Below are 107078 nucleotides of genomic sequence, written 5' to 3'. Positions count from 1 at the left end.
TCAGCCATTACTGCAACACCCAGTCCGCGAGCTCGAGCTCGCCCGGCGCCGGATAGTCGACGATGGTCAGGGTCCGGAGCGAACCGGCGACGTTCTTGATATGGCCGCTGGAGGTTTCCCAACCGGCGCCAGCGCAGATATCGGCGCGGCTGGCGCGGCCGCCAGCGGCGACGAGATGATCGAAGACAATGGTCTGCGGCCCGTTCAATGTTGCGCGCACCGCTTCGGCGGCGCTCTGATCCGGCGGCGACGGCGCAGCCGCCTGTCCCGCCTCGGTGAGCGCGAGTCGTCCCTTTTCTGGATAGTCGACCAGCCCGGCCGTGCGCAGCGATCCCGCGATGTTTTTCAGATGGCCGGAGGTGATGCGCCAGCCGGCCAGCGCCGCCACCTGTGCTCTTGACGGCGCTTCGTGTCCGCGGGCCCGCCACCAGGCGAGCGCGCCAAGCAGCTGCGCCTGGGGGGCCGTGACATCGCCGTTGAGCGGCGCGGTTATATTTTGAGTTATATTTTTCGCGGGTTTTGCCGGCGAGACCGCTGCCCCGGAAGCACGGACGGGAACATCCGGCGCGACCGCCGGCAGGTCCTGCAGTTTATCGATTTCTCCGCCAATGGCGGCGACATGTCCCTCGATTGCTTCGACGATTTCGTCGATGCGGCATCGCGCCAGCCCGTTAGCGGAGGCGGCGGTGCGGCGAAGCGCGTCCAGCGCCTTGAGATTTTCTGCGCAAGCGCCGCGACCGTAGCCGCGCCGTTCCGCGTCCGCCAGCGCCTGCGGGTCCGGCGCCGTTCCCTGCTTCGCGGCGATAGCGGCGGCCTTCGCCATCTCGCGCTTCAGCTTCGCGAGCTCGTCCTTCAGCGCCTTCGGGTCGTTGGCTTTCGCTTCTTCCTCAACCGAAGCGAGGCGCGTCTTCAGTCCGGCGACATCGAGGGGTTTCAAGTCGGCGCGGCGTTTCTTCTCGCCGCGTTTGGGCGTCCGGGAGGAATCGAAAGTTTTCTTCGCCGGGAACTTCGCCCGCTCCATGACGCCGCGGCCGGGGATCCAGATCATGGCCTCGCCGACCCCGAAGGTCGGCAGGTCGCGCTTCAGCGATTTGAGCTCTTCCATGTCTGCGGCGCCTTCGACCCAGGCGCCGAGCGCGTCGCGGTCATGCTTGCCGGTGAGTTTCATGGCGACGACGCCGTCAGCCTGCGACAGGACGTTCTTGTTCAGCACGGAGGGGCGCTGCGTGATCAGCCAGGGTATGAACCCCTTGACGCGGCCGCGGCGCACGATGCGTTCGGTGATCCCGAGAAGCTGCGTCGCGCCGCCCTCCTTGTCGAGGATGTTCTGCGGCGCCCAGAGATCGGCCTCGTCGAGCACGAGATGCAGCGGCTCGCCCGGTGTTTTCGCGTGCAGCGCTGTCAGGAAAGACAGCGCGAAGCGCCGTTCCGCCTTTGCGGAGCCGATTTCGGAAAGGTCGACAATGGCGCTTTCCGCCATGGTCGCACAAGCCTCGCCGATCACCGCACCAGCGTCTTCATTGACCGCGACGTCGCCGTGAGGCCCGCCAAAGATGACGACGGGAAACCCTTCCCCCTTGCCGTCGGCGGCGACGCGCAGGCCGTACCAGACGCCGAGCGGATCGAGGATGACGACGCGGGCGCTGTTGTCCAGGACACGCTCGATCGCCGCGCCGGCGGCGTAGGTCTTGCCGGAGCCGGACGTGCCGACAATTGCGAGACGGTCGTCCAGGGCGTCTGCGGGGATAGGAAAGGTCATGCGGATTGGTTCCTGTGTAAATCGGCAAGCGCGCGCAGATTTTCGCCTTCCGCGTAGCCCTGCGCCGCGAGCCTGAACCCAAGGGAATAAACAACTGACGCCGCGGTGAGACGATCAGCCGGATAGCCCCCGAAATCTTCGAGCACCTGCATGGCCGCGGCATGGAGCGCTTTCGCAAAGGCTTCCGTGCGCTCCACCTCAGCGATAAGCGCCCGCGCCGCCGGCGTCCTGCCGCGCGGGGCCGCGCCTTTGCCGACGACGCAAGAACTGCATAGATCCGGCTCGACCCAGTGACAGCCGGCGCCGGTCTGCGCGGTTTCGTCCGTGATGCAGGCGTTCATGGGCGTGCAGCCGCAAACGCGGCAGGACGGCTCCCGAAACGCGTTCGGCAGATGGCGCGCGGTGCGAAACCCGACGCAAAAATCAATAGCAATGGGACCGCACCGGATCCCCAGCGAGCCGCCGTCATAGTCGGCGTCTTCCTCTGCAGAGGTCCAGGACGAGCGCCTGATCGTCGGCATCACCATCAGCAACAAAGTCGCTACGAAGACGAACACGACGAGAAAAATCTGCCCGGGCTCCATCACGCCGCCTTCCGGGCGATCTTCACCGCGGGGCGGCGCTTCGCCTTTTTCACCTTCGCCGGTTTCTTCGCCTTGGCTTTCTTCTCCGTCGCGGCCGGTTTCGCCGCCGCGCCGCGTCTGGTTTCAGGGCCGGGATAGCGGGCATGGCGGAGCTCGGGCGGCAGCCAGCCGAGATCGCGCGCCTTGTCGGCGGCGATCGCGGCGAGCTCGCCGGCTTTCTTTTTGAGGAGCGCCGTGGGTTCGGCCTTGGCGTCGCAATCGACAATGGCCTGGATCGAATGCGCCTTGCCGGCTTTCGCGAAATAGAGATTGGCGTCGAACGCCTTGTCTAGAGCTGCGTTGACGGCGCCTTCCTCGAGTGCGTCGAAGAGCGCATGCGCTTCGTCGCCAAGCCCGCCCGATCCCGGATATTTCTTCACGGCGTCGATTGACGAGGAGAGAATGACGGCGAAGCGTTTCAGCTGTTCGTCCTTGGGCAGCGCGCGGGCGGCCGCGAACGCGTCTGCGAAATCAAGGTCCATATCCTCCAGCGCTGCGTCCATGCGGTCATCGTCCGCGCCTGCGGCATAGTACCCGTTCAGGCTGATCTTAGCCGGCGACGCCATCGCGGCGACGGAGGCGATGGCCAGCGGCAGGGCGATTTCGGGAGCTGCAGCGACGACGGCCTGCAGGGCGAGGGTGCGTTGTTCGGTGAGCGCTTTCTCAAGATTGAACGGGATCGGTTTCGGCAGCAACGGATCGGACGCCTTGCGCGCGACTTTCTTGTTTTTCGCCGCGCCTTTCTGGCCGGGTTTGAGCAACCCGCGCCGCACCGACAGCCGGCCGTTGTGGTCGAGGCTGACAAGACAGCCGGCCCTGGCCTTCTGCTCTTTCGTTTTCGTCGCGGCGGCCTTCTTGTAACTCCAGACATTCGCATGGTTCGATTCCAGATCGACCCAGCCCCAGCCCTGTTTGCGCAACTTCTCCATGGCGGTTTCGAGCGTTTCATCGGCGAGCTTTTTCAGCAGCGGGAAGTCGGAAATGGCGGTGGCGGCGTCGCGATCGGATTGCGCGAACAGATCCTCGATCACCTTGCCGCCGGCGGCTTCATAGGCTTCGCGGCCGACATAGGTAAGCAGGCGGCGGATCTCGTGGGCCTCGCCGACGATCTCGCGGCGGACACTATGCACAAAGCGCAGTCCGCCCCCGCGCTTCAATTTCTTGAAGACGGCGTCCTGCTGCTTGTGATCCGGCGCCAATGTAAACACCTGGGCGACGTCGGCGTTGATGTCGCCTTTCAGCCAGGCCTCCCGGATCAGCGGCGACAATTTTGCAAGAGCAAGGCGCTGCCTTACTTCTTTCGGCTTCAGGATATATCGCGCGGCGATTTCGGCTTCCGACATGCCGGCGTCGATACAGGCGGCGAACGCCTCAAACTCCTCGACGGGGTGGAGATCGTCCCGGTTGACGGCGACGGCGAGAACCGCCTCTCGGATCTCCGCGACTTCGACCTCGCTGAGCTGGAGGACGGGGACGGCATGGTTCGGCCCGATATGCCCCTCATCAAGACGCAGCATCAGCGCCTGGCGGCGGGTTTCGCCGTCGGAGACCAGCCAGCGCCCGTTGTCGCCTTGACGCACCAGCAAAGGCATGCGCATGCGCTCGCCTCGTTCGCCGATCGACGCCGCCATCTCGGCGACGGCTTCCTTGCGTCGATGACGGCGCGGGTTCAGCGGATCGGCGCAGAGATCCTGCAGCGGTATGGTGAACTCTTCCTTGCGGGTCATTGGTGACATCCTTTCAATATTGCGGGGGTGGGCGCCGTTGGCGTGATCTTTGCGCGCACCGCATCGACAGCGCGCGACAAGGCGGCAGAGAAGGCGCGGTTATTAATTTCATGGGCGTACACATTACGATCCCATCGACAGCGGCTCGTGCTGTGGACGCCGCAATCAGCAAGCGCAGGTCCGGAAAAGACGCGCGCCGCCCTTGTTGAAATCACGACTTCCAGCCAGCGCCGCCGGTTCTGGGTCTTCGACCCCTCCGCGATCCAGTCCGCAATGACGCCGCCCTCGAACAGCGATGGGTCGGCGTCAACGGCGGCGAGCGCCGCCTTCATACGCCGGGCCGCATGCTCGCGGATGGTGGAATGGGAGAGGTCATAGGTCATTTTGGGTCAAGGCCTCCGGGGCTGTTCGGCGGCGCAGCCGCCGGCCCCTCCGGGCGCGCGGTAGCGCTTGCCTCGCGCGCTGGCGCCGCGCGCTCGGGCGACGCTTCCGCCGGGAGCAGGTCAAGATGCGATTGGGAGTCGTCGCCGTCATCGACATCAGCCGTGCCGTCTGGATTCCAGTTGTACGGCCGCGGGTAGTCGTCCTCGTCGAACCAGACGCCGATCAGTTGCTGCCCATAGATGCTGTCGACGAGTCCCAGCACCTTCGCCCGTCTTCCATGACGGGTGACATACGCGCCGGGCTGCAGCGCCTTTTTATCGATCTTTCCGCTCACCGCATCCACTCCTTGCGGCGGTCGCCGGCGGCGTCCTGGCTTTGATAGTCCTCGAGCCGCTTTCTGAGATCGGCGCACATCGGCGTCTCCTCGCCGTCGCGCCAGATCAGGATCTCTTCCGGCGCGAGATGCAGCCGGTCGGCGTCTTCCGATTGCGTGCGCCAATTGCTCGGAACCGGGATCGCTTTCACCGATCCCCCATAAAATGGTTCGGCGTCGACCTGCGGCCAGACGTAAGCTCTCAGCGTCAATGTGGTGATCACGCTGAGCGTTCCGGCGTCCTTGTATTTCGGATACAGTTCGGCCGCCTTGCGCAGCAGTGCGCGCTGGCTCTCGGCGCGCTCATAAAACCATGTCCTCATCACCTCGCCGGCGACTTCGAGCTCGATGCGGGTCTCGTTTTCGACAATGTTGAAGACGTCGATTTCAAACTCGTAGCGGAAGCTTTTCCGCAGCCGCAGCGGGTCCGCCCAGGTCCATAGCTTTTCGCGGCGGATATTGATCACCGGGCCGCGATATTCATATGCGTTTAGCCAGTCGGTCATGGGTGCCTCACAGCCTGTAATGTTTGTCGATGAATCCGAGATCCGGATCGCCGCGGAGATGCCATTTGATCCAGGTCTTGTGATCGTCGTAATGGCGCCAGTGGCCGCGTACGAAATGCAGCCGGGGCGTGCGGTGCTTGCGCTCGCCGTCGTCGCCGCGGGGCAGGGCCGCGGCGCGCTCGCGCCGCGACAGCCGGATAACGTGATAATCGAGCAGCGGCGGCTTTCCGCGTTTCGCGCGGGCTCGGTTCAGTTTTTCGTTGGCGCGGACGACTTCCTTCTCGGCGACCTCGGCGTCGAGGGCGATGCAGATCGCGCGGACCTGCGCATCAAGGGTGTTCTGAAAGTGCGACTTCGCGAAACCATCCTGCTCCTCGTCATAGGCGCCGGCGATCCAGCCGCCGCGCAATTCGAAGAACATGACGGCCGGACAGTCCTCCCGGAAATAGACGCAGATGCTGTGGCCGTTGATGAGGAACTCAAACATTGAGCCGTCATAGGGGAGCCGGAACTCGCCTTCGCCGAGATCTTCAGCGTTTTTGAACGCCCCGGCCCAGTCATGTTCGACCATGAACGGCGCCGGCGGCGCAACGTCGAAACTGGCGCGGATCCATGAAAGAAGTTCAGGACGCGCCGCAACCCGGTTGCGGGCGAGGGCGGCGATGATGTCATGGGTCTTGCAGGACTCCGGACGCTGCAGCACCTGCTCCGACTTGTCGAAGTCTTTCAGCGCCTTGATCTCCTCCTTCACATTCTTGATCCAGTTGTCGAAGTCGAGAATCGATCCGTATTCGTTCTTCACTTTTTCCATGATCTTGCGCCAGCGGGCGGCGGCGTGACCGTTCATGGTTGATCGGATTTGGCTCAGGCGGACTTCCATGTCGGGCCCGTCAGTGTCGATGATCTCAACAACGTCATCCCCGCGCAAAACCTCAATGTTCAAGGTCTTGCGATTAACCCGCGCGCCGTCGATGCCCCTGGGAACCGTCACGAAGCTCGGCGTCTCCTTCTCTAGATCGAAGGTCTCGTCCATATCGACGGGGCGGTAGCGGGCGCGCTTCGCCTGGCGCGCCTTCCTCGCTTTCGACGCGGACCCGACCATGCGTTTCTTTGCACCTTGGAAGTTCATGCGGCCTCCCTTGTGCGCAAAACAAAAAGGCTGACGCGGACAGACGGCGCATGAAGCATGGCGATCGCCCCCCGGACGTCATCGCCCTGCAACAGGATCGCGCGTCGGCGAAAGCCAGCTTTCGCCCGCGACGCAATTTCTTCGACATGCCGCCGCCGCAACTTTCTCACGATGTCTTGCCAGTATTCTTCCGCCGTCACGCCGCCCTCCGGAAGTCGGGGAAGGCGCGGTGCGCGCGGCCGTCCAGCAGGGCGCCTGAGTTGGCCTTGCCGACCTTGCACATGGCGGCCCAGCCCGGCGCCTTTTGCGAGATCAGCGCGAACGCTTCGCCCGGCATCCATTCGCGTTGGCCGGAGACATGAAGCGCGGTCGGCTCCGTCGGCGCATAGGGGCATGTCTTCGGATCATGATCCGCGGACGGATGCCATTCTCCCCACTGTTTAAAGAAGAACGAGACGCCAGCCGCCGCGCACTGATCGCGCAGGGCGCGGAACCAGTCCGGATGCGACGGGCGCGATTTCTTCGCGGCGTCGTCGCTCTCGCCGCCGGCGATGATCCAGTTGAGGCCCGGAAAGCGTTCCTCTCCAAAAGAAGAAACCGGGCTCAGCGCGTTGATCGGAATAAAGCCGCCATCCCTGACGTTTGTGGCGACAATGCGCGTGAGATCCACCGGCCCGAGCAGCGGTTCGCAGGAGAGCCCGACCCAGGGGATGTTGAACCGCCTTTTAGCGACCAGCAATTTGATGACATCCCGATCGGCCTCGGCCTGGTTGCAGACAGTGATCAGTAACCCGACATGGAGCGGCCATTCCTTCAGCCAGTGCGACGGGGCGAAGCCGGCCAGATTGCCGATGCGTTTCGTAACGAGGATGATGTCGAGATCCGGCGCCGCGTCGATCGCCGTCGCCGCGGCGAGCCGGACATGCTCCTCGACTTCATTGTCGAAAAAGTCAGACAGCGAGTTGACAAAGACGCGCCGGCGCCGGCCGTATGTGTGCGCGAAGTCCGCGGCGCCGCGCTGCAGCCGCGCCATCAGCGGCGCGCCGCCCTTGACCCAGCGCCGCGGCGCGCCCGGGCCCCAGTGATCGCCCTTGTGAAAGCGCCGATCGCGCTCGGCGGCGTAACAGAAATCGCAGCCGGGCCCGACCTTCGTGCAGCCTTCCCAGAAGTTCACCGTGGCGTCGCACCACTCTATGCCGGTAGTTGCGCTCATTGACCGCTTTTCGGTTTGGTCAGGCCCGCGAGCAGTCGCTCCATCGTTCCTTTCGCGTCGATGATAAAGCCGCCAGAGACGAGCATCGCCTGACCAAAAATTTCACGCGCCTTGGTTTTGCAATCGAAAATGCCGCACGGCTCCATTTTTCCGTTTCTCGACACATAAATCCGAAACTTTCCACCGGCGGTTTGTGTCAGAAGGAAGCGCTCATCCTCGATGATCTTTTCCTCGATGCCCTCCGGCGAGATATGTTCGGCGAGCGGCTCCTTGGGCTGAAAATCCGTAGCCATATCAAATCTCTTCCTGTTTTCTGGTCGGTTGGTTGTTCGGCGCGCCGCGCGCGCGAATGAGAGCATCTGCGACGTCGGCGGGCGACGGCGCCGGATGGATCGTCGCCATCGCCGCGGCGACGCGGCGCTTGAACTCGGCGTCGAAATCCTCAGCGAGGAGTCCGCTGGCGCGCACGCGCTGGCGCGCGAGGGAAATCCGCTCATCCAGCTTGCGGACATGATCGATCAGGGGACTATGAATAATAGCGAAGCCGGCGAGCGCCGCCGATGCTTTCCCGGCGGCGTTGGCGACTTGGTTCAGGCGCTCGCTGAAGTTCAGGAGGGAGCGGCGTCGCGCCCGCTGGATCCGCGCCTTAAGGCGTTTTCGTGCAAGCTGCGCGCGTTTGAACTTATTCATGCCGCCTCCGCCTTGAGGGCGTCCGTCACGATGCGCACGGCGTCGCCGACGGTTTTTGCCGCCTCGATCATGTCGTCGGAGATGGCGATGTCGAAGGCTTCCTCCAGCGCCATGACGATTTCGATCATGTCGAGACTGTCGGCGCGCAGATCCTTGGCCAGATCCGCGTCGGGCGTGAGCCTGTTTTCTTCAATCTCGAGATAGCCGCGCAGGATGAGCTTTACCGCCGCCTCCGGGTCGTTGCGCGCGATGTCAGGCGTCAGCGTGTCAGACATTTTTGATCTCCTTTTGCGTTGCCCCGGACAGCATCGAAAGCCGCTCGCGGACTTTGAGATAGAGCGTATGAACGGCGCCGCGCCGCCGCTCCTCGGCATCGGTGAGAAACGCGTCGCGCCCGCGCTTGCGCAGCTTGGCGACGGGCGGGTCCATGAGGTCCGCGATGGCGCGCAGATATTGTCCGCAGGCCTTGCGGTCGAGGGCGCGCATCTCGACCGCCATCAGCTGCGTCGCCGCCGCCATGACGCCGAGCCCGTAGGTCTCTTCGCTTTCGGCGAGGCGGGTGATCAGCGCCGTGAGTTCGGCGTTGACGATGGCGGTGAACGCCTTCGCCTTGCCTGTCGACATGTCGACGACGCCCGGGCTGTCCGGGGCGTTCGCGCCGGCGGCGGCGCTGACGGTCGCTTCCGGTTTTGCGGTCATTCGCCGCGCTCCTTTGTTTCGCGCGCCCAGGTCACAGGCGCGGCGCGGGGCGGCGCCATGATGGGCGCAACGCAGGCGGCCGCCAGCCGCGCATTGGTTTCACCGAGATCCGTCATCAGCGCGGCTTGCCGGTCGGACAGCGCCGCGAAACCGCGCAACAGGATCGCCTGGCGCATCATCAGATCGGTGGCCGACAGGAGAGCGGCGACCAGGATGATCACGATAAGAAACAGCGCCCGGGTCATGCGGCGACCCCGTATTTTTTCTCGAGCTGGCGGATTTTGACGCCGCTGACAGTGTAGCGCAGCACAATGACGGGCGTGTCGAGCGCAACCTCCGACGCCCTGTTCACGCCCATGTAAAGTTTGAAATAGGCCGCCTGCGGACTATCCTGCCAGTCTTCCCAGTCCCAGCCGCCCGCGCTTTCCGATGGCGTCTGATAGCGCCCCAGCAGGCCGTAGCGCGTGACGCCGCGCATGGTGAGTTTGTCGATGCCTTCGGCGAGACAGCTTTCGTCGGTGATGTCGCCGAGCGTTTCCTCCCGAATTTCGGTGACTGTCGCGGCGAGACGACTGGCCCATTTCGGCATGTGGATGCCGGGTCGCAAAACGCCGAACGGGATTTCATAGTCAGATTTTGTACGATCGGACGGCGCGCCGGCGTCCGCCTCGAACCAGACCGGCAGCTGTGTGAAGTTCATCCCCTGCAGCGTCTTGTTGTCGAGGCCGTCCACATTTTGTTCGAGCCGGTAGGATTCTCGCTGCCAGATCAGGACGGTCTCGCCGCCGTCATGGGCGCGACGCATGGCCTGCATGTTCCGGTTGCCGGCGGCGCGCCGGGTGACCGATTTGCGGCCGGCGACATTGGCGCGCGCCATGGCGCCGGAGAAAATAACGCCGCGGGAGATCATGAGCGATCTCGCTCGAGGAGGTCTTTGGTCTGGATGTAACCGACCGTAAACAGCGCCAACTCAACCCAATTGAAGCTGAGCGCGTGCGCCAAGGCCCAGCAGACGATGATCAAGCACCAGGTCAGACCGGCTGCCACAGCCATTTCGGCGATCTCAGCGTGAATGGGAATTGGTTTCCTAGACATCAGCTTCCTCGCTTTCCGGAAAGATCAGCGATGCGGCGACGCCGCCGGCGAGGAGGGCGAGCACCACGGCGAGGCTGATCATGGGATCGATATGGACGGGCGCGCCGGCGAGCAGCTTGCCGCCGCCGGCGAGCGCCAGCTTCGCGGCGATGAAGACGAGCACGAGGATCACCGCCTTTTCGAGATGAACCAGGAACCGCATCAGCGCCGACAGCACGAAGTAAAGCGAGCGCAGGCCGAGAATGGCGAAGATCATGGCCGCGTAGATCAGGAACGGATCGCGCGTCACGGCGATGACCGCCGGCACGGAATCGAAGGCGAACATGATGTCGGAGGCCTCAACCGCCACCAGGGCGAGAAAGCAGGGCGTCGCCACGCGCACCATCTTGCCGGACGGAAACTGCTCGATCTTCAAAAAAACTCGGGTCCTGAAATTTCGCCAAAGCTCGGAAACAGTTTGCGCGCCCAGCGGATGAAAAATTTCTGGTCATAATCTTCGGGCGCGTCGTCGCCGCCGCCTTTCAGCATGGCCCAGGCGGACCAGCCGACGATGGCGGCGAAAGCGAGTTCGACCCACGGGCCGAACAGCAGCAGCGAGCCGGCGCCGATGGCGACAAAGATCAGGCGGAAGACGATGGCGCCGAGAATGCCCCAATGCAGGATGCGGTGCTGATAGGCGTCAGGGATCGCGAAATAGGAGAACACCGCGGCGAAGACGATGAGATTGTCGAAGGCGAGCGCTTTTTCCAGCGCGTAGCCGGCGAGGAAAAGGCTCGCCGCCTCCCGCCCATGCGCCGCCGCCAGCCATCCGGCGAAAGCTATTGCGGCGGCGATGTAGAACGCCGTCCAGAGCGCGGCGTCACGCAGCGGAACCGGCGCGTGACGGCGATGGGCATAGAGATCGAGCCAGAGCAGGCCAATCGCAATGGCGGCGAACAAAGCAAGGGTGAGAGGCGGAAATCCGATCATGCTCAGGCCCTCGGCGCGTCGCGTTGCGGGCCGCCCGTCGGATTTTGCGAGGCGTGCAGATGCTCTGACACGAGCACGAGGAGCTGTTGCTCATCGACCCATTCCGCTTCGCGGATCTTGCCCTCTTTGTCGACGGGCGGTTTCAGGGCGTATTGTTTGCAGCCGTTCAGCCATTCGCTGCGCGCAATGACGACGCCCTCGAACCCCGTCACCCTGTCGCGTAGCTTGTCGCCCAGATGAAATTTGAACTGATCCATGATCAAAGCCCGTAATTGGAGGGCGCGAGACCGAGACGCTCGGCGATCGTGCGGGAGACCGCTTTCTCATCATCGTCGAAGGTCCCGTCGGCGTTGCCGATGAAAACGGCGGTGCGCATGACGAGCTCGGCGGCGTCGCCTTTGGCTTTGGCGATGTCGTCGAGGATCTCCATCTCGCCAGTGGTCTTGTCGAAGCTGATCAGCGTATCGGCTTCGTCGAGCGCCTCGACAATGTCGGACAGTTTGAATTGAGGCAGCTTGCTGGCGATCAGTTTCGCCAGCGCGCTGCGCTCATCGGAATCGAAATTGCCGTCTGCCCGGGCGATGAGAAAGCCCGCGCGCACGACGCGGCGGAACGAGTCCCGGTCCTTGATGCGGGCGAACAGGGTTTCGGCGGATTTCGTGACGTCATCTAGAAAATCCGCAAGTACGGAAAAAGGCATGGCGTGGCTCCTGATTGAGGGGTTGGCGGGCCTGCGCCAGCGCGATCTCGCGCCGGCGCAGCGTTGCGTCAGTCGACGATGGCCTTGGAGAGCATCTGCTCGTAGGTCATCGCTTCCGCGGCCTTCTGGTTGATGGCGTCGACGATGTCGTATTTCGCGCCCTTGGCCTGAAGATTGTCGTCGAGATGGTCGAGATAGCGGGACGCTTCAGGATCGCTGCCGATCTGAACGAACAGGAAAGTCAGCTCGCCATCGGCCTTGAGCCCGTTCGCCGCGTCGATGATGACGCGCTCGACGGCCGCTGGATCGTTCGGAACGCCGTCGGTGGCGACCAGCACAATGGTTTTCTTCTGGCTCGACTGGTGCTTGGCGACGGCGGCCGCGAGCGCGCTGTGCATCGGAGTCGACCCGCTTGGGCGGTTGGCGGTGAAAATGTCATGCACCTTCTGCGCGGTGACGCCGTCATGAACATCCGTCTTCGGATCGAACTGTCCGCCGAACGTAATGACGGTGATGCCGTCATCGTCGACCTCGTCGGCGAACTCGGCGAAGGCGCGGACGAACTCCTCGCCTAGCGCCCAGCGCGAGCGCGCGTCGCCGCCGTCTGCGGGTTTCTCCGGGTAGGTCATGGAGCCGGACTTATCGATGGCGACAATGAGGTCGTATTCGGAGAGTTGTTCCTTTGAGAGTAATTCAAATGCGGGCATGTCTGTTTCCTTTGTGGCGGTTTGGGGTGGTTGCGATCGTTCGGAAAAAACCGGCGCCGCCCCGCGGGGGAGAGAAAATCGGCGCGGCGCCGGCGGTGACGGGCTTTTCAGGGCCCGACCAGGTGGACTAGTCGGCGTGCGATGCGGCGGTGGCGAGGAACGCCCTGACCGCATCCGTCCCCTTGCCGACGCCGGCAAGGAACGATCCGATGCTGGTGGCGACAAACCCTTCCCCGGCGCGCTTGAGCACGCAGGCGATCAGCACGGTTTCGCCGTCCTGGTCGGAGTCCTCCATCGGCATCGAGAACAGTTCCGGCGCGTCGCCGGCAGAGCCGTCGCAGATCCGCAGCTGCGTGTTTTTGGCGGCGCTCATGTCGTCTGCGTTGTAGGAGATGACGCCGATCACGATGGCGCTGACATCAGCGGGAAGGCCGTCAGCGCTGATCACGAGGCTTTCATCGTCGCCTTCGGCGTCGCCGTCGCGCGCATCGCCGGAATGGGCGATGGCGCCGTCGAATTTTTTCAGCGCGTTGAAAAAGACCAGATCTTCCTGGCTCGCTGCGCCGCCGCGGATCGGCGCGGCCATCAAGTCGAGATCGACATCGCCGTCCCATGCGGCGCCCACATAGAATTTGCGCGCGCCGGCGGGTTGCGTGGTTTTTGTGAAGAGGTCTTCGGATTGTCCTTTATCGAGACTGACCATAGCAGTTTCCTTTCTGTTGCGTTCGGGCTGGTTGCTACTCAACAAGCGTTTCCGCCGGGCAGGCGTCGACCGGCTCGTGGCGGATCAGGGTGGGAATGGCGCGGGGCCAGGTCAGCCGGGCGCCGACGGCGGTGAACTGATAGGAGGCGCCGATCGCAAGGCGGGCCCGGCGACGTTCAGACCCGACTGACCAATAGAAAGGCGGCTTGATGACGTTGCGAATGCGGTAATCAAGCGCCTCGCCGGCGCCGGGTTCGATCAGGGACACCACGTCGTCGGCGCCGTTCGTCACCATGAAGCGATTGACCTTTGCGCAGAATGAGCGCTCGGTCAGCGACAGCCCGAGGCCCTGGGCGATGTAAACCGCGGCAAGGGTTGCGCCGGCGATGATGGCGACAACGATTGCGCCTCGCTTAAGTCCGGCCATAAACCGCCTCTCTTTCCATGTCAGTGAGAGCGCCCGCTGCGGCAAGCGCGCTGGTGAAAAACGCCTGCGCCTGCGCCACGACCTGCGGGCCGGGCGCCCCGGAGCAATTGATGATGAAGCGGATGCGCAGCTCTTCCTCGCGCTGGCGATGTTGTTTTTTTCTGTCCCGCCGGCTTTCGGCTTTCGCCTTGCGAGGATGGGCGAGATAGCGGCGCGCCTGGCAAAGCGTGCGCGCCTGTTTGTATTTGTAGTTTGTGACGAAGAAGGAGACGCTCCCATCGGGCTGCAGCTCCTTCATCACCACGAACTTTGATTTTGCTGACTGCGCCGCCAGTGAATCCCGCGACGCCGCGGCGTCCTCATAGGCTGGCCACCGGTGATATGGATATCTGGTGACAACGAACCCGAAATAGACCGGATGAGCGCACGCTCGGCGCGCCCCAACGGTGCGAGTCATCGGCGATGCGGTCATGACGCCCGTCCGATCTTCGCCATTTCCTGTTCGGCGAGGTCGCCAAGCAGCAGCGCCTCGTCGGCGTGCCATTCGGCCAGCGCAGCGAGATGGGCCCTGACCGGGGCCGTCGCCGCGCGATCGGCGAGGATGGCGATGCGCTGGGCTTGTCGGGCGGCGGCGCGGGAGGCGTCCTGCAGGACGCGAATGTCGACATATGGGAGAAGGCCGCCTGCGCTGTTCGGCGGGCAAGGCGCGCCGGCGCATGTCTCGACATTCAGCTTGCTGATGGATTTCGCGCGAAAGTCCGCGCCGGTGATGATGCGCGCGCTCATTTCGCGATTTCCTTGCGCATGGCATGGGCGATCGCGCCGCAAAACGAAGTGGCGTTGTTGAACCATTCCGGCTTGTCCGAGATCGACGTGATGACGCCGATGACCGCCATAACCAGCACACCGAATGTGTGCGGGCCGGCGATGCGCGCCAGCTCGCCGCCCGGCTGGCGCTCGCCATAACGCATGGCGACCTGACCGATCGCGCCAATGGCGTTGATCCGCAGATCCTTCGTTTCCATAACATCGGCATATTTCGCCAGAAAGTCGTCAATCAGCCTGTCCGACTCGCTGATCTGCGCATCGTGTTTTGCTTCATCGGCCGCCTGCTTCGCGTCGATGTTCTGCGCGGCGTCCGCCCACGGGCTTTTGTTTCTGGCGTCGCTCATCACGCGGCCTCGCGGTAATCATCGACCAGTTCAGCATTGAGATGGCCGGCGTCACAGACGAACCAGCGTTCGCCGCCAACCGTATGAACGGAGCCGTCGGCGGCCCGGGCGCGGCAATCATCAGCAAAGCAGCGCAGCGCGCCATCGCCGGAATCGAAGGGCGCCGCCGACCTGTAATGGGGGAGGGGGTGGTCGGCGGCGCAGCTGCTGCGGCTGGGTGGGACGGGGCGTCGCCGTCCGCAGCAGGTCCAGTATCGGGTTCAGTTAATTGGGGGTGGATGGTATGCTTTTTCGCGATCATGGCGCGCTCCGTATTGCGTTAACATTATGCATTGCGAGATTCGCAATGCGCCGCAAGGGGAAGTCGCAAGACGGACGCAAGCCCATGCCTAAATTTTTTGTTAATCTTTTGGAAAGGCAAGGTTTATTGTGTTGAAAAATATTTTGGTCGGGGCGGCGGCCTGCGCGTGCATCGCGCTCGCGTCAGCCCGTGCTGATGAACCCGCCGGGGCGCGTTTTACGGAAGCGGAGTGGTCGGCGCTGTTCGCCTGCAAGGCGGCGATCGGCGACGCGGCGCGGTTCAAGGTGATCAAGGCGCCCGGCAACCGTGTGAATGAGGGGGACGGCGACATGTTTGTTTTCGTGTGGCCGCGCGGCTCGTTCGTATTGCAAAACGGTTTCGGCGCGGAAGAACGCAGCTATGCCGTATGCGGTGGATCCTTGTCGAAATGCAGAATTGAAGGATTGATCATCAATGACGAGCGCGTGCTCTGGAGCGGGAGCGCGCCGCGAATCTATCCTTGCTGAGTTAACCGTAACGCCGGCCCGGGCGCGGCAATACGCGCATCGCCCGCCAGTGAACGCGTTCGAGACGCATTTCAAAAGGCGGTTCATAGGATCGCGCTACATAAGCGTCGGCCTCGGCGCGAACCATCTCCGCCAGCATAAATGGCGTGGCGCCGGCGCGCAGGAAAGCGGCGTCGTCTCCGGCGGCGGGCGGAATGGAGGGGTCTAGCCAGACGATTTCGAAGCGCTTAAATCGCGGCGCAAGCGTATCATCGAGCATTTGCACGGCAATGCGGCCGTGAGGCGGTTGAAGAATAGGGGCGGCGGACAGCGCGACGGGTCCATCCAGGTCAGCGATTTTGATTATTCCAGACGGCCCGAACCCGAAAAAGACAGGCGCATTTTTCGGGTAAGCAAGCGCCATTTACAGCGGCTCCGATTGTTTGTTGACGGTATTTTTTTTTGCGGAACACTACCTAGGCTGGCGCTCATGGTGCGCCAAACTTGTTTGCGTCGTCAACAGTTTTTAAGGAGCATTTCGATTTAATCGCGCGGCAGCACAAGCATGATGTCGTAACGCTTTCTATCTGCGCAGAAGTCGCGCGGCGGCATATGTTGTCGCGCCCGCCAGCCGGCCTCGGTTTCGCTATTGAGCTCCGCCAATATGATGCGGGTTTCTCCGGGCGCGGAAGATTGTTTATCGATGAGGACCACATCATCGCCGGCGCGGGGCTGGCGGTGGGGATTTACCCAGACAATCTCGCCCGGTTTAAATCGCGGAGCCATGGATTCGCCGACCGCCGGGAAGGAAAACAACCCGCGCATGTGGGCGTAACGCGGGGGTTTGGGCTCGGCGGAGACTGGCGCTTCCCCCATAAAAACCACCGTGACGCCGCCGCCGGCGGCGCGGCTCGCATAGCATGGGGCCAGGGGGCGCCGCCTGACGGGCCTCCAGGGGCGGGGGCTTCGTACTGGCGCGCGACATCGCCGGCGGCACGGGCGTGTTCCGGCGCCTGAATGTCCAGGAAGCGTTCGATGATAGGCACTTCGCGCGCATAGAGTGTACGGTCGCCACGCAAGAGCCGGCTAATCCCCGATGGGTCCAGTCCCATATGGCGGGCGAGATCGGCCTGGGATTTCCCCGAGCTCTTTAGCCCTTTTCTGATCCAGTCGGTTTCCGTCATGCGTCCTCGAATTGCATGATGCGCATTGCAGCGCAGTAACGTATTCCGCAAGTTCAGACTTGCGACGCATTGCGAATCCCGCAATGCATCGCACATGTTGTTAGATCCTGAACTTGTTCGCACCTTGGGCGGTCCCCGAAAAGTCGCGGCCGCTCTCGACCGCTATGAATCCACGATATGGCGCTGGCTTCACGAATCCTTATCCTCCGACGGTCTCGAGGCGATGCAAGCGCTGTGCCAGCTTAAGGGGCTGCCCAGCACCCCGGACGCAATACTTGCGCACGAAAAACCAGCCAAAAAACAAAAACATAAGACTGGAAAGGCCAGGCAGGCGCAAGCCTTCGCAACTGCGGGAAAAGCGCGCCGCCGCAAGCTCAACCGCAAGGCGAGCGCGTCGAGGGAAGGGCGGGCGTGATGCGGGGTTTTCCGCCCTTTTCCCGCGATGATCGGCCAGCGCTGAAGCCGGACCGGTTTTCCGACCCGCGCATTGCGCGGCCCGCCTCGCCGCAATCAGCGCTGCTTGCTGCGCTCTTCGGCGGAGCCCTGATGGGCGCCGCCTTCACTACGCTGATTGCACGGCTGATTTTTCTCAACGGAGGATGTTCATGAGCAATAGCGTCGCCGGCGACCGGTTGCGTTCGTTTGTCGAGCGCATTGAGTATGTCAATGATGAGATCGCCAAACTCCAGCAGGATAAGAAGGAGATCAAGGCAGAAGCGAAAGGCGAGGGTTTTTCGGTTTCGACGATCAACGAGATCGTCAAGCTGCGCGCCATGGGCGACGCGGAGCGGCAGGAACGCGAAGCATTGCTCGATCTATACAAGGCGGCGCTCGGCATGCTGGACGGCACGCCGTTGGGGAAGGCTGCACTTGACCGCCTCAACAAGCCGCCGGAGCCCGAGGAGCCGGCCAAGGGCGATGATGATGAGGACGGAGAAAACACTCCGGGTCCGGATGAAGCGCCGCCGACCACAAAAGGCGAGCGGAAAGAAGAGGCCAAACCCGACCTGACGCCGCCCGACGAGCCGGACGGGGCGGAGAAGATCACCGCCGAAGACGTCGACGAAGCGCGCAGAAAAGGCGGGGATGCGGCGCGCGAGGGCGTGAAAGTTCTAGCCAATCCCTACATCGCCGGGGATCCGCGCCGCGCCGCGTGGGATGAGGGATGGTGCGGGGCGATGGGCTCCGACGGCATGGAACTGCCGGCGGCGCTCAGGCCGACGAAGAAACCTAAAAAGTCTAAAGGCGGCCCGGACGATGGAGGCGATGACGGCGCCGGGGGCGACGGCGGGGGCGACGGCGGGGGCGGCGGCGCATGACGGCCGAGAAACGACAACGCCGGACAGAAGTCGCGCGCCTGATGCAAATGGTTTCGCGGTTCGGGGACGTGCTCAATATTGAGGACGCGGACGAGCCGATCCTTTCAAAGCCGGTGCGCGCGGCGATTTACGAATGGCTCGTTGAAATTAACGCCCGCGAACAGCTCGAGGCGGTGAAGTGCCAGCCGCGGCGGAGCGCGCTGCTATACGGACCGCCGGGAACCGGCAAGACGACGCTCGCCCATCATCTGGCGGCGCGGCTTGGGGTGCCGTTAATAGCAGTGCGGTCCGACATGCTGGTCGACAAGTATGTTGGCTCGACGGGCCAGAATATCGGGCAGCTGTTCTCGATCCTGCAGGAGGTTGGAGATCGCGCCGTCGTGCTGCTCGATGAAATCGACGCCATCGGGTCCAAACGAACGAGCGACGGACAGGGGGCCAGCCAGGAACGCAATCAGTTCCTGACCGTGTTGCTGACCCGCATTGAGGCGTTCAACGGCTTCATGCTGGCCGCGACAAACCGCAAGGACACGCTAGACAGCGCGCTTTGGCGCCGCTTCGGCATGCAGATTGAGGTGGCGCTTCCCGAGTATGAAGAACGCTACGCCATTATCGTGCGCTATCTGGCCCCCTACACATTGCCCGAGGACTCGCTCATGGCGATCTCGGATCTTTCTGACGGCGCCTCTCCGTCTCTGTTGCGGCAACTTATGGAAGGGGTGAAGCGCACGCTTGTGCTGGCGCCGCGGCTCAAACGTGACGTCAGCGATCCGATGAAGGTCATGGAACGCGTTATCGCGTCGATTGCGCCGCCGCCCGAGTTCGACCCGCCGCCGCCGCTTTGGGCGTCGCCGTCGACGCGGCGCGAACTCAAAAACATCGCCTGGCCTCCCGTTCTGGACAAGGGGGCCGCATGACCTGGTCCGATCATCGCGTCGCCCTGTTGAAGCAGATGAACGCCAAAGGCTTGACGGCGGCGCAGATCGCGCGCGCGCTCGGGCCCGGCGTCACCCGCAACGCGGTGATCGGAAAAAAATTCCGGCTCGGGCTTTGTGACGCGTCGAAACGACGGATCGCCGGCGTCGCCAGACCGGGGGGTGGCCGGTGAGCGAACCCTATCGCACGCCTTCCGGCATCGGATCGAAAGATGGCGACGGGCCGCAGACCTCGCGCGAAGCCGCTGAAGATCACGCGGTTGCGTTCCGCGTCATACGCGAGCGCGTTTTCGACGCTATTGCGGCTGCGGAGGAAGACGGGCTTACGCCCGATGAAGTCGCGGCCGTGCTCAATATGGACATATTGTCGGTGCGCCCGCGCATCAGCGAGTTGAAGAACGACATACGCGTTGTTCCGAACGGCGCGCGCCGAAAGAACATCAAAAACAACAATCAGGCCGTGCTCGTCGCTGTGCAATTCGCGCCGCCCGAATCCCTGATGGGCGATGCTGCAGATCTTGGCGCCGAAGGTGGCGGGGATGGTCCGTCTAAACAAGGAGAATTGTTGTGAGTTTTGCCCCTCTTTCGCCGAAACGGACTTGGTCCGGCGTAACCGCGCCGGTGCGCGCCGGACTGATCAAGATGAAAGGCGCCAGCCGCGCATCGCTGTGGATCACCATCGCGCCGAAAGTGCTGCAGGCGATCGGCGCCGGTAATGACAAGATGCTGGCCGCCGACATAGGCGCTGGAGATGATGATGGTTATGTGCGACTGCGCCGCTGCGCGGAAGGCGAAGAGGGGTTCAAGCTGGCGAGGCTGCCGGCCGGACAGCAGCTGCGCGTTGTTCTCGGCGTCATCGAAGGCATGCCGAGCGAAAAGCGCGAGATGACCGACGCCGCCCATGAAATTCGCGACGGCGCCGTGATCGTGACACTGCCGCCTTTTACGCGGATGCCGCCGCCTGCTGCTTCCAGCGCGCCGGGCGCGCCGTCCGCCAGAAAGGGCGCCAGCTCACCTGCAAGGGCGAAAAGCGCTGCACACGCCACGATCAAGAAGCTTTCCATCGACGACAGCCTGTTCACCCAGCTTACCGTGAAGGCAGGGCTTGCTTTCGGCTGCAGCCGCGCCGAGGTGCTGAACCCTGAAGCCGATCATCACTGGAATGCATATAACGCAATCGCGCGGTGGATGCTTGCGGCCGGCTACGCGGAATCGCTGATCCAGCGAAAACTGCGGTTCGACTCTCATTCAGATCTCGCTGACGCGCTGGCTGCGCCGCTTCCGGAGCCTAAAAACGAGCGCTTCTGCGCACTGGTTCTCGATGCCGTTAAATTGGCGGGAAGCGCTGCGTGAGCGGCTACACGCCATATGACATCTGCGCATGGGCGCGGCGCCAGAAAACGGGGCAGTCGAGCCGGAAGTCTGTGCTCGTGCTGCTGGCGGAATATGCGGACCGGTTCACCTGGGAATGTTTTCCGTCCGTCGATTTGCTCGCGGAGAATGCAGAACTTGATGTCAGTACGGTCGGCCGTGCACTGAAGCGGCTAGAGGACGACGGGTTTATCGCCCGCGAGAGACTGCGTCGAAAAGACGGGAGCTATTGCGGATGGCGTTTCAAACTCAACCCGAATGGCGTCGAAACGGTGATTCCCGGAGCCGCGCCGAGCACGGTTTTCACCGACCCGCCGCTCGATGAAGACGGCAATTGTCCATCCGGCAATTTGCCTGATGGCCAATCCGCAGACCTACAAGATGTAGGGGATCAGAAGGATAGCGGCCACAAGAGCCATCCGGCGCCTGCGCCAGATGGACAAAAACCCATGATGGATGAAACGCAGCCCCCCACTGCGCCATTGCCGGGTCCTATAGATGAACAACCAACTGGAACGACCAATTCCCCCTTACCCCCAAACAATTCAAATGCGGGCGATCCGCCCGCTCCGCCTGACGGCGGGCGGACGCCCGCTTCAGCTGATGACGATCCGCCGGAGATGTGTCGCCTCAAGGCGGCGCTGCGCGCGGCGCATGGCGACGGGCGCTTCCGGAGCTGGTTCGAAGACCTGCGGTTGAAAAGCGTTCTTCAGCCGAACAAAAAAGCGATGAGGGAAGGCGGGCGCAGCCTCGTGAGGCTTACGACGTCGGGCGGACCAAAGCGCGACCTGATCGAACAGCGCTTCCTGAATGACATCGAGCGCGCCTGGAACGCCGTCAACGCGAGCATGTGCGCTGCGCAGGTGGAGATCCTCGCCCGCAAGCCCGAACCCAAACCCGTTTACTCGATCGACCAGCCCGAAACCGCAACGCTCAACCGCAAACGCAAGCGCCGCGGTCGCGCGGCGTAACCCGGAAGGAAAAAGTATGGCTGAAGAAATGTCCGTCAGAGTGAAAATCACAAAGCCGGCGCACCTCTATACTTGCGGCCTCGTCACCGGGCTGGCGCAAGCGATAGAGGCGCTGGACGCGCTGCCGCCTTCCCTGCGGCAAAATCCCGGCGTCGCGCTGGCCAATAGCGTCATCGCCGCGAAGGCGCATGAAGAGCGCGCGACCATGATCGCCAAACACCTCGCCGCCATAGCGAAGGCGGGTCATGACATTTCCAACCACAAGAGCATCAGCTTCGATCCGAACACGGGCGAACTGATCTGCGATTTCCATAGCCCCGACCTCTTTGACAAAGGCGGAGACGCCTGATGCATTTCCTCATTCATATGAGCCAGTGGTCGTTCTGCGACGTGCTGGGCTGGCTGGACGGCCGCATCGACGGCCATTTCAGAACAAAGCAGGATTTCATGCTCGTCTATCATCCCGGGCCGTTCGATCCGGAAGAAGAGCAGGTGCTCGATCGTGAAACCGGACAGATGGTTCCTGCCTCGCAGCGGCGGCTGTGGTTCTCCTGGGCGCGAAACGAGCGCGACCTGATTGTCAGCGGCGACACGGCGGCGGTGTTCGCAGGAGACAAGCCGCCACCGGATATTCTGGGCGCGCCGTTCGTACCGCGGCGCGCCGTCGCCGCGCCGGCGCAGGGGCCGTTGTTCGAACTGCGCGAAGGCGGCGGCGCTAATGACTGGCGGCTGTTCCTGCAGGATGCGCCGCAGTCCTTCAGCCATTCGCTGCACCCTGGAGACGCCGCCTATCTGATGCGCCTCTCCGACGTTTTTCAGACCCGCCAACGCGAGGAACGGCAGGGATGACCACCATCGAGCTCGCGCCCTTCACGCTCACGATCCCCGACTGGTTCCTCTGGGGACTGATGATTGCGCTCATGGTCGGAGCCATCCTTAAGCTGGTCTCGATTGTTTTGAGCCGCAAAATGCTCCGGGCCCAGCGCGCCTATAACGACGCGATTATCGAGCAGAACCGGCTGGCGCTGCGCCGGCTTCAATCTGAAATGGAAAGGACAGCAGCATAATGGACAAGAAACCCGCAAACCCGACCCGCATGAAGATAGATGAAGACTTGATCGCCAGAATGGTGGCGCAACAGATACTGCCCGGCTACTCGATAGCGGAGGCGTGGATTGACGCACCAAACGTGAAACATGGGAGAGCGACCCTTAATATCGTGTCGCCGCAACTTCCCGCCGGCGCGACTGTCGAGATTGTCGTTGGAACCGCAGCAGTCGACGGGCCGCATCACATCCAGCACGTCGCCGCCGTCAACGTGATCAACGATGACATGCCCTGCGCAGAAGGGGACGCCGGAAGGTGAGCGGCGTCAACAAGGTCATTCTGATCGGCAATGTCGGCCATCCGCCGGAGATACGGCGCACGCAGGGTGGCGACGCGGTGGCCAATTTCTCGCTGGCGACATCTGAGCGGTGGACCAACAAAACCACCGGCGCGAAGGAAGAACGCACGCAATGGCATCGTGTCGTCGTCTTCGGCGGGCTCGCCCGGGTCGTTGAGCAATATGTGACCAAGGGCATGCGGCTCTACCTGCAGGGAAAGCTCGCGACGCGCAAATGGCAGGACCAGTCCGGCGCCGACCGCTGGACGACGGAGGTCCAGGTGCAACCCTTCGGCGGCGAGCTGGTGATGCTGTCGGGAGGGGGCGGGGCGGACCGTGACGGGGATGACCCGCCAGAGCCGCAGACCTCTGCGAAATCCTATGAGTTCGACGACGACATTCCCTTTTGAGAGGGGTGCATCAACGCCGCCGCTACTGCTGCAAAATCGACGAAACGAACGAGGAGATGATCATGAAAGGTTCAGACAATAATGCAGGCACTATACCGCTGTCACATCTTCCGCTGGCGGATCAAGGCGGCATCGAGGCGATGAAGCGCCGGGACGGACAGGGCTTCGTTACAGATCGGCAGGATGCTGCGCCTGCAAATCTGCCCCCCGAGGCCGCGCTGCTGCAGCATCTCTATGACGCCGCCTTCGCTGCGGCGGAGAAGGAGGCCGGCGAGTCCGGCGACGCCCAGGACCTCACCGTCGAGGACCTGCTCGACAGGCTCGACGCGATCGCGCCCGGCGCGGCGCATCAGATCCGCGAGGGGATGACCGACGGCGAGGCGGTGCGCCGCCGTAATAAAAATGCGGCCTGGGCGAAGCTGCGCGAGAAGGTCAGCCGCACGTTTTCCTGCGCGCCGCAAACCAGCGGGAAGATGGGCAACGGGAGGCTGGGGGGCATCGATCTGGATTCCGGCGAGGGGCGGGACCTCAAAGAAGAGGACCTGCCGCCGCTGACGGTGCGCACTGTTGAATGCCGCACCCTCGCGACGTTTCTTGACGACGTCCCGGCCTGCGACGAGCCGACGCTTGCGCAGCTTAAGGCGGCGCGCGAACGCGCTCTCGCAGAGGGTTGGTCTCCGGATTTATCTGCCGCTACGATTTGCGGCGTTCCCTTCCAGTGGCGCCGGCCTGTGGGCGGCGTGGCTTCGGCACGGCGAGGCGAAGCCAATGTCTGCTATCGGCGCCTGGGTTCTTTTCTCCTCGATCTGGGGCTGACAGGATCAAAATCAAATCCGTCGCTGGAAGATCTTCGAAAAGCGCAGGCGCTGGCGGTGCGACAAGGTTGGGCGCCAGTGCAAACGCTCGATGCAGAAGTCGTCATGGGCGTGCCCGCGCTCTGGGAGCGCGCCGTCTGATGGCCGCGGAAAACGCCCGCGCGGCGTTCTCTCATATGTCCGGCTTTCTCGAACGGTGGTTCCGCCGGGCGCTGCTGAACGCGCAGGGGCGCGCCTGTTATCTCTGCGGCGAGGCGTTTCCGCCGCCGGACGGCTGGGTCGGGCTTTACAAGAGTTATATGCGCGACCCGCGCCAGCCGACATTCGATCACGTCTCGCCGCGCGCGCTGGGCGGCGCCAATGACTGGCGCAACCTCTTATTCGCCTGCGCGCGCTGCAACGTCGCCAAGGCGGACCGCGCGCCGCACCCTTGCGAGTTGCTCTGCCTGTCCGCCGTGCAGCTGGTGCTGCCGACATCGCTGTTGCTGCAGCTTACCCTTGCCGACGAAAAGAAAGCGAGGCCGGCGTGACGCCAACCGCCGCACATATGCATCGCCCCGCCATCATCCGCCAGGCCGAGATCGCCGGCGAGATCTTCTGGCATGGCGGCCGAGCGCTGCAGGTAGTGCGCGCGGTGGGGAGCGACCCGGCGGCGCCGGTGATCGTTGAGGAACTGACCGGAGGCGAAGACATCCTGCCCGGGCAATATGCGCTCTGGACGCTCACCGCCGTTCACAAGGCGATGAGGCGCAAATGACGGGCGCGCTCGACTGCATCGTTCTGAGAGGGCACGGCTATCGGGCGACGCTGTATCATGGCGACGCCTATCACGTCCTGCCGGAGATCCTGCGCGATCATGGCCTGGCGCCGGCGGACACGGTCTGCGTCAGCGATCCGCAATATGAGTTCGACACGTCAGGCGGCGGCGCATACCGCAAGACGCGCGCCGGCCTCGACCGGATCGAAGAGACGGGGCTCAATAAGGGTTTCGATATGTCGATCCTCGACGCGCCCGGGGCGGCGACGGGCTGGCGTGAACGGGGCGAGGCCAATCCCGGCCAGTGGTGCGACAGCGCTTTCCTGTTCTGTCACGACAACCAGGGGCCGGATGTCTGGGCGGCGCTGCGCGCACGCTATCAGAACGCGCAGATCTGCGGCTGGCGCAAATCGAACCCGCAGCCGGTGTTCAACAAGAACTATCTGCCCGATTTCGAGATCTATTTTCATGCCTGGAACCGCAACGCCTCGCCGGTTGGCGATTATCGCACGCTGTCGCGGGTCAAGCCCGGGCCCATCGTCAAGTATGATTTCGGCCACCCGACGGTAAAGCCGCTCTGGCTGATGCGCGAGATCATCGCCAACGCGGCGCCGGGCTTCATTGTCGATCCGTTCATGGGAACCGGCACGACCGGCTGCGCCGCCATCGAGGCGGGACGCGATTTCATCGGCGTCGAAAAGAACGCGGACTGGTTCGCTGTGGCGGTGAAACGCCTGCGCAAGGCGATCGAATGGCGCTCGCCGGCGGCGGGCCTGAAAGCGCCGGGCCCGGACGATGCGCCGACGGCTGGCGTGCAGGGAGCGATTTTCTAAGGAGAACGGACATGGAAACAGAGCCGACGACAAAGCGAAAACCCTATTTCGACCCGCAGGCCTGGGAAGAATGCGCAGTCCAGTTCAATGAGCCGGCGTGGTTCGCCGAGTTCCAGGAGCGCCGCATTTTCGGCGCAATAATGAACGGCCGCCGTCAAGGCAGTGTGGCGCTCGTGCTTGCAGCGCCATCACAGGATGGGCTGTCCGTCTGGTCGGGGCTGTTTTCCGACCTGGAGACGCTGTTTACAACGCTGGAAGCTGCGGCATGCACGGCGAAAACACTCGAGATCGCCTTCGATCCAGCAAACAGTTATGGCGTTGTCATGCCTATGATGCGGCGAACGGCGCCAATCGGGTTTGTTGAAATGCCGGCGTCGCCGCGAACCTTCTGGCCGGGCATGCAAGTGCTGGCAGAACTCATCGCCGCGCGAAAGGTGTCGCATTCCAATGCGGGCGCAATGAACGCGGCCATCGCCAATATGGCGGCGCGTAGCACCGGGTGGGGCGAAGCCATTCCGGCGGCTATTGACGCCGAGCAGCCCATCGACCTGCCGGTGGCGCTCCTGATGGCTTTGGCGCGGATCTCTCACGTCAGAGGCGAGATGCGCATGGGGCTGGGCGCATGAAGATTCTCGACATCGAAGAAATCGACAGCGCGCCGGCGATGGAGGCCAGCCCGGCGCCGGCGGCGTGGCCCTGCTCGCGCTTACCGCCGGAGACGGCCGCAAGATTTACATCGCGGCGTCATTCATCGGCTGCGTCTGGGAGACGAGCGGCATCGAGAAATCGCAGGGGCTGGGCGCCACGGTTTATTTCACCACGCCCGCGGGTGCGTCCGGCGTTTCGGTCAGGGAAAGCCATGACGAAGTGCTGACCGCCTGGCGCATGGCGCTGGGCCTGAAAGGAGGCGTGCAGTGAGCGAAAAGGAAACAACGATGAGACTCGCGCATTTCACCATGTCCGGGGAGACGCTGGCGAAATTCCTGTTTCCGGGGAAGGGGGTGCGTTTGCGCAGCGTCACAACACAGAACGATCCCGACGGCGTTCGGCTTAATTTCGTGATTGACAGCGAAAATGGGCCATCGGGCCCCATAGAGCCCGTCTATGATGATCAGTCCGCACACGGACTGCCGCCGCGGCTGGTGGCCATGGACGCAGGAGAAAAGGGAGAGCCCCCTCGTGAATATTGATCGCTTTCAGTGCTGGGTCTATCGAACTTATTGGGGATGCGGGGCCGCCACCGTCGGTTTGAAACTCTTGACGGGCGCCCTGGAAGCATTCGCTGATCGACAGATGTGGATTGCCGGGCTGCTGTTGTTTTGCAGCATTATCTGGTTGTGGACCGCATTTTGCGATCCATACAGGCTCTTCAAATCAAGCCCCGCGCAATTCAAGGAAAAGTGACGGCTCCGAACCGCAACGCCGCTGAAGGAGCTTTCCATGTCACCGCAATCCGGTCCTGCAACATCCCCATCCCAAAAACCTGACGGCAAGGTCGCCGAGCCGAAGTCGGTCACGCCCGACGCGCTCATCGCATCGCTGACCGCTGGCGCTGGCGCCGAAGCGAAGAAGGCTTTCCTCGACACCATCGCTGCGCGCGCGGAACGCTTCAATCGCGGCAGTGGCAAGGCCGCCCTGTCGGTGCGGCTGAACCGCGACGACAACGGCGCCGTCACTGCGCTGATCTGCGACAGCGCCGGCGGCAAGGGAACCGAACCGCTCGACACGATCGAGCTGCAGCCGGGAACCAAACCGGCGCCGAAAGCCGCCCAGAGTTCTGCGCAGAGCCCCAACACGCAAAACACCGCCTGAAGGATCGCCGCCCATGGCCCCGCGCCACACGACAGCGGAACGTGAAGCGATCGTCGCCGGACTCAATGACCGCGAGCGCGCTGTTTTCGAGCGGCTGACGCGGTCGGAAATCTGGATGGGCCGCGCGCAGATCGCCGAGGCCTTACGCGCCCAGGCCGCCCAGATCGACCCCATATTGGCGGCGCTGGAGCGTCTCGGCCTTGTCGAGCAAACCAAACCGTCGAAGCGCCGTCCGTTCGGGCCGCTGTTCCGGCCGGCGCCCTTGCGCACGCCCATCGTCGGCGACTGGCTGGCCGGGGGGCGCGCCGATCGCGGTTATACGGACCTCGCCGCCATCCGCCGCGACTATCCATCCGTGACGTCGCTTGCCGATCCGTGCGATGGCGCCGAGGCGGCGAAAGCGCAGGCTGACCGCGAGGCCGCGCTGGCCGAAGAGCGGGCGCGCCAGGAAGCGGCGCTGAAGGCGGCGGCGGCGGAAGAAATGGCCGCCCGCGCCCTGCGCGCCGAAGAGAAAAAGGCGAATGCGTCGGAAGTCGAGGCGGACGCATGAACGCCATGACCGTCATCGACTCCATTGCAGCGCCGGCGGACGCCGAACAGCCCGAGGCCTGGGCGCCGCTGATCCTGGACGCATGGGGCGCGACCGTGCGCGGCGTCATCGAGACGGGTCGGCTGCTGTCGCAGGCGAAGTCGTCTGTGTCGCATGGTGAATGGGGCCGGTTATGTGACGCGTTGCTGCCGTTCGGGCAGCGCATGGCGCAGCAGCTGATGCAGATCGCCGCCCATGAGCGCCTGTCTAATGCGAAGATGTCTTCGCATTTGCCGCCGAACTGGACGACGCTGGTGGCGCTGTCGCGCCTCGATGAAGAGACCTTTGACGAGGCGCTCGCGGAAGGCATCATCAATCCCTCGCTGCAGGAACGCCAGGCCAAGCGCCTGGCGCGCGCCGGCACGGTTGAGGCGTTCCGCGACGCGCCGGCCCCTGCGCAGCCGCCACCCGAAGAGAACCGCGACGAGGAAGCGCTTGCGGCCGCCAACGCCGCAGAAATGGTGCGGACCTTTATGACGGTGCGGCTGCCGGTTTCCGGCGTCGGCCGTGAGGCGGCGGCGATGATCGATGCCGTCGCAACCTGTGCGCGCTGTTCGACCGAGGCGCTCTGGCGCGCCGACGATTTGCGCGGCGCGGAACGCCAGCGCGTCGTGTCTGCGCGCCGGCTTGCCATTTATATGCTCCACACTGCTTGCGAGATGAGCCAGCCCGAAGCGTGCCGTCCGTTCGGTCTCGAGGCGTCCGGCGCAAGCTATATGGCGAAGCAGTTCGAAGACTATCGCGAGGAAGGATCCTCGTTCGAACGACTTATCGAACGCATCGAGGCGACCTACCAGGCGCTGCTTGCCGACGGGAGCTTTGAATGATGTGCCGCAGCTCCCGAGAAAACATAACCCATGGCCGAAATCACAAGCCCAGAAAGATCGGGAGCGAAAGGCGCGCGTCGATCGCGCTCGCAAGGACAAGCCGGAGCGGCGCTGGCTGCGCCATCCGCACTGGATCAACCGTCGCGCGAAGCAACTGCGCGAGCATCCGTTCTGCAAATGCAGCGCGCGCGCCAGCCATGCGGACCACGATCCGCCGCACAAGGGCGATGAACACGCTTTCTTTCACGGGCCGCTTACATCTCGTTGCGCATCATGTCACAATCGCATCACGGCTGCGTATGACGGCGGTTTCGGCAACCCGATCCGCCCCCGCCCAGCCGAGTAAATCCGCACCATCGGCGATCTTCGCATGCCCCTTGCCGCCCGTCAGCCACGGGGGTGGGGTCAAATCCCTATGGCTTCCGCCTCTGGACCGCGCCCCTCCAAAAACTTTTAGCGCCGCGAATTAGAGACCGGGGGTCTCGGCTGGCTGGGGGCGCCGCATGAGCGCGCTCGCAAAACTCGCCGAGAAGGGCGATGCGCCAGAGGCCCTGTTTGTCTCGATCGACAAACTGATCCCCTATGCGCGGAACTCGCGGACCCATTCGGACGCGCAGGTGCTGCAGATCGCCGCTGCAATTGAGGAGTTCGGCTTTACGAATAACGTCCTTGCCGATGACAAGGGGATTGTCGCAGGTCACGGCAGGGTCATGGCGGCGCGTCAGCTATATTCAGCCGGAAAAACCATCAAACTTCCGTCAGGAAAGCCGATTCCGCACAACACGGTGCCGGTTACAGATTGCACCGGCTGGTCGGAAGCGAAGCGCCGCGCGTACATCATCGCGGACAACAAGCTCGCCCTGAACGCCGGCTGGAACGAGGAGATCCTCGCACTCGAGCTCAAGGACATCGACGAGCTTGGGTTCGAGCTCGATGTCATCGGCTTCGATGACAAGGAGCTCGCCGCGCTGCTTGCCGACAAGCCGGAAACGGAAGGCGACCCGGAAGAGGTTCCCGATTTTCCGGTGGTGCCAACTTCGAAGCGTGGTGACGTCTGGGTTCTCGGCAAACACCGGCTTGTCTGCGGTGATTCAACGGATGCCGACGATGTTGCGAAGTGTCTGAACGGCGTCACCCCTCATCTGATGGTGACGGACCCGCCTTACGGGGTGGAGTATGATGCTAACTGGCGCAACGAAAGAGCGCGGACATCCAAAGGTATGGGAAACCGCGCGCTCGGCGCGGGTGCAGTCGGTAAAGTCACAAACGACGACAACGCCGACTGGCGCGCAGCGTGGGATAAATTTCCCGGGGATGTCGCGTATGTGTGGCACGGCGCAACGCGCACCGTCGCCGTCACCGTCGCCGAAAGCCTTGTTTCGTCGGGGTTTCAACTCCGAACACAGATTATTTGGGTAAAAAGCCAATTTGTTATCAGTCGCGGTGACTATCACTCTCAACATGAGCCTTGCTATTACGCTGTACGAAAAAAGGGCACTGGCCACTGGAATGGCGATCGCAAGCAGACGACGGTCTGGGATATAGACAAACCGCAGAAGTCGGAGACCGGCCACTCGACGCAGAAGCCGATCGAATGCATGGCGAGGCCGATCCGCAATAATTCCTCTCCAGGCCAGGCGATCTATGAGCCGTTTTGCGGCTCCGGCACGACGCTGATCGCAGCAGAGATGGAGGGCAGGATATGTCACGCCATCGAGATCGAGCCAAAATATTGCGACGTCATCATCCAGCGTTTTCAGAAAACGTTCGGCGTCGATGCGGTGCGTGAAGCCGACGGCGCCAAATATGACCACATCGCTTTCGCCAAGGCGCCTGCAAAAGCCGCCAAAGACAAACCAGCAGGCAAAGCGACGACAAAAGAGCAATCTGCCAAATCGTCGGCGAAATCCGGGAAGAAAGCAGCGACAAAGCGTAAAACCGCGGTAAAGCGCGCCCGCAATGATCAGGGGGAAGCCATCGACGGTGCGTCGCAACAACCCGACAGCGGCGGGGACGCTTAAATGGCCAAGCCCGGACCGAAGCCCATTCCCAGCTATCTGAAAGTCGTGAAAGGAAATCCCGGGAAGCGGGCGATGAACACGTCAGAACCGAAGCCGGACGCGCTGGGCGAGGCGCCGCCGCCGGACTGGTTCGACGATTTCGCCAGGGCTGAGTGGGTCCGGCGCATAGAACAGCTAACGCGCAACAAAGTGCTAACTGAGATCGACGACGGCGCGTTAACGGCGCTTTGCGTCGCCTGGTCGCGCTGGATGAAAGCGGAACAGGCGCTGGATCGCGTCGCGCAGGCCTCGCCGGCGGCGCATGGCCTCATGATTAAGACGGCTTCGAAGAAGACCAAGGACGGCAAAGACGCCGGCGGGGGCAACATGATCCAGAACCCGCTGGTCGGCACGGCGAACAAGGCGATGGAGCTTTATCTTAAAATCGCTGTCGAGTTTGGCATGACGCCATCCTCGCGGGCTCGGGTTTCGACTGGCAAGGATGACGCCGGCAACCCATACGCCAAGTTCGGCGCCGCAGCGTCATAGTGCGGGAGCTGACCGGATGTGCCGCGTAAATCCCAGGCTGACGAGAAAAACTACTACGAAGAGGCGGTAAGATACGCCCTTGAGGTCGTCGATGGCGACCGCGCCGCGTGCAAATGGATAAAGCTCCAGGCCCAGCGCTTTATCGACGATCTTGTCGCGTCACAGGACGATAGTTTTCCCTTCATTCTCGATATAGACGCGGCGCACCTGGCGGCGTCGTTCATCGAGACTCTGCCGCTGACAAAGGTCAAGGGCCGGATCGAAAAGGGCCAGCGCCCTCGGCTAGTTTTAGAGCCCTGGCAGTGCTTCGCCATCGTCAATATTTTCGGGTGGAAGCACCGCGACACCGGCTGGAGACGGTATCGCGAAGCACTGCTCTTTGTTCCCCGCAAGAATGGCAAGTCTGAGTTCGCGGCTGCAATCGCGCTCTACATGATGCTCGCCGACGGCGAGGACGCCGCAGAGGTGTATTGCGGCGGGCGCTCTGAAGATCAGGCGAAATTCATCTTTAACGCCGCCAAGAACATGATCCGCTACAATAAGCCGTTGCGCGATCACTATGCGGTGGAGTCTCTGACAGAGCGCGTCTCTGTCCCAGCGACCAACTCCTTTATCGAAAAGCTGATAGGCGATCCGCCGGACGGGTCAGACCCGCAACTATACTGTTGCGACGAATATCACGAGCACCGCACCTCGGCCCAGTTCGACACCATGCAGACCGGGATGATCAGTCGTAAACAATCGTTGATCCTGGTGACGACGACCGCCGGGGTGAACATCGAGGGGCCGTGCTACAACTATGTCAAGGAGGCAGAAAAGGCGCTGATGGGCGCCCTCGATCGTCCTGATCTCTTCGCCATGATCTTCACTGTAGACCCCGGGGTTGATTACACCTCGGAACTGGCGCTGCAGCAGGCGAATCCCGGCTATGACACGCTGATCGACGGTCGCGAGTTGCAAACCCGCCAGCGCAACGCCAAAGCGTCGCCGCGGAACTGGTCTAAGTTCCTGATCAAGCACCTCAACGTCTGGCAAGGGTCAGAGGACGCGTATTTCGACACGCTCGCCTGGACCCAGAAGTGTGGTCAGCCGGAAGAAGATTTCCGGACTGCGCGCGAATATGCGGCCGCCCTATATGAGTCCATGCGCGGGCGCCGCTGTTATATCGGCGGCGACCTCTCCGGCAAACTCGACATGACGGCGCTGGCGCTGGTGTTCCCCGAAGACAACGGCGGGTTCACCGTTATCCCGCGATTTTACCTTCCCGAGGACACGCTATCGAGCCACTACGACCAGGATAGCGACATCTGGAAGTGGGCGGAGCTCGGATGGATCGAAAAAACCGAAGGCAATATGATCGACATCTTCCGGGTGGCTGCGGATGTTGAGCAATTCCTGAAAGACTTCGAAGTCGTCGAAATTCCTTACGACCCTGCACACTCTGTCGCCTTCGTTCAGGCGCTTCAGGGCAAGGATGGCGGCAAACTTGTCGAGTGGCCGAACCGCGCGCAATACACCTCCGATCCCATGAAGGAATGCGCTGGCCTGATCCGGTCAGGCAAAGTCCGCCACGACGGAAATCCCGTGATGACGTGGCAAATTTCCAACGTCATCCGTAAGAAATCAACGCGCGATGACCTCGATTACCCTGCCAAATCAACGGTCGAGAACAAAATTGATGGTCCGGTCGGAATGATTCAGGCGCAAGGCCGTTCGATTCTCGCGCCAGAGCCCTCGCTGCCGCAGTTTTCAAGGATCGCGTGAAGCGAAAAATGGTCGGTCTCATTCCCTCTCTTTTCTTGAAATCGAAGCCGCGGCGCCGCGTGCGCAAGACGCCGGTGCTCGAATCGCCAAAGGCGAGGGCGACGACGCCGGAGAGCTACACAGGCCCGAGCCTGTTTCACATTTTCCGCCAGACCGCCGCGAAGGTCGATGTCACCGTTGAGGACGCCCTGATGGTCCCGGCGATATGGGCCTGCGTTTCGGCGATTGCGGAGAGCCTCGCGGCCTCGGAATGGACGATGTATCGCAAGGATCCGAAGAGCGGCGACCGCGAATATCTCCATGACAACGTCTACGAGCTGATGAACCATTCGCCGAACCCGGAAATGACGGCGTATGAGTTCAAGGAGTTCCTTTACACCTCTGCGGCGCTGACCCAGGGCGGTCTCGCTGAAATTGAAACGGATGGGGGCGGCCGCCCGAAATATCTCTGGCCCATTGCCTGGAACCGTTGGGAGCTGGTGCGCGATCGCAACCAGGCGCTCTTCGCCCGGGTTCGCAATCAGGGTAAAGCCGACAGCATGCTGCCGATGGAAAAGGTGCTTCTGATCCGCGGCAAGTCCCTGAACGGCCAGGACGCGCTGCCGATCGTCAACTTTGCGCGCGAGACCATCGCCCACGCCATTGCGGTCAAGGAGTTCGGCGCCGCCTTTTTCGGCAATGGCGCCTCGCTTTCCGGCGTGCTGGAGACCGAAGACAAGCTGTCTCCAGAGGATAATGATCTGGTAACCGCAAAATTCAGGGAAAACTTTGTCGGCGCCAGGGAATCGCACGGCGTCTTCACAGCGTCGCATGGTTACAAATGGAAACAGATCGGCGTTGAGCCCGATCATGCGCAGTTCAACGAAACGGCGATGTTCCTGATTGAGGAGGTGGCCCGTTACTATCGAATGCCGCCACACAAGATCCAGCACCTGCTGCGCGCCACCAACAACAACATTGAAGAACAGGGGCTCGAGTTCACTCGTGACACGCTGGTGCCGTGGGCGGAACGCGGCGCGCAGCAAGTGTCCATGAAATTGCTGCGCCGGGCCCCCATGATGCGCTGCCGGGTCGATCTCGACTGGCTTTCCGAAGGCGACGGTGTTTCAAAAGCGACTGAAGACACCATGCGTATCCATATGGGCGACATGTCACAGGACGAGGTCCGTAAAAAGCGCGGCCGAAACCAGATTCCCGACGGCGCCGGTGAGAAACGCTGGATGCAGCAAGGCTTCGGCGAAATCGGCGCCATGGCGGACCCGGACCGCATGGACGGTTCGCAAGCCGACGATCTGGAAACGATGCACAATCGATCCGCACTGACATTGCAGAACGCGGCGACAGCAATAAACGCCGCTGCGCAAAACATCCGCCGCCTGACGAACTCGCGCCACGCCGCTTAAATCAAGTGGGCGCAACGCACGCCTAGCCTTCCCTTGAAATATCGAGGGACGGCAGATGCGCGTTTTTATGGTCAAGGCGGCAGACCGCCGCGCCGAAATCACCCTTTACGAGGAAATCGACCATTCCGGCTATTGGGGGATCTCGCACAAAGCGTTCAAGAGATCTTTGGATGCTCTCGGCGAACTCGATGAGATTACGCTGAAGATCAATTCCTATGGCGGCGACGTTTTTGATGGTGTCGCCATTTTTACGGCGCTCAAGGAGCACAAGGCGAAGATCAATGTCATCGTCGAAGGCGTTGCGGCGTCTGCAGCTTCTATTGTTGCAATGGCAGGCGATCATATTCGTGTCGCCGAAGGCGCATTCATCATGATCCATAATCCGTGGACGATCGCGCTCGGCGACGCCAACGAAATGGAATCCGTCGTCGACAGATTGCGCCTGATCGGCAAGGAAATGGCGGGCATATATGCTCGCCGTAGCGGCATGAACGAAGCCGACGTCCAGAAAGCGATGGACGACGAGACCTGGTACACGGGCGCCGCCGCTGTCGAGGCTGGCCTGGCCGACGAAGCTGCCGGCGAAGCAGTAAACGACAATGACGCCGCAGCGCGTCTCGACCGGCGCGCCCATGCATTCCTCAACCAGTTTGATCTCGCGGACAACGAGCGCGCGGTCGCCGCCGCCAGCGCGCAGTTCAAGAACATGCCGAAGGCGTTGACGCGCGCGCAACCCTCGGCGCCAGCCACAACCGACAGGGCGCCTTCCGGACCGTCGCTTGATGAGCCGGCAGCGCCTGTCGAAGACGTGCAGCAGGACAATCATCCGTCCTCAAATCAACCCCCGGAAAACCAACCCACAGTCGCTGCGACTCCAACAGTTAGCGACGGGGCGGTTACCGACATGTCAGCACTCGAAAGACTCCAGCAAAAGCTTGAAGCCGCCGTTACCGGCATGGAGAAAATCCAGCGTCAGCGAGACGATCAGAACCGTGACGAATACACGGAAAGCGAAAAAGCGACGCTGAAAAACCTGAAAGATCAGTGCGCTTCGCTGCGCAGCCAGATCGAAACCGAAATGGGGCTTCTCGAAGAGCAGCGCCTCCTTTCGGAACCTGCAGGGCGTGAAACGACGCCGGCCGCACAGGAAAATGGGCGCCCGCCGGCGCTTAGCTACAGTACGCCCGGCGGCCGTCTGACTAATGGCGGTTTCAATCTCGGTTTCGGCGAAATGCTGAATGCGGTCTATCAGGAAGGCCGCTACAGCCAGAACGACAATCGCCTGGTCCGCGCTGCGGCTGACCCGCATACGGGCCGCTCTGGCGAGGATGGCGGCCACCTCATTCCCGACGATTTCCGCAACACGCTGGTCGACATGTCGATCGCGCAGGACCCGCTTCTGGAGCGCACGTTCCAGATCCCGACCACGGCGCGCCGCATCATTCAGCCGACGGTCGAGGTCCAGCAGTGGGATACGGACGAGGGACTCCAAGCATATTGGACCCCTGAAGCCGCTACCGCTCAAGGCTCCAAGGCGAAGTTCGACAAGGTCGAGACCAACGTCAACAAGATCGTCGTTCTCGTCTATGTCACCGAGGAAATGCTCGAGGACATTCTCAGCCTTGAGACCATCGTTACCCAGATTGCGGCGTCGAAAATCTCATGGGCGCTGTCCATGGCGATTGCGCGCGGCACCGGTAACGAAATGCCGCTTGGCTATCTCAACTCGCCGGCGCTTGTCACGGTGGACGATGAGTCCGCTGGCGGCGCGCAAACCGCAGACAGCTTCGTCTCGGAAAACTTCTGGAAAATGTATGAGCGCATGCCTGCGATGTTCCTGCCGGATTCGTTCTGGCTTGTGCATCCCGGCGGGCAGCACCAGATCTGGAAATCCGCGCTACATGCGCCTTCCGGCGCCGATCCGCTCGGTACGCCCCCGGGCTCCATCAAGGACTCGCCCTTCGGCACCCTGCTCGGTCGCCCGGTCATTCCGCACGAAGTTTGCTCCAAACTCGGCGACCTCGGCGACCTTCATTTCGTCAGCCTGAAAAAGTCCTACGCGGTCCCGCTCCGTCAGGGCGGCGCCCGCATCGCGACCTCGATGCATGTCGAGTTCGAGAAGTCGCTGATGGCGTTCCGTTTCACCGTCCGCGCCGGCGGCGGCCCGCTCCTGAAGCAGGCTGCGACCAGCCGCGACGACGCCAACTTCAAAATGTCGCCGTTCATCACGCTCGCCGAACGCACCGGCAGCTAGGGCTAAAAGAGGAAGAGGACCACCATCATGACGCTTTCAGCCCATAACATTCTGCTCGACGATATTTGGCCCGTCCTGGCGTTTGCGCCGGCGGTCCCGTCAAGCGCGGCGCCGCCGCTCATTTCCCTGAAGGGACGTTCGCGCTGTTCGATCCTGATCAACGCGAAAAACGCCACCACGGTCACCGGGGCCGCCATCGGCCTTCAGCAAGCGAAGACGGTCGGCGGAACGCCTAAACTGCTGCCGTTCACCGAGATGTTCGCGCTCGCGGATGTCAGCGCCGGACGTACATACACAAAGACGCCCGTCGTCTCCGACACGTTCACGACGCAAGCCGTCGATTCCAAAACCGCCATGTATATCATCGATGTTCCGATCGAAAACATGGACATCGCCAATGAATATGACTGTATCGGTCTGACGATTGGTGACGCAACTGCCGCAACCATTTCGGCTTATTATTTGCCGTATGCGGCGCGTCACGCCGGACAGGTCATTGACCCGGGAGTTGATTGATAATGCCGAAGATCCGCTTTCTGCGTGACTATGTCGTCAAGAAAAACAGCCCGCGCGACGACGACCCCAAGAACCCGAAATACAAACAGGGTCAGGAAATCGTCGTCGACGCGTATTCGGCGCGACACTTCGTAAACCGCGGCGCCGCCGAAGTCGTCGATCCCGATGCCATGCCCGCCGCACCGGAGAAGGCAGATGCCAGCAAGACAGGTGCTGCGAACGGTGACGGCGCCAAGCAGCCGCCAGCTGGTTCCGGCGGCGCGGGCGGAGGCGGCGGCAAATCTAAGTAGCCTCGCCGGCGACGACATCGACACGATCCTGCTCGACGCATCGGCCGCTGTTGCGGCCGAATGCACGTTGAGGCGCTCTGACGACGGGACACTCAGCTTTGCGAGAACCGGCTTGTCGGAGACGATCATCCCGCATCGCCGCCTCGACATGATCATACTTTCGCATTGTCCCGCGACCGTTGACGCTGTGTCGATCGACGGGACGGCGGTTACTCTTTCTGATCTGATCATTGACGAGGCGAAAGGGATGATCAGCTGGTCGCCTGCAGCCTGCCGTTATTTCTATGCAAACGCTGTGATCCTCGTCACCTACGACGCCGGCTATGTCACGACGATCCAGGCGGAAGAGGAAACCCCGCCGACAGGCCCGGCGCTCCCCGCGGATCTCGAACGCGCGGTGATACTGACGGCGCAGCATCTTTACGCCCAGCAGAGCCGCGAGCAATTCGACGTCGCCGCCACGGTGGAAGAGGATTCCGACGCCGGACGGCTTGAGACCCGCTATTTCAACGCCGGACGGTCCGGCTCAGTGCCGGAATCGGCGCGCGGGCTGCTGGCGCCATATCGCAGGTTGATCTGATGCTGGTCGGCGGTGCGCCCTGGCAGGATTATGTACTCGGCGACGCTTTGCCGACTCTCGCCGGCGTTGTCGAAATTACTCCTGTGCTCGGCTATGACGGCGACTGGTGGAAGCTGGTCGAAAAGATGCAGGCGAGAAGCGGCGGCGAGCCGGTCAACTACATCCCGCGCACGCCAACTGGTACGATCATACCGATTTTCGCATCGACGGTGATCTGCAATCTCATCGATCTCGACACTGAAGACGGCGAGGGCGATGTCACGATCATCCGGAAAAAAGGCGTCATCGCCGCCCGGGAATGGTATGTGACCCGGCTGTTCACGTCGCGCCCGCAAAAAGGCGACAGGCTGGAGACCGGTCAGGAAACATTCATTGCGGAGAGCGTCAATGTCGTTCGGCGGCGGGCGCCTGACGGCATAGTCCGCGACCTCAAATTTCAGCTGGAGCTTTCCGGCGCGAGCCATCGGAGATAGCGATGCCGCGCAGCTCCAGCAAAACCATAGAAGTGCTTGGCGAGGATCTCAAAGGCCCGCTGCGAAAAGAAATGCTGCGACGCGTCGCACAGGAAGCGTTCGCAGAAGCGCGGCAGAAAAACTTCGCGGCGCTAGGCTATCGACTGCCGGAGTCACTTTCTACAGATGGGGTGCCGAACAAGCCGCCGGAAGAAATGCGTGTCGGCGGATCTTCGACGCTGACCTTCGGCCGTCCTGCGGGACGGATCGTGCCGTTTACGCTCGAGCTGCTGGAGCGCGTCAGCCCACGCGGCCGATCCAATTCAAAGCCGGAGTCGGAACGATATGCCGGCAATCATGCAGTCTTCATCGACGGCCAGCGGCTGGAGCCGCCCTATCTCATGCCGCTGTCCTGGACGCGGATGGTTTTCGTCAATCTCGTTCCCTATGCCCGCAAGATCGAGCGCGGGCTGTCGCAGCAGCGGCCGAACGGTGTTTATGAGGCGCTGGTCTATCCGGAAGTCGCGCAGGAGTTCGGGGACCTCTATGACGTTTCATTCCGCTATGAGGGCGGGTTGGTGTCGCCCTTCGGCAAGACGTCCTACATCCAGACCGCCATTGAAGGAAAGCCCGGGTATGGCCTCAAGCGCCGGCATCGCAAACGCAAGATCGCCAATGACGCCAGGACGCGTCTACCGGCGATTGTAGTCGAGAATTACAGATGAGCGCAGATCTCAATCATGTCATGGGCGTCGTCGAGACCATCATGACCGACGAGATGCCATCCGGCGCCTTCCTGATCGGCGGCATGAAGCATTTCTGGCGCATCCTTGATGATGGTGAAAACGATTCACAGCTACGGATAGGAGAAAACGAACTTCTTACCGAGTTCGAGTTTGTCGATGCGGAAAACCGCCGGGGAGAATATGGCGCGCCTGGCTATAATCGGTGGGAAGAAAACGCCGCCTTCATGGTTCATTGCCACGCCCCGCGGGGCAAGCGCGATATCATCAACGCCAAAATGGCCATGAGCGCAATCATCAACACGCTCTGCGGCCGGCAGATCGGAACCGTGCAGATCCGCGATGCGCTCGCCGCCTATGTTGACAGCACGGGAAAAGGCCTGACGCGCGGCGTCTCAAGGGCCATTAAATATCAATACGAATATCGGGGCCGGTGATCGTCCGTAGTCCCCGCATTTCGTAAGGCTCCCGGCGCCTTGAAATGCTCCTTTCAGGGAGCCTCCCATGTCGGCAACCGATGGCACGATTTACTCCTGGGCTATTGAAGAGAGCCGAAAGACCCTCGGCGACAACACCGCAATGACCATCGCCCCGTTCCAGTCGCTTGATCTCGACACGGACAGGGGCTTTTCGGAACGCGGCGAGGCGCGCGATGACTTCTTCGAAACCGAAGACGATTTCGTCTCCAAAAACGGCCGGCTCACCCATACCCGCAAGTTTATGGGCGAGGTCTTCGATCACAATTTCGAACAGGCTATGTGGTCGACCTTCGTCCGCAAGATCGGCCGATATAACGGCTACGGCTCGGCCACGGCGCAGATCACCGATATTGACTCCGGCACTTCTACCATCACCGTGACGACCGGCGCAGCTTTCGCGGCCGGGCAGATCATCTGGATCTCGGGCTGTGCAAACGTCGCCAATAACGGCCTGCATTTGGTGACGACTGCGTCTGACGACGAGGCAATCGTTATCACCGGATCGACGCTCGTCGATGAAACCCCCGGCCGCGGCGTCCGCATCGAGGTCGTGGGCATTCACTTCGCCACCGGCGACTTGGCGATCAGCGGAGACACGCTGGTATCCACTGCCGAGGTTGACTATGCGACGCTTGCCGGCGCCGCCGCCGGTCACTGGGTGAAGGTCGGCGCGGCGGTGACGCGCGATTCCGGCGCTCACCGTTACGCGACGGAGCTCGTCAATGACGCCGTGCGGATTTCGGATCTGTCGACCGGCACGACCGGCACCATGACGGTCGACCGGAAGCCTTCTGGCTGGACTGATGACGCCGGCAGCGGCAAGACCATCTGGCTTTTCTTTGCGGAGCCACTGATCCCCGGCTCCACTGAAATCACGGCGCAGGAACAGGTCGCGCTGAAAAAGGAAACCGGCTTCGACTTCACCCGAATGATCGGCGGCTATGTGGAAGACGTCACCGTCGCCGGCGAAGCGCAGGGCGATTTCGTCATCACCATCGCCAAACGGTTCATCGATTTCGACGACGACGCGCCGGCGGATCTCAACGCCCGGGCCAACGGCCCGATCCGCGAGGCGGAAACGCTGCCCGCCATGGTCGCCGGTCTCGCCGGCCAGCGCATCTATCTCGACGGCGTTTACAAGACAGAAGACGCCGCCGTCCGCTCCTCAAGCCTGTCGATTTCACCGACGCTGGTCGAGATCCCGATCGAGGGTTGTTTCGGCCTCAAGCGCCTGGCGCGATCAACACAGATGATGCGCCTGACGGGTGAGGCGCATTTCGAAACGGACGCGCTGTCGCAACCCTACCGCAAGTCCCAGAAGCTGGACTTCGTGCGGATCATGCATGCGGGCCGCCACGCCTATGTGATGGAGATCCCGCGCCTGCAGTTCACGCGGTTTAAAAAGAACGCGCCCGGCAAGGGGCAGGCTGTCACCGGCACGTTCGAATCCAAGGCGACCGCCAACGACGCTGGCATTGTCGCCGGAAACCTGGTCAATTTCGGCGCCGTCCATCGCTTCCGCTGTGCCGAGGGCTGGCCCGATCTCTGCTAGACTAAATTCGATTGCCTTCGGGGGTGTTGCGTCAGGGGCCGTCCGGGAAACCGGGCGGCCCCCGTTTTTTGCTTTGCAAATTCAAGTCACCTTGAATTACCGCAGATTCCGATCTCCAACAAAGGAGACAGACACAGATGACAACCCCCGAAAACAGTGCTGCGGACCCCGCCGAAGTCGACGAACCCGTCGAGCTGATGGATCACTCGATCGACGTCAACGCCCGCAATAACGGCGCCTGGATCAATCGCAATGGTGTGATCCCTAATCTCGTCCTTAAGGCCATCGGTTATGACAGTCCCAAAATCGGCGCTCTCGAGATTGCGCTGGCGAACGAGCGGCCTGAAGGTTATGGCGAAAAAGGGCATGAACAGCTAACGCGCGACCGCAACATGTATGAGGCGCGCCGCAAATGCGAGCTCGGGATCATCGATTTTAAGCCATTCACCTTGCGCGGCGAATGCGTCGTCTGGTCGAAGGATCAGCACAAGAAGCTGGTCCAGGACGAGATGTTCTCGAAATATTTCTACGCCTGCATCAACGCCATGAAGCAAGCGGATGACATCAAAGTTAAATGGGAGAAAGCCGCGGAAAAAAACTCCGGGGATGGCTCCTCAAGCAATTCGGAAAGCGAGGCGGCGGCCTAGGGCCGGACGCCTTTCAGGAGGCCTTGCGAAAGAAAGGCGTCTGGAAAGGTGACGGCGAACCGGCGCCGGCTTTCGTCGCCTGCGACATACGTCCCGATCTGCGCTGGATAGGGACGGCGTTTTACGAATTGTCAAACAAGCGCCGCTGGCTCGGCGCTGGTTTCGGCGCAATGCCGCAGCCGATTGAGGATGAACATATCCGTGGTTATTTCTTCGAGACCCTCGGACTAAACGACGCCTGGCTCCACAAATCGTTCCGCAAGCTGATTGATCTCATGGACGGCGACTGGCGGGAAGACTGGCGCCAGAGTGATGAAGATCGGCGGCGCCAGGAAGAAGAGACCGCAAAGCAGCGTCGCGCCCGATGACATCCAATCAAGACGCGGCGGCGCGCTGCATGCTCTCCCTTGACGGAGAGCGGCCAGATGCTGGGGTTCGGCGATGAAGAAGTCAATTATCGAACTATAGTCACCGACGGCACCGCCGCCGGCATCAATTCAACCATCAACAATCTATCGCGCATCGATGCAGCTTATGAGCGGATCGAAAAGCGCGAGACCGCCGTCAGCCGCGAGGCGCAGGAACTCCGGCGCTCTTTCGAACGCGTCCAGCGCAGCGCCGATCCCCTCGGCCGGGCGCAGCAGCGTGTAAACCGCAATCTCGACATCGCCAAAAAGGCGCTGCGCGAAGGCGCGGCCTCGACCAAGGAATATGAGCGCACCGTCAAGGGGCTCAACCAGCAGCTGAAGAATGCGGAACAGCGCGCCTCCGGCTCGAATACGAAATACAGGCAGCTCGCCGGCACGCTGCGCATGGTCGCCGGCGCTGCGGCCGCGGTCGGGCTCTCCTTTTCCGGCATCACGCTCGGGCGTGAGGCGATCGACAACGCATCTTCGTTCCAGCAGCAGATGGCGAACGTCTCGGCTGTCACCGGCGCCGTCGGCGACGAGCTGCAGAGCCTCGGGCGCCTCGCGCGGGATCTCGGCGCGTCGACGGTCTTCTCGGCGTCCGAGGCCGCCGCCGGCATGGAAAATCTCGGCCGCGCCGGTTTCGAAACCAGAGAGATAATCGGCGCAATTCCAGGCACGCTCGATCTCGCTGCGGCGGGCCAACTCGAACTTGCGCGCGCCGCCGAAATTTCTTCCGGGGTGCTGCGCGGGTTCAATCTCGATGCGAAGGAGTCCGGCCGAGTCGCCGACATTCTCGCCGCCGCGTCGGTCAAATCGAATCAGGAAATTCAGGATCTCGGCGAGGCGATGAAATTCGCGGCGCCGACCGCAAAACTTTTCGGCATCAGTATCGAGGAAGCGACGGCGTCGGTCTCCAAACTGGCGGACGCCGGCATCAAGGGCGGCATTGGCGGCCGCGGTTTCCAGGCGCTGGTTACGCGTCTCGCCAAGAACCGTGATGACATTGAGGAGGTCATCGGCGATTTTGACGTCGCCGCCGACGGTCTGTCATCCGTCATCCGAAAACTCGGCGACGCGAACCTGAGCCAGGCGCAGGCGATCGAGATCTTCGGCGCCGAAAACCTCGACATTTACGGCGTGCTGTCGACATCGGCGCAGGCAGCGACCAAGAGCACCGACGAACTGACAGCAGCGCTTGAGAATGTCAGCGGCGAGGCGCGGCGCATCGCCGAAATCCAGTTCGACACGTTCAAGGGCGCGCTCGACGAGCTTGGCGGCGCGAAGGAAGAACTCTCACTCAATTTTGCGATAGACGGCGGCGCTCTGCCAGCGCTCGAACGCGCGGTCCGCTCAATCACCGATAGCCTGCGCTCCGACGACGCGCGCCAGTTCGCCCAGGCGCTGGGCGAGGGCGTCGGCGGCGCCATCGACGGGCTTCGGGAAAACTGGGGCGCTGTCGTCAAAGCGACGGAAGCCGCGACGGCCGCCGCCATCGCCTATGGGGCCGCGACGGCGGGCGGCGCCATTTTGAAGGCGATCGCCGCGGTGCGCGCGCAGATCGCGGTCGTCACGGAAGAAACCGCGCTTGAGCGCGCCTATCAGATCGCTGCGCTGAACACAGCCCAGGCAGAGGCGACGAAAACCGCGGCGAGGGTGCGTGACACCCAGGCGGCTATCGCGCAACTGAAGACGAATCTCCAACTGATTGCGGCGCAAAGGGCGGAGGCCGCCAGCCAGCTGGAACTCGCGCGCGGTATTGCTCTCGCCACAGGCCGGCGCGGTCTCGAGACTGCTGCACAGGCTAAGCTTGCAGCGTCAACCAAGGCGCAGATCCAGACGCGCCGCGCTCTCGCGGCGGCGGAGGCGCAACTCGTTACGGCGCAGGGTGCGGCGACTGCGGCGACTGCGGGCGCGACAGCGACACAGAATGCCTATGCGGCCGCAGCGGCGAAGTCCACGGCGGCGACCATTGCCGGTACGACTGCAGCGGGGCGCATGGCCGTCGCTCATACGACGCTCGCCACCGCGGCGCGGGCGTCGGGATCGGCGTTGGCCTTTGCGTCGGTAGGCGGTCTTGGCGGCGTCGCCAGGGCGCTTCCCGGCATCACGAAAACGCTTGCGGCGGCGACGGCGCTTTCTACGCTGAATTTTGCGCGCGCCATTGCCGGGGCGACGGGTCTGTCCGCAGCGCTTGGTCTACTGGCGACGCCAGTCGGCGCGATCGTCGCTCTGACAGCCGCCATCGTTTTGTTCGGCGACCGGTTGGATGGAACGAAGCGCAAGCTCGACTCCTTCGATGAGTCCCTGAAACAGGCATTTATCGACGCCGGCAAGGAATTGCCTGACAGGTTGAAGGCCGGGCTGGATAAATCAAAGGAAGATCTCGAGGCTTTTGAACGAGATTACCGGCGCATCCTGAAAAGCATCAATGAAGCTCAAAAGGACGAGATCGAGGCGCGGACCTTCACATCCCCGTCGCTCGCGGCGAATTATTATCAGCGCCAGTACATAGAGAACCAGCAATCGGATCAGGCCGCGGCGCTCGCCGCCGGGCAGGCCGTGCAGCGCGAACGCAACCGTGAGTTCGCGCAGGCCTTCGGCCTGCCCAAAGGCGTTGGCGCCGATGCGGTCACCGATGTGATGGCCCTGACGGCGGAGCTCAACGGCTTCGCCGATGCGCGCAAGAAATTCGCCAAGGAACTCGACGCGTTGAAGGCGTCGTTGCGCGAGCTCGGGCCCGATGTCGATACGGAAACCGCGAATAGCAAGTTTCAGGAACTGCTAGCCCGATATCCGACGCTGACCGAGGAAATCCGCCAGCGCGCCACCGAGGCCTTCGGCGAGTTCACCGACGCGATGAGCCGCGCGGGGAAGGAATCCGAAGAGCTGACCAAAAAGCTGAAGAAACAAGAAGCCGCGCTGACGGGACAGCTCCGCGAGATCAAGGCGATCAACGATGCGCGCGCCGCCGGCAAGACCGACGAGGAAATCGAAAAGATCAAGCGGCGCATCCAGCTCGAGGAGCAATATGCCGAGCTGATCAAAGCGCAGGGCTCCGGTCTTGTCGACCAGGTCCTCGCCGAGGAAGACCGTAGCGCGCTGCAGGAGAAAGCGCGCAAAAACGCCGAAGCGCTGGCCGAGGCGCAGAAAAAAGCCGCTGAGGAAGCTGCGGACACCCTGCTGCGGGCGCAGCAGCGCTTCGCCGACACCGCCACTGACATGATGGTCGACATCTGGCGCTCGTTCCGTCGGGAAGGCGAAAGCGCCATCGACGTCATCAAGGATTATTTCCGGAACGCCTTCGATAATCTGGTCGGCAGTTTCTTCCAGAATATTTTCGACCAGGCGTTCACCGGGCGCAGCGCCGGCGTCCCGTTCGGCGCCGTGGGCGGCGGGTTTGGCGGCGGGTTCGGGGGCGGGTTTGGGCAACTTGCCGCTGCGGGCGGTTCGATGACGAATGCGCTATCCGGTGCTGGCGTGGCGCCGAATATGTACGGGGTCGGCCAACTCGCGACGCAGGTGAACCCGTATCTCTCCGGAGGCGGTGTAGGTGGATTGTCTCAGGCCGGAGGGTTTCTGGGGCTGGGCAATATCTTCGGCAGCTCCGGCTCGCTGGCGCGGACCGGCGAAGGGCTCGGCTTCTTCCTGCGACAGCAAGGGCTGAACATTCCCGGCCTTGGCCCGGGATCTCTTGGCAAGGTGTTCAGCGGCGGCGGAACGGGTTTTGCAGTTTCCCAAGGCGTCAACTTGCTGGGCGATCTGCTCGGGTTTGGGAGCAAGGGCAACACCGGCTCCTCGGTCGGCGGCACCGTCGGCGGCGTGATTGGCTCAATCGTGCCTGGCATCGGCACGGTTGTGGGTTCTATCATTGGCTCGACGCTCGGCAAGGTATTCGGCGCGCTGGTTGGCGGAAAGCCTTCAGACAAGACGGCGCAGCTTGCCTTTGATCTGCAAACGGGCGCCGTTGCCGGCCGGTATCAAGACAAGGGAGCCGAGCAGAACGCACAGATCCGCGATGCTGCGCTCGATACGATCCTTGGCGTCAACTCCGCCTTCCATGATCTGATCGGCGGGACCGCATGGAACGATGCCAGCACAACCGCGAATGAGCGTTATCTCAATCTGGCGGTGCGCGCCGACCGCAAGGACGGGAACCCGTTTGTCGAGGTCGGCTACCAGGGAGCCAATGGCGAGCCTGTAGGGGGCAAACGGTTTGACGCCACCGAGCAGGGCCTCGAGCAGGCGACATCGGAAGCGCTGCGCCTCTACCTCAAGACGCTCAAGGGCGGCAATGACATCCTGCGCGACACCGCTATCGGCTTGCTGGACGCTGGCGAGTCGGCGGAGGCGGTTGGCGACAAAATTGATGTTCTGAAAAGCGCGCTCGACTTCACGACGGACTCCCTATCGCAATGGGAGCAGGCCGCCAAGGACATCAAGTCGGTTTTCGACGAAGCCCTGGCGATCACCCAGAAAAACACAGACGCCGAGCGGGCGCTGACCGAAGCGCGCACGGCGGCGCTCACTGCGCTCGGAAACAAATTCGACAAGGACATCGAGCGCGCGACGCTGTCCATCACGGCGCCGCTGGAGGCCGCCGCCGCCGAGCTGCTCGACACCCAGAACCAGCGCTTCGACGACCTTAAGGCGGTGTCCCAGAACGCCGCCGACGAACAGGCGCGGCTGACCAAGGTCCTCGCGCTCAACACCGCGGAGTGGACGCAGTTCATCGATCAGGCCGCCTCGACGCCGGAGGCGCTGGCTGCGGCCGCCTCGGCGCTGGAGCGCTACAAGGACGAGGTTGCGGCCAGCGGCGCTGACGGATCGCTGCTGGCGCAGCAGATCGATAATGCGAAGGCGGCGCTCGCCGCCGGCGTCGACCAGGACACCGCGCAGCGGCTATTGAATATCGCCAACCCGGCGCTGGCGCAGTTCAACCAGCTTCTGAAGGAACAACAGCAGCGCCTGACTGCGGCGACGAGCGTCGGCGCGAATACGGTCGCCGTTGAAAATCTCAACGCGCTGGAACGACAGAAATTTATAGCGGGCCTAAGCGATGAAGATCGCATCGGCCTTGGCGATTTTCTCGGGATCATCGAAGACCAGTCCGGCCGGCTCGCCTTTGTGCTTTCGGACATGCGGCTCGCCTTCGAAAGCCAGATCGACCATGTCGACCGGCTGACGCAGACCTATGAAGACAGCGCCAACGCCTGGACGGCCGCCAACGACAATCTGCGCTCATCGCTTGGCGATATCCGTCAGGAGTTCCGTGGCGGCGATCTCCAGACGCAACTCGACACCGCACTGCAGCGCTTCGATTCCGCCTTCGCAACCGTGAGCCAGCCGGGGGCGAGCGAGGAAGCCCGCGTCGCCGCGCAGAACGATCTCGGCGGGCTCGGCCGCGCCGCGCTCGACGTCGCGCGCGAACTATACGGCACGGCGCCGCAATTCCAGTCGGTGTTCAACCGGATCGAAAGCCGCCTCGAGACCGCGCTGGGCGCTGGCACTGACATTGCTAACGACAATCTGAGCCAGGCGGAGATCGCCCGCTCGTCGCTCGACGCGCTGAAACGCATCGACAACGCGCTGTCGCAGCCGCAGCTCGATATTCCGATCCTTGAGGAACAGCGCGACGTCCTGACTGAATTGCGCGACGGCAGTGATGTGTTTGTCGAGCGCCTTGAGGAACTCATCGCGCTTGAGCGCCAGCGTCAAGCCCAGGCGGGGGTCAGCGTCGATGCGCTCGCCGGCGTCGATCAGCCGCTCACGCCAGAAACCGGCAATCCGGTTGCCGACGCCCAAACGGCGCAACAGATTGCGGCAGCGGTGGTGCGCGCCGCCGAGCGCAGCAGCGAGACCACCGCCGCCGCTTTCGCAGCAGCCGATGAAAGTCAGGAAGAACGCGACGCCGCGATGACGGCCGCGATCAATCGCCTCGCCGACGAGCAGGCGACGATGAACACGCTGATGCGCCGTTTGATCGAGAATAACTTCGGGCTGGCGGCATGATCCCCGGCGTTCCGACAGTTGGCGATCCCGTCCTGGCCGATCAGGCGCCGCCGGGCCGCTCGTCCGGGTATCCGGCGTTCCTGCAGCGGAGTCATCGCCGCGGTGTTTTTCTCGCTGACATAACGGTGCGCCGGAAAGACTCCGGCGTGTTGTTATCGGCGCCGACGGATATTCTCGGCGATCCAGTCCTCGGCGATCAACCCCGCGGCGGATTCCAGCTAGGCCTTCCCGAGCGCCTTTTTCTGTCGTCCCAGACCTTTGTCGCCCGCCCGGATGATCCACGCCGACCGAATGCGGTGGCGCGCCCAAGGCTGCGCACCGCAGTCAACTCGAACCGGACCTTTCCTTTTTTGCCGGGCGAAAGCCAGTCGGTGCAGACCACGGACGGATATATCGAGCTGGCCAATGATGACGGCGAGTTTGACTACCTGCCGGCGGCGATGACCGCCGACGGGCTCGACGTTTCAATTTACCATGGCCCCCGCCGCGGCTATTTCGACGACTTTTCGTTGCGCATGCGCGTTCTCGGGCGGTCTTTCTCCGGCACCGACAAGCGCACGCGACTGCAGCTGCGCAATGATGTCAGCATCGTCGCGAAGCCGATCGCGTCCTCCTATTACACGGGGGAGGGCCTGCTTGACGGCGATCTCGATATAGCGGGGCTTGCAGTGCCTTCAGCGTTCGGCACCTGCGGCAATGTCAGTATGGTGCGCCTGTTGAAGGCGAATGAGGTCTGGCAGATCGCGCAGGGACCGCTGCAGGCGATCAACGCTGTTTATGACGGCGGCTTGCCGCTGGTTTTCGCCGGCGACTTTCCGACGCTTTCTGCTCTGATTGCTGCGCCTGTTTCTGCGGGACAATATCTGACCTGCACCGCACTAGGGCTGGTGCGGTTCTTTGAAAACGCGGCGTTTAAATACACCGCTAATATTCAGGGTTTTGTCTTCGAGGGCGAATGGTTGTCGTCGCTGTCGCAGATCGCGGAATATCTGTTGCGTCGGCGCGCCGGGCTTTTCGCCAACGCCATCGATCGCGCCGCTGTTTTCTCAATCGGCGCGGTAGAGGCCGGCTATTTCACCGGCACGTCGGACCTGCTGGTGTCGGACTTTCTTGATGAAGCCGCGCGGTCGATTGTCGGGTTTCACGGCCTCGGCAGGGACGGCCGCTACCGGTTGAAGCGCGTCTTCGCGCCGAGTTCCTACGCGCTGCCGCAGGCGATTCCCATCGCCGGCGTCGACATAAAGCCGGAAGACTTCGAAACCTATGTGCGATCAGAACAGCCGGTGCGCTACGACCGCAACTGGACGCCGATGACCGATGCGGAAATTGCGCCCGGCGTCAGCGACGAGCGCCGCCTCTATCTGAAATCGCAAGGCCGTTCGATCACCATTCCCAACGGGTCCGCCGCCGCCTTCTACAAAACGTCAGAACCCGGCGAGCCGATCAACACGCTGGCGGTCGGGCAGAATTGGGCGACGGAGATCGGCAAAGAAGCAATGAAAATGCTAGGGACTGAGCAGTCCACCTATTCGGTCGAAGTCGGGCGCCGCGGATATCTTCTCGACGGCGGGGATCCGGTCGCGTTTACAACTGACCGCTATGGCGCCGCCGGCGTCGTCTGGATCATCAAGGAAATTCAGGAGCGCTCTGATGACGAGAGAATGACCATCAAGGTCTTCGGCACGCCGAAGCGTTTGCAACCCGGGGAACAGTATTAGAAATGACCGTCGTAAACGGCGCAGGCCTTTCTCCCTATAACTGGATCGATCAGCCCGACGCGGTGCTGACGGCGGACACCGCGTCTCTGACCGGTCCGGCGTCGAACGTATCGACCTATGCCGCCGGCGAGCCGTGGATCGCGGTGAACCTGTCGACGAGCGACGGCGAATGCAATTTCCAGGCGGTGTTCAGCAAGGGGCGCGACATCGGATGCGCCGGCTTTCTGATCGCAGAGCGGCAGGACGACTCCTCCGATGTCGATTTCGCACCCTATGTCTCGGCGGCCGACAAGGTGCGCTGGCAGTTCTCCTCGGATCCGGAGCTCGGTGTCGATGACGGCGATCTCTGGGACAGCGCAGACCATGACGACGCCGACGGCAACGGAGATCTCGCCTGCGCGGTCGATCCGACCCTCGGCGTTCACGGCCTGCTGACGCCTGCGCTGACTGGCGTCTTTCGCGTCAACCTGCGATTCACGCTCGCCGCCATCCCGGCGCCGCCCTTTGACATCGCGCGTTTCGGGCGGATCTGGGCGGGCCCGTTCCGCCGCTTCGAAACCAATCATGATTGGGGCGCGGAAACCGGCTGGGACAAGGATGGGCAGGGCCATGATGTCCGGATCTGGTCTGCGCCGTTCAACGCGGTGCCGGAAGGGGTCGCCGATGCCGACCATATGTCCTATGCGGAACTATACAGAATTTCCCAACAGGTCAGCGATGACAGGCAGGTTTTTTCTGGCCGCGCCAAGACGCGCCGTCCCAAGCCATGTTCGCGAAGTTCTCTAATCGCGGCCGCTTCAGGTCGAAATTTTTGACCAATATGTCCACCAGTCAACCCGGCAAGCAATTCACCTGGGCGCCGTCACTGATCGAGGATTGGCTTGGCGTATAAAATCAACCCCGACAGCAATCGCCTGAGAGTCCCCGCGATACGCGAGGACATGCATGGCGGACGGTCTTGTCGACAAGGTTAAATTCACGGGCAATCGCATTTCCGCTGGCGCCGTCACGGACTGGGTGCGGGTCGCGCCTTATCGGCTGCCCACGGACATCAAGAGTGTCACCGACCGTATTTTCCTCGAGGTCAAGCTCGCCGGCGATGATACGATTTACGAGCATGCATGGTACACGATCGGCGCCGGCGGCCAGCTAACGATCTACAAGGTCGTCGACACCTATTTGCGATCTGGCGAATACACAACCAGCGCGCCGTCGGCGATCAATGACTTCGATGGCCCCGTCGAAGTCGGCGGCATAGCAAATTCGCAGACCATCCCGGTTATCGGACCTGACGGCACTTTTTTGAACGGCGCCGCCGTCAACTCCTCGCTGATCGCCGTCGATGTCAAAACGTTGCAGGCCCGCAACGACCTGGTCGACGGCCAGCGATTTTTTGCCGCCGACAATCTTCACGTCAATTCAGGCGAAGACGCCGGGGGCGGATCCGGCCTCATGCTGCGCTACGATTCAAGCTCCGGCGCGTCGCCGGATTACACGTCGATTTTCCCGATGACGTCAGGCCTGTCCGGCCGGCTGCTGCACCTGCCGCTAAAGGTGCCGAAAAAAGTCGGCCCCTTCACGATATCCGCCGGCGGGGTCGCCGAGATTGTGAACGCCAATCGCGCCGGCGGCCTCTGGAAGGTCGAAGCCTGGTCTGACGACGACACCGGTTCCTATTGCGAATGCGTAGTCGTCGGCGATGCCGACGACGCCGAGTTGCGAGCGGCGGTCGAGATTGGCGATCTCGAACTCGTCACATCCGGCACCTCTGTTCGCATCAAAAACAATGGCAGCTCGACCGCACAATTCAGCGGCACGCTGGAGGAGCGTCACTGATGGCGAAACAGACGCTACTCGATGATGTCACTCCGCAATCGATTCAACCTGCGGCGGCGAAGGACTTTCGCGGCAACGGCGCGCTTCTGTTTAACGGTCAGGATGGCGCGCAAAGATTCCGGATTAACAACAGGACAACCCTCGCGGAGCCGGAGTCGCCATCAGAGGGCGACGCATATCTGGCGCCGCCAACAGGCACGATCACCGGCACAAATTGGGCGGGCGCACTCTCGCTCGGCAATGATGATCTGGCTTTTTTTCGTGGCGGCGTCTGGGCCAAGGCCACGCTTTTCAACGGTATCGAGCTTTTCGATCTGAACGATGGAAGCAGGCTTGTTCGGGTCGGCGGCCAGTGGCTGGAACGCGACAGACGCTGGTTCGAGTTCGCCGCCGAAGGGCACGACGGAGAAACCCTCGTTATCGCCAAACGCGTCGCCGACAAGGCGCGCACAACAGTGATTATCGGCGGCGGCGCCCGCGTTCTCCTGGCGTCCTACGCCATCGAAGTGAACGCCCCCGCCGCCGGCCAGACGTCCTTCACTTTTTCACCAACCCTGCCGACCGACATTGCGGTCGCGATTGAGGCATGACCATGAAGCGCTTGCTTTCACTATTTGCAGCTCTTGCTTTTTTCACCGGCGCCGCGGCGCAGGACGCGCAGGTTGGAAGCATGGACCGGAAAATTCTTCCGGTCGCAGTGCCGAACTCTCACAGTTCGACAACTGTTATCTTGTCATCCGACACCGCCACGATTTCGCGCAGCGCGCACACGCTGGCGGCGGAAAGCGGGACTGAAGACGATCTCTGCACCGTCGTCAGCACCGGCCTGGTAGTCGGTCACCGGGCCGTCGTGAAGGCCGACGCCGGCGATGAGATCACCATCAAGAATGGCGGCTCGTGCAACATCACGACCGACACGGGCGGCGATCTTGTCATCAGCGGCGCGAAGCGCGCGGTGCTGGACGTCACGGCGGACGGTGTTGACGCCTCAATCGGCGGCGACGTCACGGCGGGCGAACTCGCCTCGACGTCGAACGGCGAAGGCGCTGCGCTGATTGGCGTCGAGGATGCGGCGGGGGTTCTTTCCGCTGCAGATGTGGAAGGCTCCATCGCCGAACTGGCGGTGAATGGCCGGGCATACGCCAATATTACAGCGCTCGAGGCGATCCCGTTCGCGTCATTCCCCGTCGGTGCGACAGCGGTCATCACGGATGGCGGCCGTTCAGGAACCTTTATCAAGGTAACGTCAGACGAAACCGCCCTGGCGACGGCAGACACGCAAAAATGCGTCTTTGTCCCCAGTCCGCAAGACGACACGGGGGCGTCGGGTGGTTTCATCTTGTCCGATTATCTGCGCGGCAAGGATATTGACGTTACATCATGCGGCGCCAAATTTGACGGTGTAAAACTGAGCGACGGCGCCATCAGTTCGTCCTCATCCACGCTCACTTCGGATAGCGCTGCGTTTAAAGCCAGCGATGTTGGAAAGCTGATCACGGTGGCCGGCGCCGCCGCATCAGACGCGGACCTCTCGACAACCATCGCCGCGTTTAGCGATGCGAACACCGTCACGCTTACCGACAGCGCGTCTACGACAGTATCGAGCGCGGAAGTGTTTTACGCGACCGATGACGCCGATGCGATCCAGGACGCAATCGATCTGGCGGAGGCCGTCAACAGGTGCGCAGTCATGCCCGCCGGCTGGTCCGGCCTGTCGACGGGCGTGTCGCTGAACGAAATCGGATCGTGCCTTTATGGCATGGCGGCCGACAGGACCAAACTTGTCGGAACCTTTGCAGACGACGGCTATGTCGTTCATGTCGCCGGCGACAACACGTCAAACGCCACTCGGCTGAACAACATTACGGTGAGCGATTTCACAGTCGACTCGTCCGTTTTGCAGGAATCCGGCGGCGGATTTTCAATCGACGTAACGGCGCGGTCGCTCTTTAGCAACCTGTGGGCGCGCGGCGGCGTTAACGGATTTGGGGTCAACCCCGGCAACCTGAAAAACGGTTTCCGGTTCGTCGGCGGCCAAGCGATTGAAGGGCACGGGCTGCAGGCGTGGTACAATGACGGCGTCGGAATTTACGTTGCCGGCGACGGTATTATGGACCCGTCAGGCCCTGACGGGGCGCTCGGCTGGTCCGGCGCGCTTTCCGGGCTTGAAGTGGTCGGCAACGGGACCGGCATCCATTTCGCCGGGGATGTCGGCGGCGCTGTCATTGGCGGCTTCGACATCAACAACAATGCCGATTACGGCATACTGATCGACCAGCATTATTTCGGCAATGAGTCCGAATCCTTTGCGGCCAACCGGCAGATCTTCATCAACAGCATTGTCTTCAATGACGGGCAGGGGCCGCCGCCGCGCACGCCGGCGTCAGCGATCCATATCAATGACCCGTATCTTCAAACATTCGTGGTCAGAAACCCGTGGCTGTCGCTGGGTGATTACGGGCTGCGCATTGTCGCGGCCAGCGCAAGCGACACCAGTATCATGCTCGATGGCGGTCAGATCATCAATTATGACACGTCCGCCATCAGTTTGGAGTCCAACGTGAAAACGCTGATGGTCGATGGCACGCAGGTCGCCAATATTGGCGGCGATGCGATCAGCATCAGCGGAACGACTTCGGCTCAGTCAAGGGTCATGTTTCGTAACATTAATGTCCACGACATCACGGGCAACGGCATCGACATCAGCTCGAACTTGAGACGCCTTTCGGTGCAAGGGTCTTTCTTCGATGAAATCGGCGGCAATGGCGTCGATTCCAGCGTTGATTTCGGCGGGCGCGGCGTTGCGGATGGCGTTTTCATCCATCCCGATAATTTCTTCGGCCTCATCACAGGGTTTCCTGTGGACTATGCAGACATCCTGATGATGACCGGCGCCACGACGTCGATAACGCTTGATGACGATGAAGCTTATTGCTTCTATATGCGTCATGCCGGCACCGGAGCCGCCGCCGGTCTTGTGCATGTCCAGCGCCGCAGCAGTGACAATCACATTTTCACGCATTACCGGGCGTCAAATGGCGGAACGGGATCGATCACCCCGATTTCCAGCGACGGATTTGAGACTTCCACCTCTGTTCTTGACGGCGACGACGGGACGGACGCGGTGGCGACGCTTTCCTCGACCAACACGAGAAAGCTGTGCCTCGAAAACCGACTGGGCAGCACTGAAATCTTCAATGTCACACCGATCGCCGGCTCGGCCGATGTTTCGGATTACATGCCATGATTCCTTCCGAAAACGGCATCGACCTGATCAAGCGCTTTGAGGGGCTTGAGCTCGAGGCCTATCAGGATATCGCCGGGATCTGGACCATCGGCTATGGGCATACTGGCCTCGATCTCGACTGCGCTGTTGCGGTCGCGAAAAAGGGCGCGGGCTCCATTGAGTGCTCATTCTGGCATATCGCGCCGCCCGACCGCGTCGTTTTGAGTCGTGATCAGGCACAAGCATTACTCGAAAAAGATCTGAAGACACGGGTCGCCAATCTCAACGGCTGGGCGATCACCAATGGCGTCGACCTGAACCAGAACGAGTTCGACGCGCTGGTCAGTTTCATCTTCAATGTCGGTTTCTCGGCGTTCAAGGGCTCGACCGCGGCGCGCTGGCTGCGCGAGGGAAAGCCGCGCGAGCAGGTCGCCGAGGCGCTGACCTGGTGGAACAAGGCGACGGTTGGCGGAAAGCTTGTCGAGGTCGCTGGCCTGACGCGCCGCCGTGCCGCCGAGCGGGCGTTGTTCCTCTGTGTTGTAGCGCCGGTCGATTCAGGCATCGAGCACCCGAACAGTTTTATCCTGCCTCTTATGAGTGAGGAGCCGGAAAACGATCACCTCGCAACAAACGCCGCAGCGGAGAAAGAAAGCCGGCCGATCATCACCTGTCTGCCAGAGCCCGTCCGGCGGTGTTTTCGATGAGCGCGATCAAGACATTCTGGATCGAGCCGACGGGCAAGGTTGCACGATCGCTGCGGCGCTATCATTCGGGCGATTCCAAATGCGCGGCGACCCGGTCTGGCATCCATGACGCATCCATCCGGATCGAGGACGCTGTGCTTCCGGCGATGGACGTCATAGATATGACCGACGACACGCCGCCGCGTAGCGATCCGCGTTGGCCAATGGCCTGCGGCTGCGGCTACGTCTTCGACCCCACGGATCAATGGCAGCTCTTTCCGGAACGGATTTACCGGCGCATCGACAATGGCGAAGAGTTCCAGCTCCGCGATGCCCCGCCAGGCGCCCTTTATGACGCGTTCTGGTTTTCCGAGCGCCCCGGCAATTTCATGAAAGGCTATGACGGCCTTTCGGTTCATTGCGTGAAGCCGCATGGCGATGCCTGGTGCATTGATCAGCGCGCGTCGAACTGCACGCGTAAGGACGACGACGCCCATCGCTGCTGGGTGCGGCATGGCACATTCGGAGAGACGGTTCATGTCGACAAGGCGGGCGACACCTGCGCCGCCGGCGCCGGCTCAATATTCTCCGGAAGAAATAACGAATGGCACGGGTTTCTAGATCACGGATTCCTGACGACGCAGCGAGGAAATTACGCATGAAACGCCAGACCTGCTATCTGCTCGCAATCATTTTCGCGGCGGCCCTGACCTTTCTGAGCCTTGCCTATGGGCAGGACCATGCCGGCCACGCGCCGGCCCTGACGGTCGAACAGCGTCTCGATGCCCTCGAGGCGTCTGACGCCGCGCAGGAGGCCCGCCTGTGCGCGCTTGAGGGATGCGCACCGCCGCCGGTCACCGGCGACCCAGCCCTGTGCGCGCCTGACGATGATGAGGGCCATTTCCACACTGACGACCCGGACAAGGCCGCTGAGCATGCGGCCCTCCTGGCTCTGGTCCCGCGCAGCGCGGCGACGCATATCGCCTGGGCGGCCGGCGACTGGATCGATCCGGCGACCTGGTGCGGCGGAGAGATCCCCGGCAACGGCGCGCGCGTCCTGATCCCGGCGCCGGTCACGGTGACCTATGGCTTTGTTTCCAGCGCGCGGCTGGCCACGGTCAGGAATGACGGCGTGCTGCGCTTCGATCCGGGCGCCGACTCGCTGATGATCGTTGACACCCTCGTCTCGCCGCCGGGATCGACCTTTGAAGCCGGGACGGACGGTCACCCGATCGATGCGGATAAGCGCGTCACGATCCGCATCGCTGACAATGGCCCGATCGACAGCGTCACGGATCCGTTCCTGCTATCGCGCGGAGTCATCCTGCACGGGAAGTCCCGCATCGCCGGCGCGCCGAAAACGGCCTTCCTCAAGCTGGCCGACGAGCCGGCGGCGGGGGACACGGCGCTGAAGCTCTCCGCCGCGCCGCAGGGCTGGGCGCCGGGCGACCGGCTGGTGCTGACCGGCACGCGGCTCGTGGCGGCGGATCTTTGGGGCGCCGGGGTTCCGCGCGAGACCGGCACCCAGGATGAGGCCCTGACGCTTACTGAAATTAATGGCCGCACGATCCGCTTCGCCGAGAAACTGGCCTTCGACCACAAGGGCCGCGAAGGCGGCCGCCGCGCCTATCTCGCCAATTTCACGCGCAATGTCGTCATTGAAACAGAAAACGCCGCCGCGCTTCCGCCGTCGCGGCGCGGGCACGTCATGGCGATGCACAGCAATGATGTGGATATTCGCTTCGCGGAGTTTCGCGATCTCGGCCGCACCGACAAATCGCGCCGGGCCTATGACGCCGGCCTGATCGACGCCATCGCGCCCGAGGCCAATGTGAAGGGCCGCTACGCGCTGCACCTCCACCGGACCGGGCTCGCGGATCCAACGCGCCCTGCCTTGCTTTACGGCAATGCGGCCTGGGGGTCGCCGGGCTGGTGCTTTGTTCATCACGATTCAAATGCGCATCTGGAAAACAACGTCGCCTTCGATTGCTTCGGCTCGGCCTATGTTGCGGAATCCGGCAATGAGGTCGGGCGCTGGGTCCATAATTTCGGCGCGCGCTCCATGGGGGTCACCGGCGCCGCCAAGCAGCACGAAGACGTTCAGGCCTTCGACCTGGCGCGCACCGGCTCGATTTACTGGATGCAGGGCCGGCTGGTCGAAATCGCCGACAATGTGGCGGCGGGCGTGCCGGGCGGCGCGGGCTTCGTGTGGATGTCGCGCGGCGGCAAGCAGCTTTTCGGCGTAGACGCGGCGACCATGGCGTTCCCGGAAACGGTTCAATATTCGCGCTACGCCCCCGCCTATCTTCCCTCGATCACGCAGTTCGAAGGCAATGAGGCGTTCGCCGTGAATATGGGTTTCGAGGTGGTCAAGCCCGGCGCCAATCAGGGCCATGACGGCCGGACCGTGCTTTCTGACTTCGACGCCTGGGAGGTCTATGCCGGCGGCCGGGTGCAATACACCGCCCATTACACGCTGATCGATATGGACCTGCTGGCGGCGACCGGCGAGGGCGGGGTGAGCATGGCCGGATCTCACGCCATCAGCATCGATGCGAGCACCCGCGAGATCGTGCTGAACCGGATCACGGCCACGGGCTTTGATGTCGGGGTGACGATGGCCAAGCGCTTGCCGAACCTGCCGGATGTGTCGGAAGAGGATTGGGGATACGCCTTCATCGATCTCGACATGGACGGCAATGCTGCGGCGTTTGAAAATCTCGATTCCGGCGATGCGGTGCTGACCGCCAAAGACCTGACGCCGGGCCGGCTGGTCTATACCGCGCCGCAGCAAATGGTCGAAACCCCGCGCCCCGGCAATAAGGCGATGCTGCTCGGCGGCGCGAAGCTGGACTCGATGGGCTCCGCGCCGGTCGCAGGCGAGCCCGACATCACGAAATTTTACAAGCTCGACATCAAGGCGGCGATCCCGTTTGAAGGCTTGTGGACGCTTCCGGATGGTCGCAGCGCGACGATGGTCGACCAGGTCTTCTCTGATCGTGCAACCGGGGCCGCCGACAAGGTCTCGCATGTCTTCACCTCGCCCTGGTCGGCGGAGAATTTCGACCCGCCGGCGCGCGAACACGGGCCGCTGGCGCTGGAAGGCCCGGCGCCGGCCGCGGCGCCCGATGAGGCGCGCGCCGCGCCCTGGGCCGAAACCCTGATCGATGTGCTGGCGAACGATAAAGGCGCAGGGCTGATCCTCGATGACCATACTGCGCCGCGCCACGGCGCCGCCTATATCGTCGACAACAAGATCCTCTACCGCGCCGATTTCGGCTTCACCGGCGCCGACGAATTTTACTACTGGGTGCGCGACGGACGCTCCGGAAAATTCGCGAAGCAGAAAATCACGGTGAGGGCGGAATGAAAGCTGAAGCTGCAGCGATTGTTGCAATCGGGCAGGCGGCCGCCGCCGGCGGCGCCGCGGCGTTGAATGCGGCGCTGGACGGAACCGTGACGGCGACGCCCTGGTTCATTGGCGCTGCGCTGCTGGGCGGCGTCTGCGGCGGGTTCATCACGGCGCGTGCGGCTTTCATGTCAGAGGATGCGCGACCGGTTGCGGCGCTCGCTTTTATTGGCGGGGTCACGGCGTTTTTCGGCGCCTCGACAGCGCTGACGGTCGGCCAGCCTTTCGCGCACGGCGCCGACCTCACAATGACCAAGATGCTTGGGGAATCTCTGGATGGCATTCGCCCCGCCGTGGCCTTTGTTGTTGCGATCGGCGCGGAGCAAATCGTCGGGGCGCTGATTAAAAAGTTCGTTAACGTTGCAGGAGACGCGTAATGTTTGCACTTGCGCATTTTATGATGGTGCTGGCCGCCTTTTGTCTGGGCTTTGTCAATGTTGTACAAGTGCTCGCATGCGCCCGCCCGTTTCGATATTTGCATGAGAGGCTGATCGCGCTGTTTGCCTGCGTCAGCTTTTCGATCGCTTCGGCGGTGACCATGGTGCAGGATGCAACGGGAGGGTTCACGCCGACGTCTGTCACGCTCTGGAACTGGAGCGCGGCGGTTATGTTGCTGATCTTCCTCTGGGCGCTGCTTGGCAGGTTTGAAAAATATATGAAAGATCAGCCGCGCAAGCTAGCGCTGTGGCGGGCTGCAGACCGGCCGCCCGATACCAACAAGCCAGCGGGATAGTTGCGGCTACTCACCCTCGATTTCGGCCAGCCGGCGCTGGAGCCGCCTGATTTCGCGGCGCGGCATCAAACGTCATCGCTTGATAGTCTTTTCGTTAAAACAGTGTGGCCCAGCGGCGCCCGCAACGGACACAGTAAAAAGCGACCACGCGCAAATTCTTGAGGCATGTCTTTTCTTCTCGACATGGGCCGTATTGATGGCAACCAAACAAACAAAGCAGGCTTTTCACTTGTTGACCTTCTAATGTAAGCGCAGCGTCAGACACGCGGGCGGATAGTTTTCGGTGAACTTGCGGCCTTCGCTTTCGAATGTCACCATGACTCGTTCCTTGCCGATGTTATCAGGTGACGTCTTGCAATCGAGCCAGATCGGCGCGCCGCATTTCGGACATTCCTTACTTCCAGCCGGGAGGTGGTCGCGCTTATCACCGTGGTTTCAAGAATGGAGCAATGGCCGCAGGGGCAGACCCAGTTATGACTATCGCCGATGTAAATTGACGGGGAGGGCGTTCCGCACTGTTCGCAAAATATTTTCCCGCCGTTAATCGATGCGCCCTTCACCTCCAGATGCTTTGGTGACAATTGCATATCCAACTGCTCCTTAAGTGATGCGTGCGGTCATGAATTAGTCATGGCGCTGACGATGGCGGCGCCGGTAGCGGTATAGGCGACCGCGCAAAGCGTGTATCGCCAATTCCACTTGATCTTTAAAAAGTGCGGAAGCAATGAAGCCACAAGCGCAATACCTATCGCCGCTGTCCAGTGTTGCATGCCAGTCCTTTCGTTTAGCGAAATTTGAAGGGAGGGCGGGTCGCTACTCCCGCTATGGGTGGCACTGCAACTACCTTCGGATCAGATCCGATTTTTCGAGGGTCCCGCGGCTCCTGTTGCTTTCGCCGCTGCGCGTCACGCTACCGCGCTGCCTCCCTTCAAATTTCGCCGGTCCTTTCGTTAAGGTGTACATCGAATTGCCTTTAACGTCGTTTTTTGCTCAGAGCTTAAAGTGTCTACTTTCCGCTCTTGCGGGCCTTGAGCCGTTCGCGGCGCTGGCGCCAGCGCTCGGCCCAGTCTTCCGGGTAGGCGCCGCCTTCATCGAGGCGATCGCGCCACTTGCGAAACGTGCCCCAAGACAGCCGCTTGCCCAGCTTGTCATAGACGCGATCTGACAGCGCCTGGTCGGTGATGCGATCGCCGCGCTCGCGGTACTCCGCAATCAGTGCGGTCGCCGCGCCCCATATTTCTTCTGTGATGGCGGGGAGGCCGCCGACCTGGACGCCGCGTTCCTTCGCCTGGGCGATCCCGGCCTTGGTGCGTTCGGAAATCATGGAGCGCTCCAGCTCGGCGAAGGCGGCGAACATCTGGAAGGTGAAGGCGCCGATCGGCGTGCGGGTGTCGAACCCTTGCGTCGTGCAGACGAAATCGACGCCCTCGCGTCGGAACTCGTCGAGGAGGTTGATGAGGTCGAGGGCCGAACGGCCGAGCCGATCAAGCTTCCAGACGACAAGCGTGTCGCCGGACCTGAGATCCATGCGGCATTCTTTCCAGCCCGGCCGGTCGAGGGTCTTGCCCGATTTCTTGTCCTCATAGATGCGCACGCAACCCGCGGCGCGGAGCGCGGCGAGCTGAAGCCCGAGGTCCTGGTCCTCGGTCGAGACGCGGGCGTAGCCGATGAGCATGAACAGAAATACAGGCGATTCCGCCCGGCGGTCAGCCGGCCGGTGACGATTCCTGTTTTCGGGAATGTTTGCGCATGGGTCATTTTTCCTTCTATACACCCCTTGCATTAATAATGGAAGGGTATAATATAAAAGTTAACAAGGGAGGCAGATATGGCGAAGCAAACAGAAACGCTTGAAGAGATGTTGGACCGGGCCTATCGGGCCAGCCCCGCCTTTGCATGCTCCATCCTTGAGCGCGCCCAATCGGCTTTTCGACTGAGCCGCGAGCAGCTTAGCGACGCGCTTTTCGCCCGTTACGGCGTCCGGAGCTTCGCGTGATGAGCGGAAAAGTCGAAAGCCTCGCGGCGATCAAAAAACGCCGCGAGCAAGAGCAATATAAATCCCTTATTCTCGACACGTTTGATCGCTTCGAACACGCAGACAAGCGAGGGCAGTCGGAACGTCGTGCAAATGTTGAGCGTGCGGCGCGCCAAAAGCTTTAACAGGAGGCAGCATGGCATTAGGCGTTGCGACAGATCCAGCAATTGACGTTCAGTGTCTTGAAGCGCTCTGGCAGGGTCAGCGCCCCTCACAAGTCGCGCGTGATCTCAACCTGCCGACATGCACACAAGTTTGCCGAAACGCCGGTCGGGAGGCTTTGCGTCGGTTGGAGAGCGGTCGGGCGGCGCCAGTGGGGCCGGGGCCCTTAATCACAGAAAACGGTGCTCTTGGGCATGGTGGACGTTGTGATGCGTCAAAGGGTGACGCCGCGCTCGAAATGAAACTCGCCGGCGACACTTTAACGGTGATCTGCAACGAGCTCGGCTGGCGCTACGAGGGCGCCGCCAGCACCGCAATCTCACGGGCGGCTATTCGTCGCCTTTCCACTATCCACGAAGAGTAACGAGAGGCTCGATGTCGGCGACGGAAACAATCAGCGAAAACCATGAGCGCCGAATTGCCGCGCTGGAGGCAATCTTGCCAGCCGCCGCGCTCGACCTGATTTATCGCGATCCGCATTCTTGGAGTACGCGCGGCTGCCCCACTTGCCGGCCCATCACGGAAATGATCGGACAGGATTTTGGGTGCGTCCGTTACGCGAAAGAGCACGCCGCGAAACAGCGGTCATAGGAGGCAGATCATGGGCCGTTTTTGGTTTTGGTATCGAATGGAGCGCAGCCGTTCACAAAGCCGGATTTCATCGGCGCGTCGCGCGCTCGGCAAACTGACAAAGTGAGGCACGATGAAACAGCGGCGCTTAGATATTTCGATCAACCGTGCAAAGCGCGCGGAGACGGTCGAGGATTATCATCAAGTGCTGCATGACATCGCCGAGCGGGCGCTCAACGCTGTCGATAAAGATTGGGCGCTCGACGCCATATGTCAGATCGCGCAAGCGGCGCGGCTGAAAACTTAAAGAGAGGCAGCATGTCGGAAGACAAAATCAAGATCGAGGGAAGCGCCGACGGGTCGAAGGTTCATCTGATCTCAAAAGCAGAAATCGGAGAACGCAGCGCAAGAGCGACGATTACGCAGGAGCTTTCGCAGGATGAAGCGGTCGAACTCGGATGGCGATTAATTCACATGGCCGGTTTTCAGCACGGTCGAACGAAGTAACAGGAGCCCTGCACGACATGATCAAAGCTGAGATACGCATTAAGCAGGCCGATAACGGCTTCCTGATCTTGTTCGATGATCAGCCTGCCGATATGGGAAAAATGGCGGCCCGAGAACTGGTCGCGAACTTTCTGAATGAGAGGCAGAATTGATGCGCCGGCCGCCTCAAGATTTGGCGGCGCATCAAGTGAGAGGAAGTCCAGTTCCTTTCGCAAGGCGAGCGTCGCGTCTCAGGGCCTGTGCGTGGGCGCCATCGACGAGCCGGATGTTTGAGGGCGGAGGATGCACCCCGAGCCCAGGGCTGCCCGGCAGAGGGAACTAGAGAGAAACCCCGCAGCCGGTGGAAGCCCGGCGCCGATTTTACAAGAGCGCCTGCGGCTTCACCGTATCGTCATCGCGATCGACCGGGCGAGGCTGCGCAGCGATTTCATGCGATCGATATGGCGCGGATCGGTGGCGAGGCCGTTTGTCGGACGCAGCGCCTCGAACGCGGTTGAGGGCAGGCGCGTCAGCAGCGCCTCGATCTGATCTGTCCAGCGCTCCACGTCGCGCGCCGGCGGGCGTTCATTCTCGATGTCCTGGTTGAAGTCTTCGTCCTGCATCGGTCTTTCCCTCGTCTGGCGAAGGGCGACCGCCCGGCGCGATCAAAGCGCCAGGAGGGCGGCGGAGTCAAGCGGCGGCGTGGCGGAGATCCGGATCTATATCCGAACAAAAGCAGCCAGCTGCCGCATATGTAATCAAGGGGCCAGAAAGCGCTGCATTTTTGATCTGCCGCGGCGGCTTTCGTTTTCGTCAGCCAGATCTCCTTTGTTGCGTCTGCGGGTTGCCGGTTTCCGCGCGCCGGCGCCCGCACCCCTTTCAATGCGATGGAGAAATTTTATGAAAGACGTCCTCGACGTTCTGGTCGCCACCCTAAAAGGGCTCGGCGCCACAAAAGCAAAAGCACTTGGAAGCAAGGCGCGTGGCTTGCTGAACGATGCCGTCGCCAGCACGGATCCGACATATGACAACGATCTTGTCGAAGTCCTGGACGCCTTCACTGAAGGCTTCGGAGATGACGACGCCACCGCCGCCGATCAACAAGCCTGATCCAGGTGAACATTACACTCTATCTGATCGCGGGGCTGGCCGGAGTGGCTGGCCTCGCGATTTTTTATCGCAACTGGATCCTTGAACGGGAGCGCCGCCGCCATGACCGTCAGCAAATCAAAATGCTTCGCGAGATGCTTAAAAATCGTGATCGCTTCAGCGATCCTGATGCTGTCGAGCGGGTGCTTGACGCTTTCGAGCGACCGGATGACGCCTTGCCAACCGACGGCGCCGGTGACACTGACGGCGGCGGAACGGAACTTACTGACGGCTGAGACCAAGCGCCAGATCGCTGTCGTGAATTGCGACTGGGCGATCACCTGTAAAGAGTTCTCGACGAAGCCGCAGCGCCAGGCCTGCACCAGCGATTAACTCCCTCCGCGGGGTAAATACTGGGGTAAAATTCGGGGTAAAGCGAAAGTGTGCAGGAGTGCGCCGCCGGCCGCGAGTGGCCGGTTAAGGTGCTGAAATTGCAAACAAAGCAATCGTAAGGAGGGTGCCTGTCAGAGGCAGTAGTGGTGCTGCCGGAGAGAATTGAACTCTCGGCCTCTCCCTTACCAAGGGAGTGCTCTACCCCTGAGCTACGGCAGCGAATTTTTGAGGCGCGCCCCAAAAGAGGCGGCGGTATAGCGCGAGCGGCCCGGCTTGAAAAGCCGCATAAGCTAAAAACCCTAACTGGCCGGTAAGACCCCGAAGAGGTCGAGAATTTCCGGCCCGACTCGCCGGGGTTTGCGGGTTTTTGCGTCGATCAGGCACCAATCAGTTTCCACCTTGGCGGAAAACCGGCCTGCGCCGGGCTTTCGAATGTCGATATGGCGCAGGAAACGAGGTCCGGACACCCGTCCCAGCCAGGTGCGGATTTCAACGGTTTCGCCTTCCACGACCTGATCGCGGTAATCGATCTCGTGTCTAAGGGCGACCCAGATCAGCTCGCGTTGCATCGCTTCACTTGCGACGTGCCGCCAGTGGGCCGTGCCTACATCCTGCGCCCAGGTCAGATATACCGCGTTATTCACATGGCCGAGTTCGTCGATATGATCCGGCTCCGCCTTACGGATCATCAGGGCCGAACATTCATAGGAAAGTGCTGCTGTGAGATTGCCGGTGAGGGGGGAAGGGGCTGGGTCATCGATCAACGCCTCAATTCATCCACCCACTTTTTATCAGTGGGAATTTCCGCCGCCGCCAGCTTGTCGATAAGATTGTCCGGATCTTCGTCGGCGCAAAGAATGGCGCGGTGTTGGGGCTTTACGAACGCCTCGCGAACCAGACTGTCGAGAAAACCCTGTAGGCCGTCATAAAAGCCTGCGACATTCAACAATCCCACGGGCTTTGCGTGAAAGCCGAGCTGGGACCAGGTCCAGACCTCGAAGGTTTCCTCTAGGGTGCCAATGCCGCCGGGCAGGGCGATGAAAGCGTCCGACAGGTCCGCCATCTGCGCCTTGCGTTCATGCATGGACGCGACGATTCGAAGCTCGCTGAGGTCTTCATGGGCGATTTCCAGTTCCGCGAGGGCTTTCGGCAGGACGCCAATAGCTTCGCCGCCAGCCTGGATTACGGCGTCTGCAACCTCGCCCATGAGCCCGACAGACGCGCCACCATAGACTAGGCCAATGTCTCGCCGGGCCAGCGTCTCGCCAAGCCTTTTGGCCGCCGCTTGGTATTCCGGGCGTGCGCCAAGGCTGGAGCCGCAGAAAACGCATATTCTCATAGGTCTCCGGATGGCACGGCGTGGCCGGTGAATCCAGCCCCTCAGGCAGTCCCAGCATGCTTGACCTTAACCGCCGGCAGGCCTTTAAGTCCGCCCCCTATGCCGGGAAAACAGGACAAATCGCAGGATCGCCAGATCGCCGCCCAGAAAAAGCCGGGTGCATCGGAGACCAGTGACGCCAAGATCAAGGCTGCAGCCCGAGAGGCGCGTCTGGCGGAGGCCTTGCGCGCCAATTTGCGGCGGCGCAAAGCACCCAGTTCAGATGAGCCTGCTGAAAAGAAAGAAGACTAATGGATAAACTGGCGATTATCGGCGGGCGACCGCTTTATGGCGTGATTCCGATCAGCGGCGCGAAAAACTCCGCCCTGAAGGTGATGGCTGCATCGCTGCTCAGCGATGAGCCGCTGATTTTGCGCAATGTGCCCCGGCTCGCCGATGTGGACATGCTGCTGCGCCTGCTGGAGCAGCACGGCGCCCAATCGAAATTTGAAGGCTCGACCCTTTCGCTCCACGCGAACACGATTGTCTCGACGGAGGCGCCCTATGATCTGGTGCGCAAAATGCGGGCGAGCTTTAATGTGTTGGGTCCGCTGCTTGCGCGCGAGCGCAAGGCCAAGGTTTCACTTCCCGGCGGCTGCGCGATTGGCGCGCGCCCGGTTGATTTGCACCTGAAGGCGCTGACCGCCATGGGGGCGAAAATTGATCTCGATGAAGGCTATGTGTTCGCCGAGGCGCCGGACGGGTTGAAAGGCGCTCATATTTCCCTCCCATTTGTCTCTGTGGGGGCGACTGAGCACACGATGCTGGCCGCGGCGCTTGCTGATGGCGTGACCACGATTGAAAACGCCGCCCGTGAGCCGGAGATCGCCGACCTCGCCGCTTGCCTCAATGCAATGGGCGCAAAAGTTTCGGGCGCCGGAACATCCACGATTACGATTGAGGGCGTTGACCGGCTGCATGGCGCGGAGCATTCGGTTCTGCCGGACCGCATCGAAACCGGCGCTTATGCAATGGCGGTGGCGGCGACCGGCGGCGAGCTCACGCTTTCAGGAACCAGGAGCGATCTCCTTGGCGCCGCTTGGGCGGTGCTGGAGGAAACCGGCGTGGAGCTTGATGAGGTTGAGGACGGCATTCGTCTGCGCCGCAACGGCGCGCGCTGCAAAGCCGTCGACATCGTCACCCAGCCATTCCCCGGCTTTCCGACGGATTTGCAGGCGCAGTTCATGGCGTTAATGGCGACCGCGGACGGGGTGTCGACGATCAAGGAAACGATTTTCGAGAACCGCTTCATGCATGCGCCTGAACTGGGCCGGATGGGCGCGAAAATTTCAGTGGACGGACAGACCGCGACGGTGCGCGGCGTCGCTCGCCTTAAGGGCGCGCCAGTGATGGCGACGGATCTGCGCGCCTCAATGTCGTTGGTAATCGCCGGTCTCGCGGCGGAAGGCCAAACCATGGTCAATCGGGTCTATCACCTTGACCGGGGCTTTGAACGATTGGAAGAAAAGCTTCAAGCGTGCGGCGCGCTAATTGAACGCGTGAAAGAATAGGAGAGCTGGTTTGGCTTCGCTGAATGATTACAAACCCCTGCGATTGATGGCGGGCGACGGGGAGGATCTGAAGGTCCTTTCGGCTGTGCTGCAAGATGCGGTGGCGAAGCTTGGTGATTTCGCGTTTCTCCCAAAGCAGCGGCGATATGCTTTTGTGGCGAACCGCTTCATCTGGGAAGCCGTGGGTGAACGGCGCGGACCCTATGGCCGGGTGCGCACTGGCGTGCATTTCGATGATGTGAAATCGGTCAAATTCCAGAATCTGCGCACGGATGCGAAAGACGCGGTGGTCGAGTTACTCGCCGCGCGCTTTGAAGAGCAGGAAGACGGCGCCGGGGAGATCATTCTTGATTTTGCGGGCGGCGGCGCGGTTCGGCTGGAAGTTGAAAGCGTCAACGCCTTTCTGTCCGACATCTCCGAGCCGTGGCGCACCCGCGCCAAGCCGGAGCATAAAGAGTAGTCTGATGGTTTTGCGTCTGAATAATCGGGATGCGGATTTTAGCGCCGCCTTCGACACCTTCATCGCGAAGGATCGCGATGGCGGCGCGGATGTGAGCGCGGTGGTGCGTGAAGTGATCGCTGCCGTGCGCGCCGGCGGCATGGATGCGCTTAAAGCCTATACGCAGAAATTCGATGGCTTTGATCTCGATGAAAATAACCTGCGTGTGACGGCGGAAGAAATCGAAGCCGCAGAAGCTGCTTGCGACAAACAAGATCTGGAGGCGCTGGACTTCGCTGCGGCGCGCATTCGCGCCTATCATGAAAAACAAATTCCTGCCGACATGCGCTATACTGACGATCAGGGCGTAACGCTGGGCTGGCGCTGGACCTGTGTAGACGCGGCCGGGCTTTACGCGCCGGGCGGGCGGGCGGCCTATCCGTCGTCAGTGCTGATGAACGCGATTCCAGCGAAAGTCGCGGGCGTTGGGCGCTTGGCGATGGTGACCCCGGCGCCGGGCGGTGAGATGAACCCGTTGGTGTTGGCTGCGGCGAAGCGGGCAGGCATTGACGAGGTTTACCGCATTGGCGGCGCGCAGGCGGTGGCCGCGCTTGCCTATGGCGCGGGGCCTATCAAGCCGGTGGACGTTATTGTCGGGCCGGGCAACGCCTATGTGGCGGAAGCCAAGCGGCAGGTTTTCGGGACCGTCGGTATTGATAGTGTAGCCGGTCCGTCAGAAATTCTGGTCGTAAGCGACGGAAAAACCGACCCTAATTGGGTGGCTGCTGACCTGCTATCTCAGGCGGAGCATGATCCGTCCTCTCAAAGCGTGCTCATTACTGATGACGCCGCCTTCGCAGGCAAAGTCGAGGCGGCGGTGAAAGTACAACTTGCGGAAAATCCTCGCCGGGAAATCGCCGAAGCCGCATGGAACGGCAATTCCGCGATCATCATCGTGTCATCGCTCGACGCCGCCCCTGCGCTGGTTGACCGTATCGCGCCGGAGCATTTGGAACTCTGCGTTGACGACCCGGAAGTGCTCCTCAACAAAGTCCGTCACGCGGGCGCTATCTTCCTCGGTCGTCATGCGCCAGAGGCTATCGGCGACTATGTGGCGGGCCCGGATCACGTTCTCCCAACCGCGCGCGCAGCGCGTTATGCGTCGGGTCTTTCCGTGCTCGATTTTATGAAACGCAGCTCGATTATTGGCTGCGATGAAGCGGCGGTCGCGAAACTCGGCCCCGCCGCCGCGCGTCTCGCCGATGCGGAAGGTCTTCCGGCGCACGCGAAATCTGTCAGGGTGCGGTGTATTCAAAAAATAAGTAAAATTCTTTAACTAAAGTTGGTAAAAGAAGTAAAATACATATATTCATACGATATGATATAATATAACTTATGTGTTATTTTGCGACACTTCTCGTTGGCTTATTGTAAAAAATATGTTTTCATTTAGCATTCATGCTCATTTATGAGGTGTGGTGAATGGGGAGTGCCTCAGAGCGTGCGGCACGTATGCAAATGATCTCAAAAAAAGCAGTTTTTTGGTTTGCCTTAATAGAATTCTTTGTGTTGCTGGTCTTATCTATAGGCGCACTTTACTTGGTAAACTCAGGCTCAGTCTGTTCAGTTGACGTGGCAACTAAAGGTGGGGGCTTTCGCTTCGTAGTTGCGATGTAGATCCTGCATCAATGCTCGCACATCTTCGAGCAAATAATGATCAAGCGAGAGCTGTAGCCAGTATGGTCGCCGATGACGACGCTTTAGTGGAGGTTTTCGCAAATCAACTGGCAGAGGCTCTGAGGGAAAATACTTCAGGTGTAAGTAGTGAACGGACTATTGCGGAGCGGCTTTCTAAATTGTTCGCTGCAAGAATTGCCGTTGAAAGACCCGATATCCTTGCTCAGGCCCTTGTGGATTCAAATATCGAATTAAATCAGTATGAGCAACAATTTGAAAAACGAGAATTGTTTTCTTCTAAGAGTAAAAGACTTGTAGAGTACTTTGAGAATAAACTAATTACCGCATTGGGGAATTCTCCTGATTTCACTGCGCCTGAGGCGGACAATAGATTGCGACAATTGCTTGAGGCGCAAGTGCTGCTAAGAGAACTCCGTTTAAAGGCTGATGCAAAAGAAGGCCCATTTTGGGATCCCGGCTACCGTATTGAAGCATCTCTCCCACAAATTGATGCGAGGCCCCTCTCCTGTGAAGTGAAAGTATGGGCTGAATCAGCGTTTCAACAACAATTGTTGCTCATCAGGCACCGGACTGGCGAGGAAATTCTTGCTTATGGGAGCCCTGGCGTAGGTAGTGGTGATGAAGAAGAACCAATTCAGCGTGTTTTGATTAGTTCAGATCAGAATGAAATACTACGACTTCCTCAAAGAGGAAGGCATGGAATACGTGGCATGGTGCTGGTTCGTGTAATTGATTTTAATCAAGCTAGAAGAGTAGACCCTACTTGCGCTAACATTATAGAAGGGCGTTATCCTGACTTAAGTTCGACATAAGCACGACTTACAACTACTCATGAAGTACGAATTCCTCTCCCGTCTCCTTCCACAACGGATATTTCTCCATCACGGATTTGAACAACGCCGACTCCATAAGCGTTTTGAGCCAGCGCTGGGCATTCGGGATCGGCGCGGCGTCGAGCCAGTCCTTGTCGGCGATGCGGAACTGGCGGACAAAGGGGAAGACCGCGATGTCGGTGAATCCGCGCTTGTCCCCGTGCAGAAAGTCGCTGTCCGACAGACGCGCCTCGAGTTTCTGTAAAAACTCAAACCCGGCGGCGCGGTGTTCTTCTGCTTCGGCGCCTTCGTAGCGCGTCGAATATTTGTAGCGGTCGAGATGGTGTTTGAACGGCCCATCGTTTTCGGCGATGAGGGCGTCATCCTTGCGTGATAGCCAGCCTTCGGGATCGTTCTGTTCAAGCGCCCACATCATTACATCGAGGCTTTCATCGATGACGCCCTCGCCATCGACCAGCACCGGGACGGTGCCTTTCGCAGAGGCGGCGAGCATTTCCTCCGGCTTGTCGCGCAGCAGAATTTCTCGCAGGCGAACCTGGACGCCGCTCGCTGCAATCGCCATCCGCGCTCGCATGGCATAGGGACAGCGCCGGAAAGAATAGAGGACGGGTAGATCAGTCATTCGGCCTTGGATAGCTTCTTGCCAATATGCTGCTCACCGCGCGCTTTGGCGAGTTCGATCTGTTTCTGGCGTTCGGCGAAGCGCTGGCGTTTTTCTTCCGAATATTCGTCTGCGCAATGGGGGCAGGAGATTCCGGCGACATAATGCGGCGAGGCCTTGTCCTCATCGGTGATTGGCCGGCGGCAGGCGAAGCACTGATCATAGGAGCCGGGCGCAAGGTCATGACCAACGGAAACGCGTTGGTCGAACACGAAACATTCCCCGCGCCAAAGGCTTTCCTCTTCGGGCACGGTTTCGAGATATTTGAGGATGCCGCCTTTCAGGTGAACAACATCCTCAACGCCTTCCGAGCGCAGAAACGCCACGGATTTCTCGCAGCGAATGCCGCCGGTGCAGAACATGGCGACTTTTTTGAACGGGTGCTCTTCACGAAATTTGCGGAACCATTGCGGGAAGTCGCGGAAAGAGTCAGTTTTCGGGTCAATTGCGCCTTCGAATGTGCCGATGCCAACCTCGTAATCGTTGCGCGTGTCGATGACGATGGTGTCGGGGTCTGAAATCACCTTGTTCCAGTCATGCGGCTCCACATAGCGCTCATGGCTTTTGTGCGGCTCTATGTCGGGCACGCCCAAAGCGACAATCTCTTTTTTCAGGCGCACTTTCATCCGCAGAAACGGGTTTTCATCCGTATAGGATTCTTTCCAGTCGAGATCGACGCAGCCGGGCAGTTCCCTGATCGCGCTGAGAACGGCGTCGATGCCCTCGCGTGTTCCGGCGATGGTGCCGTTCACGCCTTCTGGCGCGAGCAGGATGGTGCCCTTGACACCTTCCGCCTCAGCGCACGCTAAAAGCGCTGCCTGATGTTCAGTGAAATCGGGCAGGGGCGCGAATTTGTAGAAGGCGGCGACGACGAGTTGGCTCATGGCCCGGGTGATAGGCCATGAGCCGGGTCGGCTCAACTAAAAGCCGTAAATCAGTGATGCTTTTGCAATTGTATCGGTTTTTTTGCGGCCCAAAGGCGGGTCCGTCTCATAGCGGTACTCGAAGGAAAGTCCGGTTGAAATATCGCCCCAGAGCTGGGTCGTGAGCGACGTCACAGACTGAAATGTGGTGGTCGGCGAGGTCCAGGTGGTGGCGAAATCCTGCTCGAATTTCACACCTTCGCGGATCAGCCAGTCCAACTCGCTTGCGGCGTAGAGCGCGAATTGGTTTTCTACTTCACGGGTGAGGTCGATTGGCGAATAGCGAAAGCCGGGGCCGCCTTCGAGCTTCAGCGAGAACGCTTCGGATTTGGCGAAGTAATGGCCAAGACCTGCGCCAGCAAAGAGACGATAGTCAAACCCGGAAAATTCATCTTCCTCATAGGCAAGTCGTCCATAGGCGTAGCTATGCGCGCTGAAATTGTAGTCGAGCTTGTAGGCGGCGCCCCACCGCTTCTGGGTCGTGGCGTTGTTGGATTCGCCATAGTCGAAAAAGGCTTTGATGTTGTGGGTGAAATCGCCGTCAGCGCGCGCCGCGTCGATGGCGACGCCCGCAGCGACATTTTCGGAATTGCCCGATGACATGACGCCAGAAGCGCTGATTTTTCCGTCCCAGGGGGCCAGAGCGAGAATTCCGCCGGCGTCAGGCGCTGTTTGTGCTTCCGCCTCCTCTGGTTCGGGCGGGGTCAATGCAGCGATCTGAGCATCAACTTCGCTGGTGATAGTCCCTTCATAATCGGGAAATACCGCCTTCACCGCCTTCGCCACGGCGGCGATCTCCGCTGGGTCGCCGCTTTCATAGGCGCTGGCGAGCATAGCGGCGGCGATATCCGGGATGGCCGGGGCTTCCTGGGCGAATGCTCCATGGGAAGCGGTTGCAGCCAGTAGGGCTAAAACGGAAAGCTGAGACGATTTCATTATAATTGAACACTCCAGAATGACTTTCTCTCCCATATGGCGGCCTCAAAAGGCGATGATTCTGAGCAAAATTGTGGCGCCGCCCCAGACTATGGAGCGTGACCCATGGCTCAGGGCTGGTTAAGAAGGGCGAGGAGATTCGGGAAAGTTATGACCGGCGAAGAGCCCAGCAAGGTGAGCTTTCATATCGTCAAGATTGATCTTGACGAGCGCTCCCTTGCGCCCGCCACCGCAGATATTGAGCATGAGCGCAAAGTCGCGATTTATGACCTACTTGAAGAGAATTACTTCCACCCGATTGGGGTAGAGGGCGGACCGTTCGAGCTTTACCTCTCTAATGTAGAACGCCGTCTGGTCTTCGATGTGCGCAAAGCCGGCGGAGAAGCGCTGGGGCAAGTGCATCTCTCGATGACGCCGTTCCGCAAGATCATCAAAGATTACTTCATGTTGTGTGAAAGCTATTATGATGCGATCCGCAACGCTGCACCGGCGCAGATCGAGACTATCGATATGGCGCGCCGGGGAATGCACAATGAAGGCTCTGATATCCTGCAGGAAAGGCTGAAAGACAAAATTGAGCTTGACGAAAATACCGCGCGGCGGCTTTTCACTCTGATCTGCAGCTTTCACATGCGATGAGAACTCTATGACCCAATCCGTCCTCTTTGCGTGTAACATGAACTCGGTGCGTTCGCCGATGGCGGCGGCGTTGCTGCGCCTGGAAGCCGGGGACCGAGTCAATGTGGATTCCGCTGGCGTGTATGAAGGCGGGCTCGACCCATTTGTGGAAATCGTCATGGGCGAACTCGGCGTCGCCATGCAGGGGCACGCGCCAAAAATGTTGAGCGATGTCGACTTGTCGGCATTCGACGTCGTTGTGGCGCTCACCCCGGAGGCGGCCATCGAGGCTCGCAAGCAATTACCCCGCGCCGCCATCGAGTTTTGGGATATTGAAAACCCTTCAGAAGAACGGGGCGGCCGCGACGCTATCGTGACGGCTTATGCCCGGGTCCGGGACGCAATTCGACTAAAGCTCGCCCAGCGCTTCCCCGATATCTACAAAAAACCTTGATTTTCCTTGCATTCGCAACCATCTTCCCGCCGCTGCCGGGTCGCCAATGGGTGATTCCGGTTGAAAATGTTGTCGCTGACTGATTGAGGGGCGAATGGCGAAAGAAGAACTGCTCGAGTTTGAGGGCACGGTTGAGGAGTTGCTGCCAAATGCAACTTTCCGTGTGAAACTCGAGAACGACCATGAGATCATTGCTCACACCGCGGGCAAGATGCGCAAAAACCGCATCAGGGTGCTCGCCGGTGACAAAGTCCTTGTGGAAATGACGCCATACGACCTGACTAAAGGCCGCATAACCTACCGATTTAAATAGGGCTCTTGCTTGTGCCGGACAAAAAAAACGGCGCTTCGCTGATCCTCGCCAGTTCCTCTCCTCGGCGCAAAGCGCTGCTGGAAATGATCGGGGTGACGCCTGATCAGATCATTCCAGCGGATATTGACGAAACCCCTTTGAAATCTGAGACGCCGCGCGATCTTGCTTTGCGCCTGGCGCGCGAGAAGGCGTTGGCGGTCGCAGCCCGGCACCCTGAGGCGTTTGTTCTGGGATCCGATACGGTTGTGGGCTGTGGGCGGCGCATATTGCCGAAGGCTGAAGACGAACAAACAGCGCGCGAATGTTTGGCGTTGCTGTCCGGGTCTGCGCACCGCGTATTCACCGGTGTTGCTTTGGCGGGGCCTGGCGGCAAGCTTTCTGAGCGGGTCTGTGAGACCAAGGTGAAAGTCCGCCGCCTCGATGGCATGGCCATAGAAGAATATATCGCCAGCGGAGAATGGGACGGCAAAGCGGGCGGATACGCTATTCAGGGCCTGTTCGCGAAGCACATCATATCGATATCCGGATCACACCCGAATGTGGTGGGCTTGCCGGTCTATGAGACCGCCAACCTGCTCATGGGCTCCGGCTGGCGCAGATCATGAATCGTCTGATCATTGAATGCGGCGTCGCCCAAACTCGGGCGACGTTGATCAAGGAAGAGACGGTGTGGAAATTCTGGATTGGCCCGGCTCGAGGCGATGAAGCGTCTGATGCACAGCCGCGGGCGGGCCGTCGATTTGCGGGGCGGGTGAAAACCGTTGATCAAAGTCTTGCCGCTGCCTTTCTTGATCTGGGCGACGGGCGCGATGCGTTCCTACCTATAAAAAAGAACAACCAAGACCATTGCGTTGATGGCGCAATAATTGAAGTCGAAGTAAAGGCGCCGCCGCGGCAATCAAAGGGTGCGTTGTTGCGCTTCATCGCAGCGCGTGAGCCGGCGATGCAACCGGGCCGAATGCCCCCCAATCTTGACGCTGTGATTGAGGCCGTCCAGGCGGTCGGGGAAAGCGCAGAAGAAATTATAGTGGACGAGGGCGCGGCTTGCAGAGTGCTGCATGACGCTGGTTTTTTAAACGCCGTTCATGAAAGCCACCCGCTTTCGCTTTTTGGAAAATTTGGCGCAGACACAGCATTCGAGTTGGCGTTCGAAAAAATCGCGCCATTGGCGGGTGGCGGCAGGCTAATCATCGACGAGGCGCAGGCGTTGACCGCGATTGATGTGGATACGGGCGGACTTGGCGCGTCATCGCCGGCGCGCCTCCGCGAAAAAGTAGCCTTTGCAGCGGCAGAAGAAGCAGTAAGGCAAGTTTCATTGCGAAACATTGGCGGGCATGTGGTTATCGACTTTCCAGATATTCGCGGTGATGCGGGGCGCAATCGGTTTCAAACCCATATGCGCGAGGTCATGGCGTCCATTGACGGCGCTGGCGCACCGAGCTTTTCACGCTCCGGTCTGTTTAGCTTCACGGCGCCGCACCGCGCTCTGTCCTTGCTCGAGAGCCACACAGAATATGATGACAGCATGCCGATTGCAGGGCGTCGTTTCACAGTTGAAGCCAAAGCTCAATTTGCGCTCGCCGCATTAGAACGCCGGTTGCGCGCCGCGCCGACTGTGCGAATGCACCTTACAGTCAATGACGATGTGAAAAAGTTTCTGGATAAACGGCCTCAGTGGATAGAGCGAGCGAGAGACCGATATGGCGCGCGCTTTTCTATTCGTTGCAGCCAGGAAATTGGAGGGCGCAGTTTTGACCTTACCGAGCAATGATAATTCGGGACGGAAGGGCGTCTCTTGTCCGGTGTGTTCGGCAGCGGCGGAGGATGAGTACGTTCCTTTTTGTTCCAAACGCTGCGCCGATATAGACCTGCACCGGTGGCTTTCCGGGACCTACGCGATCCCCGCAGAGGAGGATGATAGCGAAGGCGTGCAGGATTCTGGAGGACGAACGATGAATATGGGCGCAGAGCCGGATCACTCCATGGAACAGCCGCCTGTTGCTTCAGGTTTCGACGCCTATGCGCCGGAAGTGATCGCAAAGCGAATCGAAAATGTGGGGATTAAAAAAGCAAAGCTGCCTTTGATGAAGCTCGCGATGCTCGGTGTTCTGGCTGGTGTGTTCATCGGCTTCGGCGCGGCTTTCTACACGGTGGTCATCACAGGGGATGCACTTGGCTATGGCGTTTCGAAGCTGCTCGGAGGAATGGCGTTCTCCCTCGGTCTGGTGCTTGTCGTGGTGGGTGGCGCGGAACTGTTCACCGGCAACAATCTAATTGTGATGGCTTGGGCGGATAAGCGCGTTTCAACCATTGCATTGCTGCGCAACTGGAGCGTTTCCTACACAGCTAACGCAGTGGGAGGCATTGCACTTGCCTTTGCAGTTTACCTGAGCGGCGTGATGGAGGCGGGCGGCGTGGCGGCGACTGCGATTGCAATCACGGAAGCCAAGTTTGCGCTTTCGCCATTTGAGGCGTTTATGCGTGGGGTTCTGTGCAATGCGCTTGTTTGCCTTGCTATTTGGCTCAGTGTGTCTGCGCGAAGCGTCACGGACAAGGTTCTGGCTATTATCTTTCCTATCACCGCCTTTGTGGCGCTTGGTTTCGAGCATTCCATCGCAAACTTCTACCTGCTCCCAGCTGGACTGCTCGCCGGTGCAGAAGGCGGCATCATGGAAATGGCCGCCAATCTTGTCCCGGTCACGCTGGGGAACATCGTTGGGGGAGCGGGCGGGGTGGCGGGCGTCTATTGGGTGATTTACGGCCGTGACTAAGGCGTCTGGCCATTTAGCCGATCGAGTGATATAATCACACATTGGCAAAGTCGATATGCGTCTTTGGCGGCTGATCGGCTGGAATGGGACAGTGACGGGAATTTCGCGACATAAAACGCGTTTTGGCGTGGCGGCGATTTTGTTCGCCGCAGCCGCTGCGCTGTTTTTGTCTCAGGCGCTGATCTCAACGCATGCCACAAAATATGGCGAAGGCCCGCATAAACATGATGGCCAGGTCTGCGTCCTCTCGCATGCCACCCATAGCAGCGATAAGGCTGTAGCTGCGTCCGTTTTTGTGCTGATGGTGTTTGCCGCACTCTGGTGCGCGGGCCCGCTTTTCGCCCAAACCGAGCGTGCGGCGATCGCCGTGCGCGCCGCCCATCCGCGCGGTCCTCCAAGCTTCTGACTTCCGACATCGTTGAAATTTGATTGTCAGCCTCGCGGGTGAAACGTGCGAGGCGTTTAGAAGTTTGAAGGTATCACACCATGTCCAAAAAGCTGTTGCTGTCCGGCGCTGCGGCGTTCGCTATAAACGCGCAAGTTTGCGCATTCGCACAAAACGAAGACCACGGCCATGCTGACGATGAGATCATCGTAACCGGCTCGCCGATCGCCCATCCGGAGCATGAATCCGTCATCGCCGCATCGGTCCTGACGGAACAGGAACTCGCTTCGCGCGGGGAGGCCTCTATTGGCGAGCTTTTGCGTCAGGAGCCGGGTATCTCGTCCACATTCTTCGGGCCGGCAGCGAGCCGCCCCATTATTCGCGGCCTCGGCGGCGACCGGATCAGCGTGCTTGACGCCGGCATCGGGTCGATAGACGCCTCGTCGGTGAGCGATGATCACGCTGTCGCTGTTGAACCGGCGACTGCTGAACGGATTGAAATCGTTCGGGGCGCTGCGACGCTATATTATGGGAGTTCGGCGGCGGGCGGCGTCGTCAATGTGTTTGACGGACGCATTCCCGACAGTGCGCCCGATGGCGGCATTGATGGGGCGCTACGCACCAGTCTCGGGTCAGCGGATGATTCCGTTGAAGCCGCCGGGGGATTTGACGCTTTGTTGGGTGAAGTCGGCGACACCAGCATCGTGTTCCATGGCGAAGGCTACTACCGCAATACAGATTACTACGCGGTTCCGGGTTTCGCAGAATCTGCGGCAATGCGTGCTGCGGAAGAAGCCGAAGAGGAAGAAGAGGGGGATGAACACGCGCATGAGGAGGAGGAAGAAGCCTTTGGCAGCGTGCCTAACACTGCGATGGAGGCTAAAGGCGGCGCAATAGGCGCTTCGCTGGTCTTCCCCGATGGGTATATCGGCGTTTCCGCCAAGCTCGCCCGGTCGTTTTATGGCGTTCCAGGTCATCATCACCACGAAGAGGAAGGCGAGGAAGAAGAGGGTCACGAAGAAGAGCATGGCGAAGAGGCGGTGAATATCGATCTTGACCAGGAACGCTATGATTTAATGGGCGAGTTCAACAAGCCTTTCCTGTTTGTCGACACGACCAAGATCCGCTTTGGATATGCAGATTACACCCATCAGGAACTTGAGGGTGACGAAGTCGGCACAACCTTCAACAACAAGGGATTTGAAGGCCGCGTTGAATTTCTTGAAAAGGAATATGGCAAGTTTCGCGGCGCCAGCGGTATACAGTACAAGCACCGCAATTTCGAAGCGGTCGGCGATGAGGCGTTTACGCCGCCGAACATCACCGACCAGATCGGCGTATTCACTGTGCGTGAATATGAATCAGGCAATTGGCATGCTCAAGTCGCCGGTCGCTATGAGCATACAAAATCAGAGGCGGAAAGCGTCGGCCTTTCACGCTCATTCAATGCCTATAGCGTCTCGGCCGGGCTCGGCGTGGAGCCCGCGGAAAACCTCTTTTTCGGAGTTAACGCCATGCGAACCCAGCGCGCGCCAGCGCCAGAGGAGCTTTTCTCGAACGGGCCGCATCTTGCAACCAACGCCTATGAAGTTGGCGACCCTATGCTCGGGCTGGAGACGGCGCGCGGCGTTGAAACAACAATGCATGGTGAATTCGGCGCATTCGCCTTTACGGTGAACGGGTTCTACACGGACTACAAAGATTTCGTCGCGCTGGTCCCTAATGGTGAAGAAGAAGACGAAATACCGGTTTTTGAATTTGGCGCGCAAGATGCTGTGTTCAAAGGGTTTGAGGCGCAGGCCGACGTGGAGCTCTTTTCCGCGGCCGGTTTTGATGTGTCAGCGCGAGCGCAGGTCGATTATGTGCGGGCGAAGTTTAAGGATGCCGGCGCAGTGCCGCGCATTCCGCCTTTGCGCTCAATTCTAGGGCTGGAGGCGAGATCGTCTTACATTGACTTGCGCGGGGAGGTCGAAATCGCTGCCGAGCAAGATCAAATCGCCGATTACGAATTGCCCACAGATGGATACACGCTGGTCAATCTCGCAGCGACGTGGCGGCCGGGCGGCGCCGATCACGGATTGTCCGTGCAGTTGCGGGCGGACAATGTGACGAACGAAGAGGCGCGCCTTGCCACGTCGTTTTTGAAGGACGTAGCGCCTTTGCCAGGTCGGAATTTCAAAGTGACTTTGCGCGGCGAATTCTGACAACACGAAAACGGCAGCGAGGGCTAAAGCGCTCTCGCTGCTGATTCGGCGTCATCATCTCCGGCAAACATTTCGCGCAGATTGACCGATGATTTCTTGCCGATGGCGTCGAAATTTTCCTCGAGCCATAAATCGGCGATTTCGCGCCCCTTTTGTTTGAGCTCGCTTAAAAACCCCCAATCGGTGCGAAACTTACTGGTGATGTCATAGTCTGTCAGCGCTTTGTCTGACCGGATGGAATGTATTCGGATCGCGCGCAGGCGGTCGCGATATTCCTCCTTGATCCAGCCATCGTCGAGTAGTTTGTGTACGAACTCGATAGCCCGCAATTCTCTCAGGAGAGATGAATTGAAGCTGATCTCGTTGATGCGGTTCATGATTTCCGGCGCCGTCGCGGGAATATCTTCGCGTTCAATTGGATTGACATGGACTATGATGATGTCTGAGGTCTTGGCTTCATAAAAAAACGGGAACAGCACCGGATTCCCCATATAGCCGCCGTCCCAATAATGTTCGCCTTTGACTTCTACCGACTTGAACAGGAAGGGAAGGCAAGCTGAGGCGCAAATAACATCCGTAGACACGTCTTTTGTGTTAAAAACATGCACCTTGCCCGTGCGCACATTCGTGGCGGCGACAAAGAGCTTTGTGGTTCTGCATTTGCTCAGACTTTCGAAGTCTATTGTGTCATTGAGAATGTCACGCAGCGGATTGATGTCGAACGGGTTGAATTGCGCCGGTGACAACGCCCGCGTTACGAGATCAAACATTTTGTAGCTGACGGCGTTGACGAAATTATTCGTGGCGGCGCTGAAGGGAAAAGAGTCAATGTGGATCGGGCTGTATAGAGCGCCGGCTTCGCTGATGCGCTTCCATAGCTGATCCATGACTTCGCGCGCACCCTCGCACCCACCTTTATGAAGGCCATAGGCGACCGCAGCGGCGTTGACGGCGCCAGCGCTGGAGCCTGAGATTGAATCTATGCCCAAGCGGTCATCTTCAAGCAATCGGTCAGCGACGCCCCAGGTTACTGCGCCATGAGCGCCGCCGCCTTGAAAGGCGAGGTTGATCTTTTTGGTGCTTTTTTTCGCGGCCATCAATCTGTCCGTCTATACAGCGTATGCAGAGCGCAGTCAGGTTTGAATTGAGAGCCCATGGGGCGTGTCCCTTTGATCCGCTTAAAAGTGAGAATATCACGCTTGCTGCGTCGCACAAATTCTTTCGTCACAAGGTAAGATGTCGTCTCAAGCGGCTTCGTATGAAGGCGCTTATTCGCTAGAGTGATCCGTGTCAGCGAACAGGAGCAACAATCATGCGACTTATCACCTGTCTCACCTGCGTAGCCTTCCTATATGCGGCGCCGTCTCAGGCGCAAATGTCAGTGACCACGATCGGCGCCACCGATGCGGTGAGTTGCTACGAGAATGCGCGAGATGACTTTTCCCGCGACACCGATCCATGTGACGAGGCGCTCGAACAGTCAGCAATGTCGCGAAGCGACCAAAAGAAGACGCTGGTTAATCGCGGTATCATCCTCAATAGAGTTGGCGAAGTAGGCGCCGCCATGGATGATTTCAATAACGCGCTCGAAATTGATGGGGCGCTCGGCGAGGCCTACCTTAATCGCGGCAACAGCTTCTATCTGATGCGTCAATATGATGATGCGCTTTCAGACTATGAGCGCGCGCTTGAAATGGGCCTGACCAAACCATGGGCCGCGTGGTACAATATCGGGCTTGTCTATGAGGCGACGAAGCAGCCGGCAAAGGCGCGTGAAGCTTATGAAGAAGCAGTGCGCATCAATCCGAATTTCACGCAGGCGCAAATGAAATTGAATAGTGGCGAGTGAGTACCGTCATCCCGAAACTCCGGATACGGCAGTTCTGTAAGAACGCGCGCCCTTGCGCGATTATTGTCGCGTGAAGAAATTTATCCGGGCGTCGGATATTTGAGGCGCCAGTGATTCAATAGCGCTGGTAGAAAAGGTTTGTCCCGATGTTGAAAATCTCCGCCTATATGACTGTCCTTATTGTCGCCGGATTGCATCTCGGGTTCCTCGCGCTGGAGATGTTTTTCTGGGATCACGAGATCGGCCGGGAAATTTTTAATATGACGGCGGCGCAATCGGCGGAGACGGCGGTCTTGGCCGCTAATCAGGGGCTGTATAACGGTTTTCTTGCCGCCGGTCTTTTGTGGGGCGCCGTAGCTGGCAAGCGCGATGTAGTTTTCTTTTTTCTGCTCTGCGTCATTGTTGCTGGGGTGTTCGGCGCCGTGACAGCGAAGCCGACAATTCTGTTGACGCAAGCTGTGCCGGGCGCTGTGGCGCTGGTGCTGAATTTCCTGGCCGATCGCAAAGCTTAGAGCCGAAGCGCAGCCGGTTGTTTCTGGATCGAGGATCGCATCGGGACCTTGATCACCAGACTGCATATTGTATGGGTCTTTGCTTTTCTTGCGGGAGGATATTTCCATGACGGGTCCTGACCCTAACCAAACCCATCCGCTGGATGGCGTCACACAGGTCGCTTTTCTCAAGCCAGTCGTTGATCACCCTATGGTCGAGATCGGCGACTACACATACTACGACGATCCCGATGGACCGGAGCATTTTCTCGAAAACTGCGTCCGCTACCATTTTCCGCATATGAAGGACCGGCTGGTGATCGGGCGCTATTGCGCTCTCGCATCAAAGGTTCAACTCATCATGAACGGCGCTAATCATGCGTTGGACGGGTTTTCGACTTTTCCTTTCGCGATTTTCGGAAATGGCTGGGAGGACCCGGCGCTCGACTGGTCGAAAGGTTCAAAGGGCGACATCACTATTGGCCATGATGTCTGGATCGGGACGGAGGCGATGATCCTGCCCGGCGTAACCATCGGTCATGGCGCCATTATCGGCTCGCGGGCAGTGGTGGCGTCAGATGTGCCCGCCTATGGGATAGCGGTCGGCAATCCGGCGCAAACAATCAAGTGCCGCTTTGACGACGCCACGATTGAACGGCTTCTGGCCATTGCCTGGTGGGATTGGCCCCCAGAAAAGGTCACTGCCAATCTCAGCGCTATCCGCGGTGCGGACATTGTCGCGCTGGAACAGGCAAGTCACTGAAAATTCAGTATCAATAGAGGCTTTATGCCAGTGGGAGAATTTTGCCGGTGAATTTTACTCGACATGAGAACAAAAAGAGAATAAAGAACAAAGGACGAACCATTAAAGGGAGCGTCCTATGGAAAACGAAAGCTTGCGCGACGTCGTCGGACTCGGCGTACTCATCATGGTCATCGGCGCGGCGCAATTCTGGAGCGCGCTTCTCGGGGCGTGAGCCGGTCTCTCGCTAAACATGAAACTCGGCAAAACCTGCAGTCCGGGAAGGGTTCGGCGTGACAGCGCAATTCGTCCATCTGCACCTTCATTCGGCTTATTCCCTGGCAGAGGGCGCCATCCCGATTGGCCGGCTAAAGGATCTCTGTCTGAAGGCGGATATGCCGGCCGTCGCCATTACCGATACGAACAATCTGTTTGGCGCGCTTGAGGCCTCTACGACATTGTCCGGCGCCGGGGTGCAGCCGATTATCGGGTTACAGCAGGCATTCGACCCTGAGGATTTCGGTCTTCCGCCAGCGCGCGGCGGGCATCTGCCGGGGCTCGTCCTGCTTGCTCAGTCCGAGACTGGTTACGGACATCTCCTCAAGATCACCAGCAAGGCGTTTTTGGAATCCCGTCTGGAGGAGGGTGCTTGCGCCGGCTTCGATTGGCTCGATGATCATAATGCCGGGATTATCTGCCTGACCGGCGGATATGATGGCCCGATTGACCGCTTGCTGCGTGAAGACCGGGTCGACGAAGCCAAAGCGACCTTGTTGCGTTTGGCGAAGATTTTCCCGGATCGTCTTTATGTTGAGGTTCAGCGACACGAAGCCCGGGATGGCGAGAGTATCGAGCCGGTGCTGGTTGACCTTGCCTATGAGATGGATCTGCCGCTCGTCGCCACGAATGAACCGTTTTTTCCCACCCGGGACGATCACGAGGCGCATGATGCGCTGCTTTGCATCGCCCAGGGCGCATATGTGCATCAGGATGATCGGCGCAAAGTTACGCCGGACCATTTTTTAAAACCGGCGCCGAAATGGCTGCACTGTTTTCGGATTTGCCGGAAGCAGTCGAAAACACCATGGAAATCGCCCGTCGCTGCGCTTATCGCCCGCGCTTCCGCGATCCGATCTTGCCGAGTTTTGCCGGCGAAGATGGCGGCGAAGCGGAGGCGATGGAGCTTGAGCGTCAGGCGCGTGAAGGCTTGAAGGCGCGGCTGCACGCTGTCGAGCCGTCCGCGCCGGAAAGCGAATATTGGGACCGGCTCAAGATTGAGCTCGACATCATCAACCGGATGGGGTTCCCGGGCTATTTCTTGATCGTTTCCGACTTCATCAAATGGGCCAAACGCGAAGGCGTGCCAGTGGGGCCGGGGCGCGGTTCCGGCGCAGGATCGTTGGTCGCCTGGGCGCTTACTATTACCGATCTTGACCCATTGCGCTTTGGATTGCTGTTCGAACGCTTTCTCAATCCTGAGCGGGTCTCTATGCCCGACTTCGATATCGACTTCTGTCAGGACCGGCGCGACGAGGTGATCCGCTATGTTCAGGAGAAATACGGCCGCGATCGTGTGGCGCAGATCATCACTTTCGGAAAGCTGCAAGCGCGCGCCGTCCTGCGCGATGTCGGGCGGGTGCTAAACATGCCGTTCGGTCAGGTCGACCGGATATGCAAGCTGGTTCCGAACAACCCCGCCAATCCGGTGACGCTCGCCGAAGCGCTGGCGACGGAGCCGCGACTTAGGGAGCAGCGTGACGAGGATGAAGGCGTCGCTACGCTGATTGAAAAAGCGTTGAAGCTCGAAGGGCTCTACCGCCACGCGTCAACCCATGCTGCGGGCGTTGTTATTGGCGACCGTCCGCTTGACGAGCTTGTCCCGCTTTATCGCGATCCACGTTCCGACATGCCGGCGACGCAATTCAATATGAAGTGGGTCGAACCAGCAGGGTTGGTCAAGTTCGACTTTCTTGGTCTGAAGACCCTTACCGTTATTGCGCGCGCTGTCGGATACGCGTCGGAGCGCGGCGTCAGTCTTGATATGAGCGATATCCCGCTCGACGATAAGGCGACCTTTGATATGCTGGGCGAGGGCGCGGCGACCGGCGTGTTCCAGCTGGAAAGCACCGGCATGCGCTCCACTCTGCGCGCCATGAAGCCGGACACTCTGGAAGATATTATCGCGCTTGTCTCCCTCTACCGGCCGGGGCCGATGGAGAACATCCCGACTTACATTGAGTGCAAGCAGGGGGAACTGGAGCCGGATTATCTTCACCCCATGCTCGAAGGGGTGCTGAAGGAAACTTACGGCGTCATCATCTATCAAGAGCAGGTGATGCAGATCGCGCAGATCCTGTCTGGCTATTCGCTGGGCGAAGCGGATTTGCTGCGGCGCGCCATGGGCAAGAAGAAAAAAGAAGAGATGGACCTGCAGCGCAAGCGGTTCATCGACGGGGCGAAAGAAAAAAATGTCGATCCGGCCAAGGCGTCGGCGATTTTCGATCTGGTGCAGAAATTCGCCGGTTACGGTTTCAACAAGTCGCATGCGGCCGCTTACGCCTATATTGCGTATCAGACAGCCTGGCTAAAGGCTAATTATCCGGCGGAGCTGTTGGCTGCGTCGATGTCGCTTGACCGCGCCAATACTGACAAGCTGGCGATTTTCCTGAAGGAAGCACGACGGACGGAGGTCGAGGTCCTGCCGCCCCATATCAATCATTCGAAGGCGGATTTTTCGGTGAAAGATGGTGCGATCGTTTACGCTCTTTCTGCAGTCAAGAATGTCGGAGAATCCGCGATGGCGGTGATTTTCGATGAGCGTGTTGCAAATGGTCCGTTTAAGGATCTGATCGACTTTGCCGAGCGCGTCGACTTGAAGCTGGTCGGCAAGCGCTCGCTCGAAAATCTCGCGCGCGCTGGCGCGCTTGACGATCTCGGCGTGTCGCGCGCCCGAGCGTTTGCTTCTGCGGAACTTTTGATCCGCACGTCAGTCGCTTATCATGAAGAGCAAAATAGCAATCAGGGCGGTTTATTTGCGCTTGATAGCGCGCCGGCTTTGGCAAAACCGAAATTGCCGGTTGTCGAAGACTGGACTTCTCAGGTGCGGCTCGACGAGGAGCGCGCTGCAGTCGGGTTTTATTTCAGCGGCCATCCTCTCGATGAATACGAAAAAGAACTGCAGCGCCTGAATGTCACAACATTTTCCGACGTAGCGGCCCGCGTCAAAACCGGCCGCGCCGGACTGCAGATGGCGGGCGTCATACGCAGCGTACGTATGCGCCGCTCCAAAACCGGCAAGCCCTTCGCCTGGGTTGAGTTGTCTGATCCGAGCGGCGAATATGAAGTTACTGTTTTTTCCGAGACGCTGAACGCCGCCCGTGATTTGATGGAGTCGGGCTCGATGGTGCTGGTCGGCGTGACGGCTGACGAGCGCGATGGCGATGTACGCTTGACCTGTGAATCCATGCGCCGCCTTGATGAAGCAGCCGCTGCAACCGTTTCTCAGTTGCGGATCTCCGTCACCAGTTCAAATGCTTTGGAAGGTTTGCAGCGACGGCTTGCTTCGGTTCGGCCGGCGGGACCGCGTGAGGGCGGCTCGGTTGTCGTCGTCATGCGGTTGCCGGAATCTGGTCGCGAGGTCGATATAGCCTTGCCAGGGGTCGCCGCCTGCACGCCGGCGATGCGCGGCGCTTTGAAAAGCATTGACGGCGTCACCGATGTGGAGCTGATCTGAGTTAGATCGTTTTCACGAATGCGCGCAGCGCGTCTGCAAATTCCGGGCGCTTGAGCCCGAGCGCCAAATTGGCTTTCATCCAGCCTAGCTTGTCGCCGCAATCATGGCTTTTGCCTTCATATACATACGCGTAGAAGGCTTGCTCTTTCATCAGCGCGTCCATCGCATCGGTCAGCTGGATTTCGCCGCCGGCGCCCGCGAGGCGTGGTTTCCAGGAGCTTGAAAATTTCAGGCTGAAGAATGTACCGGCCGGTAATGGCGAGATTTGAGGGAGCAACGGCGGGGTCAGGCTTTTCCACCATGCCGGACATTTCAAACATCCGTCCGTCGCGCGCGCCCTTCGGCGCAACAACCCCATATTTGTTGGTGTCTTCTTGCGCGACCTCTTCAACGGCGATGATATTGCCGCCGGATTTCGAATATTCGCTGACCATTTGCGCCAGACAGCTCTTTTCTGCATCGATCACCACATCCGGAAGGGAGACAGCAAATGGTTCATCGCCGATTATGTCGCGGGCGCACCAGACTGCATGCCCCAGCCCGAGGGGCGCTTGTTGGCGGGTATAGGAAAGTGCGCCGGCCTTCGGAATGACGCTAACGACGCTATCCAGAATGGCGCTTTTCTTTTTCGCCTCCAGGCCCGCCTCCAGTTCGAAGGCGTGATCAAAATAGTCTTCAATCGCGCCTTTGCCGCGCCCGGTGACAAGCACGACATGCTCGATTCCAGCCTCGAAGGCTTCGTTGACCACATAGTCGATCAATGGCCGGTCAACCAGCGGCAGCAATTCCTTTGGCGTTGATTTCGTCGCCGGAAGCACGCGGGTGCCGTGGCCGGCAACGGGAATGACGACTTTTCGAACCGGTTTCATGAGAGGCTTTCCTGTTAAGGCTTGTTAACTTTTGGGCTGCGGATTCAGCGCTATTGAAGACCTTGGTTCTTATCCTCACCTCTGGGAAGAAGATCAACAGGCCTGATCCGCCTGAGGGTCCGAGGGCAGGCTTCAGCCTGCGGATAAATGAGAATTAGGGCCTATATTGGCGGGGCGGCCCGATTGCGGACATGAAATCGCCGCCTGATGCGGCTGTCTTGCACAGGCGGGGTCCCTCGCGCATATGATAGTATAGAAGCGGGTCCATAAGAGTTGCGAGCGTCAAGGGCATTATGAGCGACGAACACGAAACGAAATCATCCGATAACGCCCGCCGGGGCGGGGCGCTGTCAGGCGACGGGCCGTTGATCCATCCGAAAAAGCAGAGCTTTTTTGCGAGCTTGTGGTCAAGCTTTCTCGCCGGCGTCGCTGTCGTAGCGCCGATCGGCATTACGATCTGGCTGTTTTACCTGCTTTTCACCGGCCCGATGGCGAAGCTCGATTCTCTGGTAAAGCGCACCCTGCCGATCGGCGACAGCAATATTGAGGCGGTGCTGCAGGTGCTGCCCGGTGTTGGCGTATTCGTCGCCTTTGTCGTTGTGGTGTTGCTGGGCGCCTTCACGAAAAACTTTATTGGCCGTTCGTTCATCCGTTCGGGAGAACGCTTGTTCGAGTCATTGCCGATTGTTCGCAATGTTTTTGGCTTTTTCAAAAACGTTTTTGAGACCGCCTTGCGCCAGTCTGACCGTTCGTTCAAGGAAGTCGCGCTGGTGGAGTATCCGCGCACCGGCGCCTGGGTGATGGCCTTTGTGGTGGGAGAAACCAAAGGTGAAGTGCGGGCGGCGCTTGATGATATGGGCGACCACCTCACCTCGATTTTTATCCCAACGGTGCCGAACCCCACTTCCGGCTTTCTGTTATTCGTGCCGCGCCGGGAATTGCGTATTTTGAAAATGAGTGTTGAAGAGGCGGCGAAAGTGGTCTTCTCGCTTGGTCTGGTTACACCCGAATACGCTGATGGAACCGAGGCGGCCCAGCGTCTTGAGGCGCTGGCGGAAGAAGCGCGCGGTCGCGGGAAACACACATTAAAAGACCGGCTTTTTGGCGGCCGCAAAAAAGCCTAGCCTGCGCTGAGCAATTTGACCGCATCGTCGCGGCTGAACAGATAAAGCAAGGTGCGCAAGGCTTCGCCCCTTGGGGTTTTGAGATCCGGATCGCGCTCCATGATGAGTTTTGCGTCATCGCGCGCCGCGGCGAGCAGTTCTCCATGAACCGCAATATCGGCAAGACGGAAGCGCGGAAAGCCCGATTGTGCTGCGCCGAGAAAATCCCCCGCGCCGCGCAGGCGCAAATCTTCTTCAGCAATCACAAACCCGTCTTCCGTGTCGCGCAGCACCTTCAGGCGCGCCTTGGCGGTTTCGCCCAGCGGTGCTTTGTACAGGAGAATACAACTGGATTTTTTGTCGCCGCGCCCGACGCGGCCACGTAGCTGATGAAGTTGCGCGAGGCCGAAACGCTCTGCATGCTCGATGATCATGATGGTTGCGTTCGGTGCATTGACGCCAACTTCGATGACAGTCGTGGCGATCAGCACCGACAGTTCGCCGCGATAAAAGCGTTCCATCACCGAATCCTTGTCTGCGCCGGACATGCGTCCGTGCACAAGGCCGACGCGGTCGCCTAACACAGCCTTCAAGCTCTCGAATCGCTCTTCCGCCGCCGTGAGATCGATTATGTCAGATTCTTCCACCAGCGGGCACACCCAATAGGCCTGATCTCCTTGTGCGATTGCCCGCTGCACGCCTGCGATCACTTCATCGAGGCGGTTCATGGAGATCGTGCGCGTGTCCACTGGCTTTCGGCCCGGCGGCTTTTCCGCAATACGGCTGTTTTCCATATCCCCGTAAGCGGTCAGCGCCAGCGTGCGCGGGATCGGCGTTGCGGTCATCACCAGAAGGTCCGGCTTCGGACCTTTTTGCGTAAGCGCGATACGCTGGCGCACGCCAAACCGGTGCTGTTCGTCAATAACAACCAGCGCAAGATCCCTGAACTTCACGTCATCCTGAAACAACGCATGGGTGCCGACCAGCATATCGACCTCGTCGGCCTCCAGGCGCGCCAGTTTTTCATTGCGCGCCGCGCCCTTGTCGCGGCCGGTCAGGATTTCCATCCGCACACCGGTCGCAGCAGCGAGATCGGCAAGCGATTCCATGTGCTGGCGCGCGAGGATTTCGGTGGGCGCCATCAATGCGGCCTGTGCGCCGCTTTCAATCGCCGCCAGCATCGCCAAAAACGCAACGATTGTTTTCCCGGATCCAACATCGCCCTGCAGCAATCTCACCATGCGCTCCGGCGCACGCATATCGTCGAAGATCTCCTTCAGGGCTTCTTTTTGCGCATCGGTCAGTTTGAACGGGAGTGCATCGCGCGCCTTGGCAAGCAGTTGTCCGTCACCTTGTATGCTGCGGCCGCTGGTTTTTACGCGCGCCTTACGGATCAGCGCCAGGGCGAGCTGGTTCGCGAGCAATTCGTCAAAAGCAAGACGCTGACGCACCGGCGTCATCATCGACAGGTCTTCCTGCGCTTGTGGTGTGTGGAGGTTTTCCAGCGCGGCTTTCCAGCCAGTCCATTGCCGCGCTTTGAGCCAGCTCGGGTCTTGCCATTCATCAAGGTCTGGTGCGCGCGATACTGCCTGTGCAACGGCTTTGCGCATCACGGCGGAGGAGAGCCCCGCGGTAAGCGGATAGATCGGTTCAAAGAGCGGCATCTCGCCAGGTTTGTCCGGGTCAGCGATATAGTCAGGGTGCACCATCTGCCGCGCGCCATTGAAATCTTCAACTTTTCCGGACACCAGACGCGTTGAGCCGTCGGGGAGCATTTTTTGCAGATAATCCGCGCGCGCGCGGAAAAAACGAGCGTCAAAAACCCTGTTTCGTCAGAACAAATGACTTTGTACGGCAGGCGATTGCCTTTTGGGGGTGGCTGGTGGCTGTCGACGGAGACTTTGAGCGTCAGGATTTTACCTGGCGGCGCATCCGCAATTGCTGGCTGAAAGGACCGGTCGACGAGTCCGGCCGGCGGGGTCAGAATCAGATCGACAATGCGCGGTCCGGCGGCGCGACCAATGAGGGCGGCGATTTTCGGGCCGACGCCGGTGAGCACCGTGATATCGGCGAAAAGGGGGTTTAGTACGGTCGGTCGCATAGGTTTTCGTTTAGCGCTGTTTTGCGGGCTTTTCCATTTCCTCAGGCGGTATAAAAGACACGGCAGGAGGCTCGTTCCATGATCAGATCGCTCATCGCCGTCATTGTAGCTGTCATTTCCGGCTTTGCGTTAGCGAAGACGATTGAAGGCGGCGGCGCATCTATGCTGGATGCTGCGCCCGGATCGGCTGGATACAACGCCATGCTTTTACTGGGCTGGTGCGTCGGCGCGTTTATGGCTGCGTTTCTTGCGCTGTTTCTCGGCGTCAGATGGGCGCCGCTTGGCGGCCTCGCCGCCGCCGCGATCTTTCTTGGGGCGGTTATCACTCTTTTTTCCTACCCTTTAAGCTGGTTTTTGTGGCCTGGCGCCATGTTGGCGACAGCGATAGGCGGATATGGGGCGGTGAAAGCGACCGGCGCAAAAAGCGTTCATCCCGGGCGCGACCGCAAAATCGGATTGTTTGATGACTGACAAACTGATCCCGGCGGCGACAATTCTTCTTCTGCGCGATGCGCCCACGCTTGAAGTGTTGATGGTGGAACGCCATGCGGAGATAGCGTTTGCAGGCGGCGCCCTGGTGTTCCCGGGCGGACGGATTGATAAGGGCGACGGCGACCTTGCCTGGGCGGCGCACACCCATGGTCTCAATGCAGTTCCCGAAGACCAGCATGCGCCGCGCATTGCTGCGCTCCGCGAAGCGTTTGAAGAAACCGGCGTGCTGATCGCGCGGCGGGATGGCGCTATGATTGACGCGAGCGCAGCGGAAAAGCTCGCGTCATGGCGCAGTCGGATTGAGCAGGATGACCGGCTGTTTCTCGAAATGGTCGCCGGCGAGGGATTGGCGCTCGCAACAGACGCACTAAATCTTTTTGCTCGCTGGCGCCCGCCAAGCGGCGTCGGGCATCGGCGTTACGACACCTGGTTTTTCGCCGCCGCAGCGCCAGAGGGACAAATCGCCCGCGCGGATGGCGGGGAAGCCATGGAGGTCGTGTGGACTACGCCGCAAGATGCGTTGTCGGCGCGCGATGCGGGTGAGCGTAAAATGATCTACCCCACGTCGCGCAATGTGGAACTGCTCGCGCAGAGCGGTAGCGTGCAGGCGGTATTTGATTTTGCTGCGCAACGCGAAATCCGGCCGGTCGAGCCTTGTATTGTTGAACGCGGCGGCGCCCGCTTGCTGTCGATACCGGACGATCTCGGCTATCCAATCACGGAAGAACCGTTGGAAAGCGCCATGCGCTCCTGATCATGGCGTTTCGATCACAAAGATCGAGCCGCCGATGGTCAGAATATAGAGGTTTCCCGACACGTCCTCGCCAAAGCCAACAACGCCGCCAATGGTTCCGGTATCAGGAATGAGCGCATCCGTCAGTATTGTGAATTGGCTCGAGGCTATGGTGGAGCCTTGCGAAACGGCGGACACAGGAAACGACCAGATATTATCTGAGATGAAGTCCGCAAACACATACTGCCCCTGAAGCGCGGTCACCGGACCGCGATAGACATAGCCGCCCGTAAGGGAATTGCCCTGCAACGGTCCGGAACCATGACCATATTCGGCGATTGGCGGCGTGAAGGACGGGCTGTCTGCGCCTTGCTCCATGGCGGTGCCTTCGCGCACGGGCCAGCCGAAATTGAGACCCGCTTCACCCGGCGCGATAAGATCGATTTCCTCAAGATCGCCCTGACCCACATCGCCAATATAGAGATCGCCGGTAGTGCGGTCGAAGCTCGATCGATACGGATTGCGCAATCCATAGGCGTAAATTTCCGCTGCGCCGCCGCCGCTAGCGAATGGATTGCTAGCGGGAATGGCATAGTCACGATCGGCGTCGCCGGGAAAATCATCGGACGAGGGGTCAATTCGCAACATTGCGCCGAGCAGGCTGTTGGTGTTCTGGCCGTTGCCGAAGGGATCGCCGCCGCCACCACCGTCGCCCAAGGCGATATAGAGAAGGTCGTCCTGACCGAAGCCGATCCAGCCGCCATTATGGTTGGTGTCCGGTTGCGCGACTGTGAGTATCACGTCGCCGCTTGCCGGATTGGCGAGATCTGGATCGCCTGCGGAGCGTTGATATCTTCGGATTTCCGTGTCGCCGGAGAGATTGGTGATGTGGACATAAAAATTTCCGCTCAACGCATAGTCAGGCGCGAGGGCGAGACCAAGAAGGCCGCCTTCGCCTGCGGTCCCGACGATAGAGGTGATGTCGAGAAATGCTGTCGGGGCGAAGGCGCCAGTCGCGGGATTGAGAATGCGGATGCGGCCAGACCGCTCGCCCACCAGCACATCGCCCGAAGCGCGGCCGACAAGCGACAAGGGCGCTGATGCGGACGCGGTGACGCGGCGCACGGCAATGTTTTCAAGAACATCCGTAACGGTGACGGCAAGCGCTTGCGTGGCTGTCGCAGAGCCATCGCTAACCTGCAACGTCACCTCATAAACGTTGTCGCTATTGCCGTCTGCGGGCGATTCAAAATCTGGAGCGCTGACAAACGACAAGGCGCCGCCGACCGTGATGGAAAATTGCGCGGCGTCGGGACCGCCTGAAATCGAAAAGCTCAGCGCGTCATTATTCGCGTCAGAAGCGGTCGCATTATAGAAAGCGCTGGCGCTGTTTTCTGCAACGCTTGCTGTTGCGGCGGAAGTGAATACTGGCGCGCTATTGCCGCCGCCCATGGGCGGGGTGGAGTCGGTGCCGCCGCAAGCAGTCGCTAAAATGGCGAGGGCCCCGAAGTTGATAAGGTGTTTCAAAGCGGCGCTCCCTGTTCCAGCGCGAAGTGGCGCATAGTTTATCAGGTTTCAGGAGGAATGGTCGCGCTGCGAGATTAACAAGCGGTATGAAGGATCGTTCAGATGCCGCTGGATTGATAGTTAATGACGGCCCGGCGGGTATATTCCAGGGCGACCGCATCATAAAGCGCATGCGCCGCTATTGGCGCAATGAGATTGCCGGTCGCCGCGAACAAAACGCCCAGATAAACGCCGACGAGACCAGCTATCACAGCATATAAAATTGTCCGCATATGCAGCAATCCGAACACCAGATTGGAAAGCAGGATGGCGACGACAACCGGCGAAAAGCCGGCCAGCCAGCTTTGCAACAATCCGCGGAACAAAAGCTCCTCGCTGATGCCCGCGCAAATAGCCATCAACGCGATGCGCGAAGGCGTGAATTCAAAACCGATTTCAGAAAAGAACTTGATTTGCGATTTTCGAAACGCCGCAAAATGTTCAAGCGTCGTGTTGGAAAACCACCAGAGGAACCCTGCGAGCGGCAAGGTCGCGATGATCCCGATGGCGAAATCATTGAAGTCGAGCCGGATATGATCAGCCAGCGGCACGCCGAAAACAAAACTGAACGCGTAAGCTGCAATACCAAGCCCGACCGTTCCCAGTATCACGAGAAGGAAGGCGCGCGGCTCGGATGTTTCGGGCGGCTGATCTGCGCTCATGACCTAGCGGCGCTTTAAACTGCCGAGCACGCCGCGCACCAATTCGCGTGCTAGCGTGCGCGCCGCGGTTTTGAACGCCGCCTCGCCGACAGACTGGCGATTTGAACGTCGCCTTGCGGGCTTTCTTTTGGATGCGCTCTTTGCTTTTTCCTCGCGCTCGCGCGCCTTTTGTTCTGCTTCCGCACGTTTCTCCGTCCGGCTCTTCAACACTTCATAGGCGGAATTGCGGTCGACTGAACTGTCATATTTGTCGGCCATGTCGGAATAGCGCATGACATCCTTGCGTTCGGCGGACGTGAGCGGTCCCATACGCGAGCAGGGCGGGCGGATCAGCGTGCGCTGGACCACGCCCGGCGCGCCCTTGCTTTCCAGCGTAGAGACCAGCGCTTCGCCAATGCCGAGCTGCGTGATCACGTCCAGCGTCTTGAACGCAGGATTGGGGCGGAAGGTCTCCGCGGCGGCCTTCACCACCCGTTGTTCACGCGGTGTGAAGGCGCGCAGCGCGTGTTGCACCCGATTGCCGAGCTGGCTTGAAACGCTATCCGGCACGTCGAGCGGGTTTTGCGTCACAAAGAAAACGCCTACGCCCTTGGAGCGGATGAGCCGGACGACTTGCTCAACCTTCTGCAGCAGCGCCTTGGGCGCGTCGTCAAACAGCAGATGCGCCTCGTCGAAAAAGAACACCAGTTTCGGCTTGTCCGGATCGCCGATTTCAGGGAGCTCTTCGAAGAGTTCTGACAAGAGCCACAACAAAAATGTGGCGTAAAGCTTCGGCGTCTGCATCAGCTTGTCCGCGGCGAGAATGTTGATGATCCCCGCGCCGCTGTCATCGGTGCGCAGAAAATCCGTCAGCTCTAGTGCGGGCTCTCCAAAAAACGCCTCAGCGCCTTGCTCTTCAAGGGCGAGCAGGCGCCGTTGTATCGCGCCAACAGAAGCGCGCGAGACATGGCCGTATTCAGCGGAAAGCTCTTTCGCCCGTTCGGCGATTTCCATCAGCAGGGCGCGCAGGTCTTTCAAATCGAGCAGCAACAGGCCTTCGTCATCGGCCAGCCGGAATGCGAGGGTCAAGACGCCTTCTTGCGTGTCGTTAAGATCAAGCAGGCGCGACAGGAGCAGCGGCCCCATTTCAGAAACCGTCGCGCGAATCGGATGGCCCTGTTTGCCGAACAGGTCCCAGAAGCAGACCGGAAAGCTGCCTGGTTCATATGGGTCGAGCCCGATCGTGTTGGCGCGTTTGGTCAGGAAGTCTTTCATTTCGACAGGCTGGGCGAGGCCCGACAGGTCGCCTTTCACATCCGCCACGAAAACCGGGACGCCAGCCGTCGACAGGCCTTCCGCTAATATCTGTAGGGAGACGGTTTTACCCGTGCCGGTCGCGCCTGAAATCAGCCCATGCCGGTTTGCATATTTCAGGGCGAGTTCTTCAGGTTTATCGCTTTTCCCGAGAAAAACGGTGAATTGCGTCATTTGGCGTCCTTTGGCGTATTTCTGGCTTCGTCAGCAGACGGAAGCGTGTAGGGGCTGGCAAACACAGCGTTTACGCGGTGCGCATGCGCAGCTCAATCTTCAAGCGCCCGTAAACATTGTCAAATCTGTAATCTTGGCGGGCATTTGCGTGTGTTCACAGCCATTTACGGGGTTAAGGATTGGGGATAAAATGCCGGCGTTGCGATAGGGAGGTGTCATTGCGATTGCGCGGTGAAACGGGGAGCGCAGCACGCAAGCCATGAAATTTTATCTGGCGAATAGATACGCAAAGGAAGGGGCCTAACATGCTCAGAATTATTCTTGTTATCGCTGTCGCATTGGCGGTTATCATTGGTCTGACCAAGATCATGGGACCGAAGAACGACGCTGTGGACTCCGCGACGGAAGCGGTCGGCGACGCTGTTGAAGCAACCGGCGAAGCAGCGGGCGACGCCGCCGACGCAGCTGGCGATGTCATGCATGATGCTGCTGAGGCCGCTGGCGAAGCCGGTGAGGCCGCAGGCGACGCATTGAATGACGCAGCTGATGCAACTGGCGACGCGATGGGCGACGCTGCTGCGGCCGCTGGCGAAGCAAAAGACGCCGCCGCAGATATGGCGTCTGACGCCATGGACAAAGCTGGCGACGCCGCCGGTGACATGGTGGACGGCGCAAAGGAAATGGCTGGCGACGCTGCTGACGCAGTGGAAGAAGCCGCCGCCGATACGATGGACGCCGCAGAAGAAATGGCGGACGACGCAGGCGACATGATGCACGAGGCTGCCGACGAAGCCGAAGAAGCCGCGGAAGAGGTTGCCGACGAAGCGGCGGAAGAGCCGGCGAACAACTAAAAAGTTCAGCCCACGCCATAAAGTGTGCCGAATTGAAACGCCGCCCCGGTCAATTGCGCCGGAGCGGCGTTTTTTATTAAGACCTTGTTCATCTTGACGTATAAAATTTTAAAAGCTTTGTAGCGATTGTCCCTTACCGTTATGTCATCAACGGTGGAAAGTGCGGATTTTATGATGCCGGGAAGCGTTATAGATTTTGATCATCTCGAAAAATACGTGGCAGGCGATAATGCGCTGCGCGACGAGATTTTAGAGATTTTCTCTGAACAAGTGGAAATGCTGATGCAGCAATTCGACGTGTTCCAGAATGATGAAGGCTGGCGGAATACTGCGCATACGCTGAAGGGCGCATCGCGCGGCGTCGGCGCCTGGACCCTTGGCAGCCTTTGCGAAGACGCCGAAGCGCTTATCGGCGCAGCCCCCGCCAAGCAGGAATCACGGGCGACGATGCTCGTTTCCTTGCGTCACACGGCGCGGGCCGCCGTGGAAGAGGCGCGCCGGGTAAGGCTGGCGGCGGCGAGTTAGGCATTCGCTAGCGCTTTAACTCCGCCATGGCCTTTTCTATCCCGCCAAGCGTCAGCGGAAACATCCGGTCGCCCAGCAACTCGCGCAATAGCGACGTTGAGGGAACATGTTCCCAACTGTCGCGGCGCACCGGATTGAGCCAGACAACGCGCTCATAAATATCCGTCAGCCGCTTCACCCAGACAGCGCCGGCTTCTTCATTGAAATATTCGACAGCGCCGCCGGGCACGGTGATCTCATAAGGCGACATGGATGCGTCGCCAATAAAGATCACCTTGTAGTCATGCGGATATTTGTGCAGCACGTCCCATGTGGGAATTTTTTCCGTCCAGCGGCGGCGATTGTCTTTCCACACATAGTCGTAAAGACAATTATGGAAGTAGAAATATTCCATATGTTTGAATTCCGCGCGCGCGGCGGAAAACAACTCCTCGGAAATTTTGATAAACGGATCCATTGATCCGCCTACGTCGAAAAACAGCAACACCTTGATCATGTTGCGGCGTTCGGGGCGCATCTTGATATCGAGATAGCCGGCGCGCGCCGTCGCATCGACGGTGTTGTCGAGATCGAACTCGTCCGCTGCGCCCTCGCGTGCGAAGCGCCGGAGCTTTCTCAGCGCCATTTTGAGGTTGCGCGTGCCGAGCTGCACATTGTCATCGAGATTTTTGTAGTCGCGCTTTTCCCAGACCTTGACGGCGCGGCCCTGGCGCTTGCCCTCATTGCCAATGCGGACGCCTTCGGGGTTGTAACCGCCGGAGCCGAAGGGCGACGTGCCGCCTGTGCCGATCCATTTATTGCCGCCCTCATGGCGCTTCTTTTGTTCATCGAGCCGCTCTTTCAGCGTCTCCATCAATTTGTCCCAGCCGCCCAGCGCCTCGATCTCGCGCATTTCCTCTTCGGTGAAATAGCGCTCGGTCATCGATCGCAGCCAGTCTTCGGGAATATCGGCCGTGATGTCTTCGCCGAGCGTTTCGAGCCCTTTGAAGACATGCCCGAACACCCGGTCGAATTTGTCGAGATTGCGCTCGTCTTTCACCAGCGCGGCGCGGGAGAGGTAGTAGAAATCCTCCACCCGGCGGCTGGCGAGGTCGGCGTCCATCGCCTCCATGAGCGTCAGATACTCCCGCAGTGAAACGGGCAGGCCGGCGGATTTCAATTCGTGGAAAAACTTTGTGAACATGACGCTAGCTTACTTTCTCCTTCCGGATGTGGAAGCGTCGGGCGCAGTGCGTGGAACAATCGCCAGAATCCCCTCTGTCTGCGTTCTGCTGACGTATTTGCTGGCTTGCACGGCGTCGATCGGGGCGATTTGATGAAATTGTTCCACGCTGTTTTCTCTCCGGAGTTGTGCGCCGCCCTGTAGGCGAGGCGCCAGGCCAGCGATTGACCCAAATTGCGCTCTGCCGGCGGAATTCGGCGGCAAAACCATCAGACGCGATTATACGCCCATTCTCGAAGTCGTGGATAACTACGCACCAAATATGGGTTTTATGAAAGAAATCACGGTTCCGGTTGTGAATCGCAAGGAAGTTTCGCCCGGAGCGCGGCTAGCCCTTCACTTTCCCAACGGGCGTGCTAGAGGCGGGATAACAGCCATGCTTTACAACCGGAGCCGAAAATGGACCACGGAAGAAACGAGTTCGCCACCAATGAAAGCCTGAAATCCCGCCGGGAGGAGGCCTGTCCGGTCGGTCTGCCGTCAAAATCGGGGATTTACGCGGCGCGCGCCAAGGGCGCGGAATTGTGGGACGTTGAAGGCAAGCGCTATATCGATTTTATCGGCGGCATTGGCGTCCTGAATGTCGGTCACGCCCATCCGAAGGTCGTGGAAGCGATCAAGGCCCAGACGGAAAGCTTTATCCATACGGCGTTCGGCATCGCTCAATATGAAAGCTATGTTGAAGTCTGTGAAAAACTGAACCGCGTCACGCCGGGCCCGACGAAAAAGAAAACCGCGTTGTTCAACTCCGGCGCGGAGGCGGTCGAAAATTCCGTCAAATTCGCGCGCCAGATCACCGGCCGTCCGGGCGTCATCGCGTTTTCCGGCGCGTTCCATGGCCGCACGCTGCTGGCGACGACGCTTACCGGCAAATCGAAACCCTACAAGGTCGGGTTCGGCCCCTATGTCCCGGCGATCTTCCATGCGGAATATCCTGACGCTTATCACGGCGTTTCCGTCGCTGATGCGCTGGCCAGCGTCGATCATATTTTCAAATCCATGATCAACGCCAATGAAGTGGCCGCGATGATTGTCGAGCCGGTGCAAGGCGAGGGCGGCTTTAATCCGGCGCCGAAGGAATTCCTCGAAGGCTTGCGGGCAAAATGCGACGAGCACGGCATTCTGTTGATCGCCGATGAAATCCAGTCGGGCATGGGCCGTACGGGCAAATATTTCGCTTTTGAAAGCGCCGGCGTTGAGCCGGACTTCATCTGCGTTGCGAAATCGCTCGCGGCGGGCCTTCCGCTGTCAGCGCTGACTGGCAAGGCGGAACTGATGGACAAGGTCGTGCCGGGCTCCATGGGCTCGACCTATGGCGGCAACCCGGTCGCCTGTGCGGCGGCGCTCGCGGTGTTCGATGTCATCGAGGAAGAGGGCTTGCTGAAACGCGCTGAAGAGATTGGCGCGCAGACCGAAAAACGCTGGAAAGAACTACAGTCCGGCATTGGCAAGGGCGTCATCGGCGATGTGCGCCGGGTCGGCGGCATGATGGCGCTGGAATTCGTCAAGGACGGTGATGCGTCGAAACCGAATGGCGATCTGGCGGCGGCTATCCTGACGGAAGCGCGCTCACGCGGGTTGATCATGACCACGGCGGGCGCCTACGCCCAGTGCCTGCGTTCGCTGGTGCCGCTGGTCATTTCCGACGAGATGTTGAATGAGGGCCTCGACATTTTCGCCGATGCGACCGAAGCGGCGTTGAAAGCGAAATAGGATCGTGCGTCGCATCGCGTTCTTCCTGATATGGGCTTGCGCCGCCATCTGGGCGGCGTTCGTCCTGCAGGGGTTTGTCGCCTATATGACCCTCGAGCCGACCGGTAGCGGGTTCACCCGCGGGTCGAACAAGATAGCGGCCTTCATGCGATGGGAGCTGTCGGCTTTGGCCACGGCATTGGTTGGCTATATCGCGCACCGCGCGGTAAAGTTTGACGACATCACCAAGCATGCCGCCCGAATGCCAATCCTGCTGTCGGCGGGCTTCTTCCTGCTGGTGCTAATCTTGTTTGTTGCTGCATTGGTTGCGGCGCGCCTGGGGTAGGCGAGCCGCCATTAATGCAATTGCGGACCCGGCTCGTCATCTGAATGCGACAACAAGATCGTATGCGTTTTGCGGATCTCCGCGATGCGCGCATCGCCATCGGATTTCGCCATTACGCCCTGCTTCACGAGCCATTCTATCGTATGGACTTCACGCATCGGGTCTTCGCTGAAATCAAGACTGTCATACCAGCCCAGCAATTGCGTTTTGCGCCGGTCATGGATCAGGTCCAAAATCGCGTTGTGCTGTTTGTCGCGAATAATCCAGACTGACCCTTCGCTGGTGTCGAGCACCGTGAATTCCGACCAGGTCAGCCGGTAAAATGCGAGGCAACCAAGACCGATGAATATCCAGAAGCCGGAGCCGACATTAACGGCGCCGGCCATCGCATCCAGCCCGATCATCACGACGCCAAGCGCGCACCATAAGAGCCCGACATTGCGCAGCCAGTTATTGCGGTTGAAGACGATCCGCTTCTGCGCAGGAATGGCGCTGTATTCGACGCTGAATTCGACTTCACCGGTATTGTCGCGCACCCGGTGCTTGAGTTCGCGTTCATCGAACGTGAACCAGGTCTGCGTCGCCATGCGCTTTTGCGCAAACTCCATCTAAGCCTAACCCTTCTTCCAGACGCTTCCCTTGCGCAGGGCGTCGGCGACTTTGCCGGTGCGTTTGCCTTGCGTCGGGTGATGCGCCCAGAAGGCGTCGTCAAAGCTTTGCGCCGGGTCGCGATAGATGACGCCGAGCGGCATGGGAAAGCCCTGCATGGGCAGGTTGATCAGCATCTGCGCGATCACCTTGCTGGTCTCGTCATGCACGAGCACATCCTCGACCGGCGTTGCGTTTTCGCCCACATCGACAATCTCAAGCGCCAGCGTCTTGTGATTCAATTTAAGGCCTTTGGCGCCCTTGGAGAACAGCATGGGCTTGCCATGCTCCACATGAAGCTGGGTGTCGGCGGCGGTTTTCTTGGCGACGAAATCTTCGAACCGGTCTTTGTTGTAGACGATGCAGTTCTGGAAGATCTCGACAAACGCCGCGCCCTTGAATTCGCGCGCATGTTTTAGCACCGGCGACAGGTTCTTCGCATCGGTGTCGATGCCGCGGGCGATGAAGCGGGCCCCAGCGCCCAACGCAAAAGCGCATGGATTGACCGGCGCGTCGATCGAACCGGTCGGCGTCGACGGCGAGCGCGTGCCCGGCCGCGAGGTGGGCGAATACTGACCTTTGGTGAGGCCGTAAATCTCGTTGTTGAACAGCATGATCTGCATGTTCACATTGCGCCGCAGGACATGGAGCAAGTGATTGCCGCCAATCGACAGGCCGTCGCCATCGCCGGTGACCAGCCAGACATCAAGCTCGGGATTGGTGATCTTCAACCCTGTGGCAAATGCCGGCGCGCGCCCATGGATCGTGTGGAAGCCATAGGCATTCATGTAATAGGGAAAGCGCGAGGAGCAGCCAATGCCGGAGACGAATACGGTTTTGTCCGGGTTCGCCTCAACATCAGCGAGCGTTTTCTGCACGCATTTCAAAATCGCATAGTCGCCGCAGCCGGGGCACCAGCGCACTTCCTGATCGGTGGCGAAATCTTTGGCGGTAAGGGGGGCGTTCATAGGATTACTCTTTGGGCTCGGAACCAACAGATGGCGGGAAGGACGTGTAAAGCTCATCCGCGCACTCGGCGGCGCTGGTGAAATTGACGCTGTCCATAACGGCGGTGAAGACGCTCGACTCGCGCGTCTTGAGTTTTTTGAATTTGGCGGCGCAGACGGAGAAATCTTTCAGATCGCTCCAGCCATATTGAATTTGCGACGCGGCGAAATCGGCGACGCCGAAGGGCTGCACGTCATCGAGCTGCGCATCGAGGTCGCGGGCTTCATTTTGAAACGGCGCGAGGCCGAAATAGACCAGCGTCGGATTGGGCGCGCGTTTCTGGCGCCAGACAAAGACGCCGTAATTCGTGTCCGGCGTAGGCTGGATCACCTCGATCAGCGTGCGCTCATTCGGATCGGGCTCGCTGCATGCGGCCAGCATGAGCGGCGCACAAAGCGCAATAGCGACATATGGATTATTCATATGGCATCGTCTCTTGTTACACGGTCGTTATCGGCGCAGGCTTTCATGCTGATCGAGCAGGTTGGGCTTGTGCTTTGGTTATTGCAGACGACCTCACCGGAGGAGCGATCAATATACTTTACGCCTTCGTGATGGCTACAGCATCCGTTGAGCTCGTCCTTGATCGGTTGGGTGCAGGTAGGACTGTATTCGTTTGTCTCGCATAAAACGCCGTCTCGCGTTATCCCCTTTATACCCAGGCGACCACTACAACAGCCGCTAAGCGTTTTCTGATTGATGCATACATCCTGAATTTGCGGCTCTCCCCCCTGAGCCAATGCTACAGCAGCGAAAAACCACGCTATGCTATCAGTCATTGCATACCCCCTTATTCCGCCGCCTGTTTTGCGCCGGGAATGTTCTCCCGGATCGCGTTAAGAATCTCGACAATCTTGAAAGGCTGGCCAGAGACTTTATTCAGCGGAACGACGTCGAGTTCCAGCTTGTCGCGCAATAGCGTTGCGCACTGACCGAAATTCATTTCCGGCAGCAAGATAGTGTCGAAATTCGACAGCAGGGCTTTGAGGTTTTTCGGCAGCGGGTTCATCCAGCGCAGATGCACCTGTGCGACGTCGAGGCCCTGTTCATTCGCCTGATTGACCGCGCGCCAGATTGCGCCATGGGTCGAGCCCCAGCCGACAACGACCAGACGGCCTTTCGCCGGACCTTGCTCGATTTCCTGATCGGGAATGTAGTTTGCAATCGACGCGACTTTATTCGCGCGCAATTCGCCCATCGCCTGGTGGTTCGCGGCGTCATAGGAAATGTCGCCTGTCTCGATATCTTTTTCGAGACCGCCGATCCGGTGCGCAAGACCTTCCATGCCCGGTGCGACCCATGGACGGCCTAAAGATTTCTCGTCGCGTTTCCAGATCGCTTTTTTCAGATCTTCCGACTCGCCTGATGCAGGCGGCTTCGGCGCGGGATTGGCCTTGATCGGCTCATAGTCATCCATGTCAGGCAGTGCCCATGGGCCCGCAGCATTGGCGATATAGCCATCGGTCAACAGGAACACCGGGGTCATGTGGCGGACGGCGACCCGCGTCGCTTCAATCGCCGCATCGAAGCAATCGCCGGGTGACGAAGAGGCGATGACGGGCAGGGGCGCGTCGGCGTTCCGTCCGTACACGGCCTGATAAAGGTCGGATTGCTCGGTTTTGGTGGGCAGGCCGGTGGAGGGGCCGCCGCGCTGGGAATTGACGATGACCAGCGGCAGTTCCGTCGCCATGCCGAGACCAATCGCTTCTGTCTTCAAGGCGATGCCCGGCCCGGACGAAGACGTGACGCCGATCGCGCCGCCGAAAGAGGCGCCGATGGCGGCGCAGCAGGCAGCGATTTCGTCTTCGGCCTGAAAGGTCGCAACGCCGAGATCGGCCATGCGCGACAGGTGATGCAGAATGGAAGAGGCGGGTGTAATCGGATAACCGCAGAAAACGATCTGGCGGTCCGCAAGTTCGCCGGCGGCGGCGAGGCCGAGCGAGATGGCTTCAGCGCCGGTGATCGAGCGATAGACGCCCGCTTCCATCGGCGCTTCGCCGATGACGAATTGTGGAATCTCGGCCGACAGCTCGGCGGTCTCCGCATAGGCGTGACCGGCGTCCAGCGCGGCGAGGTTGCCGGTGAGGATTTCCGCAGGCTTTTTCGCAAACTTTTTATGCGCCCAGTCGATGATCGGCTGGCGGTCGCGGCCGAACATCCACAAAATCGCGCCCAGCGCCCAGAAGTTCTTGCACTGCTCCGCATCGCTTTTCGACAGCCCGTGCGGCTTCACCGCTTCCAGCGTCTGGGTGGAGATGCCGATCTCGATGACCTGGAAGTCATCAAGCTCGCCAGTCTTGCGCGGATCGGCGGCGATATGCGCCTTGGCGAAATTACGGTCGTTGAAAGCGTCTGTGTTCAGAATAATCAGCGCGCCTTTTTGCAGGAGCGGCAGATTGACCTTCAGCGCAGCCGGATTGAGCGCCACCAGCACATCCGGCTGATCGCCAGCCGTCGAAATGCGGCGCGCGCCGAGATTGATCTGAAACGCCGAGACGCCAAAGGTCGTGCCCACGGGCGCGCGAATCTCCGCCGGGAAATCGGGGAAGGTCGAGAAATCAGCGCCGGCAAGGGCGGTCGATTCCGCAAATTGCGAGCCGAGCAACTGTACCCCGTCGCCAGAATCGCCAGCGAAGCGCACGACGACGGAGAGATTTTCCGGTGATATTTTGGTCATATAAACGAACTCGTAAGGCGGCGGCTGCGCCATCGGGGCGAAACCGCCAGTAAAAACAGGCGCGCGCCGTGCCATTATAGGCAGGCGACGCGCGATCTCCGAACCCATATCCCAACCTCCGGAGCGGAAAACAAGCCCTTTCCGCTCCCGGCTCTCGCCAAGGTGAGAGGAGCCCCCTTTTGCTGCTTAACATATTAGAAAAACTGTACTTTCCGGCGATCTGGCGGGCCGCTATCGCTTCCCCGATGCAACCGGTCTAAAAGGGCCTTCGCGAGCCCCAAACCACCCCTAAACCACCAATGAAATGAAAGCTTTCTGATGAAGTTCTTTGTCGATACCGCCGAAATCGCCGAAATCCGCGACCTCCTGCCCACGGGCATGGTGGACGGGGTGACGACCAATCCCAGCCTCATCATGAAGTCCGGGCGCGATATTCGCGAGGTGACCGCCGAAATCTGCGCGCTTGTGCCCGGTCCGGTGAGCGCGGAGGTCACAGCGACCGAATCCGCCGCAATGATCGCGGAAGGCAAGTCTCTCGCCAAAATCGCCGATAATGTGGTGGTGAAGCTGCCGCTGACCCTGGACGGGCTGATCGCCTGCAAGGCGCTGACCAGCGAAGGCATCAAGACCAATGTGACGCTGTGTTTCTCCGCCAACCAGGCCTTGCTTGCGGCAAAGGCGGGCGCGAGCTTCATTTCGCCCTTTATTGGCCGGCTTGACGACATCAACATTGATGGGATGGAACTGATCCGCGAAATTCGCGTCATCTATGACAATTATGATTTCCGTACGGAAATTCTGGCCGCATCGATCCGTTCGCCAAATCATGTGAAGGACGCGGCGCTTGCCGGTTCCGATGTGGCGACGGCGCCGCCATCTGTGCTGAAGGCATTGGTCAAGCACCCGCTGACGGATAAGGGCCTGCAGGCCTTTCTTGATGACTGGGCGAAAACCGGCCAGAAAATCCTCTAAGATTCGCAAGCCAGCCAAAGAATAACATATGTCCGACACGCCAATTCAGACTGACCGGGGCGAAACCGACAGCGGACCGCCCTTTGTGTTCGGTTTCGGGTTCAAGAATGGCGTCGGCACGGAAATGCGCTGGGAAGACGTCGCCAGCAAACTGGATGACTATGATTTCATCTGGCTGCATCTCAACATGCTGAATGTCGAGGCGCGCGAATGGATCCGCAAGCAACACGACATTCCTTACGCCGCCGCTTCCGCGCTTGTCGCCGGTGAAACGCGACCGCGCGTCACGGCATTCGACAAGGGGCTGGTGGTGAATTTGCGCGGCGTCAATTTGAACGAAGGCGCCGAGCCTGAGGACATGGTGTCAATCCGCATCTGGCTTTCGGATAAGAAGCTGGTGACGACGCGCCGGCGGCGGTTGAAGGCCGCGCAGGATGTGCGCGCCGACATCAACAATGGCGCAGTGATTGGAAATTCCGGCGAACTGGTGGCGCGGCTTGCTGGAAAGCTGACGGATCGCGCGGAACCCTATGTGCTTGAGGTCGAAGAAAGCGTCGACGATCTCGAAGCGGAAATTCTTGATGGCGGCGGGCAGGGTCTGCGGGCGAAGCTCGCCGACACGCGGCAGTCCGCCGTGCATTTCCGCCGCTTCATTGCGCCCCAGCGCGATGCGCTCAATCGTCTGGCGAGCGATGATTCACACATCTTCGACCACACGGCGAAGATCGAGCTGCGCGAAGTCGCCGACCGCGTCACGCGCATGACGGAAGACATCGATGCGGCGCGCGAGCGCGCCATGGTGTTGCAGGACCAGTTGACCGACCAGCGCGCAGAGGAAATGAATCGCAATATGATGGTGCTTTCCATCGTTGCGGCGATCTTTCTGCCGCTTGGTTTTCTCACCGGCCTTTTCGGCATCAATGTGGGCGGCATGCCCGGCGTCGATGCGCCTGCTGCATTCTGGATTGTCGCTTTGGGATGCGGGCTCATCGCTGCATGTTTGCTGATTGTATTCAGGATAATGAAATGGCTCTGACGGCCGCGTGGCGCTTGAGGCTGGCGCCTCTATGCGCGCTGATCTTGTCGTTCTGCATTGCGTCCGGCGCGCTGGCGCAAGACCCGCAAGCCGCCGAGATAGAGCAGGCAAGCGCCGTCATCGCGGAAATCCGCAACGCCATCAATGATGGCGAGGTCGCCTCGCCAACCGAATACGCGGACCAGCTTCGTGCATTGAGAAATGAAAGCAGGCAGCGCCTCGCCAGCGTGGAGCGCAAGCTTGAGGGCGTGCGCGGTCAGTTGGAGTTGCTCGGTCCGGCGCCGGATTCAAACGCTGCCGCGGAGAGTTTGC

The 107078-nt window shown here is 60.3% G+C and carries 127 protein-coding genes, 1 tRNA gene and 3 pseudogenes (2 of these 131 cut by a window edge); 82 read left to right on the top strand and 49 right to left on the bottom strand.

Annotation, left to right across the window (positions count from 1 at the left end):
• The 26 genes from AC0L8G_RS13360 to AC0L8G_RS13235 all read right to left on the bottom strand — a co-directional run.
• Positions 1–8: the beginning of an AAA family ATPase gene (locus AC0L8G_RS13360; protein ID WP_473384678.1), read on the bottom strand. 1225 nt of this gene lie to the left of the window's left edge; 8 of the gene's 1233 nt are visible here — the first part of the coding sequence; its start codon is at positions 6–8; its stop codon lies off the left edge, out of view.
• Positions 8–1759, bottom strand: coding sequence for an ATP-binding protein (locus AC0L8G_RS13355; RefSeq protein ID WP_473384677.1), 1752 nt, complete (start codon positions 1757–1759; stop codon positions 8–10). Before AC0L8G_RS13355 ends, AC0L8G_RS13360 begins: the two co-directional genes overlap by 1 nt.
• On the bottom strand, positions 1756–2343 hold the full coding sequence (locus AC0L8G_RS13350; protein WP_473384676.1) for a hypothetical protein: 588 nt from the start codon (positions 2341–2343) through the stop codon (positions 1756–1758). Before AC0L8G_RS13350 ends, AC0L8G_RS13355 begins: the two co-directional genes overlap by 4 nt.
• Positions 2343–4109, bottom strand: coding sequence for a ParB/RepB/Spo0J family partition protein (locus AC0L8G_RS13345; RefSeq protein ID WP_473384675.1), 1767 nt, complete (start codon positions 4107–4109; stop codon positions 2343–2345). The genes AC0L8G_RS13350 and AC0L8G_RS13345 overlap by 1 nt, the downstream gene beginning before the upstream one ends.
• Positions 4106–4492: a hypothetical protein gene (locus tag AC0L8G_RS13340; protein WP_473384674.1), complete on the bottom strand. Its 387-nt coding sequence runs from the start codon at positions 4490–4492 to the stop codon at positions 4106–4108. Before AC0L8G_RS13340 ends, AC0L8G_RS13345 begins: the two co-directional genes overlap by 4 nt.
• The gene (locus AC0L8G_RS13335; protein WP_473384673.1) at positions 4489–4827 is read right to left on the bottom strand and encodes a hypothetical protein; all 339 of its coding nucleotides are present in this window, start codon (positions 4825–4827) and stop codon (positions 4489–4491) included. Before AC0L8G_RS13335 ends, AC0L8G_RS13340 begins: the two co-directional genes overlap by 4 nt.
• A complete protein-coding gene (locus AC0L8G_RS13330) occupies positions 4824–5372 on the bottom strand; it encodes a hypothetical protein (protein ID WP_473384672.1) in 549 nt (182 codons plus the stop codon). The genes AC0L8G_RS13335 and AC0L8G_RS13330 overlap by 4 nt, the downstream gene beginning before the upstream one ends.
• A 7-nt stretch (positions 5373–5379) precedes the next feature.
• The gene (locus AC0L8G_RS13325) at positions 5380–6501 is read right to left on the bottom strand and encodes a hypothetical protein (protein ID WP_473384671.1); all 1122 of its coding nucleotides are present in this window, start codon (positions 6499–6501) and stop codon (positions 5380–5382) included.
• Positions 6502–6697: 196 nt separating this feature from the next.
• Positions 6698–7714, bottom strand: coding sequence for a DUF5131 family protein (locus AC0L8G_RS13320; RefSeq protein ID WP_473384670.1), 1017 nt, complete (start codon positions 7712–7714; stop codon positions 6698–6700).
• Positions 7711–8007 carry a hypothetical protein gene (locus AC0L8G_RS13315; RefSeq protein ID WP_473384669.1) on the bottom strand — a complete coding sequence of 99 codons (297 nt, stop codon included), beginning with the start codon at positions 8005–8007 and terminating at the stop codon, positions 7711–7713. Before AC0L8G_RS13315 ends, AC0L8G_RS13320 begins: the two co-directional genes overlap by 4 nt.
• Before the next feature lies 1 nt (position 8008).
• Entirely contained in the window at positions 8009–8404 is a 396-nt protein-coding gene (locus AC0L8G_RS13310) for a hypothetical protein (RefSeq protein WP_473384668.1), read from the bottom strand.
• Positions 8401–8679, bottom strand: a complete 279-nt coding sequence (locus AC0L8G_RS13305; RefSeq protein ID WP_473384667.1) for an acyl carrier protein — start codon at positions 8677–8679, stop codon at positions 8401–8403. Before AC0L8G_RS13305 ends, AC0L8G_RS13310 begins: the two co-directional genes overlap by 4 nt.
• A complete protein-coding gene (locus AC0L8G_RS13300) occupies positions 8672–9103 on the bottom strand; it encodes a hypothetical protein (RefSeq protein WP_473384666.1) in 432 nt (143 codons plus the stop codon). Before AC0L8G_RS13300 ends, AC0L8G_RS13305 begins: the two co-directional genes overlap by 8 nt.
• A complete protein-coding gene (locus tag AC0L8G_RS13295) occupies positions 9100–9348 on the bottom strand; it encodes a hypothetical protein (RefSeq protein ID WP_473384665.1) in 249 nt (82 codons plus the stop codon). The genes AC0L8G_RS13300 and AC0L8G_RS13295 overlap by 4 nt, the downstream gene beginning before the upstream one ends.
• Positions 9345–10013 carry a hypothetical protein gene (locus AC0L8G_RS13290; RefSeq protein ID WP_473384664.1) on the bottom strand — a complete coding sequence of 223 codons (669 nt, stop codon included), beginning with the start codon at positions 10011–10013 and terminating at the stop codon, positions 9345–9347. Before AC0L8G_RS13290 ends, AC0L8G_RS13295 begins: the two co-directional genes overlap by 4 nt.
• On the bottom strand, positions 10010–10198 hold the full coding sequence (locus AC0L8G_RS13285; protein WP_473384663.1) for a hypothetical protein: 189 nt from the start codon (positions 10196–10198) through the stop codon (positions 10010–10012). The genes AC0L8G_RS13290 and AC0L8G_RS13285 overlap by 4 nt, the downstream gene beginning before the upstream one ends.
• On the bottom strand, positions 10191–10613 hold the full coding sequence (locus tag AC0L8G_RS13280; RefSeq protein WP_473384662.1) for a TerC family protein: 423 nt from the start codon (positions 10611–10613) through the stop codon (positions 10191–10193). Before AC0L8G_RS13280 ends, AC0L8G_RS13285 begins: the two co-directional genes overlap by 8 nt.
• On the bottom strand, positions 10610–11167 hold the full coding sequence (locus AC0L8G_RS13275) for a TerC family protein (protein WP_473384661.1): 558 nt from the start codon (positions 11165–11167) through the stop codon (positions 10610–10612). The genes AC0L8G_RS13280 and AC0L8G_RS13275 overlap by 4 nt, the downstream gene beginning before the upstream one ends.
• A 2-nt stretch (positions 11168–11169) precedes the next feature.
• Positions 11170–11424, bottom strand: a complete 255-nt coding sequence (locus tag AC0L8G_RS13270) for a hypothetical protein (protein WP_473384660.1) — start codon at positions 11422–11424, stop codon at positions 11170–11172.
• A 2-nt stretch (positions 11425–11426) separates the two neighbouring features.
• Positions 11427–11867, bottom strand: coding sequence for a tellurite resistance TerB family protein (locus AC0L8G_RS13265; protein WP_473384659.1), 441 nt, complete (start codon positions 11865–11867; stop codon positions 11427–11429).
• A 68-nt stretch (positions 11868–11935) separates the two neighbouring features.
• Complete coding sequence (locus tag AC0L8G_RS13260) at positions 11936–12574, bottom strand: VWA domain-containing protein (RefSeq protein ID WP_473384658.1); 639 nt, start codon at positions 12572–12574, stop codon at positions 11936–11938.
• A 127-nt stretch (positions 12575–12701) separates the two neighbouring features.
• On the bottom strand, positions 12702–13277 hold the full coding sequence (locus AC0L8G_RS13255) for a TerD family protein (protein ID WP_473384657.1): 576 nt from the start codon (positions 13275–13277) through the stop codon (positions 12702–12704).
• A gap of 34 nt (positions 13278–13311) precedes the next feature.
• On the bottom strand, positions 13312–13704 hold the full coding sequence (locus AC0L8G_RS13250; RefSeq protein ID WP_473384656.1) for a hypothetical protein: 393 nt from the start codon (positions 13702–13704) through the stop codon (positions 13312–13314).
• Positions 13691–14176, bottom strand: a complete 486-nt coding sequence (locus AC0L8G_RS13245) for a hypothetical protein (protein WP_473384655.1) — start codon at positions 14174–14176, stop codon at positions 13691–13693. The genes AC0L8G_RS13250 and AC0L8G_RS13245 overlap by 14 nt, the downstream gene beginning before the upstream one ends.
• Positions 14173–14490, bottom strand: a complete 318-nt coding sequence (locus AC0L8G_RS13240; RefSeq protein ID WP_473384654.1) for a hypothetical protein — start codon at positions 14488–14490, stop codon at positions 14173–14175. Before AC0L8G_RS13240 ends, AC0L8G_RS13245 begins: the two co-directional genes overlap by 4 nt.
• Entirely contained in the window at positions 14487–14876 is a 390-nt protein-coding gene (locus AC0L8G_RS13235; RefSeq protein WP_473384653.1) for a hypothetical protein, read from the bottom strand. The genes AC0L8G_RS13240 and AC0L8G_RS13235 overlap by 4 nt, the downstream gene beginning before the upstream one ends.
• A gap of 429 nt (positions 14877–15305) precedes the next feature.
• Between AC0L8G_RS13235 and AC0L8G_RS13230 the strand changes: the two genes are divergently transcribed.
• A complete protein-coding gene (locus tag AC0L8G_RS13230) occupies positions 15306–15683 on the top strand; it encodes a hypothetical protein (RefSeq protein WP_473384652.1) in 378 nt (125 codons plus the stop codon).
• Between the two features lies 1 nt (position 15684).
• Here the strand turns inward: AC0L8G_RS13230 and AC0L8G_RS13225 are convergent, their stop codons facing one another.
• On the bottom strand, positions 15685–16086 hold the full coding sequence (locus tag AC0L8G_RS13225; protein ID WP_473384651.1) for a hypothetical protein: 402 nt from the start codon (positions 16084–16086) through the stop codon (positions 15685–15687).
• Positions 16087–16205: 119 nt separating this feature from the next.
• Positions 16206–16538 carry a S24 family peptidase gene (locus AC0L8G_RS13220; protein WP_473388944.1) on the bottom strand — a complete coding sequence of 111 codons (333 nt, stop codon included), beginning with the start codon at positions 16536–16538 and terminating at the stop codon, positions 16206–16208.
• Between the two features lie 333 nt (positions 16539–16871).
• On the opposite strand from AC0L8G_RS13220, the gene AC0L8G_RS13215 reads away from it, so the two are divergent.
• The 23 genes from AC0L8G_RS13215 to AC0L8G_RS13105 all read left to right on the top strand — a co-directional run bounded on the left by AC0L8G_RS13215 (position 16872) and on the right by AC0L8G_RS13105 (position 28869).
• Complete coding sequence (locus AC0L8G_RS13215) at positions 16872–17261, top strand: hypothetical protein (RefSeq protein ID WP_473384650.1); 390 nt, start codon at positions 16872–16874, stop codon at positions 17259–17261.
• Complete coding sequence (locus AC0L8G_RS13210; protein ID WP_473384649.1) at positions 17261–17455, top strand: hypothetical protein; 195 nt, start codon at positions 17261–17263, stop codon at positions 17453–17455. Before AC0L8G_RS13215 ends, AC0L8G_RS13210 begins: the two co-directional genes overlap by 1 nt.
• Positions 17452–18165, top strand: coding sequence for a DUF2312 domain-containing protein (locus tag AC0L8G_RS13205; RefSeq protein WP_473384648.1), 714 nt, complete (start codon positions 17452–17454; stop codon positions 18163–18165). The genes AC0L8G_RS13210 and AC0L8G_RS13205 overlap by 4 nt, the downstream gene beginning before the upstream one ends.
• Positions 18162–19082, top strand: coding sequence for an AAA family ATPase (locus tag AC0L8G_RS13200; protein ID WP_473384647.1), 921 nt, complete (start codon positions 18162–18164; stop codon positions 19080–19082). Before AC0L8G_RS13205 ends, AC0L8G_RS13200 begins: the two co-directional genes overlap by 4 nt.
• Positions 19079–19273, top strand: a complete 195-nt coding sequence (locus AC0L8G_RS13195) for a GcrA family cell cycle regulator (protein ID WP_473384646.1) — start codon at positions 19079–19081, stop codon at positions 19271–19273. The genes AC0L8G_RS13200 and AC0L8G_RS13195 overlap by 4 nt, the downstream gene beginning before the upstream one ends.
• On the top strand, positions 19270–19671 hold the full coding sequence (locus tag AC0L8G_RS13190) for a hypothetical protein (protein WP_473384645.1): 402 nt from the start codon (positions 19270–19272) through the stop codon (positions 19669–19671). Before AC0L8G_RS13195 ends, AC0L8G_RS13190 begins: the two co-directional genes overlap by 4 nt.
• Positions 19668–20453, top strand: coding sequence for a hypothetical protein (locus tag AC0L8G_RS13185; RefSeq protein WP_473384644.1), 786 nt, complete (start codon positions 19668–19670; stop codon positions 20451–20453). Before AC0L8G_RS13190 ends, AC0L8G_RS13185 begins: the two co-directional genes overlap by 4 nt.
• The gene (locus tag AC0L8G_RS13180; RefSeq protein WP_473384643.1) at positions 20450–21442 is read left to right on the top strand and encodes a helix-turn-helix domain-containing protein; all 993 of its coding nucleotides are present in this window, start codon (positions 20450–20452) and stop codon (positions 21440–21442) included. The genes AC0L8G_RS13185 and AC0L8G_RS13180 overlap by 4 nt, the downstream gene beginning before the upstream one ends.
• 16 nt (positions 21443–21458) lie before the next feature.
• Positions 21459–21791, top strand: a complete 333-nt coding sequence (locus AC0L8G_RS13175) for a hypothetical protein (protein WP_473384642.1) — start codon at positions 21459–21461, stop codon at positions 21789–21791.
• On the top strand, positions 21791–22291 hold the full coding sequence (locus AC0L8G_RS13170; RefSeq protein WP_473384641.1) for a hypothetical protein: 501 nt from the start codon (positions 21791–21793) through the stop codon (positions 22289–22291). Before AC0L8G_RS13175 ends, AC0L8G_RS13170 begins: the two co-directional genes overlap by 1 nt.
• Complete coding sequence (locus AC0L8G_RS13165; protein WP_473384640.1) at positions 22288–22509, top strand: hypothetical protein; 222 nt, start codon at positions 22288–22290, stop codon at positions 22507–22509. The genes AC0L8G_RS13170 and AC0L8G_RS13165 overlap by 4 nt, the downstream gene beginning before the upstream one ends.
• On the top strand, positions 22509–22808 hold the full coding sequence (locus tag AC0L8G_RS13160) for a hypothetical protein (protein ID WP_473384639.1): 300 nt from the start codon (positions 22509–22511) through the stop codon (positions 22806–22808). The genes AC0L8G_RS13165 and AC0L8G_RS13160 overlap by 1 nt, the downstream gene beginning before the upstream one ends.
• Positions 22805–23236, top strand: a complete 432-nt coding sequence (ssb, locus tag AC0L8G_RS13155) for a single-stranded DNA-binding protein (protein ID WP_473384638.1) — start codon at positions 22805–22807, stop codon at positions 23234–23236. The genes AC0L8G_RS13160 and ssb overlap by 4 nt, the downstream gene beginning before the upstream one ends.
• Before the next feature lie 5 nt (positions 23237–23241).
• Positions 23242–24192, top strand: coding sequence for a hypothetical protein (locus tag AC0L8G_RS13150; RefSeq protein ID WP_473384637.1), 951 nt, complete (start codon positions 23242–23244; stop codon positions 24190–24192).
• A complete protein-coding gene (locus tag AC0L8G_RS13145) occupies positions 24192–24581 on the top strand; it encodes an HNH endonuclease (protein ID WP_473384636.1) in 390 nt (129 codons plus the stop codon). Before AC0L8G_RS13150 ends, AC0L8G_RS13145 begins: the two co-directional genes overlap by 1 nt.
• Positions 24578–24808, top strand: a complete 231-nt coding sequence (locus AC0L8G_RS13140; RefSeq protein ID WP_473384635.1) for a hypothetical protein — start codon at positions 24578–24580, stop codon at positions 24806–24808. Before AC0L8G_RS13145 ends, AC0L8G_RS13140 begins: the two co-directional genes overlap by 4 nt.
• The gene (locus AC0L8G_RS13135) at positions 24805–25641 is read left to right on the top strand and encodes a DNA methyltransferase (protein ID WP_473384634.1); all 837 of its coding nucleotides are present in this window, start codon (positions 24805–24807) and stop codon (positions 25639–25641) included. Before AC0L8G_RS13140 ends, AC0L8G_RS13135 begins: the two co-directional genes overlap by 4 nt.
• A gap of 11 nt (positions 25642–25652) precedes the next feature.
• On the top strand, positions 25653–26267 hold the full coding sequence (locus AC0L8G_RS13130; RefSeq protein ID WP_473384633.1) for a hypothetical protein: 615 nt from the start codon (positions 25653–25655) through the stop codon (positions 26265–26267).
• Between the two features lie 64 nt (positions 26268–26331).
• Positions 26332–26559 (top strand): hypothetical protein, encoded by a 228-nt coding sequence (locus AC0L8G_RS13125; RefSeq protein ID WP_473384632.1) that lies wholly within the window; start codon positions 26332–26334, stop codon positions 26557–26559.
• 17 nt (positions 26560–26576) lie between these two features.
• Positions 26577–26831: a hypothetical protein gene (locus AC0L8G_RS13120; RefSeq protein ID WP_473384631.1), complete on the top strand. Its 255-nt coding sequence runs from the start codon at positions 26577–26579 to the stop codon at positions 26829–26831.
• 250 nt (positions 26832–27081) lie between these two features.
• On the top strand, positions 27082–27453 hold the full coding sequence (locus tag AC0L8G_RS13115; protein WP_473384630.1) for a hypothetical protein: 372 nt from the start codon (positions 27082–27084) through the stop codon (positions 27451–27453).
• 13 nt (positions 27454–27466) lie between these two features.
• The gene (locus tag AC0L8G_RS13110) at positions 27467–28003 is read left to right on the top strand and encodes a hypothetical protein (RefSeq protein ID WP_473384629.1); all 537 of its coding nucleotides are present in this window, start codon (positions 27467–27469) and stop codon (positions 28001–28003) included.
• Positions 28000–28869, top strand: coding sequence for a DUF3102 domain-containing protein (locus AC0L8G_RS13105; RefSeq protein ID WP_473384628.1), 870 nt, complete (start codon positions 28000–28002; stop codon positions 28867–28869). Before AC0L8G_RS13110 ends, AC0L8G_RS13105 begins: the two co-directional genes overlap by 4 nt.
• Before the next feature lie 40 nt (positions 28870–28909).
• Here AC0L8G_RS13105 and AC0L8G_RS13100 read toward each other — a convergent pair whose 3' ends face one another.
• Positions 28910–29116 (bottom strand): hypothetical protein, encoded by a 207-nt coding sequence (locus AC0L8G_RS13100; RefSeq protein WP_473384627.1) that lies wholly within the window; start codon positions 29114–29116, stop codon positions 28910–28912.
• Between the two features lie 370 nt (positions 29117–29486).
• On the opposite strand from AC0L8G_RS13100, the gene AC0L8G_RS13095 reads away from it, so the two are divergent.
• The 25 genes from AC0L8G_RS13095 to AC0L8G_RS12975 all read left to right on the top strand — a co-directional run bounded on the left by AC0L8G_RS13095 (position 29487) and on the right by AC0L8G_RS12975 (position 60122).
• The gene (locus AC0L8G_RS13095) at positions 29487–30890 is read left to right on the top strand and encodes a site-specific DNA-methyltransferase (RefSeq protein WP_473384626.1); all 1404 of its coding nucleotides are present in this window, start codon (positions 29487–29489) and stop codon (positions 30888–30890) included.
• Positions 30891–31418, top strand: coding sequence for a phage terminase small subunit P27 family (locus AC0L8G_RS13090; protein WP_473384625.1), 528 nt, complete (start codon positions 30891–30893; stop codon positions 31416–31418). It abuts the gene before it with no gap.
• An 18-nt stretch (positions 31419–31436) separates the two neighbouring features.
• Entirely contained in the window at positions 31437–33182 is a 1746-nt protein-coding gene (locus AC0L8G_RS13085) for a terminase large subunit (RefSeq protein ID WP_473384624.1), read from the top strand.
• Positions 33179–34585, top strand: a complete 1407-nt coding sequence (locus AC0L8G_RS13080) for a phage portal protein (RefSeq protein ID WP_473384623.1) — start codon at positions 33179–33181, stop codon at positions 34583–34585. The genes AC0L8G_RS13085 and AC0L8G_RS13080 overlap by 4 nt, the downstream gene beginning before the upstream one ends.
• A 55-nt stretch (positions 34586–34640) precedes the next feature.
• Positions 34641–36839 (top strand): head maturation protease, ClpP-related, encoded by a 2199-nt coding sequence (locus tag AC0L8G_RS13075; RefSeq protein WP_473384622.1) that lies wholly within the window; start codon positions 34641–34643, stop codon positions 36837–36839.
• 27 nt (positions 36840–36866) lie between these two features.
• Positions 36867–37355, top strand: coding sequence for a hypothetical protein (locus tag AC0L8G_RS13070; protein WP_473384621.1), 489 nt, complete (start codon positions 36867–36869; stop codon positions 37353–37355).
• A 2-nt stretch (positions 37356–37357) separates the two neighbouring features.
• Complete coding sequence (locus tag AC0L8G_RS13065) at positions 37358–37645, top strand: hypothetical protein (RefSeq protein ID WP_473384620.1); 288 nt, start codon at positions 37358–37360, stop codon at positions 37643–37645.
• Positions 37551–38225 carry a hypothetical protein gene (locus AC0L8G_RS13060; protein ID WP_473384619.1) on the top strand — a complete coding sequence of 225 codons (675 nt, stop codon included), beginning with the start codon at positions 37551–37553 and terminating at the stop codon, positions 38223–38225. Before AC0L8G_RS13065 ends, AC0L8G_RS13060 begins: the two co-directional genes overlap by 95 nt.
• Positions 38225–38698 (top strand): hypothetical protein, encoded by a 474-nt coding sequence (locus tag AC0L8G_RS13055; protein ID WP_473384618.1) that lies wholly within the window; start codon positions 38225–38227, stop codon positions 38696–38698. The genes AC0L8G_RS13060 and AC0L8G_RS13055 overlap by 1 nt, the downstream gene beginning before the upstream one ends.
• A gap of 2 nt (positions 38699–38700) precedes the next feature.
• The gene (locus tag AC0L8G_RS13050; protein ID WP_473384617.1) at positions 38701–39402 is read left to right on the top strand and encodes a hypothetical protein; all 702 of its coding nucleotides are present in this window, start codon (positions 38701–38703) and stop codon (positions 39400–39402) included.
• Positions 39399–39857 carry a hypothetical protein gene (locus tag AC0L8G_RS13045; protein WP_473384616.1) on the top strand — a complete coding sequence of 153 codons (459 nt, stop codon included), beginning with the start codon at positions 39399–39401 and terminating at the stop codon, positions 39855–39857. Before AC0L8G_RS13050 ends, AC0L8G_RS13045 begins: the two co-directional genes overlap by 4 nt.
• 67 nt (positions 39858–39924) lie before the next feature.
• Positions 39925–41451, top strand: coding sequence for a cupin domain-containing protein (locus AC0L8G_RS13040; RefSeq protein WP_473384615.1), 1527 nt, complete (start codon positions 39925–39927; stop codon positions 41449–41451).
• A 137-nt stretch (positions 41452–41588) separates the two neighbouring features.
• A complete protein-coding gene (locus AC0L8G_RS13035; protein WP_473384614.1) occupies positions 41589–42098 on the top strand; it encodes a hypothetical protein in 510 nt (169 codons plus the stop codon).
• Between the two features lie 23 nt (positions 42099–42121).
• Positions 42122–42466 carry a hypothetical protein gene (locus tag AC0L8G_RS13030; RefSeq protein WP_473384613.1) on the top strand — a complete coding sequence of 115 codons (345 nt, stop codon included), beginning with the start codon at positions 42122–42124 and terminating at the stop codon, positions 42464–42466.
• A 57-nt stretch (positions 42467–42523) separates the two neighbouring features.
• Positions 42524–48517, top strand: coding sequence for a phage tail tape measure protein (locus AC0L8G_RS13025; RefSeq protein WP_473384612.1), 5994 nt, complete (start codon positions 42524–42526; stop codon positions 48515–48517).
• On the top strand, positions 48514–50235 hold the full coding sequence (locus AC0L8G_RS13020; protein WP_473384611.1) for a hypothetical protein: 1722 nt from the start codon (positions 48514–48516) through the stop codon (positions 50233–50235). The genes AC0L8G_RS13025 and AC0L8G_RS13020 overlap by 4 nt, the downstream gene beginning before the upstream one ends.
• 2 nt (positions 50236–50237) lie before the next feature.
• Positions 50238–51050 (top strand): hypothetical protein, encoded by an 813-nt coding sequence (locus AC0L8G_RS13015; RefSeq protein ID WP_473384610.1) that lies wholly within the window; start codon positions 50238–50240, stop codon positions 51048–51050.
• A gap of 130 nt (positions 51051–51180) precedes the next feature.
• On the top strand, positions 51181–52071 hold the full coding sequence (locus AC0L8G_RS13010; RefSeq protein ID WP_473384609.1) for a hypothetical protein: 891 nt from the start codon (positions 51181–51183) through the stop codon (positions 52069–52071).
• A complete protein-coding gene (locus AC0L8G_RS13005) occupies positions 52071–52661 on the top strand; it encodes a DUF2793 domain-containing protein (protein ID WP_473384608.1) in 591 nt (196 codons plus the stop codon). The genes AC0L8G_RS13010 and AC0L8G_RS13005 overlap by 1 nt, the downstream gene beginning before the upstream one ends.
• Before the next feature lie 2 nt (positions 52662–52663).
• The gene (locus AC0L8G_RS13000; RefSeq protein WP_473384607.1) at positions 52664–55318 is read left to right on the top strand and encodes a hypothetical protein; all 2655 of its coding nucleotides are present in this window, start codon (positions 52664–52666) and stop codon (positions 55316–55318) included.
• Positions 55315–56001, top strand: a complete 687-nt coding sequence (locus AC0L8G_RS12995) for a lysozyme (protein WP_473384606.1) — start codon at positions 55315–55317, stop codon at positions 55999–56001. Before AC0L8G_RS13000 ends, AC0L8G_RS12995 begins: the two co-directional genes overlap by 4 nt.
• Positions 55998–56642 carry a hypothetical protein gene (locus tag AC0L8G_RS12990; protein WP_473384605.1) on the top strand — a complete coding sequence of 215 codons (645 nt, stop codon included), beginning with the start codon at positions 55998–56000 and terminating at the stop codon, positions 56640–56642. The genes AC0L8G_RS12995 and AC0L8G_RS12990 overlap by 4 nt, the downstream gene beginning before the upstream one ends.
• The gene (locus tag AC0L8G_RS12985) at positions 56639–59350 is read left to right on the top strand and encodes an Ig-like domain-containing protein (RefSeq protein ID WP_473384604.1); all 2712 of its coding nucleotides are present in this window, start codon (positions 56639–56641) and stop codon (positions 59348–59350) included. The genes AC0L8G_RS12990 and AC0L8G_RS12985 overlap by 4 nt, the downstream gene beginning before the upstream one ends.
• Positions 59347–59766, top strand: coding sequence for a hypothetical protein (locus AC0L8G_RS12980; protein ID WP_473384603.1), 420 nt, complete (start codon positions 59347–59349; stop codon positions 59764–59766). Before AC0L8G_RS12985 ends, AC0L8G_RS12980 begins: the two co-directional genes overlap by 4 nt.
• Positions 59766–60122, top strand: coding sequence for a hypothetical protein (locus tag AC0L8G_RS12975; RefSeq protein WP_473384602.1), 357 nt, complete (start codon positions 59766–59768; stop codon positions 60120–60122). The genes AC0L8G_RS12980 and AC0L8G_RS12975 overlap by 1 nt, the downstream gene beginning before the upstream one ends.
• Before the next feature lie 1006 nt (positions 60123–61128).
• On the opposite strand, the gene AC0L8G_RS12970 is transcribed toward AC0L8G_RS12975, so the two are convergent.
• Positions 61129–61797, bottom strand: a complete 669-nt coding sequence (locus AC0L8G_RS12970; RefSeq protein WP_473384601.1) for a recombinase family protein — start codon at positions 61795–61797, stop codon at positions 61129–61131.
• 153 nt (positions 61798–61950) lie between these two features.
• Here AC0L8G_RS12970 and AC0L8G_RS12965 point away from each other — a divergent pair, with 153 nt between their 5' ends.
• The 5 genes from AC0L8G_RS12965 (at position 61951) to AC0L8G_RS12945 (ending at position 63548) form a co-directional block, all read left to right on the top strand.
• Entirely contained in the window at positions 61951–62118 is a 168-nt protein-coding gene (locus AC0L8G_RS12965) for a hypothetical protein (RefSeq protein ID WP_473384600.1), read from the top strand.
• Positions 62118–62282, top strand: coding sequence for a hypothetical protein (locus AC0L8G_RS12960; protein ID WP_473384599.1), 165 nt, complete (start codon positions 62118–62120; stop codon positions 62280–62282). The genes AC0L8G_RS12965 and AC0L8G_RS12960 overlap by 1 nt, the downstream gene beginning before the upstream one ends.
• Before the next feature lie 740 nt (positions 62283–63022).
• Positions 63023–63196 (top strand): hypothetical protein, encoded by a 174-nt coding sequence (locus AC0L8G_RS12955; RefSeq protein ID WP_473384598.1) that lies wholly within the window; start codon positions 63023–63025, stop codon positions 63194–63196.
• 11 nt (positions 63197–63207) lie between these two features.
• Positions 63208–63396 (top strand): hypothetical protein, encoded by a 189-nt coding sequence (locus tag AC0L8G_RS12950; protein WP_473384597.1) that lies wholly within the window; start codon positions 63208–63210, stop codon positions 63394–63396.
• 17 nt (positions 63397–63413) lie between these two features.
• The gene (locus tag AC0L8G_RS12945; protein WP_473384596.1) at positions 63414–63548 is read left to right on the top strand and encodes a hypothetical protein; all 135 of its coding nucleotides are present in this window, start codon (positions 63414–63416) and stop codon (positions 63546–63548) included.
• Between the two features lie 228 nt (positions 63549–63776).
• Here AC0L8G_RS12945 and AC0L8G_RS12940 read toward each other — a convergent pair whose 3' ends face one another.
• Positions 63777–63998, bottom strand: coding sequence for a hypothetical protein (locus AC0L8G_RS12940; protein ID WP_473384595.1), 222 nt, complete (start codon positions 63996–63998; stop codon positions 63777–63779).
• Between the two features lie 277 nt (positions 63999–64275).
• Here AC0L8G_RS12940 and AC0L8G_RS12935 point away from each other — a divergent pair, with 277 nt between their 5' ends.
• Entirely contained in the window at positions 64276–64485 is a 210-nt protein-coding gene (locus AC0L8G_RS12935; protein WP_473384594.1) for a hypothetical protein, read from the top strand.
• Here the strand turns inward: AC0L8G_RS12935 and AC0L8G_RS12930 are convergent.
• The 4 genes from AC0L8G_RS12930 to AC0L8G_RS12915 form a co-directional block, all read right to left on the bottom strand.
• Positions 64473–64847, bottom strand: a complete 375-nt coding sequence (locus AC0L8G_RS12930) for a hypothetical protein (protein ID WP_473384593.1) — start codon at positions 64845–64847, stop codon at positions 64473–64475. The two genes, AC0L8G_RS12935 and AC0L8G_RS12930, sit on opposite strands and share 13 nt — an antisense overlap.
• A gap of 154 nt (positions 64848–65001) precedes the next feature.
• Positions 65002–65076 (bottom strand) — tRNA-Thr (locus AC0L8G_RS12925).
• 80 nt (positions 65077–65156) lie between these two features.
• Positions 65157–65546, bottom strand: a complete 390-nt coding sequence (locus AC0L8G_RS12920; RefSeq protein WP_473384592.1) for an acyl-CoA thioesterase — start codon at positions 65544–65546, stop codon at positions 65157–65159.
• A 71-nt stretch (positions 65547–65617) separates the two neighbouring features.
• Entirely contained in the window at positions 65618–66196 is a 579-nt protein-coding gene (locus tag AC0L8G_RS12915) for an LOG family protein (RefSeq protein ID WP_473384591.1), read from the bottom strand.
• 99 nt (positions 66197–66295) lie between these two features.
• On the opposite strand from AC0L8G_RS12915, the gene AC0L8G_RS12910 reads away from it, so the two are divergent.
• The 5 genes from AC0L8G_RS12910 to AC0L8G_RS12890 all read left to right on the top strand — a co-directional run bounded on the left by AC0L8G_RS12910 (position 66296) and on the right by AC0L8G_RS12890 (position 70695).
• On the top strand, positions 66296–66487 hold the full coding sequence (locus tag AC0L8G_RS12910; RefSeq protein ID WP_473384590.1) for a hypothetical protein: 192 nt from the start codon (positions 66296–66298) through the stop codon (positions 66485–66487).
• Positions 66487–67746, top strand: a complete 1260-nt coding sequence (gene murA, locus AC0L8G_RS12905; protein ID WP_473384589.1) for a UDP-N-acetylglucosamine 1-carboxyvinyltransferase — start codon at positions 66487–66489, stop codon at positions 67744–67746. Before AC0L8G_RS12910 ends, murA begins: the two co-directional genes overlap by 1 nt.
• 10 nt (positions 67747–67756) lie before the next feature.
• Positions 67757–68206, top strand: a complete 450-nt coding sequence (locus AC0L8G_RS12900; protein ID WP_473384588.1) for a DUF2948 family protein — start codon at positions 67757–67759, stop codon at positions 68204–68206.
• Between the two features lie 4 nt (positions 68207–68210).
• The gene (gene hisD / locus AC0L8G_RS12895) at positions 68211–69521 is read left to right on the top strand and encodes a histidinol dehydrogenase (protein ID WP_473384587.1); all 1311 of its coding nucleotides are present in this window, start codon (positions 68211–68213) and stop codon (positions 69519–69521) included.
• Positions 69522–69924: 403 nt separating this feature from the next.
• Positions 69925–70695, top strand: coding sequence for a hypothetical protein (locus AC0L8G_RS12890; RefSeq protein ID WP_473384586.1), 771 nt, complete (start codon positions 69925–69927; stop codon positions 70693–70695).
• 13 nt (positions 70696–70708) lie between these two features.
• Here the strand turns inward: AC0L8G_RS12890 and AC0L8G_RS12885 are convergent, their stop codons facing one another.
• Genes AC0L8G_RS12885 through AC0L8G_RS12875 form a run of 3 tightly spaced genes read right to left on the bottom strand, consistent with a single transcriptional unit; the run spans position 70709 to position 73236 of the window.
• The gene (locus AC0L8G_RS12885) at positions 70709–71338 is read right to left on the bottom strand and encodes a glutathione S-transferase (RefSeq protein WP_473384585.1); all 630 of its coding nucleotides are present in this window, start codon (positions 71336–71338) and stop codon (positions 70709–70711) included.
• The gene (gene trhO / locus AC0L8G_RS12880; RefSeq protein ID WP_473384584.1) at positions 71335–72261 is read right to left on the bottom strand and encodes an oxygen-dependent tRNA uridine(34) hydroxylase TrhO; all 927 of its coding nucleotides are present in this window, start codon (positions 72259–72261) and stop codon (positions 71335–71337) included. Before trhO ends, AC0L8G_RS12885 begins: the two co-directional genes overlap by 4 nt.
• A 36-nt stretch (positions 72262–72297) precedes the next feature.
• A complete protein-coding gene (locus AC0L8G_RS12875; protein ID WP_473384583.1) occupies positions 72298–73236 on the bottom strand; it encodes a DUF481 domain-containing protein in 939 nt (312 codons plus the stop codon).
• Between the two features lie 150 nt (positions 73237–73386).
• On the opposite strand from AC0L8G_RS12875, the gene AC0L8G_RS12870 reads away from it, so the two are divergent.
• The 8 genes from AC0L8G_RS12870 to AC0L8G_RS12835 all read left to right on the top strand — a co-directional run bounded on the left by AC0L8G_RS12870 (position 73387) and on the right by AC0L8G_RS12835 (position 79981).
• Positions 73387–73875, top strand: coding sequence for a UPF0262 family protein (locus AC0L8G_RS12870; protein ID WP_473388866.1), 489 nt, complete (start codon positions 73387–73389; stop codon positions 73873–73875).
• 7 nt (positions 73876–73882) lie between these two features.
• A complete protein-coding gene (locus AC0L8G_RS12865) occupies positions 73883–74308 on the top strand; it encodes an arsenate-mycothiol transferase ArsC (protein ID WP_473384582.1) in 426 nt (141 codons plus the stop codon).
• Positions 74309–74402: 94 nt separating this feature from the next.
• Positions 74403–74621, top strand: a complete 219-nt coding sequence (gene infA, locus AC0L8G_RS12860) for a translation initiation factor IF-1 (protein WP_104830882.1) — start codon at positions 74403–74405, stop codon at positions 74619–74621.
• Positions 74622–74704: 83 nt separating this feature from the next.
• Entirely contained in the window at positions 74705–75226 is a 522-nt protein-coding gene (locus AC0L8G_RS12855; protein WP_473388865.1) for a Maf family protein, read from the top strand.
• Positions 75223–76392, top strand: a complete 1170-nt coding sequence (locus AC0L8G_RS12850; protein WP_473384581.1) for a ribonuclease E/G — start codon at positions 75223–75225, stop codon at positions 76390–76392. Before AC0L8G_RS12855 ends, AC0L8G_RS12850 begins: the two co-directional genes overlap by 4 nt.
• The gene (yacG, locus tag AC0L8G_RS12845; RefSeq protein ID WP_473384580.1) at positions 76373–77392 is read left to right on the top strand and encodes a DNA gyrase inhibitor YacG; all 1020 of its coding nucleotides are present in this window, start codon (positions 76373–76375) and stop codon (positions 77390–77392) included. Before AC0L8G_RS12850 ends, yacG begins: the two co-directional genes overlap by 20 nt.
• A 127-nt stretch (positions 77393–77519) precedes the next feature.
• Positions 77520–77798, top strand: a complete 279-nt coding sequence (locus AC0L8G_RS12840) for a hypothetical protein (RefSeq protein WP_473384579.1) — start codon at positions 77520–77522, stop codon at positions 77796–77798.
• 80 nt (positions 77799–77878) lie between these two features.
• Positions 77879–79981 (top strand): TonB-dependent receptor, encoded by a 2103-nt coding sequence (locus AC0L8G_RS12835; protein ID WP_473384578.1) that lies wholly within the window; start codon positions 77879–77881, stop codon positions 79979–79981.
• Positions 79982–80004: 23 nt separating this feature from the next.
• Here AC0L8G_RS12835 and AC0L8G_RS12830 read toward each other — a convergent pair whose 3' ends face one another.
• Complete coding sequence (locus AC0L8G_RS12830) at positions 80005–81078, bottom strand: patatin-like phospholipase family protein (RefSeq protein WP_473384577.1); 1074 nt, start codon at positions 81076–81078, stop codon at positions 80005–80007.
• A gap of 215 nt (positions 81079–81293) precedes the next feature.
• Between AC0L8G_RS12830 and AC0L8G_RS12825 the strand changes: the two genes are divergently transcribed.
• The 4 genes and pseudogenes from AC0L8G_RS12825 (at position 81294) to dnaE (ending at position 86796) form a co-directional block, all read left to right on the top strand.
• Positions 81294–81830: a tetratricopeptide repeat protein gene (locus AC0L8G_RS12825; RefSeq protein ID WP_473384576.1), complete on the top strand. Its 537-nt coding sequence runs from the start codon at positions 81294–81296 to the stop codon at positions 81828–81830.
• Between the two features lie 146 nt (positions 81831–81976).
• The gene (locus AC0L8G_RS12820; protein WP_473384575.1) at positions 81977–82342 is read left to right on the top strand and encodes a DUF1304 domain-containing protein; all 366 of its coding nucleotides are present in this window, start codon (positions 81977–81979) and stop codon (positions 82340–82342) included.
• 106 nt (positions 82343–82448) lie between these two features.
• A complete protein-coding gene (locus AC0L8G_RS12815) occupies positions 82449–83084 on the top strand; it encodes a CatB-related O-acetyltransferase (protein WP_473384574.1) in 636 nt (211 codons plus the stop codon).
• Positions 83085–83356: 272 nt separating this feature from the next.
• Positions 83357–86796: pseudogene (gene dnaE / locus AC0L8G_RS12810) on the top strand (DNA polymerase III subunit alpha).
• 1 nt (position 86797) lies between these two features.
• Here the strand turns inward: dnaE and galU are convergent.
• Positions 86798–87665 (bottom strand): annotated as a pseudogene (gene galU, locus AC0L8G_RS12805) (UTP--glucose-1-phosphate uridylyltransferase GalU).
• A gap of 293 nt (positions 87666–87958) precedes the next feature.
• Between galU and AC0L8G_RS12800 the strand changes: the two are divergent.
• On the top strand, positions 87959–88789 hold the full coding sequence (locus AC0L8G_RS12800; RefSeq protein ID WP_473384573.1) for a DUF502 domain-containing protein: 831 nt from the start codon (positions 87959–87961) through the stop codon (positions 88787–88789).
• Here the strand turns inward: AC0L8G_RS12800 and recG are convergent.
• A pseudogene (recG, locus tag AC0L8G_RS12795) lies at positions 88786–90869 on the bottom strand (ATP-dependent DNA helicase RecG). The gene AC0L8G_RS12800 and the pseudogene recG overlap by 4 nt on opposite strands.
• Positions 90870–90947: 78 nt before the next feature.
• On the opposite strand from recG, the gene AC0L8G_RS12790 reads away from it, so the two are divergent.
• Positions 90948–91340, top strand: a complete 393-nt coding sequence (locus AC0L8G_RS12790; RefSeq protein WP_473384572.1) for a hypothetical protein — start codon at positions 90948–90950, stop codon at positions 91338–91340.
• Positions 91333–92115 (top strand): NUDIX hydrolase, encoded by a 783-nt coding sequence (locus AC0L8G_RS12785; RefSeq protein WP_473384571.1) that lies wholly within the window; start codon positions 91333–91335, stop codon positions 92113–92115. Before AC0L8G_RS12790 ends, AC0L8G_RS12785 begins: the two co-directional genes overlap by 8 nt.
• Here the strand turns inward: AC0L8G_RS12785 and AC0L8G_RS12780 are convergent, their stop codons facing one another.
• From AC0L8G_RS12780 to AC0L8G_RS12770, 3 genes are all read right to left on the bottom strand, one after another.
• Positions 92116–93621, bottom strand: coding sequence for a PQQ-dependent sugar dehydrogenase (locus AC0L8G_RS12780; protein ID WP_473384570.1), 1506 nt, complete (start codon positions 93619–93621; stop codon positions 92116–92118). It abuts the gene before it with no gap.
• A 98-nt stretch (positions 93622–93719) separates the two neighbouring features.
• Complete coding sequence (locus AC0L8G_RS12775) at positions 93720–94322, bottom strand: lysostaphin resistance A-like protein (protein ID WP_473384569.1); 603 nt, start codon at positions 94320–94322, stop codon at positions 93720–93722.
• Between the two features lie 3 nt (positions 94323–94325).
• On the bottom strand, positions 94326–95789 hold the full coding sequence (locus tag AC0L8G_RS12770; protein WP_473384568.1) for a helicase HerA-like domain-containing protein: 1464 nt from the start codon (positions 95787–95789) through the stop codon (positions 94326–94328).
• A 305-nt stretch (positions 95790–96094) separates the two neighbouring features.
• On the opposite strand from AC0L8G_RS12770, the gene AC0L8G_RS12765 reads away from it, so the two are divergent.
• Complete coding sequence (locus AC0L8G_RS12765; protein ID WP_473384567.1) at positions 96095–96640, top strand: hypothetical protein; 546 nt, start codon at positions 96095–96097, stop codon at positions 96638–96640.
• Between the two features lie 216 nt (positions 96641–96856).
• Positions 96857–97165: an Hpt domain-containing protein gene (locus AC0L8G_RS12760; RefSeq protein WP_473384566.1), complete on the top strand. Its 309-nt coding sequence runs from the start codon at positions 96857–96859 to the stop codon at positions 97163–97165.
• 7 nt (positions 97166–97172) lie between these two features.
• Here AC0L8G_RS12760 and AC0L8G_RS12755 read toward each other — a convergent pair whose 3' ends face one another.
• Entirely contained in the window at positions 97173–98348 is a 1176-nt protein-coding gene (locus tag AC0L8G_RS12755) for a vWA domain-containing protein (RefSeq protein ID WP_473384565.1), read from the bottom strand.
• Between the two features lie 438 nt (positions 98349–98786).
• On the opposite strand from AC0L8G_RS12755, the gene gabT reads away from it, so the two are divergent.
• Together gabT and AC0L8G_RS12745 are read left to right on the top strand one after the other, a co-directional pair.
• Positions 98787–100100 carry a 4-aminobutyrate--2-oxoglutarate transaminase gene (gabT, locus tag AC0L8G_RS12750; RefSeq protein ID WP_473384564.1) on the top strand — a complete coding sequence of 438 codons (1314 nt, stop codon included), beginning with the start codon at positions 98787–98789 and terminating at the stop codon, positions 100098–100100.
• Between the two features lie 4 nt (positions 100101–100104).
• Positions 100105–100425, top strand: a complete 321-nt coding sequence (locus AC0L8G_RS12745; protein ID WP_473384563.1) for a hypothetical protein — start codon at positions 100105–100107, stop codon at positions 100423–100425.
• 11 nt (positions 100426–100436) lie between these two features.
• Here the strand turns inward: AC0L8G_RS12745 and AC0L8G_RS12740 are convergent, their stop codons facing one another.
• From AC0L8G_RS12740 to AC0L8G_RS12725, 4 genes are all read right to left on the bottom strand, one after another.
• Entirely contained in the window at positions 100437–101033 is a 597-nt protein-coding gene (locus AC0L8G_RS12740; RefSeq protein ID WP_473384562.1) for a hypothetical protein, read from the bottom strand.
• Positions 101034–101039: 6 nt separating this feature from the next.
• Positions 101040–102041, bottom strand: a complete 1002-nt coding sequence (locus tag AC0L8G_RS12735; protein ID WP_473384561.1) for a 2-oxoacid:ferredoxin oxidoreductase subunit beta — start codon at positions 102039–102041, stop codon at positions 101040–101042.
• A 4-nt stretch (positions 102042–102045) separates the two neighbouring features.
• Positions 102046–102504 (bottom strand): hypothetical protein, encoded by a 459-nt coding sequence (locus tag AC0L8G_RS12730; RefSeq protein ID WP_473384560.1) that lies wholly within the window; start codon positions 102502–102504, stop codon positions 102046–102048.
• A gap of 367 nt (positions 102505–102871) precedes the next feature.
• Positions 102872–104758, bottom strand: a complete 1887-nt coding sequence (locus tag AC0L8G_RS12725) for a 2-oxoacid:acceptor oxidoreductase subunit alpha (protein ID WP_473384559.1) — start codon at positions 104756–104758, stop codon at positions 102872–102874.
• Between the two features lie 318 nt (positions 104759–105076).
• Between AC0L8G_RS12725 and fsa the strand changes: the two genes are divergently transcribed.
• The 3 genes in view from fsa to AC0L8G_RS12710 are tightly spaced (at most 28 nt apart) and all read left to right on the top strand, a layout consistent with a single transcriptional unit that may run on beyond the window.
• Positions 105077–105730: a fructose-6-phosphate aldolase gene (gene fsa / locus AC0L8G_RS12720; RefSeq protein ID WP_473384558.1), complete on the top strand. Its 654-nt coding sequence runs from the start codon at positions 105077–105079 to the stop codon at positions 105728–105730.
• 28 nt (positions 105731–105758) lie between these two features.
• Entirely contained in the window at positions 105759–106766 is a 1008-nt protein-coding gene (locus AC0L8G_RS12715; RefSeq protein ID WP_473384557.1) for a zinc transporter ZntB, read from the top strand.
• Positions 106757–107078, top strand: partial view of a mechanosensitive ion channel domain-containing protein gene (locus tag AC0L8G_RS12710; protein WP_473384556.1) — the start only. It continues 2096 nt past the right edge of the window; the window shows 322 of its 2418 coding nt (coding positions 1–322); its start codon is at positions 106757–106759; its stop codon lies beyond the right edge, outside the window. The genes AC0L8G_RS12715 and AC0L8G_RS12710 overlap by 10 nt, the downstream gene beginning before the upstream one ends.

The sequence above is a fragment of the Hyphococcus sp. D3-15 genome (assembly GCF_055809375.1).
This window is presented reverse-complemented; position numbering and strand designations above follow the sequence as displayed.

Excerpts from the sequence above, each read along its gene's own strand:
- AC0L8G_RS13285 (WP_473384663.1), bottom strand. The coding sequence starts at position 10,198 with ATGTCTAGGAAACCAATTCCCATTCACGCTGAGATCGCCGAAATGGCT.
- AC0L8G_RS13240 (WP_473384654.1), bottom strand. The coding sequence starts at position 14,490 with ATGAGCGCGCGCATCATCACCGGCGCGGACTTTCGCGCGAAATCCATC.
- AC0L8G_RS13135 (WP_473384634.1), top strand. The coding sequence starts at position 24,805 with ATGACGGGCGCGCTCGACTGCATCGTTCTGAGAGGGCACGGCTATCGG.
- AC0L8G_RS12910 (WP_473384590.1), top strand. The coding sequence starts at position 66,296 with ATGCCGGGAAAACAGGACAAATCGCAGGATCGCCAGATCGCCGCCCAG.
- AC0L8G_RS12865 (WP_473384582.1), top strand. The coding sequence starts at position 73,883 with ATGACCCAATCCGTCCTCTTTGCGTGTAACATGAACTCGGTGCGTTCG.
- AC0L8G_RS13020 (WP_473384611.1), top strand. The coding sequence starts at position 48,514 with ATGATCCCCGGCGTTCCGACAGTTGGCGATCCCGTCCTGGCCGATCAG.
- AC0L8G_RS13005 (WP_473384608.1), top strand. The coding sequence starts at position 52,071 with ATGGCGAAACAGACGCTACTCGATGATGTCACTCCGCAATCGATTCAA.
- AC0L8G_RS13200 (WP_473384647.1), top strand. The coding sequence starts at position 18,162 with ATGACGGCCGAGAAACGACAACGCCGGACAGAAGTCGCGCGCCTGATG.
- AC0L8G_RS12955 (WP_473384598.1), top strand. The coding sequence starts at position 63,023 with ATGAAACAGCGGCGCTTAGATATTTCGATCAACCGTGCAAAGCGCGCG.
- AC0L8G_RS13290 (WP_473384664.1), bottom strand. The coding sequence starts at position 10,013 with ATGATCTCCCGCGGCGTTATTTTCTCCGGCGCCATGGCGCGCGCCAAT.
- AC0L8G_RS13235 (WP_473384653.1), bottom strand. The coding sequence starts at position 14,876 with ATGAGCGACGCCAGAAACAAAAGCCCGTGGGCGGACGCCGCGCAGAAC.
- AC0L8G_RS13065 (WP_473384620.1), top strand. The coding sequence starts at position 37,358 with ATGCCGAAGATCCGCTTTCTGCGTGACTATGTCGTCAAGAAAAACAGC.
- AC0L8G_RS13260 (WP_473384658.1), bottom strand. The coding sequence starts at position 12,574 with ATGCCCGCATTTGAATTACTCTCAAAGGAACAACTCTCCGAATACGAC.
- AC0L8G_RS13050 (WP_473384617.1), top strand. The coding sequence starts at position 38,701 with ATGCCGCGCAGCTCCAGCAAAACCATAGAAGTGCTTGGCGAGGATCTC.
- AC0L8G_RS12765 (WP_473384567.1), top strand. The coding sequence starts at position 96,095 with ATGCTCAGAATTATTCTTGTTATCGCTGTCGCATTGGCGGTTATCATT.
- AC0L8G_RS12965 (WP_473384600.1), top strand. The coding sequence starts at position 61,951 with ATGGCGAAGCAAACAGAAACGCTTGAAGAGATGTTGGACCGGGCCTAT.
- AC0L8G_RS13145 (WP_473384636.1), top strand. The coding sequence starts at position 24,192 with ATGGCCGCGGAAAACGCCCGCGCGGCGTTCTCTCATATGTCCGGCTTT.
- AC0L8G_RS12890 (WP_473384586.1), top strand. The coding sequence starts at position 69,925 with ATGGTCGCCGATGACGACGCTTTAGTGGAGGTTTTCGCAAATCAACTG.
- AC0L8G_RS12820 (WP_473384575.1), top strand. The coding sequence starts at position 81,977 with ATGTTGAAAATCTCCGCCTATATGACTGTCCTTATTGTCGCCGGATTG.
- AC0L8G_RS12855 (WP_473388865.1), top strand. The coding sequence starts at position 74,705 with ATGATCGGGGTGACGCCTGATCAGATCATTCCAGCGGATATTGACGAA.
- AC0L8G_RS12870 (WP_473388866.1), top strand. The coding sequence starts at position 73,387 with ATGACCGGCGAAGAGCCCAGCAAGGTGAGCTTTCATATCGTCAAGATT.
- AC0L8G_RS12740 (WP_473384562.1), bottom strand. The coding sequence starts at position 101,033 with ATGGAGTTTGCGCAAAAGCGCATGGCGACGCAGACCTGGTTCACGTTC.
- AC0L8G_RS12950 (WP_473384597.1), top strand. The coding sequence starts at position 63,208 with ATGTCGGAAGACAAAATCAAGATCGAGGGAAGCGCCGACGGGTCGAAG.
- AC0L8G_RS12960 (WP_473384599.1), top strand. The coding sequence starts at position 62,118 with ATGAGCGGAAAAGTCGAAAGCCTCGCGGCGATCAAAAAACGCCGCGAG.
- AC0L8G_RS13300 (WP_473384666.1), bottom strand. The coding sequence starts at position 9,103 with ATGACCGCAAAACCGGAAGCGACCGTCAGCGCCGCCGCCGGCGCGAAC.
- AC0L8G_RS13205 (WP_473384648.1), top strand. The coding sequence starts at position 17,452 with ATGAGCAATAGCGTCGCCGGCGACCGGTTGCGTTCGTTTGTCGAGCGC.
- AC0L8G_RS13055 (WP_473384618.1), top strand. The coding sequence starts at position 38,225 with ATGCTGGTCGGCGGTGCGCCCTGGCAGGATTATGTACTCGGCGACGCT.
- AC0L8G_RS12935 (WP_473384594.1), top strand. The coding sequence starts at position 64,276 with ATGAAAGACGTCCTCGACGTTCTGGTCGCCACCCTAAAAGGGCTCGGC.
- AC0L8G_RS12835 (WP_473384578.1), top strand. The coding sequence starts at position 77,879 with ATGTCCAAAAAGCTGTTGCTGTCCGGCGCTGCGGCGTTCGCTATAAAC.
- AC0L8G_RS13320 (WP_473384670.1), bottom strand. The coding sequence starts at position 7,714 with ATGAGCGCAACTACCGGCATAGAGTGGTGCGACGCCACGGTGAACTTC.
- AC0L8G_RS13010 (WP_473384609.1), top strand. The coding sequence starts at position 51,181 with ATGGCGGACGGTCTTGTCGACAAGGTTAAATTCACGGGCAATCGCATT.
- AC0L8G_RS13350 (WP_473384676.1), bottom strand. The coding sequence starts at position 2,343 with ATGGAGCCCGGGCAGATTTTTCTCGTCGTGTTCGTCTTCGTAGCGACT.
- AC0L8G_RS12875 (WP_473384583.1), bottom strand. The coding sequence starts at position 73,236 with ATGAAATCGTCTCAGCTTTCCGTTTTAGCCCTACTGGCTGCAACCGCT.
- AC0L8G_RS13265 (WP_473384659.1), bottom strand. The coding sequence starts at position 11,867 with ATGCCTTTTTCCGTACTTGCGGATTTTCTAGATGACGTCACGAAATCC.
- AC0L8G_RS13330 (WP_473384672.1), bottom strand. The coding sequence starts at position 5,372 with ATGACCGACTGGCTAAACGCATATGAATATCGCGGCCCGGTGATCAAT.
- AC0L8G_RS13270 (WP_473384660.1), bottom strand. The coding sequence starts at position 11,424 with ATGGATCAGTTCAAATTTCATCTGGGCGACAAGCTACGCGACAGGGTG.
- AC0L8G_RS13090 (WP_473384625.1), top strand. The coding sequence starts at position 30,891 with ATGGCCAAGCCCGGACCGAAGCCCATTCCCAGCTATCTGAAAGTCGTG.
- AC0L8G_RS12830 (WP_473384577.1), bottom strand. The coding sequence starts at position 81,078 with ATGGCCGCGAAAAAAAGCACCAAAAAGATCAACCTCGCCTTTCAAGGC.
- AC0L8G_RS13255 (WP_473384657.1), bottom strand. The coding sequence starts at position 13,277 with ATGGTCAGTCTCGATAAAGGACAATCCGAAGACCTCTTCACAAAAACC.
- AC0L8G_RS13340 (WP_473384674.1), bottom strand. The coding sequence starts at position 4,492 with ATGACCTATGACCTCTCCCATTCCACCATCCGCGAGCATGCGGCCCGG.
- AC0L8G_RS12825 (WP_473384576.1), top strand. The coding sequence starts at position 81,294 with ATGCGACTTATCACCTGTCTCACCTGCGTAGCCTTCCTATATGCGGCG.
- AC0L8G_RS12770 (WP_473384568.1), bottom strand. The coding sequence starts at position 95,789 with ATGACGCAATTCACCGTTTTTCTCGGGAAAAGCGATAAACCTGAAGAA.
- AC0L8G_RS13045 (WP_473384616.1), top strand. The coding sequence starts at position 39,399 with ATGAGCGCAGATCTCAATCATGTCATGGGCGTCGTCGAGACCATCATG.
- AC0L8G_RS13195 (WP_473384646.1), top strand. The coding sequence starts at position 19,079 with ATGACCTGGTCCGATCATCGCGTCGCCCTGTTGAAGCAGATGAACGCC.
- AC0L8G_RS13060 (WP_473384619.1), top strand. The coding sequence starts at position 37,551 with ATGCCAGCAAGACAGGTGCTGCGAACGGTGACGGCGCCAAGCAGCCGC.
- AC0L8G_RS13160 (WP_473384639.1), top strand. The coding sequence starts at position 22,509 with ATGGACAAGAAACCCGCAAACCCGACCCGCATGAAGATAGATGAAGAC.
- AC0L8G_RS13000 (WP_473384607.1), top strand. The coding sequence starts at position 52,664 with ATGAAGCGCTTGCTTTCACTATTTGCAGCTCTTGCTTTTTTCACCGGC.
- AC0L8G_RS12920 (WP_473384592.1), bottom strand. The coding sequence starts at position 65,546 with ATGATCCGTAAGGCGGAGCCGGATCATATCGACGAACTCGGCCATGTG.
- AC0L8G_RS13105 (WP_473384628.1), top strand. The coding sequence starts at position 28,000 with ATGAACGCCATGACCGTCATCGACTCCATTGCAGCGCCGGCGGACGCC.
- AC0L8G_RS13170 (WP_473384641.1), top strand. The coding sequence starts at position 21,791 with ATGCATTTCCTCATTCATATGAGCCAGTGGTCGTTCTGCGACGTGCTG.
- AC0L8G_RS12775 (WP_473384569.1), bottom strand. The coding sequence starts at position 94,322 with ATGAGCGCAGATCAGCCGCCCGAAACATCCGAGCCGCGCGCCTTCCTT.
- fsa (WP_473384558.1), top strand. The coding sequence starts at position 105,077 with ATGAAGTTCTTTGTCGATACCGCCGAAATCGCCGAAATCCGCGACCTC.
- AC0L8G_RS12995 (WP_473384606.1), top strand. The coding sequence starts at position 55,315 with ATGATTCCTTCCGAAAACGGCATCGACCTGATCAAGCGCTTTGAGGGG.
- AC0L8G_RS12885 (WP_473384585.1), bottom strand. The coding sequence starts at position 71,338 with ATGACTGATCTACCCGTCCTCTATTCTTTCCGGCGCTGTCCCTATGCC.
- AC0L8G_RS13035 (WP_473384614.1), top strand. The coding sequence starts at position 41,589 with ATGACAACCCCCGAAAACAGTGCTGCGGACCCCGCCGAAGTCGACGAA.
- AC0L8G_RS12850 (WP_473384581.1), top strand. The coding sequence starts at position 75,223 with ATGAATCGTCTGATCATTGAATGCGGCGTCGCCCAAACTCGGGCGACG.
- AC0L8G_RS13355 (WP_473384677.1), bottom strand. The coding sequence starts at position 1,759 with ATGACCTTTCCTATCCCCGCAGACGCCCTGGACGACCGTCTCGCAATT.
- AC0L8G_RS12990 (WP_473384605.1), top strand. The coding sequence starts at position 55,998 with ATGAGCGCGATCAAGACATTCTGGATCGAGCCGACGGGCAAGGTTGCA.
- AC0L8G_RS13120 (WP_473384631.1), top strand. The coding sequence starts at position 26,577 with ATGAGACTCGCGCATTTCACCATGTCCGGGGAGACGCTGGCGAAATTC.
- AC0L8G_RS12975 (WP_473384602.1), top strand. The coding sequence starts at position 59,766 with ATGTTTGCACTTGCGCATTTTATGATGGTGCTGGCCGCCTTTTGTCTG.
- trhO (WP_473384584.1), bottom strand. The coding sequence starts at position 72,261 with ATGAGCCAACTCGTCGTCGCCGCCTTCTACAAATTCGCGCCCCTGCCC.
- AC0L8G_RS13130 (WP_473384633.1), top strand. The coding sequence starts at position 25,653 with ATGGAAACAGAGCCGACGACAAAGCGAAAACCCTATTTCGACCCGCAG.
- infA (WP_104830882.1), top strand. The coding sequence starts at position 74,403 with ATGGCGAAAGAAGAACTGCTCGAGTTTGAGGGCACGGTTGAGGAGTTG.
- AC0L8G_RS12735 (WP_473384561.1), bottom strand. The coding sequence starts at position 102,041 with ATGAACGCCCCCCTTACCGCCAAAGATTTCGCCACCGATCAGGAAGTG.
- AC0L8G_RS13305 (WP_473384667.1), bottom strand. The coding sequence starts at position 8,679 with ATGTCTGACACGCTGACGCCTGACATCGCGCGCAACGACCCGGAGGCG.
- AC0L8G_RS12790 (WP_473384572.1), top strand. The coding sequence starts at position 90,948 with ATGATCAGATCGCTCATCGCCGTCATTGTAGCTGTCATTTCCGGCTTT.
- AC0L8G_RS12725 (WP_473384559.1), bottom strand. The coding sequence starts at position 104,758 with ATGACCAAAATATCACCGGAAAATCTCTCCGTCGTCGTGCGCTTCGCT.
- AC0L8G_RS13275 (WP_473384661.1), bottom strand. The coding sequence starts at position 11,167 with ATGATCGGATTTCCGCCTCTCACCCTTGCTTTGTTCGCCGCCATTGCG.
- AC0L8G_RS12715 (WP_473384557.1), top strand. The coding sequence starts at position 105,759 with ATGTCCGACACGCCAATTCAGACTGACCGGGGCGAAACCGACAGCGGA.
- AC0L8G_RS13210 (WP_473384649.1), top strand. The coding sequence starts at position 17,261 with ATGCGGGGTTTTCCGCCCTTTTCCCGCGATGATCGGCCAGCGCTGAAG.
- AC0L8G_RS12755 (WP_473384565.1), bottom strand. The coding sequence starts at position 98,348 with ATGTTCACAAAGTTTTTCCACGAATTGAAATCCGCCGGCCTGCCCGTT.
- AC0L8G_RS13325 (WP_473384671.1), bottom strand. The coding sequence starts at position 6,501 with ATGAACTTCCAAGGTGCAAAGAAACGCATGGTCGGGTCCGCGTCGAAA.
- AC0L8G_RS12970 (WP_473384601.1), bottom strand. The coding sequence starts at position 61,797 with ATGCTCATCGGCTACGCCCGCGTCTCGACCGAGGACCAGGACCTCGGG.
- gabT (WP_473384564.1), top strand. The coding sequence starts at position 98,787 with ATGGACCACGGAAGAAACGAGTTCGCCACCAATGAAAGCCTGAAATCC.
- AC0L8G_RS12730 (WP_473384560.1), bottom strand. The coding sequence starts at position 102,504 with ATGAATAATCCATATGTCGCTATTGCGCTTTGTGCGCCGCTCATGCTG.
- AC0L8G_RS13110 (WP_473384629.1), top strand. The coding sequence starts at position 27,467 with ATGGCCCCGCGCCACACGACAGCGGAACGTGAAGCGATCGTCGCCGGA.
- AC0L8G_RS13250 (WP_473384656.1), bottom strand. The coding sequence starts at position 13,704 with ATGGCCGGACTTAAGCGAGGCGCAATCGTTGTCGCCATCATCGCCGGC.
- AC0L8G_RS12800 (WP_473384573.1), top strand. The coding sequence starts at position 87,959 with ATGAGCGACGAACACGAAACGAAATCATCCGATAACGCCCGCCGGGGC.
- AC0L8G_RS13165 (WP_473384640.1), top strand. The coding sequence starts at position 22,288 with ATGACCACCATCGAGCTCGCGCCCTTCACGCTCACGATCCCCGACTGG.
- AC0L8G_RS13015 (WP_473384610.1), top strand. The coding sequence starts at position 50,238 with ATGACCGTCGTAAACGGCGCAGGCCTTTCTCCCTATAACTGGATCGAT.
- AC0L8G_RS12980 (WP_473384603.1), top strand. The coding sequence starts at position 59,347 with ATGAAAGCTGAAGCTGCAGCGATTGTTGCAATCGGGCAGGCGGCCGCC.
- AC0L8G_RS13295 (WP_473384665.1), bottom strand. The coding sequence starts at position 9,348 with ATGACCCGGGCGCTGTTTCTTATCGTGATCATCCTGGTCGCCGCTCTC.
- murA (WP_473384589.1), top strand. The coding sequence starts at position 66,487 with ATGGATAAACTGGCGATTATCGGCGGGCGACCGCTTTATGGCGTGATT.
- AC0L8G_RS13245 (WP_473384655.1), bottom strand. The coding sequence starts at position 14,176 with ATGACCGCATCGCCGATGACTCGCACCGTTGGGGCGCGCCGAGCGTGC.
- AC0L8G_RS12940 (WP_473384595.1), bottom strand. The coding sequence starts at position 63,998 with ATGCAGGACGAAGACTTCAACCAGGACATCGAGAATGAACGCCCGCCG.
- AC0L8G_RS13310 (WP_473384668.1), bottom strand. The coding sequence starts at position 8,404 with ATGAATAAGTTCAAACGCGCGCAGCTTGCACGAAAACGCCTTAAGGCG.
- AC0L8G_RS12785 (WP_473384571.1), top strand. The coding sequence starts at position 91,333 with ATGACTGACAAACTGATCCCGGCGGCGACAATTCTTCTTCTGCGCGAT.
- AC0L8G_RS12915 (WP_473384591.1), bottom strand. The coding sequence starts at position 66,196 with ATGAGAATATGCGTTTTCTGCGGCTCCAGCCTTGGCGCACGCCCGGAA.
- AC0L8G_RS13025 (WP_473384612.1), top strand. The coding sequence starts at position 42,524 with ATGCTGGGGTTCGGCGATGAAGAAGTCAATTATCGAACTATAGTCACC.
- AC0L8G_RS13115 (WP_473384630.1), top strand. The coding sequence starts at position 27,082 with ATGTCACCGCAATCCGGTCCTGCAACATCCCCATCCCAAAAACCTGAC.
- AC0L8G_RS13175 (WP_473384642.1), top strand. The coding sequence starts at position 21,459 with ATGGCTGAAGAAATGTCCGTCAGAGTGAAAATCACAAAGCCGGCGCAC.
- AC0L8G_RS13040 (WP_473384615.1), top strand. The coding sequence starts at position 39,925 with ATGTCGGCAACCGATGGCACGATTTACTCCTGGGCTATTGAAGAGAGC.
- AC0L8G_RS13345 (WP_473384675.1), bottom strand. The coding sequence starts at position 4,109 with ATGACCCGCAAGGAAGAGTTCACCATACCGCTGCAGGATCTCTGCGCC.
- AC0L8G_RS13225 (WP_473384651.1), bottom strand. The coding sequence starts at position 16,086 with ATGGCGCTTGCTTACCCGAAAAATGCGCCTGTCTTTTTCGGGTTCGGG.
- AC0L8G_RS12945 (WP_473384596.1), top strand. The coding sequence starts at position 63,414 with ATGATCAAAGCTGAGATACGCATTAAGCAGGCCGATAACGGCTTCCTG.
- AC0L8G_RS13315 (WP_473384669.1), bottom strand. The coding sequence starts at position 8,007 with ATGGCTACGGATTTTCAGCCCAAGGAGCCGCTCGCCGAACATATCTCG.
- AC0L8G_RS13075 (WP_473384622.1), top strand. The coding sequence starts at position 34,641 with ATGCGCGTTTTTATGGTCAAGGCGGCAGACCGCCGCGCCGAAATCACC.
- AC0L8G_RS13220 (WP_473388944.1), bottom strand. The coding sequence starts at position 16,538 with ATGGGGGAAGCGCCAGTCTCCGCCGAGCCCAAACCCCCGCGTTACGCC.
- AC0L8G_RS12815 (WP_473384574.1), top strand. The coding sequence starts at position 82,449 with ATGACGGGTCCTGACCCTAACCAAACCCATCCGCTGGATGGCGTCACA.
- AC0L8G_RS13070 (WP_473384621.1), top strand. The coding sequence starts at position 36,867 with ATGACGCTTTCAGCCCATAACATTCTGCTCGACGATATTTGGCCCGTC.
- AC0L8G_RS12985 (WP_473384604.1), top strand. The coding sequence starts at position 56,639 with ATGAAACGCCAGACCTGCTATCTGCTCGCAATCATTTTCGCGGCGGCC.
- hisD (WP_473384587.1), top strand. The coding sequence starts at position 68,211 with ATGGTTTTGCGTCTGAATAATCGGGATGCGGATTTTAGCGCCGCCTTC.